The sequence below is a fragment of the Xenorhabdus aichiensis genome, assembly GCF_028598775.1.
GTDB lineage: Bacteria > Pseudomonadota > Gammaproteobacteria > Enterobacterales > Enterobacteriaceae > Xenorhabdus > Xenorhabdus bovienii.
The window spans coordinates 57,672-145,636 of record NZ_JAQRFO010000005.1; the positions used below are offsets into that span (position 1 = coordinate 57,672).

An 87,965-nucleotide genomic window follows, 5' to 3' on the forward strand; every position below is an offset into this window, starting at 1 on the left:
CTGAACGAAGATCGCCGGGTCATGGTACTGGAAACCTCCGACGGCCGAGTGATGGCGGTTCTGACGCCTGCATTGGCTGATAAGGCTGGTCTTTATCAACAACAAGAGCTATCTGAGTCGATTTTCCGTCAGAAGTTGGATGAAGCGGGCGTCACGCTGCATGGCGCAGATTATGTTTTCTATTTTTCAGAAGCGGATAAGAACGTCTTGCTGCAAGAGAATCCGGCAGGTGTCTTGCGTCAGTTAACAGAGCAAGATGAGGCGGTTTTCTCCGAATTCGAATCTTCCGCCTCAGAGCAAGATTTGGATGACGCTTATGTGGAATTGGATCACTGGGCGGTGTTCGGCTCTTTTGAACAGCATCGTCTGGTCAGCGCGGCCAGCATGTATCCGTGGGAGAACGCGCAAATTGCGGATCTTGGCGTATTGACGCTGACATCTTTTAGAGGCAAAGGGCACGCCAGCAAAGTGGTGCGTTCAATCAGTAAATATGCCTGTCATCAGGGGTATGAACCTCAGTACCGATGCCAACTCGATAACTATGCGTCTACGTCATTGGCTAAAGCGGCGGGATTGACGCTGTTTGGCAAGTGGGAAGTGATTTCTCCTGATTCTACTGAATGAACGATGCCTGTGATCCAATAAGTTAACCTGAAATAGCAACCTTTTAAAACCCAACAAGAAAGTAATCACTATGTCAAAACTTAAAATAGCTGTGGTTGGTGGCGGAAATATTGGTTCTAGCCTTGCTTTTGATTGTGCGTTGCGGGGGCATGATGTTGTTGTTATCGAAAAAGACGTTTTTGCTTGCGAACAGAGCAGGGAACGCGTTACGGAAACGGCGGGTTACGCGCCTTTGTTCAGTCCGCTCGCTAAAGGAAAAACCCCTGAGGAGATGCTGCTCAACATCGTCTGGTCGCAGGATTTGCAAGCTGTGTCGGATTGTGCGTTTGTGGTGGAAAACATCACGGAGAATATCGAGCTTAAACAGGCGTTATATGCCCGTATGTCTGAGTTTATTGCACCTCACGCGGTACTGGCGGCGAACACCTCCTGCATTCCCATCACGAAACTGGGATCGTTTCATAAAACGCCTTCTCAAGTGATTGGTGTGCATTTTATGAATCCGGTTTATCTGAAGCATACCGTCGAAGTGATTGTCGGTCTGAATACTTCCGAACAAACTAAAGAGCGATGTCTGGAAATCTTGAGCATGCTAGGTAAAAATGCCGTGGTGGTGAAAGATGGCCCCGGCTTCGTCTCTAATCGGATTTCTCATTTATTTATGAATGAAGCCGCTTTCACCATACAGGACGGCATTGCTCAACCTGCGGATGTGGACACTATCTTTAAACAATGCTTCGGTCATAAAATGGGGCCGCTTGAAACAGCGGATCTGATTGGTATCGACACGGTGGTCAATTCCCTTGATGTGCTCTACCAGATGTTTCAGGATTCAAAATATCGGGTTTGTCCATTGATGCGGACAATGGTTGATGCGGGGCATTTGGGACGAAAATCCGGCCGGGGATTTTACACTTATTAAATCCTTTATGTTCAGGTTATATTTTTATTCAGCAAGATAGCGTAGACTCAATCCTTCGAGCCTTATAACGAATAGCATCATCTTAATTACCAAGAGCTTCGTATTATTACATGATACATGAAGCTCTTTTTTTTACTACCATGACATAAGATGATATTTCATAAAATAAAAGGGTAATAGATTATGTCTGAGGGTGTTAATAAAAGTATCTGTATTTAATTATTTTTTGATACATAAATAAAAAAAGTATATGACGGCGAATAACAATAATATGTTAGTATGAATGTTAATGATTTTAATATTATATTTATGGCCATGGCTGTTAATTATAATTAAAAATATTTTCATTTAAAGACTAAAGCCCTATCTTATTTTTCACGCCAAGAAATATTCATTGAATAGTGTGTATCTAAAATATAGATATTCTATTTTTCTATATTAAAAAAGTAATAGATTAAAAATATATTATCTAATGATTCATTTTCTGTATAAATACATTTCGGGAACATTTATGTGTTTCCCTCCTTCATAAAAATAAGGAATTTAAGATTTTTTATAAAAATTAATAACAAAAAAAATTAAAAACACTTTCAGGCTGGGAAAAAACACAAAAATAATCTAAAGGCAAAAAATTTCATATGAAAAATGCCGCGCAAATCATTAATGAAGCTTTAAATCAGAGAATGACTCTGTTTGTTATTGATAACCAATTACAATATGAAACCAGTCGCGACAGCATACCGCCAGAATTACTCAGTGAATGGAAAAGTTATCACAAATTGTCACGGTTTATCTTGTCAAAGAAAAATGAAAACATTTCCAGACAAAACAAGAAACAACACAAGGACTATTAGAAGGTGATATATGAAAACTGCCGTACAAATCGTCAATGAAGCTTTAGAACATGGAATCACGCTGTTTGTTGTCAATAACCAGCTGAAATATCGGACCACGCGCGACAATATACCACCGGAATTGCTCAGTGAATGGAAAAGCCATAAACAAGAGCTAGTTGATTTTCTGAACCAAATTGACTCGGAAGAATATACTCAAACACACCTGTTGCAGGATATTCCTCGTGACGGACGTTCAGCGCATTACCCACTCTCATTTGCCCAACAACGTTTGTGGTTGATTGATCAGTTAAATGGCAGCAGCCCCCAGTACAACGGTACAGGGGATTTCAGATTAAAAGAACCCGTGAATATTGAGGCACTTGAAGCGGCAGTGAAGAGCTTGCTTGAACGTCATGAAGCATTGCGTACTCATTTTAAAATGATTGATAACGAGCCGCGACAGGTGATTGCGACTACCTACGACCTGCCCATGACCCATCATGATTTATCGGCACTTTCTGAAACAGAAAAAAAACATCACTTAAAACGACTTAACAGAGAAGAAGGAAATCAGGTTTTTAACCTCAGTGCTGATTTGATGCTGCGTATTCGGGCCATTAAACTGGCAGAAGATGATTATGTCATTATCTATACGATGCACCATATCGCCTACGATGGCTGGTCGATCCCTATTTTCCTCAGTGAACTCCTCACCTTATATCGGGCTTACTGCCAAGGTGAAAATAATCCGCTGCTCCCGCTGAAAATCCAATATGCCGACTATGCCCAATGGCAACGGAACTGGCTGCAAGGCGAAATTCTGGAAAAACAACTGACGTATTGGCAAAACCAGTTAGCCGGCATTGCCCCTTTACATCGTTTTCCGCTGGATAATCCCCGGCCAGAAAAACAAGGTTTCGAAGGGCGCGTTCATTCACAGCGTCTTTCTGCGCATCTCTCCCAAAACATCAGGGCACTGTGCGCCAAACATAAAGTCACTTTATTTATGTTTTTGGAAACAGCTTTTGCCGTTTTACTCAGTCGTTACAGTAATGAAAAAGATATCGTGGTTGGTATGCCAATAGCCGGAAGAAGACACCGCGATATTGAACCCCTGATCGGCTTTTTCGTCAATTCTCTGGTTATCCGGACTGACTTATCCGGATCACTGACGTTCAGTGAGTTGCTAAAACAAAACAGCCGCACGATTCTGGATGCTTATGAGCATCAAGATCTCCCCTTTGAAATGTTGGTGGAAAAAATCTGCCCGGAGAGAAGTTTAAATCATAATCCTGTCTTCCAGATCATCTTTGCCGTACAGAACAACCAACAAGATACTACGATGGAGCAGGATAATATTACCCCAGATGAAGAAAAACCGCTTCTCACTACCCGTTTTGATCTGGAAGTTCATGTTTATGAAGACGAAAAGAAAGGAGAGTTATCGATTTTATGGATTGCAGACACCAGCCTGTTTAACAGCGATACCATTGACAGATTACTCGCTAATTACGAAATACTGCTGACCAGCATTGTCGAGGCGATGAGTGTCAATTTGGCTAATAAAGAGCCATCCATTGATAAACTTCCCCTCTTGGGCGATGTGGAAAAACACACATTATTGCATGAGTTCAATGGGCCACGGACTCAGTACCAGCGCGATCGTTGTTTCCATGAGTTATTTGAAGAACAAGTTGCGCAAAACGCCGAAAAAACAGCGTTGGTTTTTGGTGACAGTACGCTCAGTTATAGAGAATTGAATGAACAGGCCAACCAATTAGCGCATTACCTTATTGAACAGGGCATTCAGCCTGATACCTTAGTTGCAATTTGTCTTCCCCGAACGCTGCAAATGGCTGTTACACTACTGGGTATTTTAAAAGCGGGTGGTGCTTATGTGCCGTTGGATATCAGTTATCCGAAAGCGCGTCTTCAATACATGCTGGAGCACAGCGGGGCGGGAATTATCCTGACTGAAACGTATTTGGTCAATAATCTGCCGCTCAATCAACAAAACGTCATCTGTTTAGATACCTCCAAAATACAGTTACATCTGAAAAATTTACCAATAGAGAACATCACCGAACGCCCATTCCCATTGACTGAAAACCATTTAGCGTACGTGATTTATACCTCTGGCTCCACAGGCAGACCCAAAGGCGCAATGCTGGAACACAAGGGCTGGGTTAATCTGGCACAGGCGCAGGCTACTTTATTTGGGGCTGACTCAAATATCCGCGGATTACAATTTGCCTCCTGGAGTTTTGATGCTGCCATTCTGGAAATGTCCATGACATTAGCATACGGGGCAACACTGTATCTTATTTCTGAAAATCAGCGCCGTTCTCCTGAGTTACTGGATGACATCATTGAAAAATACCAGATTACCCATGCAGTATTACCACCCGCTTTGCTACCTCATCTGGATTTCAATAAATGGCGCAGCGTTTCAACCCTGTTGTTAGCTGGGGAGGCCGTACCACCGCATATTGCCGCACAGTGGTCACAAGATCGGAACTTGTTCAACGTTTATGGTCCGACAGAATGCACTTCTATTATCACCAGTGGATTATTAACGGCAGATAAGCGGATTACGATTGGCAAACCACTGCCGAATGCCGTGATGCGTATTATGGACTCCGATGGCAATTTAGTCCCTCTTGGTGCGGAGGGGGAATTGTATATCGGCGGTATCCAATTGGCACGAGGTTACCGGAATGCGCCAGAACTGACAGAAAAGCAGTTTATTTGTGATCCATTCAGTCCTAATCCGACTGACAAGCTTTATCGTACCGGCGATTTAGTTCGTTGGACTCTTAACGGAGAATTGGAGTTTATTGGCCGCATTGATTCACAGGTCAAAATTCGCAGCCATAGAATAGAGCTGGGTGAAATCGAATCCGTTCTGGCTGGTCAGGAAATTTTAAGCAGTGCGGCGGTGATCACTGATGGTAACAGTGAAGATAAAAAGCTGATTGCTTACGTTTGTCCGAGTACGACTTGGTTGGCAGAAAAAGCGACCGCTTTTAATGCTGACTATCTTGAAAGCTGGACAAAAGTCTTTGATGACCAATATCGACAGGCAACAACTGAAAACGTCATCTCCGATAAACATGACACTGACAGTGACTTTGGCGGCTGGATAAACAGTTATACCAATCAGCCGATCCCGCTTGAGCAGATGGAAGAGTGGCGTGCGGGCACCATGCAGAAAATTAATGCCCTGCATCCCCGTCGCTTACTGGAAATAGGCTGTGGTACAGGTTTACTGTTGTATCAATATGCTGAACAGTGTGAATCGGTCTTGGCAACAGATATTTCGGCAGAAGTGCTGACACGTCATCAGCAAATCCTGCAACAACGCGGTTGGTCGCATGTCCAGTTGCGTCAGGGGGATGCGCTGAATTCGGGTATGATCACGCCTGATATCTTCGATACTGTTGTCATTAACTCGGTGGTTCAGTATTTCCCCAATGTTCAGTATCTGGATAAAGTGCTTGCCCAGTTACTGCCGGCGATTGCCGCAGGGGGAACAATTTTGCTGGGGGATATCCGCAACTTAGATTTGTTAACGGCACATGTGACGGCGATAGAACAAAGCCATCTGGGCGAACAGCGTATTTCCGTGGGAACGATGGCAAACCGTATTCAGCGACGTTTGCAACAAGAAGAAGAGTTCCTGCTCAGTCCAACTTATTTTGCCCAATTACCCGCCCGTTATCCGGAGATTGACCGAGTGGATATTCTGGTTAAACGGGGTGTAGGCGATAATGAGATGCTGCGTTATCGTTATGACGTCATACTGCATAAAAAAGACGAAAGTACAAAATCGTGTGGTCATGCTGCTTTCACTTGGTACGACTTTGTTTCCCTTGAAAATTTGCGTGACATGTTACAAAGGGAAGAGCAAATATTTGGTGTTTCGGGTATCCCCAATGCCCGCGTTAAAGACGATCTTGCCTTGGCCGAGGGATTACGCCATTGGCCGGCCAATCAATTTATTTCTTCATCTGAACAAGCAGGCAGCTTCTCCGCGCAGTCGACGGAACAGGTTCAATCTTTTGAATTGCTGCTCCAATATGCTGAACTGTGTGGTTATCAGTGTGGTATGACATGGTCACAACAACAACCAGATCTGCTGGATGTGATTTTCAGCCGTGGAACATTACCTCAAATACAGGCTCGCTCTGATTACAGTCAAGCCCATCTGGCTAACTATCCGCAAATTTCGTCTATTAGTGGTGAACTTTCAGAACTCCTTGAGTTTGCTCTGAAAAAGCAACTACCGGAATATATGGTGCCCAGCCTCTATATCCCACTAGAACGTATGCCGCTCTCTCTAAACAATAAAGTAGATAAAAAAGCGCTGCCTGTTCCTAACGAAGATGATTTGCGGCGGCAGGCTTATACCGCCCCACGAGATGAAATGGAGAAGAAGCTTTGTCAGTTATGGCAAAATTTACTGAAAGTTCATCAGGTTGGAGTTAATGACAATTTCTTCGCATTGGGCGGACATTCACTTCAGGCAACACGCCTGATCAGCTCAATACGCAATGAATTAGACGTTGAAATTCCTTTAAGAAGTATTTTTGAGCACCCAACACTGGAGCAACTATCAAAAGTTGTCACGGTTCATCTTGTCATGGCAAGAAGAAAACATTTCCAGGCTGAACAAGGGGCAACACAAAAAATATTGAAAGGTGATATATGAAAAACGCCGCTCAGATTGTCAATGAAGCTTTAAGTCGGGGAATTACGCTGTTTGTTGCTGATAACCGCTTACAATATGAAACTCAGTGCGACACTATTCCGCTGGAATTGCTCAGCGAATGGAAAAAGCACAAACAAGAATTGATTGAGTTTCTAAGTTACGTCAATTCAGACGAGGAAATGCACACGTATCAATTGCAAGATATTCAACGTGATGAGCATGCAACCGATTATCCTCTCTCATTTGCCCAACAACGTTTGTGGTTGATTGATCAGTTAAATGGCAGCAGCCTCCAATACAACTTTACAGGGAATTTCAGATTAAAAGAATCCGTGAATATTGAGGCACTTGAAGCGGCAGTGAAGAGCTTGCTTGAACGTCATGAAGCACTGCGTACTCATTTTAAAATGATTGATAACGAGCCGCGACAGGTGATTGCGACTACCTACGACCTGCCCATGACCCATCATGATTTATCGATACTTTCTGAAACAGAAAAAAACCATCACTTAAAACGACTCAACAGAGAAGAAGGAAATCAGGTTTTTAACCTCAGTGCTGATTTGATGCTGCGTATTCGGGCCATTAAACTGGCAGAAGATGATTATGTCATTATCTATACGATGCACCATATCGCCTACGATGGCTGGTCTCTTCCTATCTTCCTCAGTGAACTTCTCACTTTGTATCGGGCTTACTGCCAAGGTGAAAATAATCCGCTGTCCCCGTTAAAAATCCAGTATGCCGACTATGCCCAATGGCAACGGAACTGGCTGCAAGGCGAAATTCTGGAAAAACAACTGACGTATTGGCAAAATCAGTTAGCCAGTATTAATTTATTACATCGTTTTCCGCTGGATAATCCCCGGCCAGAAAAACAAGGTTTCGAAGGGCGCGTTCATTCACAGCGTCTTTCTGCGCATCTCACCCAAAACATCAGGGCACTGTGCGCCAAACATGAAGTCACTTTATTCATGTTTTTGGAAACAGCTTTTGCCGTTTTACTCAGTCGTTACAGTAATGAAAAAGATATCGTGGTTGGTATGCCAATAGCCGGAAGAAGACACCGCGATATTGAACCCCTGATCGGCTTTTTCGTCAATTCTCTGGTTATCCGGACTGACTTATCCGAACCACTGACGTTCAGTGAATTGCTAAAACAAAACAGCCGCACCATTCTGGATGCTTATGAGCATCAAGATCTCCCCTTTGAAATGTTGGTGGAAAAAATCTGCCCGGAGAGAAATTTAAATCATAATCCGGTCTTCCAGATCATCTTTGCCGTACAGAACAATCAACAAGATTTCATTTGGGATCAGGAACATATTGTTTCAGATGAAGAAAAACCGCTTCTCACTACCCGTTTTGATCTGGAAGTTCATGTTTATGAAGACGAAAAGAAAGGAGAGTTATCGATTTTATGGATTGCAGACACCAGCCTGTTTAACAGCGATACCATTGACAGATTACTCGCTAATTACGAAACCCTGCTGATCAGTATTGTCGGGGTGATGAGCGACGATTCGGTTAATGATGAGCCATCCGTCCATGATCTCCCGTTTCTGGCTGATGCTGAAAAACACATGCTACTGCATGAGTTGAATGGGTCACAGACTCAATACCAACGTGGTCTTTGTTTCCATGAGCTATTTGAAGAGCAAGTTGCACTATATCCTGAAAAAACTGCGCTGATTTTTGGTGAACATTCTTTAAGTTATCAGGTGTTGAATGAGCAAGCTAACCAACTGGCTCATTATCTTATTGAACAAGGCATTCAGCCTGATACGTTGATTGCGATTTGCCTTCCGCGTTCACTACAGGCAGTTGTTGTATTGTTGGGGATTCTTAAAGCTGGCGGAGCTTATGTGCCGCTGGATGCCAGTTATCCGAAAGCACGTCTTCAATACATGCTGGAGCACAGCGGGGTAGAATTTATCCTGACTGAAACACTTTTGATCGAAAAATTGCCTGTCAGTCAACAAAAAGTCATTTGTCTGGATACTGACAAAATACAGTTATATGTGCAGAACATGCAGGGGTTACGCATGAAATTTTGGTAGGTTAAAATTGATTAAATAACAGCGCTTCCATATAGCCATTATCCCACCCGGCTGATTTCCTTCGGGCACTCAAACTCAGTTTACTGTTGGTATCTCGTTTAACGATATTGAGCGCCATTTTACGTAATTGGGCAAATATTCTTGTGGCGATCCGCTCTCTCATCCGTGAATCATCTTCTCTAAAAGTGACATCCAGTACCCAGTGTAAACTATTTTCGATAGCCCAATGTTTTCGTAGGGCACCTAACTGAAAGGCGGGAGCATCCTGGCAACTACTTAAATAATAACGAAAATCAGAGGTGACTGTGTCAGAATAATGTTCTTGTCGTATCGTTTCCGTTACCAGGAGGGCCTGAATATCTGGCCAAGAACCTAAGTGTTTTGTTTCTGATGTCAGCGGCAGAACCCATCCGCGTCGTCTGACGGTACGTCCGTGGCTATCATCGAATTTATCATGGTCAGGTTTAAGGTAAGGTTTTTGGGCTATCTGTTGTTGTTGAAAATAGTCAACGGCTTCCGAAAAGGTTTTCCCCTGATTGCCTTTAAGGGACAAAATATAATCGGCTTCACTCTCGCGTAATTGCTGAGCAATCGTGCGTTGGCAGCCCATCGCATCAATCGTCACGAGATGTCCTTTCAATGAAAGCATCGATAATAATGTGGGGATGGCCTTAATTTCGTTTGATTTTCCGTCTACGGCACACTGACATAAGCTGAGCCCTTTCTCAACCGAGAATGCACTCACCACATGTAATGGGCTTTGTTCAATTTTCTTATCAAACGAATGGCGTAAACTTTTACCATCAATCGCAATGATCGCCCGCTTTTCTGAAGAGACGTCACGAGAAACCCACTGATAAAAATGACGTTCAAAGAGGCCGGGATTTAATAAACTGAAACAGCGCCGGAAAGTATCATGTGACGGAATACCGCTTTTGAGCGGAAGAAATGCACCCAGCCAATCCTTTTTTAGCTGGCCGTACTGTTCAATATCGGTCCAGGCGTTAGCGCCGGCAATGACAGCGCATACCGCGATCACTAAGATATCAATAAAACGGTGTTTGACCTTTCCCTGACAACGTGGATCTGGAAAGTCAGAAAAGACATCCACTAATTCTTTCATCAGCGCCCCTCTAAAAATGAAGGCATTATCCACTAAATATTTTCATGCGTAACCCCTGGCAGAACATGCCGACAAACAATATTGTTGATCGACTTTTGCCCCTGACTGAAAATCATCTGGCTTATGTTATTTACACCTCTGGCTCGACAGGCAGGCCAAAGGGAGCGATGATGGAACACAAGGGCTGGGTCAATCTGGCTCATGCGCAAACCACCTTGTTTGGAGTTGATGCAAACAGCCGTGTATTACAATTTGCTTCCTGGAGTTTTGACGCCACTATTTTAGAAATGTCCATGTCTCTGACGTATGGCTCTACACTGTATTTAATTTCCGAAACGCAACGACGTTCGCCTGAATTATTAAATGAAATCGTCGAAGAATATCAGATTACCCATGCAGTATTACCACCCGCTTTGCTACCTCATCTGGATTTCAATAAATGGCGCAGCGTCTCAACCCTGTTGCTAGCTGGGGAGGCCGTGCTACCGCATATTGCCGCACCGTGGTCACAAGATCGGAACTTGTTCAACGTTTATGGTCCGACAGAATGCACCTCTATTATCACCAGTGGATTATTAACGGCAGATAAGCGGATTACGATTGGCAAACCACTGCCGAATGCCGTGATGCGTATTATGGACTCCGATGGCAATTTAGTTCCTCTTGGTGCGGAGGGGGAATTGTATATCGGCGGTATCCAACTGGCTCGCGGTTACCGGAACGCGCCAGAACTGACAGAAAAACAGTTTATTCGTGATCCATTCAGTACTAATCCGACTGACAATCTTTATCGTACCGGCGATTTAGTTCGTTGGACTCTTAACGGAGAATTGGAGTTTATTGGCCGCATTGATTCACAGATCAAAATTCGCAGCTATAGAATAGAGCTGGGTGAAATTGAGTCCGTTCTGGCTGGTCAGGAAATTTTAAGCAGTGCGGCGGTGATCACTGATGGTAACAGTGAAGATAAAAAACTGATTGCTTATGTTTGTCCAAGCACAGAGTGGTTGGCTGAAAAAGCCACAGAATTTAATGCAGATTACGTGAAAAGTTGGACAGAAATTTTTGATGAACAATATCGCCGCAATACTGAGAACATTCAAACTGAAGACACCATCAATCCGCTGACCTTAGACAGTGATTTTGGCGGTTGGATAAACAGTTATTCCGATCAACCGATCCCGCTTGAACAGATGGAAGAGTGGCGTGCGGGTACCATGCAGAGAATTAATGCCCTGCACCCCCGTCGTTTACTGGAAATTGGCTGTGGTACAGGTTTACTGTTGTATCAATATGCTGAACAGTGTGAATCGGTCTTGGCAACAGATATTTCGGCAGAAGTGCTGGCACGTCATCAGCAAATCCTACAACAACGTGGTTGGTCACATATCCAGTTGCGTCAGGGGGATGCCCTCAATTTGGGCACACTCGCGTCTGACGCTTACGATACTGTTGTCATTAACTCGGTGGTTCAGTATTTCCCCAATGTTCAGTATCTGGATAAAGTGCTTGCCCAGTTACTGCCGGCGATTGCCGCAGGGGGAACAATTTTGCTGGGGGATATCCGCAACTTAGATTTGTTAACGGCACATGTAACGGCGATAGAACAAAGCCATCTGGGCGAACAGCGTATTTCCGTGGGAACGATGGCAAACCGTATTCAGCGACGTTTGCAACAAGAAAAAGAGTTCCTGCTCAGTCCAACTTATTTTGCCCAATTATCTGCCCGTTATCCGGAGATTGGCCGAGTGGATATTCTGGTTAAGCGGGGCGTCGGTGACAATGAAATGCTACGTTATCGTTATGAGGTCATCTTACATAAACGAGATAAAAATGCAGCGTCATGTCACGATCAACTCATAACTTGGTTTGATTTCAATGCTATTGAAGAGGTGAGCAGTCTGTTGCAAGCGGGGACATACGATACCTTTGGTATTTCAGGCATTCCCAACACCCGTGTTAAAGATGACGTTGAATTGGCAGAAGGGCTACGCCATTGGCCAGCCAACCAAATACTCTTTCCACCAGAATATGCCGGAAAATTTTCTCCCCGGGCAGAAAAACAGGTTCAAGCATTTGAATCCCTGTTTCAATATGCGGAGCAGTGCGGTTATCAATGTGGCGTGACGTGGTCACAACAGCAATTTGACCTGCTGGATGTTATTTTCAGCCGCCATTCATTGCCTCCTGTACAGGCCCGTCATGAATATAACCAAACTCATTTAGCCAATTATCCGCAAATCTCTGCCATTGGGGGTGAACTTTCAGAGTTACTGGAAACGGCCCTGAAAAAACAATTACCTGAATATATGGTTCCCAGTATTTATATCCCAATGGAGCGCATGCCACTCTCATTGAACAATAAAATAGATAAAAAAGCGCTGCCTGTTCCAAATGACAATGATTTGCACCATCAAACTTATATCGCACCAAGAGATGAAATTGAGAAAAAACTCTGTCAGTTGTGGCAAAACCATCTGAAAATCAACCAAGTTGGTATTTATGATAATTTCTTCTCACTCGGTGGTCATTCGCTCTTAGCAGTGAAAATAACGGCTTCCATAAAAAATGATTTAAGTAACAATTTTAGTATGAATCAAATGTTTACAAATCCAACTATTGCACAGATTGCCAGTATGATTCGTAGCGCTCAAGACCATGACATATCTACACTATTGCCAATACAGAATGTATTCGACGGAAGAATACCGATTTCTTATTACCAAAAGATGTTCTGGTCTCTGATCAAAGAGGAAGCATTGGACGATGCTTTTAATGTCCCCATTTCCTTGTTGATAGAGGGGGAACTAAATCAAAGTGCATTGGAAAAAAGTTTGCACGTTATTTTAGAACGGCATGAAAGTTTACGATTAAGATTTTATGAAGAAGATGAACAGGTTTTCATAAAACCTAATAACAACATGAGAATAAATTTACAAATTATCGATTCGTTGCCAAAAGAAATAGAAAAAGAACAAATTACCATTGAAATTAACAAACTCTGGGAAGAGGAGTTAAGGATACCTTTTGATGTTTACAATGGCCCATTATTCAAGACATTTTTGCTGCCTGTATCAAAAACACGCCATGTCTTATTAATTAATATTCATCATATTATTTTCGATGGATGGTCTATCAATATCTTTATGAACGAGTTTAAGAAACTGTACACGGCTTACTCACAGGAGCAAGATGTTATTCTTCCGGTAGTTGCAATGCAATATTCTGATTGTGTTTATGATTTACAAGAGCGTCATAAAACTGAGAAATATCAAAATCAACTAAAATTCTGGCAACAACAATTTGCTGATCTTGATATGGGTGAACGTAGTTTTCCAGTGGCTTTCAGCAAACATCTAACCACTAAATATCAATTTAAAGTTATCAATATCAATACACCTAAATCACTGGATAATGCTGTTTCGCGATATTGTGAAATCCATAAGATCACACCTTATATGCTATATATGGCTTTATTCCACGCTTGTCTTTTTATGCATTCTGGTGAATCACAACATATAGCCACATCACCACAAGCTGATCGTTCTCATATTGACAGCCATCAAACAATAGGACTGTTTTTGAATGACCTGATAGTAAAATCAACTATCAGCAAAGAGATGAGCCTTCATGACATCATTCAGCAAATCAGTAATTTTATTTATAAAGCGCTAGAAAATTCAGATGTCCATATGGCAGCGGTGATTGACAGTATAGGGGAAAAGGCGAGGGATAATATATTTAATGTTCTATTTAACTATATGGATGCCCAGAATTTTTATAACTATGCAGATAGTCCCGATAGTGGAAAAATATCGCTGCCAAATCTCGATATGGAATTGATAAAAGTTGATCCGACTCCTTTTCAGTCACTTGGGATAAATTTCATAAATATACCACAAAATATTATGTGTGAATTAAGCTACAACCCAGAGCTGTATACTGAAGAAACAGCCAATAATCTTGCGAGATATTATGAAAGATTGCTGGAAGCCTTTGTATCTGGTCAAGATAAAGAGAATATCAGTTATTTTTATGACTAAATTCATTTAAGAAATAATCAGTTAATGAATGAAGAGTCAGGCCTCATAGATGAGGCCAATTATCGTTAATCGCTGTCAATTTACTGACGTGGCCAACAAAGCGGCAACTTGAAAGACGAAGGATATAGAAAATAATTTTTATGACGTCATTACTCATCAGGTAGTTCAGGCTTAAGCCTGAACTACCCTATAGATTACGGAACGATAGCAAACGAACGTACGGGGAAACCTGACGCGTTTTTAGGTTTAGCCACGATATTGAGAATCACTGCACCACGCACAGGGACTTGATCTAGGTTAGCTAACAGCTCTATTTGGTAGGTATCTTGCGCTAATACATAATATTCACCCAATAAGGCATTATTCTGCCTGAAATCTTTGGCTGAGTCGGTATCGAATGTTTCATGGCCGATGGCTTTAATATGGCGCTCTTCAAATAAAAATTTCAGGGCATCCAATCCCCAGCCCGGTGTTTGGTTATTACCTTGATCATCTTTATTATCCATCTTTTCCTGAGATGGCCAGCGTTTGCTCCAGTCGGTTCTGAGGGCAACAAAAGTATCTGCTTCAATCATTCCATGTTCGGCTTCAAATTGAAGAATGTCATCTTTGGAAAGCGAGAAGTTAGGATTGTGTTTTGCTCTTTCTGATTGGTCAATAACGATTAAGGGTAAAACCAGTTCCTTTAATTCCAATTCATCAAGAGAACGGGCATCAGAAACAAAATGGCAGGGAGCATCAAGGTGAGTGCCATATTGACCTGGGAATGTCAATTGTTGGACAAAAAAACCATTTTTATAATCAAAAATAGTTTTAAATTCGGCAGGTTGAAACATGAAAAAATGGGGCGAACATTCATCAAAACTATGCGTTAGATCTATCCATTTTTTCGATTTCAACAAAGTCAGTGCTTGCAAGATGTCGTGTGTCATAACAACCTCATTTTTTTTATTGAATATATCCTTCATTTTTCAATTTACTGCTTTGTTGGCTGCAATTTGAAATTTGCTGGGTATCGTCTTTTGGATAACTATTGGGAGTTATATCAAAATAAGTGGGTTCTGTTAATGAACATTCAGCCGCTGATATAATTACGAGGTAATAAGAGGTACTTGATTATCGATAAAAGGAAGGGTTATTTCTGTCGTTTGGTTATATAACTGTCCCCATTTTGAAAATGTTATCGGTAACAATGAAAAACCCATTCGGGGGATGAATAACATTGTAAAGACGATGACCTTATTTATATTATTCCACTGCATAATTTCCCCTTTAAGCAAAGATAAAATATGATGATTTTATCTCCTGTCAATGAGGTAAAAAAGCCATTATGATCGTTATTTGGTTAATTTTTTGTTAAATAAGTTTATGTAAGTTTTCTTGATTGTTTGCAAATTATGAATAAAATAAAGTGCCAAATTAGATTAACCAAAAAAGCGATGGTGACTAAATGACACCACCTGAAGTGAAAACAAATAAATGACACCACCAATTAGTGTTATTTTTAATAAAAGCACATGGCGTCGTTGTTGTATTTATTTTGTCTCTGTAGTCGTTAACTCCATTTCATAGTCACTGACAGGGAACTGCCCATAAGTATCATGTAATAGTTGCTTGCAGCTTTCCTGTTTAATCAGGTCGCTAAGTTCATCTAATCGTTTTTGCAACAATCGCTTCGTTTCTCTTTCATTATCCAAGACAGTTTGTAAAATTTGGGTTAATTTTTGCTGTAATGAAAGTGGGGCGTCTGAATTTTCTGATAATAGGGTAACCACTTCGACTGCCTTCAGATAAGTGATTTCCATATCAACAAGTTCATCCCACTGTTCATTTTTAGCTAAATCAAGCATTTGCTCACTTAAACTAAGGATCCGCTGGTAAGCTGACAAAAGATCCAGATCATTTTTCATTAAACAATATCCTGACTGGCGTTGTAATGAGGACCTATTTGCCGCCAAGAATCTGAAATCTCGGTAAGTAAATCAATCACTTCGGTAATGGCCTTCTCATCATTGCGTAAATTAGCATGGAGTAAACGACGATTCATATAATCATATAAAGCAAACAGATTCTGAGCAATCTCTCCGCCTTTTTCGAAATCTAATCCCTCTTTGAGACCATTATCAATGATATTGATTGCCTTGGAAATAGCTAAACCTTTCTCTGGGATATTGCCCTGTTGCATCAGAATAATTGCACGACGTAGGGCGCTAAGCGCCCCATTGAACAATATCTGAATCAACTGATAGGGAGAGGCATTCATAATTTCGCTCTCAAGATCTACCTGAGCGTATAACTGGCTTGCCGAACGTTGATACATAATGTCCTTTTATTATCTTAAAAGCTGGAATAGGGATGAACTTGTGCTCTTTAATGAATTAACAAGTTTATCCAGTTCTGTAAATTGACGTTTATAGCGTTCTATTGTTGCATCAATATTTTTATTGGTCTGTTCCACTTGTCTTTCAAGTGTTTTCAGACGCTTGTTGATGCCTTCGGTCGCTGTGGCGATAGTCCCTTCGTGACTATCCAGCGTTTGCTTTAATATATTATAAGTTTGGGTTGCGAAACCGGTTTTTTCACCATCACCCATGAAGAAAGCCTTAACGTTGGCAGGTTTCTCTTTCAGGTTTTTTTCCAGTTTTTCGTTGCTGATTTCCAGAGTGCCGTCTAATTTTTGTTTGATACCCAATTTATTCAGGGTAGCAATATCAGCAACATCCTGTGGTGAGAAGATCTGGTGTCTCAATTGGCTTTGAATACTTTTTAAGGTGCCGTCACCGAGCAGGGCACCATTGTCTTTGGAAGCGGCTTCCCCTTTGGCTACAGGCTTGAATTTGGTCAGTGATTCGAAAGTGGTCTGTACCCCATTATAGGCCTCAACCCACTTTTTAATCGCTTCTTTCGTTGGCTCAATATCACGGGAAACTACCAGTGTTTCTGGTTTTGGTTTTCCAGCTTCATCTTTTTCTGTGAGCTTTTTCAGATTCAGAGTAATGCCTTCTGGTGCATCTTTTATCTCATTGGTCTGACGTTCAATCTCAATACCATTGACTTTTAATTTCGCATCTGCGGCTTCCACTGTTTGCTTCATTGCACCAGAGCCGCCTTTGTCATCAGGTGTGTAATTTAGCAAATCATTCAGCTTGGTATCACCTTGAACCTCGACCGTCATGATGGACTTTGTTCCTGCTTTTTTCGAGGTCAGGATCAGGTAGTTTTTATCATCGGTTGCCTTGATGATGCTGGCATTAACGCTGCCTTCCTGTTTATTGATCGCATCACGGATTTCAACCAGAGACGTTTCATCATCTTTCAGGGAAATGCTCATAATGCTCATCGTCTTTTCTTCACCCGGCTGGGTGATGACAATGGTGCGGGTTTTCCCTTCTCCTAGGGTTTCCCCCTGTAGTTCTTTAACATCAACAACTTCTTTTCGGGTTTGCAAAGACTGCGCTTTAGCAAGCTGATTGATTTCAATAATGTAGTTACCCGGACTAGCCTTGGAATCCGTAGTTGGGGTAAATGTTTTATGGTCTTCGTTGACTTTGGTGGTATTGAGCTTATCGAATTTTTTCAGTTCTTCGGATGCGCTTTTAAGTTTCTCTAAACTGCCTTTTAATGTGCCAAAACCGGTTAATTTGGCTTTATAGCTGGTTTGCTGCTGTGCTAATGGTTCTAAACGTTTTTTTTCTGCTGCCTGAAGTTTATCCAGTATAGAACCTAAATCCATCCCGGATCCGGCTCCTAATGAAGAAATGCTAGCCATGTTGACTCCTTTATTAGTAAAGCATCACTGGGTATGTTATCGGATTAATTTGCGAAAAGTTTACTGACAAAATGATTTTTTTGATGGACGGAATAATTGATGAGAACAGGCGCTGTTTGGGTTATCGGCGAATAAAGTGCAAAAAAAGAAAAAAGTTTTTCAAGAAAAATTAAAGGTTCTTTTTAAGGAGCCGATAAAACTGTTGGCGGTGATGAACACCGTGGGCGAAAAAGCTCAAACTAATTATATCGACTTGATTTTAAAAAGGAACTCTACTATGGCATCAGTTATTAATACCAACTATTCATCTCTGCTGGCTCAGAACAACTTAGGCAAATCCCAAGGTGTTTTAGGTACGGCTATTGAGCGTCTGTCCTCTGGTTTACGTATTAACAGCGCGAAGGATGACGCTGCTGGTCAAGCGATCGCTAACCGTTTTACTGCGAACGTTAAAGGCCTGACTCAGGCTTCCCGTAACGCAAACGACGGTATTTCTATTGCTCAGACTACTGAAGGCGCTCTGAACGAAATCAATAACAACCTGCAACGTATTCGTGAACTAACTGTTCAAGCGCAAAATGGCAGCAACTCTAAGAGCGATACTAAATCTATTCAGGACGAAGTTACCCAGCGTCTGTCTGAAATCGACCGCATCTCTGAACAAACTCAGTTCAACGGCGTGAAAGTTCTGAGTAAAGATACCAAGATGACTGTTCAGGTTGGTGCAAACGACAACGAAACTATCACTATCGATCTGAAAAAAATCGACAGCAAGGTTTTGGAACTGGATACATTTGATGCAACTAAATTTACTAAAGATCTTGAGCGTGGCGTTGAGCTAAAAGGTATTAACACTACGGCTATTGAAGGTGATGACGTTAAAGATGTTAAAGTTTTCCAGAAAATGAAAGACGGTGCTGCTGACGGTGATAATGTTATAATTTCTTATTCTGATAAAAGTGGTAAGAAATTTACTGCTCAAGCAACTGTTGATACTAAAGAGATTAAAACCAAAACTGCTGATGCACCAGCAGATGTAAATAAGAGTCCTCTGGAGGCTCTGGACAGCGCTTTGTCTACAGTTGACAGCCTGCGCAGCTCTTTGGGTGCAGTTCAAAACCGTTTGGAATCCACAGTTAACAACCTGAACAACACGGTTAACAACTTGAGTGCTGCACGTAGCCGTATCGAAGACGCTGACTACGCAACTGAAGTTTCTAACATGAGCCGTGGTCAGATCCTGCAACAGGCGGGTACTTCTGTTTTGGCTCAGGCTAACCAGGTTCCACAATCTGTTCTGTCTCTGCTGCGTTAATTTTTATTTTCCAGTTGAGAGTTTATGCGGGACACCCCGCATAAATAATCTCTATAAAATAAGGATCGGCTTGCCGATCCTTATTTTTTAACCTTTGTCAGGGACAGACTGAAACTTGCGATGCATTTGGGCGGACGACAAAAAAATTTCGCATAGGTGAAAAAGAAGCGCTTTTACTTCATTGTTCAAACGATTGTACCGATTAGGTGATTGGATAATGGTAGCCAGTCTCTTATCCAAAGGTGTCTGTTGTTGTGAGCGATTTGTATACCGCCGAAGGCGTGATGGACAAAAATAGCCTCTGGAAGCGCTATGTACCACTAGTTCGCCATGAAGCATTGCGGCTACAGGTGAGGCTGCCTGCCAGCGTGGAGCTTGATGACCTGCTTCAGGCTGGTGGTATAGGCTTACTGAATGCGGTGGAACGTTTTGATTCCTTGCAGGGAACCGCGTTTACCACCTATGCGGTACAGCGCATCAGAGGTGCAATGTTGGATGAGTTGAGGAGCCGTGATTGGGCTCCGCGTAGTGTGCGGCGTAATGCACGTGAAGTCACGCAAACCATCCGTAAACTTGAGCAAGAGTTAGGCCGTCCAGCTAGTGAGCAGGAAGTTGCTAAAGAATTAAAGATTAATCTGATAGAATATCGGCAAATACTGTTAGACACAAATAACAGTCAACTGTTTTCTTATGACGAATGGCACGAAATTCATGGTGAAAGCTGTGAACCAGTAATTGAGGAAGAGCATGAGACAAATCCTCTCCAACAATTGCTGGAAGGTGATCTTCGTCAGCGGGTTATCGATGTCATTGAATCGCTGCCTGAACGGGAAAAAATGGTTCTGACGCTGTACTATCAGGAAGAACTGAATCTTAAAGAGATTGGCGCGGTACTTAATGTGGGTGAATCCCGCGTGAGTCAGCTCCACAGCCAGGCAATAAAACGGCTGAGGGCGCGTTTGAATCCAGAAAAGTAACTTTTTGCTTATTTGTTTTTTGTTAAGTTAAGACTACACACAGGGCTTTATCTCTTATGTCTGTTACAACACAAAAGAAACGGCCTCTCAGCCGTTATATCAAGGACTATAAACATAGTCAGACTCATTGTTTGCACTGTCATAAAACCCTTGACCGTATTTCTCTCGTTTTTAACGGTCAGGTAATCAACAAGGAAGCTATCTCTGAGATGACTGAATTAGTTGATGACAAAACATGGGATGAGTTACAGGGTAAATTTGTGGCGCTGTGCCGCTTCTGTAGCGAAATTTATTGCAATAGCCAAACTGATTATTTCGACATTATGTCATTTAAACAGTATCTGTTTGAGCAAACAGAGATGAGCCATAGCACTGTGCGCGAATATGTGGTTCGTTTGCGGCGATTGGATGAATTACTAACATCAAGCAATTACCCAGCACAAGAGTTTACGCCGGAAAAAATTCAGGAAAAACTCAGTGAGAAATTGTCTCAGTCTGCTTTCAGTAATTACAATATCGCGCTGCGTAAATATGAGCAATATCTGAGCTGGCAACAGAACGGGCATTGATTAATTACGCAGAGATATAACGTTATCAGACTGCACGATTCTAGAGGGGAATGCGATAATAACGCATTCCCTCTATATTTTAATTATATAGTTATAACCAAATTATCTTATCCAATGGTCATTAAGCTGGCATTTCCCCCTGCGGCGGCGGTATTAACGCTTAATGAGCGTTCATGCAATAGACGTTCCAATAGCAGGTTTGTTTCGCCACGGGCAAAACCCTGTACTGAAACAATCGGCCCTTGGCGTTGAGCGATGATACCGCAGACATGACGTAGCTGGTCACAATCACCGTGATAAATAACGGCTTCCATTTCCGTCTCTTCATTTTGCCAATCGTTGATCAGACGAATCGAGCGGCAAACTTCATTCGGTAACTGACGCAGCAATTGCTGATGCAGTTCGTCCTTCTCCCAGATGGCTTGACAGCCGACAGACAACACTGCAGACAATTGTATCAACGTATCTTGCTCATTATCGGCCAGACACAAAACTTCACCTCGCGGCAAGAGGGTATAAGTGTTGCGTTCCCCTGTAGGCCCCGGCAGTAATCGAATGGTCCCGCCCTGAGCCAACAGGCTGTATTCCTGAATTAATTTGCTCAAGGCTTCGTTATGTTGTGCTGTCGCCCATTCAGCCAATTTGTTGAAAGGGGAGCGCAGGGCGACACGCACGTTGGCATCAAGTTGATATTCCTCATCCTGACGCTCCAGCGTCTGGCTGGCAGCATTGACTGGGCGCTGTGATAACAGACGATACAGATAAAGCGGCCCGCCGGCTTTTGGTCCGGTTCCTGACAGACCTTCGCCACCAAATGGTTGTACACCGACGACAGCACCGACCATATTGCGGTTGACATACAAGTTGCCCACTTTAGCTTTGGCTGTGACTTGTGCGATCGTTTCATCAATGCGCGTATGAACACCCAACGTTAATCCGTAACCGGAAGCGTTGATTTGTTCCAGCAGTTTATCCAGCTCATTGCGGTTAAAACGCACCACATGTAGGACGGGACCGAAAATTTCTTTCTTCAATTCATCGAAACTTTCCAGCTCAATCAGTGTGGGTTTGACAAACGTGCCTTGTGAAGATTCCTGACTGTCGACTCTATTTTCATGTACCGCTTGGTAAACCGTCCTGCCTTTGGTGCGCATGGTCTGGATATGGCGCTCAATACCAGCCTTCGCTTCGGCATCAATCACGGGGCCGATATCCGTTGATAAGTGTTCAGGATTCGCCATCCGACACTCGGCCATTGCCCCTTTCAGCATAGTGAGGGTTCTTTCTGCCACATCTTCCTGCACACACAGAATACGCAGGGCGGAACAGCGCTGGCCGGCACTGTCAAAGGCCGACGCGACCACATCGGTGACAACTTGTTCCGTCAGTGCCGAGGAATCGACAATCATGGCATTCAGGCCGCCCGTCTCTGCGATCAATGGCGTTGGGCGCCCCTGCGCATCAAGACGGCCGGCAATATTGCGCTGCAACAGGCTGGCAACTTCGGTGGAGCCTGTAAACATCACGCCACGCACACGCTCATCACCAACCAACAAAGCACCGACAGTTTCCCCTTGACCAGGCAGCAATTGCAGCACATCACGCGGGATACCTGCCTGATGCAGCATTTTGATTGCAACAGCGGCAATCAATGGCGTTTGTTCCGCTGGTTTTGCCAAGACACTATTACCTGCTGCCAATGCTGCGGCGATTTGCCCCATGAAAATCGCCAGTGGGAAGTTCCACGGACTGATACAAACTACTGGCCCCAATGGGCGATGGGTATCATTGGCGAAATCCTGCCGAACTTGATCCGCGTAATAATAGAGAAAATCCACGGCTTCACGCACTTCAGCGATGGCATTGTTAAAGGTTTTACCGGATTCACGAACCAAAATGCCGAGCAGGGATTGCAGGTTGTTTTCCATCAATTCCGCTGCACGCACTAAAATCGCAGCGCGCTCTGAGGGGGGAGTTGCAAACCAAATAGTGCCTGCGTCGGTGGCAACGTCCAGAGCGTGGCTGACTTCTTGCTCAGTAGCCTCACGGACATAGCCCACGATATCGGAAGGTCGCGCAGGATTATTGACGGGTTTAGCTGTCGGCAATTCGCCGGTATGCGCATAATCACCACCCAGCAGCGGCTCGCTGTTCCATGTTTCCATCGAAGAACTGAGTAATGCGCTGGAGAGTGAAGCCAAGCGGTGCTCATTCGACAGATCCAGTCCCGAGGAATTGACGCGGTTCTTGCCGTATAAATCATGTGGTAATGGAATTTTCGGATGTGGCAGACCAATTTGTCCTTCAGATTGCGCGAGTTCCTGAACTACCGTCACCGGATCAGCAACAAGTCCATCAAGGGGCAGGGAGGTATCTGCAATGCGATTAACGAACGAAGTATTTGCACCATTTTCCAACAGGCGGCGAACCAGATAAGCCAATAGTGTTTCGTGTGTCCCGACTGGCGCATAAATGCGACATGGGCGGTTAAGTTTGCCATCGGCAATTTTACCGACAACCTGCTCATACAGCGGTTCACCCATGCCGTGCAGACACTGGAACTCATATTGTCCCGGATAGTAATTTTGCCCAGCCAGATGGTAAACCGCAGATAGAGTATGCGCGTTGTGGGTAGCAAACTGTGGATAGATCAGATTGGGGACGGAAAGCAGTTTACGGGCGCAGGCGAGGTAAGAAACGTCGGTATACACTTTGCGGGTATACACCGGATAGCCTTCCAGACCATCGATCTGGGCGCGTTTGATTTCACTATCCCAATAAGCCCCTTTCACCAGACGGATCATCAAGCGATGGCGGCTGCGCTGCGCCAGGTCGATAATGCTGTCAATCACAAAAGGACAGCGCTTCTGGTAAGCCTGAATAACAAAACCGATACCGTTCCAGCCTTCCAGTTTTGGTTCAAAACACAATTTTTCCAGCAAATCGAGGGAGATTTCCAGACGATCCGCTTCTTCGGCATCGATATTGATCCCGATGTCATATTGACGCGCCTGTAAAGTCAGAGAAAGCAGGCGCGGATAAAGTTCATCCATGACGCGTTCATATTGGGCGCGGCTATAACGTGGATGCAAGGCTGATAGCTTGATGGAGATGCCCGGCCCTTCATAAATACCGCGGCCGTTTGATGCTTTGCCAATGGCGTGGATCGCCTGTTGATAAGAAACCATGTATGCCTGCGCATCTTCTTCTGTCAGCGCAGCTTCACCCAGCATGTCATAGGAATAGCGGAAGCCTTTCTCTTCCAACTTGCGGGCGTTGGCGAGGGCTTGGGCGATGGTTTCACCTGTGACAAATTGTTCTCCCATCAGGCGCATTGCCATATCAACACCCTTGCGCACCAATGGTTCACCGCTCTTGCTGATAATGCGGTTCAAGGATTTGGATAATTTGGCTTCATTGTGGGTAGATACCAGCTTGCCCGTGAACAGCAGCCCCCAAGTCGCGGCATTGACAAACATGGATGGGCTTTGGCCAAGATGGGAGTGCCAATTACCGTTGCTGATTTTGTCACGGATCAGCGCATCACGGGTGGCTTTGTCGGGAATACGCAGCAGGGCTTCGGCAAGGCACATCAGCGCAACGCCTTCCTGTGAAGAAAGGGAGAATTCTTGCAGTAACCCTTGCACTAAACCGGAGCGGCCAATGCCATGTTTTTGCTGGCGTAGTTTTTCAGCGATGGAATAAGCGAGTTTGTGGGTCGCTTTGGCTTGTTCTTCTGATAATTGAGCGCGTTGCAGTAACATAGGAACTGCCTGCGTTTCAGGCAGTCGATACGCTGAGGTAATTGCAGAACGTTTCACCGATTGGGGCAAAATATGCTCGGCAAAATCCAAAAATGGTTGATAAGACGCCTCAATCTGTGATTCTTCTTCGGAAATCTTTTCTTCTTTGTTATCCTGAGACACTGATATTTCTGGGATCTTTTCCTCATTTTCCAGGCGTTCAAGATAATTAAAAATGGCTTGCTTAATCAGCCAGTGTGGTGTGCGTTCAATTCGTTGTGCAGCAGATTTTATACGATTACGCGTTGCTTCATCGAGCTTCACGCCCATAGTGGTACTACCCATTCTCACTCCTTAATAGGTAAGACTTAACCAAGTTACATAACAATATCTGTCATGTTGCAACTTTGTGCAACCATGTTAAAAGCGGCCGTTCTAAATTTGTGAAACTAATCTTGTTTTGATTATTTGTCTGGTAAATATCATGACTTGTTAGTATTTATTTAATTGATATTTAATGGTTTTTATTGTTGTGATTGTGGAGGTGTAACTGATTCTTTAATGAAAGGTACAACTTCTGAAGTGATAAATGTGACTTAGCGAGCGTTTCTAATAAAAAACATCGTTAATTAGTTGTTAAAAATGTTTGAGCTAATCTAGGATAGAAAGTGATTTTAAAATAATTACAAACATAAATTATACATACCGAAATTAATGCCACTTTAGGTGAAATGATCTTCAGGTACAACCTGGTAGGCAAATGCCTTGTACTGCAAATATATTGCACTGAAAACATATCATGTTGAACAAGGGTGGCTTTAAGTACAGATAACATTATTTACGCAAATAACACGATTTGCAGAAACACTATGGAGAAGAACCTGCATGACAGTAAATTCACCAATGCTAATAACCTTCATTGTCTACATTGCCGCGATGCTGGTGATAGGCTTCATGGCTTATCGTTCCACCAAAAATTTTGATGACTATATATTGGGTGGGCGGCGATTGGGCAGTGTGGTAACAGCATTATCTGCTGGCGCTTCTGATATGAGTGGCTGGTTATTGATGGGGTTGCCGGGCTTAATTTTTCTATCAGGCATTTCAGGAAGTTGGATCGCACTCGGCTGTTTGATGGGCGCTTATTTGAACTGGCGCTGGGTTGCCGGTCGATTGCGCGTGCATACTGAGGCGAATAACAACGCGTTAACCTTGCCGGATTATTTCACCCACCGTTTTGAAGACAGCAGTAAAATCCTGCGTATCATCTCAGCGCTGGTTATCCTGATTTTCTTTACCATTTATTGTGCATCGGGTGTCGTTGCGGGTGGCCTGTTATTTGAGAGCACTTTTGGTATCAGTTATGAAAAAGCAATATGGCTTGGGGCGCTGGCGACTATTGGCTATACCTTCCTCGGTGGTTTTTTGGCAGTAAGCTGGACGGATACCGTTCAGGCAACTCTGATGATTTTTGCCCTGATTTTGGTACCCGTGCTAATTTTGTTCAACGTTGGTGGGTTTGAGAATGCTATCGCGGTCATTGAAGCAAAACATACCTCTTATCTGGATATGTTCAAAGGGTTAAATGCTATCGCCATTATCTCGCTATTGGGATGGGGATTTGGTTATTTCGGCCAGCCTCACATCCTTGCACGCTTTATGGCGGCGGACTCTCACCAAACCATTCACAAAGCCCGTCGTATCAGTATGACGTGGATGTTTCTGTGCCTTGCTGGAACCGTAGCTGTTGGTTTCTTTGGCATTGCCTATTTTGAGCTGTATCCAGAGCAGGCGGCTCCCGTATTACAAAAGAACGAACGTATCTTTATCGAGCTAGGTACGCTGTTGTTCAATCCGTGGATTACCGGAATCTTGCTGTCGGCAGTATTGGCGGCAGTGATGAGTACCTTAAGTTGCCAGTTGTTGGTTTGTTCTAGTGCGCTGACGGAAGATCTCTATAAAGCTTTTGTGCGCACCAAAGCCAGTCAGAATGAGTTGGTATGGGTTGGCCGTTTGATGGTGTTGCTGGTGGCTGCTATTGCGATTGTCATTGCAACCAATCCGAACAATAAAGTGCTGGCTCTGGCAAGTAATGCATGGGCTGGGTTTGGTGCGGCATTTGGCCCTGTAGTACTGATTTCGGTACTTTGGAAACGCATGACTCGCAATGGTGCATTGATCGGTATGCTGGTAGGAGCGATTACGGTATTGGTATGGATGCAGTACAAGTGGTTCGGGTTGTATGAAATTATTCCAGGTTTTATCTTTGCTTCTATTGCCATTATTGGTGTTAGCCTGTTAGGGAAAGCGCCAAGTCAGGCAACTCAACAGCGTTTTGATGAGGCGGAAGCCCATTATAGAACTAAATAAAAAAATAGACTGTGATAAAAAGCCTCTGATTGTTCAGGGGCTTTTTAATTAGCTAAGTGAAATAATATAAATTATCTCACTTGATATTTTTTCAATAAAAATATTCAGCATTCTAATTAATGGCTTTATTTTATTTCTTTGAGAGGAGAATGACGTGACTCGATTTTAACATCGACATAAAAGTTACCGGAATTATCTCCATAATAACTATCGAGAAATAAAAATATCAATTCACCATCTACGGGGACTGTCTTGTGGAGCACGCCATTACCAATTTCGTAGGTTTTGTTTCCAATTTTTGCAACTAAACTCCCTCCTGCCTGAGGAGAATTTCCTACAATTCCCCGAGGTGCAGTCCATCGATTCGGTCGGTTATCAGAGGCATATTGCACCTTGTGGAGAACCGATCAAATAATCGCCATCGAAAAACTCGGTGTGGTAAAACTCAGAATGAATTATTTAAAGGAATACGGACTCGTTTACTTCAAGAATAATGGTGTTGTGCCTGTATCATAGTAATTATGGTGGTTAGCTTATTATGTGAATCCGCCATTATCACATTTTGTTAGAAGAATAATTTTTGATATGAAGCCCTGAGATTGAAATGGTATCCAGAGTTAGCCATTTTTAGGGTTCTGTCGCATTAAGCCCTGTTCGGATAGTATGTCGTTTTTTTGGGTGACTGACGATGCCCCTGATCCGAAAAGTGTTCAAACGTCTGCACTCTCCTGTTGATATTATCGCCCAGTGTGTTCGCTGGTATCTGGCCTATGCCCTGAGCTTGCGTAATCTCGAGGAAATGCTCGTTGAGCGGGAGATAACCGTCGATCATTCCACGCTTTCTCGCTGGGTTCATCGTCGGGTCCCGTTGATTATTAAACGCTATCGGCGTAGTCAGCCTGTTGTTGGGCTCCCGGTGGGCGAATGGATGAAACCTATATCAAAATCAAAGGACAATGGCGTTACCTCTACCGTGCTGTAGACTCAAACGGCAATACGGTTGATTTTCTGTTGACCGCCTATCGGGATAAGGAGGCCGCCTTGTATTTCTTTAAAAAGGCGATGGGTCAGCACGGACAACCTGAGGTGGTGACCTTGGATAAGAGTGGAGCCAACAAAGCCGCGCTAGACGAGTTAAATCAGGGAAAACCGAAGGATAAGCAGATCAATATCCAGCAAAATAAGTACCTCAATAACCTGATTGAACAGGATCATCGCAACGTCAAACGGCGAACACGCCCTATGCTGGGATTCAAAAACTTTAGGCGGACTCAGACTGTATTAGCCGGGATTGAACGGGTCTGCATGTTGCGCAAAGGACAATATCTGCAAGAACCAGAATATCCAATTTCACCGGCGGTCTATTTCTATCGACTAACTGCATAAAAATAAATCAAGACACTTTCGCTCGAGATCTCTCTGTTAATGCGACAGAACCGTTTATGGTTTGTTTATAACTAAAATGTTAATCTACCTCTACTGGTTTTAATATGAGATTAACATTCAAGTGTGTTATTTGACTCCTTGGGCGGTAGCATTGTTACACAATTATGAAGTTTTCATAAAATATGCTATATCAGCTAATTTATGGATTAAAGTCGACGACTTTAATTTACAAGAGCTAAAAATTATTGTTAGCTGTTTTTGTTGAACATACTGCTCCGCGTATTTTTTTCCCCAAAGAAAGATTACCTACTTCCCCTACCAATGTGATTTATACAAATTATTATCTTAAAATTATTCCATAATTTTTTTGACTAAATAATGGTGTAATAATGAATTTAAAAGGAAACTCATATGACATTGTGGAATGCAGAGCTGTTCAAAATAGGACAAAAATTAGATTGCATTTATAATTTCAATCTAAGATTCTGTCAAAAAACAAACAGAACGTATTTTAAATTAAAACATATAAAATTATGGGAGTTAAAATAATTACTCATAAAAATGATAAAATAAAAATCAACCAATATGATTGGTAAGGAAAAATGTAACTGATTATGGGAAATAACGTTCCGATAAAGTAAATGACTATTCTATTTTGATGGGATTTTATTATGAAATTTATTGTTGATAGTGACTTGAAATTAATAAATAAATGTTCGGCACTAATTTTGGCGGGTACTTCAGAAATAGGAGAGGCGGTAATTAATGATCTAATTAAGCAAGGTTATGACATTACATTTACTTGGTGGAAAGGAGATAAAAAAGTAAAAAATATAGAAGAAAAATATGGTGCTCGCGTAAAACCAGTACAGCTTGATTTAATGAATGAAGAACGAGTCATTGAATTCTGTCAACTTATTGAGAGCAAAAAAATTAATGTAACAATTTATTGCGCGGGGATTAACCCAGCTAAACTGTGTGATGATTTAGATCCAGGCACTATAAAAAACATCACTTGGATAAATTTTATTTCTGCTACACTTATTTTTAATGTCATTGCTAAAAACATGAAATCATACAAAGAATCAGAAACAAAATTTATTTATATTAGTTCCGTGGCCGCTCACAAAATAAATATTGGTAATAGTATCTATGGAGCAACAAAAATGGCTATGGAGCGATATATGTCTAATATAGCATTAGAGTTTGCAAGATTTAACATACGAACTTTATGCCTTAGCCCCGGTTACATAAAAACACATATGTTGAAAGAATATTGTGATAAAAAAGGTATCACTTTACGTGACATTAAAAAAAACATCCCCACCCGTCAACTGCTTTTACCACAAGACATTGTTAATACTATAAACTCTTTTATTAATAACCAAATAACTACTACAGGTATCACGTTAACATTAGGAAACGGTGAGAGGTTAATCTAATATGTATATTTCTGTGATAGAAAAAATATTCAAAGACGTTATGTACATTAGTGAAGATACAAAAATAGATGTAAATAAGTCATTGTTCTTAGATTATGATATGACATCTATCGATTTTATTGATTTTTCTTTTGAGTTGAAGAAAAATCTTAATATTGACATTACCCCTGATACCTTATGGCCTATAAACAAAATGGCTACACTGGAAGAAAACTATTCATTTAAAGATAAAAAATGGACACCCGAAGGGATTTCCCGTCTAAACAGACAACTAAAATTTTCCGATAAAACTGTAACTAATGATTCTGAAATAGAGTTTAAAGAATTATACAAATATTTCACTATTTATTATATAAATCAAAAATTAATTCATTCTCTACAAAACTCGGAATAAAATATGAGAAGATCATATATTAAAAATTATGGTGTTTATCAGCAGTATGCTAAAAGTAGTGCAGATTTACTTTCATTAATGATCTATAAATCTAAAACGGCTAGAAGTTTTCCATTAGTAAATATTTACTCTGAATCTAAAATTTCTATCAGTGATCCTACATTGATTAAACGAGAAGATCGGGCTGTATTAAATACTATATCTAAATTATCAATCAATGCATTGGCTGATCTGGGGGAAAAAACCAATCTTAAATTTTTATCAAAAGCAAGACTTTATTCAGCTTGTGATAGTGAAGAACATAATTTGAATACGTTAAAAGAGGTTGTTCATAAGGGGGCTGATGATTTTTGGAAAAATCTATCTTATTTTAATAAGTTAGATAACCCATTGGAAATGCTTCGCTTATTGCCGACTAATCCTCTTTATCATATTTCCAAGATACTCTCTAATCATGAAGAGGGAATTCCTTTGCGTTCCGCATCATTAAGTGGCATGAGTGCTTTAAAAATGGCCCAAGAAGACATTATTCATAATGACGTTAAGCAAGGAGCACTAATTATAAATAGCGCAAATATGTTAAGTTCTGATATCTTAATTGTATTTAGTAAATTTGGTGAAATTCGTGAAAATGCGTCGATGAACTCAGGTATTATTCCTAGCTGGGGTAGTGTTATTCTCCATTTGGATCACGATCCGCATGAAGCACTAGCTGAAATAATTTCCATTATTATTCATTACATCCCGAAAGTAAAATACACACATGAAGATTGGGAAAATATTTTTGTCGAACAAAAAAAGAAACACGGTACTCCCGATATAATAATCAGTTATGATAATGGGATTTTAGAACAAAAAGAAGCTGAATATAATTCAATAGAAAAGATATTTCCAGATGCAAAAATTATGAATTACAAGTTAATTACAGGTTATACCGGTAGGCTAAACAATATCCTTGATATTCTGTGTTGCCTGAATGACCCGGAAATTCCTAATGGCTGTAAATTATTGTTAAATGGCACAGGAATAAATTACGGTTTGGGATGTATTTTTTTAACTAAAAAGTGACGTGAAAATGGATAAAAATCTACCTTACGACCCGTTGTGCATTAGTTTATATAGTGCAATCACGCCACTCGGTAATAAATTGGAAGATATATATTTTAACTTGAAAAATAATATCAGTGGAGTTAAGCCTATTAAAAAATTTGACCATCACTCTCTGAATTCATCTTATGCTGGCATACCCGATGAAGGAAATGAATTACTTCAGTGGCCAAAGAAAAAACATTTCCGTAATGGTGAGCTTTTCTATGCAGAAAAAGCAGCCATTGAACTTTCCTGTCAGATAAGGTTAACAGATTATTATTCAGCCAATGAAATAGGTTGTATAATTGGCACAGATGAACCTGCTATGGATATAGAGCAGTGTATTGAATTTACTAAAAAACTACCATTAAATGCTACTAGAGAAAATCGTATCAAAGCAGCAATTGAACATTTTAAAGTCAGCGAATTATTCGATCTAGACTGCGGTGCCATTCTTAAATCTATTCATAATATTATTCCGTACACTGGCACCAGTTTTGCTCATCTTGGACTTTGTTCAGCCTCAACGCAAAGTATCGGACTGGCTATGCGTGCTATCCAGAGAGGCCAGATAAAGGCGGCTATCACAGGAGGGGTTTCTGCCAAGGTTACTCCATTAAATGTGGCACGCTTAGAAGGGATGGGGGTCATTACAACCGATAATCGTTATACGGGCTCACAACTATCACGTCCTTTTGATCGCAATCGTAGTGGCTTTGTATTAGCAGAAGGTGCAGTTTTATTTGTTATTGAAAAAGAATCAGCCGTTCGAGCACGCCAAGGAATACCACTGGTGCGGTTACTGGGATATGGCAGTTCCTTGTGCGCTGAAAATATAGTGGCCCCACACCATGATGAACTAGAAATGAAGCTTTCGATGGAAAGGGCACTGAAAGATGCGAAGATTGCTAAGAGTCATATCGATTTTGTCAGTGCTCACGGTACATCAACGGTACAAAACGATCTTCATGAATCCCGGGCTATTTCCAGAGTATTTGGTGAACATCAACCGGCAATTATTGCAACTAAATCAAATCATGGCCATCTGATTGCGACAGCTGGTGCTATGGAAATACTTGCGGTTATTGTGGCATTTCAACATAATTTCCTACCCGGTATTTTAAACCTTGATGAACCAGATCCCCAATTGCCGGAACATATCTCGTTAGTTAGACAACATACTTATATGCCTTTGCATTATGCGATAAAAAATTCATTTGGTATGGGTGGGAGTGCAGCCAGCTTAGTACTCGGCAACCCTAACATTATTGAGAATAATTGATATGTTAACTATCGTATCTTTATTACAGAACAATTGGCGCGTTAAAGTTAAAAATCAAAGTTATAATGGTGCCGATTTTACGGCAATGGTGCAAAGTGGTATCACACAGATCCTCACTCACTCTGCTCATTATAAGACTAATCGAGAAGCGCTATTTGTTTTTCTAATCAGAAATAGCTTAGAAGGAATGCTCTATTATTTTCTTGCTTCTGCACTTAAACTAAAAGCGATGATTGTGAATATCCGTGATATCACCACAGTCCAAATGTTGGTAAAAGAAGATAATATTGCTGCTTACGTAATGAATCCAGCATGTCAAGCAAGAATCCCTATAAATAAGAAGATTGTCCTTACTTCTCATTGCGCTGGTTCAAATTATATCAGATCTACATACGATTTTACTCCGTTTCCATATGCCTATTTTTACTTTATGACTTCTGGGACAACCGGTAAGCCCAAGCTGATACAATACAAAGAAATTAGACTTACCGCGAATGCTGAAAAAGTCCGGGGTTATCTACAGATAACTTCTGACAAGAATACCCTGTGTGTTTTCCCTGTACAGTATATGTATGGGCTATCTACTATGTTAAGCACGCTAATTTCAGAAGGAGGATTAATATTCGAACACTATCGACTGAACAGTATTAATGAAATAATCCATTTTTATTCTATCAATACCCTGCCCTTGATTGGTGATTTGATGCTTCCACTAAGTAAAGTACTAACTGAAAGCCGTACACGGTTAGCAACCGTTCTAAATGCATCAGATTGTTTACTCACCTTTCAAGCGACACAAATAATGAATTGTTGTGATGTATTATGGAATAATTTTGGTCAGACTGAATCTGGTCCTCGTTTATTTTGCCATAAATTTGAAACGACCAGCGATATTGAAAAAAGAAGCCGTAATAGCGTGGTTGCTCCAGGTTTTGTTATATCTGACGAAATTCAAATTCAATTGAAAAAAAATACTGATTTTACAACTGGCTTTAGTCAGATGCACTATCAAACACCATATTCTGCCGATGGATATGTCGATAGTAACCTGACTCTCTTACATAATGATGGCTGGTTTAACTCTGGTGATCTCTTCGAAAAAGATAGTGACGATTGTTATTATTGGATTTCACGTACTGTGAACGAGTTTAAAATTAATGGAAAATTTTTCCCTGAAAAAGCAATATCTAATCAAATTATGCAGGAAATGGGTTACGTCCGTCACTATTTTAGCAAAAACTCTGAAGGTTTCATTGAAATAAATATCGAATCAACTGTGGAAAAAGAAACAGTTAGTAATATAAAAAATTTGCTATTACAGTCTTGGCACCGCTACGACTTTATAGTAAATACTATTCCCCTTATTCCTACAACTAATACAGGTAAAATAAAATTCATATCGTCGGGGGTAAAATGATAAGGATTTTTATTAATGTAAAATCAAATCTGTTTCTTTGCTTGTTTTCATATACTGAAAATACTTTATTAAATGAAAAAAAACACCACCCTATAAAGTTACCTCCTTTTATGAGCCAAGCCAGTAATGCTATACGCCAACGAGAATTTGCTAAGCAATATAGTTTAATCTTATTAAAAGAACTTTTTAGTACTGATTATGCTGCTGTTAACCGCTATTACAGTGTTAGTCATGGTAAGCAGCTTACTGCACTGCTCTTAAGTCATATACCAGAAGTTAGCTATATTGGTGTTGATATTGAGTATCTTTGTTACCATAGAAAAGTACGCCATTTTATGATTGATTTTCTACGAAAATATAAGGATTATTTAAACCCAAATACAGATAAAATTTACTTATCAACAGTTGTTTTTTGCTGTATGGAGAGTATCTATAAAGCATTATTTTCTTTTCAGCCATTTACCTTTAATATTGATGATTATGTGCTGGAAAAATTAGATGACCAACTGTGCACGTTTATTTATATTGGGAGTGAAATTAAACTTAAAATTCCAAAAATACACTGTACTTATTACGAAATTGATGGTTCAATAATTGCGGTTACGTTAATGAATGACTCTCTTTCTTCTGTCTTAGATGATAGTAATTCGTTAGTGTAACAATAGTATCTACATAAGTTCCCTAATATTTTCGAAAAATTATTTATTTTAATATATTGAAATATAAAAGTAGTTAAATTAAACATGCATCATGTGGTAAGTCATGTTTATAGGTAAAACCTAATTTCAATCACATAGATAATCATCACAATAATGCATTAGATTAGGTTATTTTATTTTCTATTTATACACTATAAGGACATGAATAATGAAAGATTTATTTGTTGATTTAACTCCTGAACAATACGAAAATTTTGCAATTGTAGGAACTTCAATATGGAACTCCTATCTTAGAAAACGCCTCCTTGAAGAGATGGCAACTATCACCTCAGAAAAAAATAATTTATTGGATGTGGGCATGGGGACAGGCCATATGCTTTTTAGTTTATTAGATGCTCCAGAACTTAGCCATTACGACTTAAACGGAATTGATCTTGATTTACGTATGGTTACTTTCTGCCGGGAGAAAATAAAAAAACACGCGGTACAGTCGAAAATAACCGTGTATGAAGGCAGTGCTAGTGCATTACCATTTAATGAACAGATGTTCTCATTAATTTATGGAAGGTCAATTATTCATCATTGGGCAGAACCCCCAAAAGGTTTACAGGAAATATGTCGTGTATTGGATAAAGGTGGGATTGCCATTATTCATGAACCATTGGCTGATGCAGATGAGAAAGCCATTAAGTTATTTAACGAAGAGCGAGAAAAATGTGGTGTTCCCAACATGAGTATCGATGAGAAATATACGTTAGAACAAATTCAGTCACTACTATCCTCATGCCAGATGAAAAACATTGAATACCATGTGAAAAAAGGAACCGGAATAGGTGCTTTAGGTTGTGAAATTCTTATAAAAAAGAAGGTGTAATATGAAAAATTATGATAATTCACAACTATTCCAGAGTGAACGGGAACGTCTGGCAACAATAACACAATGTTATTTTTCTGATTATCAAGAATTTTGCAGTATAGTGCCTGTAAACAAGCAAATACTTTTACCTGTGAATACACCGATAGAAGCAGCTTCTTTTCCTGCTTTAATAGGCACAACCAGCGGAACCACAGGAACAATGAAGGCTGTACGGACTGCTTTCAAAGTGAGTAAAAATTCAGCTTCCAATAGTGAACATAATCTTATTAGCAAGCTAAAAAAACAACAAGTTTTTACTTGTCAGGACGTAGTAGGCAATCTGTTTACGATTAATTTGTTCTCATCATTACACTATTCTGCCTGTGAAATAGCAAAATACTGTCATGCCAGCGTAATTCCAATTGGAGATATTAGACTCTTAGATAAAAAACATTTTCATTTTCTCGTAAAAATTGGTCTTTCTGTATTATTTGGTGTGCCTGCCTCAATTATTCAATTTATTGAGGCAATGAAGTATTTTGATATTTCATTATCAATAAAAAAGATAGTTTTCACTGGCGAATCTCTTCGAAAAGATCAAGAAAAATATATTCTGGATATATTAGGGAATGGTTTAAAAATTATTGGACTGTATGGGTTGTCTGAGTGTGGTTTTCTGGGAATTTCTATTGAAAATCATGATCAATATATTCTCTTTAAAGAGGACTTCTTTTTTGAATATGATAATCAGTTTGGGTTATTAGTTACTTCATTGGATCACACAGCATCATATCGTTTGATCCGATACCCTACTGATGATAATGCAAAAATCAGTTATAGAAACGAGAGCCTGCTCTTAACTGGTATCAGGCGTAATATAGATGAATTTAATTTCATGGGGAATGTTGTCAATTGTAAAAAAATAACACGCCTTATTGTCAATCAATTACCCGATGCTCAAATACAAATTACATTATCTTCTGATAATAAGAATAAAGAATATCTCATGATAAAAATTTCATCTAAAGAAAATGATAAAGCTGATTTAGATAGCCTAGAAGAAAAAATACGAAATATACCAGAGTTAGCTGAAGTTTATAGTAGAAATCGAGGAAATGTCTGTTTAATTAAAACAGACTATAACGACTTTTCTCTATCTCCCCGAGGAAAGCATTTGTTAATTATAGATAATCGGGGTTAAATCATGTTTGATGATATAATAAATAAGACAAATGAATCAATAAATTATCCAATAGAGAAATATTCGTTATCACCAAAATTTAATGATCTTAGCACAGAAATACGTGATGACCTTCTAGATGTAAAAAATGACCCTGGTCAATATAATAGATTTTGCAAAAATCAGTCACGTCTGCTCTCAGTTTTAGATAATAAAGCACTAGCCCATAGTAAAAATTGGGAAATCATGATTTCTGACTCTATGACTGGGACGTTGCCATTTTCTGGAGATGAAGCTTCAGCTGTAGATAAAATGAAAAATTACTATATTGAGCGCAACCATTCATTATATTTTGATGAGAAAGTTTCCAGGGCTATCTTAAACAAAGAAGGCGTTTTTTCTGCCATTCTTAATTCAGATAAGGATACAGTAAGCATCATTGAAAGGACACCTAGGTACTTTTATAACTTAGAATTCTACCGCCCGAAAGGTTTTGAACGTTATCAGTTAGCGACTAAAGAGCGTTACGATACGAACCTTAATTTGTATAAATTTTCCTCATGGCATGGGGAGAGATAACACAAATTAGGCACGAAAGCTTTCCTTTTCATTAAAGATAAATCTTATTTTAATAATAGATAAAAGGATATTAAATTATGTTAAATGACATAATAGATAAAATAAATCAGGCAATAAGTTACCCTATAAAAAAACAATCTGGATTATTACCAGAGTTTGATTTTATAGTAAAAAAAATACGTGATGAACTTTTGTTTATTAAAAGAAATCATCCTGATCTATATCATAAGTTTAGCCATAATCAGGAGCAATTACTTTCAAAATTGGATAATAAAATTATTCTCGATGAGAAAAATCATGAAACAATTATTGCTAGTTTTATGTGTGGAAAAAAAACACTAATCGAGAATGAAATATCTACTTTAAGTGAAAATCGAAAATTCTATACTGAGAATTATCGCTCACTATATTTCGACGAAAGAAAATTATTAGAACAATCCCCTAAGTATATATGTCATATTGGCTGTGGCCCAATGCCTGCATCGATTCTGATGTGGATGAAATATACAAATGCCAAGGTCACTGCAATTGATTACGACAAAGATGCTATTGAGTCAGCTCGGGAAGTCTTTGAAAACTGGCGGCACCATAAAGGAGTGGCTGTTGAGCGAGCAACGTTTATCACTGAAGCCGGAGAAAATTTTAACTATGCTGGCATTGATCTGATTCTTCTCTCATCGTCTATCGTAAATAAAGAAAACGTTTATGCTGCTATTCTCAATTCAGCTATTGATACTGTAAATGTAATCGAGCGAATCCCTCATTTTCTTTATCACTCTCAATTTAGAGGTTCAACAAGTTTTGAACACTATTTGTTGGCTACCAAAGAGCGCAACGATATGAATTTGAGACTTTATCGGTTTCCTGCACTCAATGGAGAACAACATGGAAAATAACTCAATTGATTACTATGACATTGAAAAAAACACTCTATATATTCGCCAGAAAAACATTTTAACCTTAGCGAAAAATTATCACTACTTACAAAATACTTGGTTTTCTCTAAGCGGTGATACTTTATCACTTGAAGAAATGGATAGCCTAGTAATGAAAGCCAGCATAGCCTTACAAAACAGTGCGTGTGCAGTAAGGATTCAAAAAATGCATCAATTGTTACCCTGCAACCAAGAATTATCTCCCTTGCAGCGCTTCATCATATTACTAATGCAAGTAGAAATAGATAAGTCTCTTCTTACCGAACAATCAATTACAGAAGATCAATCTGATTTGATGGTAATACTGTTGTTACCATGGCTAATCGAACTTGCAAGACGCAAAGAATACACCCCTCTTCTTCCACAACTAACAAATTGCCGCGCATTTAGCCAATGGTTTCTGACGTCACTTAGTGATTATACTGATAATACTATTGATAGCAGTTTTATGATGTCGCTGTTATTAGGGGGATTCGGTATAGTTACACCAACCACTGCGACAGTAAGATTTATTGCCAGTACTAAAAACAGTGTTAATTATGCCTTAATGGGAGCTTTATGTGCAGCCGGTCCGTCACATTTAGGTGCTTGTCAACTCGTTACGAAAAAACTTAACGCTTTATCTCCTCATTTAAAACGAGGGAATATCAAGAGTGCCATGCATAACTACTGTGTCACTAAACCCTATCCGGGCTTCGGCCATCCAGTTATGCCACGAGATACGCGTGTTGATGCATTTTTTTCTCAATATAATGATACATTCATTCCTTATAAAATACTCGCTAATACCATTACCTCTTACTGTGGATTAAACGCTAATGTAGATTATTTATTAGGCTGTGTACTCAGTCAGAGACGGGTTGATCCCTATATTGCCGTACTTGCTTTCTTTGTTTGTCGAGCACCTATCCTATTGAGTCATTATAGACAACGTTTCAATGCACATGCATTTGGTATGAGTTCGAAGGAGTTGCGTGAAAAATACAAAGAATTTCCGAAACACTGGTTATAAGGTGCAACATGGAAACACAATTTCTTGCAATATGCTTACCTCTGAGTATTGAACCAAAGAGAGAGATGGCAACCGGTGTTGCACTACTTTCAAGTTGGCAAGGGCATCAAAATCACAGTGCCATTAGTCTGTTGATTGAAGCCTTAAACCAGTTTGCGGTTCGTTATGTATCCTCACAGTTTTCGGCTAAAATGCGGCAGCGTTTTCTCCCTGTTATGATTGAACATTTTTCCTGTAAGGTGGCATCATGTAGCAATAAGATGATCGTGGAAGGGGGATTTGAGCCAATCTATAACACCTTCCGTGTTAACTGCCGAGTTTATAGTGGAGAATCTAGAGAAAAAATTGTTGCGCAAGCCAGCATTATCGTCAGTGAGGTAGTATTACCAACGACGCCTTTCTCTGAGATTTCCATTGAAAACTCTGCTATTTCCCTATGGGAAGTCTGGCCTATCAGCAACCACTGTTATGGTTTCAATTTGAATCCAGGTCATTATTTGTTTCAGGAACATTTTCCGGGACAACCTGTTTGCCCCGGCTCATTACTTATAGATCTTGTTTTCTCTCTGTGTAAAAGGAATGAACGCAAGATTGATATCATTAAATTACACAAAGTCAAATTCCTGAAAGCGGTAAAACCTGATCATAATTATACAGTATCACTCAAAACTAATAGTGAAGGAATGTTAGGTAATTTTTTTATCTGTGATGAAAATGGTGAACGTCATACTAATGGCAGTTTTTCTTTCTTGCAGGCAATGCAATGAATAATTTATTAAAATTTTTTATCTCTCTGATTCCCTAGAATCTCTATTCTTATGTGATGTTTACTTCATTAAGCATAGAAACAAAATTTACAATATGGGGTTTTCTTTTAGCCTTTCTAATCGTAATTAATCGTCATCTCATTTCACAGTATGAACCGATAATTTTATGAAATTTATTCAATTTTCCATTTATTTTTATTAACTATTGTTTCGATTGGATTCCATTAATTTTTGATTATCCTGCAAGTTTTTGTTACACAATTTCAGCTATTATTGCTATATTCAATTTAATCATAACAAAGCCATTTACGATTGCATAGTTGTGAGATTCTCTTTCAGAAGATAAGCTCAATCATGTTGTTTTTTATAAAATTAATAAAAATATAACATTAATATGGGTTTTTGCTTTTGTAATAAGTGGGATCATAGGTTATATTTTTATATCAAAGGTGCAGTCCCACTTATTATCTTTAAGCACTATTGTTTTCACCATACTTGTATCTAAATATTTATCCTCAATAATGAGGGATTCTTACAGAAAGAAAAATCATCTTAATAATAAACTTTTCATACAAAAAAGACTAATGAGTGACAACATGCCACAATACATCACTATTATAAAAGACACACCTATATGGGTCTGGATTCTGCTTGTATTTCTTATCATAAGAGGCATTAAAGCTCTTTCAAACCGTGAAATGAGTATAGGGCGCATTTTCTTGCTGCCTACCGTATTTTTAGTTTGGGGAATACATAGTGTTCTCACGGAAACCTACTTCTCAAATTTATCACTGGTGATGATGGGAATCGGTCTGATTTTCGGTACTACTATTGGTTGGATATTATGGAGATCACAGCCACGATTAAGAAAAAAAACTAACAGCAACTTAATTATTCGCCCAGGTACGCCTTTGACATTGATAGTGATCATGATTACTTTTGTAAGTAAGTTTATCATGACGGCTTTATTAAGTATTTACCCAATATTGCTACACTCATTACATTATAATTTACTCTTCGGGCTATTAAGCGGCCTTCTTGATGGTATTTTTTGGGGAGGAACACTGAATCTTTTTATTTCATGGTGTAAGAATAAGAATTCATAACCAAGATCAATATTACTTCTCGTTAGGTTATTGGGCGTTCGGTGGCGAATGGATGAAACCTATATCAAAATCAAAGGACAATGGCGTTACCTCTACCGTGCTGTAGACTCAAACGGCAATACGGTTGATTTTCTGTTGACCGCCTATCGGGATAAGGAGATCCCCTTGCATTTCTTTAAAAAGGCGATGGGTCAGCACAGACAACCTGAAGTGGTGACCCTGGATAAAAGTGGCGCTGACAAAGCCGCGCTAGACGAGTTAAATCAGGGAAAACCGAAGGATAAGCAGATCAATATCCGGCAAAATAAGTATCTCAATAACCTGATTGAACAGGATCATCGCAACGTCAAACGGCAAACACGCCCTATGCTGGGGTTCAAAAACTTTAGGTGGGCTCAGACCGTATTAGCCGGGATTGAACGGGTCTGCATGTTGCGCAAAGGACAATACCCGCAAGAACCAGAGTATCCAATTTCACCGGCGGTCTATTTCTATCGACTAACTGTATAAAAATAAATCAAGGCACTTTCGCTCGAGATCTCTCTGTTAATGCGACAGAACCGAAAAACTCTGTCGCCGCTGGCTAATAAATATAAAAGAGATACTCGTCATAAAGTGGCCTAATGCATTGATTTAATAATTAAAATATGGTGGGTCGTGGGAGGCTCGAACTCCCGACCAATTGATTAAGAATCAACTGCTCTACCAACTGAGCTAACGACCCAACAAGCTGATTATTGTTCTCTAATAACACGTCGTCAATGGCTTATTTTCACTTTTTTATTCTGTGAATAAAATGTAAACAGCGTCTAGACTATCAGTAGATTGAAATGTCAGCATCTTGTTTTTCAATTGAAATCCTTCTGTTAATACCTCGGCTGTCTATGTCACAATGATAGCTTAAACACAGTCTGAGGGGATTAAGGCCATGCTCCATGCTGTGAGAATAAATGGGATACAATTATGGAAGAAAAAATACAATCTACCCACACACCTGAAACAGAAGGCTCGCATCTACAGAGAAGTCTCACCAATCGACATATACAGCTTATTGCAATTGGTGGCGCTATAGGGACTGGCCTGTTTATGGGATCAGGCAAGACCATCTCCCTTGCGGGGCCATCGATCATCTTTGTATATATGATCATCGGATTTATGCTGTTTTTTGTTATGCGTGCAATGGGCGAGTTATTACTTTCCAATTTGCACTATAAGTCGTTCAGTGATTTTGCAGCAGACTTGCTAGGGCCGTGGGCCGGTTTTTTTGTGGGCTGGACTTACTGGTTTTGCTGGGTCATTACTGGCGTTGCTGATGTTGTCGCGATTACCTCTTATGTCAGTTATTGGACGCCCGACTTTCCTGAGTGGGCAACTTCGCTCTTGTGCGTTTTGATCTTGCTGACACTGAATCTCGCGACGGTAAAATTGTTCGGAGAGCTGGAATTCTGGTTTGCCATGATCAAAATCGTTGCGATTGTTGCTTTGATTGTCATAGGCGGTATTTTGATTGGCACCCATTTTCAATCTCCTGCGGGACATACTGCTACATTATCCAATGTCTGGAATGATGGTGGCATGTTCCCAATGGGGCTGAGTGGGTTTTTTGCCGGATTCCAGATTGCGATATTTGCTTTTGTCGGTATTGAATTAGTGGGAACCGCCGCCGCAGAAACCAAAGATCCGATGAAATCCCTGCCAAAAGCAATTAATGCCATTCCGATCAGGATTATCACATTCTATGTGCTGGCTCTGATTGTGATTATGTCAGTCACGCCATGGCGTTCGATTGTTGCGGATAAAAGTCCGTTTGTGGAGCTGTTTGTCCTGATTGGGTTACCGGCTGCGGCCAGCATTGTGAATTTTGTGGTGCTGACTTCTGCGGCATCTTCGGCAAACAGTGGGGTTTTTTCTACTAGCCGGATGTTATTTGGTTTGGCGAAAGAAGGGGATGCACCGAAGCAGTTTAGCCGTTTATCCCGCCGTTCGGTTCCTGCATCGGGATTGATCTTTACCTGTCTATGCCTCTCTTTTGGCGTCATTCTGATTTACTTTATTCCTGATGTGATGCGGGTCTTTACACTGGTGACAACCGTTTCTGCTACTCTGTTCATGTTTATCTGGAGCATGATTTTGTGTTCCTACCTGGTTTATCGGAAACGCCGCCCTGCGCTGCATAAGGCATCGGTGTATAAAATGCCATTGGGTATCGTTATGTCATGGCTGTGTTTGGCTTTCTTTGCCTTTGTACTGGTATTACTGTCCTTGCAGCCAGATACCCGACAGGCATTAATCGCCACACCAGTCTGGTTCATTATTTTAGTGATCGGGTTCCAAATTGTGAAAAAACGCAGAACTCGCCTTTATCGCTGAGTAAGGATCAATCCTAGTTAATCAATGGCCCGAATTCAGGGCCATTTTTTTACCTACGGCGTGACATTGCCGAGCGGCTGGGCTGCCATGATTGTTCCCTGATGGAACCTAAGTTGCCATGTACCGGATACAGATAATTGCCAAATAGATGAACGAAGCGCTTTATTGAATGGATGGCCTGATTTATTTATTTCGTAGGATTGATAGGTAATTAGTACAATATTTTTATCTAGCCATTTGATGTTAAAATCCCGCGAAAATATTGGCAAGACCATTTTAAATTTTGTCGTTAATTCATCGATTACGATTTTTTTAGAATAAACATAACCCGATTTTGCGATTTCTAGAAAATCATCATGCAAGATAGTGTTTAGCCAATCGATATTATTTCTTTTTTCTTTATGCAGGCTGACTTTAAGGCTCTTGAGCAATTCAAAAATAGCTGAGTTTTCCTGGTGCACATGCAGCTCCGAAAAGAATAAACAAATATGCCAAATAACATTGGCGATGATTTTATTATTGATTTGATAAATTTCAAATACTCTATTTACATTTATTTTTTTATCAGGTAGTTATAAAAGGGTCAAGTCGAAAAAGAGGTTCACATGGAAATTACAATTAGGGCCACTGAGCCAGAAGATGCCGAGCATTTTCAACGAATTTTTAGCCACCCCGATGTGTATCCGAATACATTACAACTTCCATGCCCTTCGCGTGAAATGTGGCGGGAACGTCTTAAGGAAAATAAAACGAGGGGAACTATCCATTTTGTTGCTGAGATAGACGGTAAGGTTGTGGGTAACGTGAGTTTATTTACTCTGGATAATCCAAGACGCAGGCATGTAGTAGGAATCGGGATTAGTGTTGATGCTGATTATTCTGGCAAAGGTATTGGTTCAAAAATGATGGAATTCGCGATTGATTATGCTTTTAATTGGCTGGCTGCCGTTAGAATTGAGTTGGAAGTTTTTACCGATAATGAAAAAGCAATAGCCCTATACACCAAATTTGGCTTTGAAAAGGAAGGCGTTTTACGTAAGGCTTCCCTAAAAAATGGCCAATATTGTGATGTTATGGCCATGTCTATAATAAAAAATTAATTATTATGACACTGAATGATTTATGGTGTTTAAGCAGGTAGAGGAAAAGCGTTGCTTTGGTCGCTTTTCCTTCTTCCTTATATTTCTGCCTGATTACACTTAATCAGGCAATATCACAGAATTAATTCCAGTTTATCCTGAAAGCTTCCCCTGATTTTGAAAAACAATTTCCGCTAAAAAATCAGCAACCTTACGTATTCTGGGAGAGTGTGCCAAATCGGCCTGAATCACAAGCCAGATGGATTGATCTATTCCCAAATCATGAGAAATGCATTGAAGTTCAGTATTTTGAACAATGAAATGCGGTAGTACCGCCAACCCCAGTCCCGCTTTTACGGCAGCCAATTGTGCGCTCAGTGAAGTTGTAGCCACAGATAACGGCCGGTTTTTGAGGTTTTTCTCAGTCCATCGGAATGAAGGAAGGTACGAGTGGGTCTCTGCCCAACCAATAAAACGTGCCTTTTCATATTCACCTCTCAGTATGTCAGGTGAACAAGTTGCCAAATAATCTTTGTTGCCATAAAGCCCAAATCCTAATTTTCCCAATTGACGGACGGTAACATGCCCTCGTTCAGGCCTGACGATACGAAGTGCCAGATCCGCATCCCGACGATGTAGGTCTACGGTATGAATATCCGTTGTGATTTCCAAAGTGAGATCGGGATAGTTTTTCTGTAAGGTTGGTAAATTCGGTATTACTAAGTCACTCGCGAATGTTTCTGTGGTGGCGAGTCGGACTTTCCCTGAAATTGCAATCCGGGTATCGGCTTCAAGCAAAAAGGAGCTGGCGGCTATTTCCATCGCTTTGGCTTTTTCCAACAGTTCTTTTCCGTCTTCTGTGAGTCGATAGCCAGCCTGATGGCGGAGAAATAGAGGCATCCCAAAGGTCGCTTCAAGTCGCTCAATTTTTCGCGAGACCGTTGCAATACCGATTTTTAGAACATCTGCCGCTCGACTTAATGTGCCTGTCCGTGCTATCGCCAGAAATACACGGATATCATCCCAAACCAATGATTGCGCTGTTTTATTTTTCATTTTTGGAAAATTGATTTCTATTTTTGTCTACATATTCCGAATTTGAAATATGCCACAATGATCTCGATAAAAGCAATCCAGTCTAACGTGTGCAGAATTAAAAATAAGGTCATTACTATGCGAAATACACCACAGTCAGCTGTTGTTTTAACGTTATTTGCAACATTTTTTTGGAGCTCAAATTTTCAAGTGACAAAATTTGCGCTAGAGAGCTTGCCTCCGTGGACAGCCTCAGTTGAACGCTTTGTTTTTGCTGTCTTACCGATTTTTATTTTTATGGCATTAAAAAGTGGCATTCATGGCAAAGTGCTGAGGAAAAACCTGCTGGCATTTATTTGTCTTGGGGCAATTGGTGTAGCTGGATTCAACGGAGCGTTATTTGTTGGCCTTCAAAGCTCCAGTCCTATCACGGCCGCACTCATCATGGCAACGACACCCATTTCTGCCAATATCTTGGAAGCCATCATGAATCGTCGTTTTCCTGAACTTATCCGTGTGTTAGGAATGGGTATTAGCTTACTGGGTGTTGTTTTGGTGATCACTAATGGTCAATTGATGGGCGGTATGGTTCATATGGCATCGGGAGATGTAATTATTTTCGCAGGTAGTCTCGGCTGGGCCATTTATACGGTGGGAACCCGTAAATTCATTACCAATGCAACGCCACTTGAGATAACCAGTTGGACGATGCTTTTTGGTGTGGTGATATTAGCGATGATCGCTTTTTTTGTTGAATCACCGATTTCTTCAATGCGATCAGGAACGTTTGAGAGTCATTTAGCAAGCGCTTATATGGGGATTGCGGGTTCATTTTTAGCTTATCTTTTTTGGAACATAGGGGTTGCGCTGAGAGGAGCAGGGAAGACAGCGATATTCTTTAACTTTGTGCCTATTTTTGCCCTGCTTATACAGTTAATGATGGGAAATGTGCCAAGTTTGCCACAACTTGTTGGCATTATACTGACTATTGTGGGAGTGCTCTTAGGGCAAGGTATTATCACGGCGTGGTTCACATCCAAAGGTATTTTGGAAAAATATTAAGGGGAAGAGCAGGCAGGATTTTCTGCCTTGCTATTTCCGATAATTGCGTAATCTCACCTGTGAGTGCATGTAAGCAGCCAATATCAAACCTTCCGCTATGACTGATTTCTGATACTGTAAACATCCTATCAAAGACACCCGCCATTAAAGCATAGACGGTGGAGTATTGCTTTATTATGCGGCTTTTCATATTCCCCTCCATTTTTATATTGGCGGTTATATTGTTCCTGATAATTAATTAATTTGTTACTGTGCTATAATCTGAATTTAGTAGGTGTTTTTATGGGAAATACCTAAAGTGCTTTGTCGTTATTTTAATTAATATTGTTATCGATTATAGTGATTATCAAGGAAACTATTTTTTATTGTAAATAGGATTAATAAAGACCACGATGGTATTGTTAATTAGATACTTTTAATATAATGTAAATAATAAATAATAAATAATAAATAATAAATAATAAATAATAAATAATAAATAATAAATAATAAATAATAAATAATAAATAATAAATAATAAATAATAAATAATAACTTGTTAATGCATTAAATGTAATTTATTTCATTAAAACAATTTAATATAAATTAAGAGAGAGGTTTTGCTAGTTGTCATATATTTAAAAAATAGATTTTCTGTATTAATAATTTAATCAGGCTCCCTGTTGGGAGCCTGTAAAACATAAAATTAGACTTCTCGAATAATGTAGTTCAGATACACAATAATATCACTCAGGTTGGCAATCAGATCATGCTGTGTTTCATCTTTTCCTGCATGGAAAATATTCAGTGTCAATTCACCCGATGTTACGTCTCGGCCTTCAAATGGCAGGAAACGGCTGTCGTTGAAATCCGTGACAAACCGGCCATCGTCATTTGTACCATGTGATAGTGTGGCTATTTCTGAATCCATCACCAGTGTTGCCTCAATATCTTGATAAGGGCCAAGTAGAGTGGGTAAAGTGACAGCAACACGTTTAATTCGGCGTTTATTCTCGCTGCTCATATTGTAGGAATTTTCCAGACCGAGCTGGTTCAAATCAAGCGTGGCCTGAAAAATACCGTTGGTGAGTGACAGGGTGACGCCACCGGAAGTGGAGACTCCCTCGCCGTTAAGTACCTTATTGATATTTTCATTCAGTGTGCCTGTACCAAACAGTGAATCCAAAGATACTGTGCGAGTGGCTTCCAGCCCTATGCCACCGCGTGTAAGCCAGATATTATCCAGTTTCTGCAATTCGGTACTTAAACCTTCTCCTGCCAGCAGACCCTGCCACAGATCATTCCAGATCGGAACCTGAAACAGGCTATCACTTTCTTTTTCACCCAGCTCCTGTACTAACGCCGCTTTTGCCTGAAGACATATCGGCAGTGTGACATCGTACATTTGATAGTAAAGCGCAGACAGGCGGCCGGCCATCCAGTTATATAGCGCTTGTCCGGTAAAACGGGTGGTTTGCAGATCGTAAACGGCCTGAGTATGAGCCTGTTCCATTTCTGCCAGTGTGATCTGTTTCTGCGCCATGTTGAGTTGTTCTTGCAGACCTTGTATCTGGGCATCCAATTGGGTCAATTCATTATCGGCGATATCACGTTGTAGCGCCCACTCCTCCTGACGGCGTTGATAACTGGCTGTGATTTCAGAAATTCCCGCACTTTGATCTTGAATACTCGCACCGACTTGTGTTGCCTGACCCGCACCGAGCAGTGGTGCTCCCCACTCAGATCCACCGTTAGCCAAGCCGAAAACGTTTGGTACGGCATTGGCAATACCACCCGCAGTTAATAAGCCAGTTGCCACGCCATTAGTGATCATGGCTGTACTACGCAGTGTCAGGCCAGCAATTTCCGCCGCAGAGAGGCCTCCATTAACTAGGTCGCTATAGTGTTTCTGCCTCAATGCAGCACCATTCCGGCTGGCTTGCAAAGCCGTCAGGCTATGTTGTAGCCCTTTCAGGTTGGTTTGCTGAATATTATGTTGTTGTTTCAGGATCGCCTGTTGCTGCGTTTGCAATAACAGCGTCATTTTTTCATTGTCTTGACGCTCTAATGTGGTTTGCAGATTGCTAGCGAACTGCGTCAATAAACTTACAGCGTTACGAGCGCGTTCAATTAATAAAGGATAACGCCAGCCTTGGGTTTTGTGTTCATCACTGAGCGAACCATTACCTGTACCATCACCACCCGCTTGCTGGCGTTGTAGTGTTTTGGGATCGACAGGCGTGGCATACAGTGGCAGATTCAGAGGCTGACCATCCAGACTCAAGTTATGGCGCAGGTTATATAGCCTGATATCCAACTTATCCCAGTAAGTCAGCAGGACGTCGTTGTAAGGCGGCAAGAAATCACCATCACCGATATTGGTAGCATCGCCAGAATTCAGCCACGTCGAAAATGTCATGGCTTCTGGCGTGCTCAGTAGCGTCGGTTTGCTGATTTTGTTGGCTTCTTCATTCAGGGTCGGATTTGGCCAGCTATTCGTGATATGGATATCTGGTCTGGTTCCCAGCAGTTGCAGTGCCTGAATATAATACATCTTGGCTTCGACCAGTGTATCCCGTTCAAGCTGGCGGTAGGCAGCGTCACCACGGGCAATCAGCAGGTCAAGAGTATGTAGGAATATTGCTAGTTTATAGTGCATCGGATCGGCTGTGGCGATCACATCGGGATCGGTGGTGGCAGGCTGTGTCGTATCCCATTCCTTGTCGATCTGTAATGGCATGACATTCCAGTAGCGTGGTGCATTATCATCCATAATGGGGTCGCCATCGTCATTACGATAACCAGCGCTGCGAAAAATGTATTTGTACCAAGTATCCGCATCGCTGAAATGTTGTTCCGTCTGCATTCGTACCGCTACCAAGAATGGAATATGGAAAAAGATTTCCCACAGATATATGCCGTAAGGACCGCTGAAATTATTCACCGGATTGGAACCCCCGAACTGTTTTTGGACATCATAATTAAACAGTGAGTCCAGACTGGTATCCAGTTTGTTATTTAAATCCACATAGTCGGGGGGATAGAGAGCAATGGCTGAACCAGAAGGTGGTGTGAATTGCCTGCCATCGGAGGAGAATTCGCCGTAAGTTGTGAAAGTAATCTCATTAATTGAAATGGTAAAATTACAATAGTGGTCATTGTTATAACTTGTTCCATGGCACATACGTAATTTTGTATTTACATAGTCTTTTGATTTTAGATGTTTACTTCCAATATTATTCAATACAGTTATTACTGTACCTGAATCATAGCAAAGAGCAACGCCATAACTCGGTTGATAGCCAGAAGGTGGATTACTAAAGATTAATGTTTCTCCATCATTGGAAATAGTTAATTCAGCATCAGATGAGTATTGTGATGCGACTCGGTTTGGACTTGATGAGCCAGTTGCACCTACTCTGTTGTAGCCAGTGAACGAAATATCAAGAATTTGATTCTTTGATGTCCAATTATAATCACTTTTCATCACCCAGATATGTTTATAAACATAATCTACTTTATCTTCCCTTGATATTGTATACCAACGTATATGTAGCTTATTATTTTGCCAGTAAGGCTCTACATGTCCTGAATAAGGGGCACTAATACCGGCATTAATGGCTTTCCACTCTGTCCATTGGTTAGGTAATGTTAATTTCCGCCAGTAGAATTTATAGGGTTCATACTCTGTCCGCCCAATAAAGAAAATCGTTTTGTTATCTTTCCCCTGACAGGCGCTGATATAATCAAGTGTCAGTAGAGTATCAAAATTGATCAGATAATCACGTAGTTTGCTCTCAACCAACTCGTTTTGTAATTTTCCCTGTGAAATGCCTTGTTCCAATTCAGTAAATATCTCGGTTTTATTCAGGCGCAATGTTGGATCGATATAATCACCGGCATAGAATTTTAAGCGTTCTTTACCTGCCCATGTACTGTAACGATGATTGAAACTGTCCCAGTTATATAAGAACTGTTCGTCGGCGAAATACTGTTTTGCGGAACTTGCCAGAGTGCCATCATAACCTTCCATCGCCCGGTGGATAAACAGTTGCAGGCTGCCAATCGCTTCTGACAGTAAGGAAGTGGAAACCAAATCGCTGATTTTGGTATCCAGCAGCAGGTATTCATACAGATCATCAGCCGTCTGGATACTGTCTTTTAGATCGGTGGGAATTTGGGTGGCGATATAATGGGCCACCAATGCATCACGGCGTTGTTCTTTTAATATTTGAGAAAATAAAGAGTCAGACATAATCAATTCCTTCTTTATCCGGTTACTGACGGCCAGTCATTGCCGCGCTTAAGTTTTGGGCGACTGATGCCAGTAGAGCAGTGTTTTCGGCAGCAGGATCAGCTTTCATCATTTTCATCAGGTCACTCAGAGTCTTACTGCCCACATTCAGGCTTTGCCCGACGCGCAGCCAAGTCAGAAGCTGCCAGAGCGCGGTAAAACTTTTTGGCCAGTTATTGTCGCCAAACAGCAGAGTATTGACCTGTTCAACTGTGCCTTTATCCATTTCATGCAATCGGGCGATCAGGGTTGCGGCATGGCTGATTGTCATTGTGGGATCATTCAGTTGTTCGAAACAGCGCATGGCCTCATCGTGAGGAACCGTAACTTGAGTTTGCCACTGTTTAAAACGGGATAGTGTGAGCAGTAAAGACAGATTGGGAGCAGAGGCGCTGGTTTGATTGTCTATCAGGCGCTCAGGAAAGTCTGTCAGCAGTTGCAGATCTTGTTCAGTCAGACTCAGCCATTTGACAACCAACACCAATTGACTCAATCGCTGAGTGGCTATTACAAGGTTGGTATCAGATTGTAAATCGTCCAATGTAGTGGTGTTGGTACTGAACAATGTTTGAATGGCATTCCAGTAATCAGATAGTGTTAAGGGCAACGTATCGTCGGCCGTGATTTTTTCCAGCCAGACCGTCACAATATTCATCACATTACTTTTGATACTAAAACCCGCACTCAGTGCCCGCAGGGTTTTTTGTTGCAGGGCAGGATCAAGGGATTCCAGCGAATTTGACGGGTTGTTATTAACACTGACATAGACATTTTGCAGGAAATTGAACATATCTGCGGCGGCGGTTCCGCTCCACTGTGTGCTTACCATGCCTTGCAGATAAACCAAATTCAGCCCGGTTGAAGCCATCCAATCGATAACTTCTTGAGTACGGCGCAGGATCTTCAGTGGTTGCAGCGATTTGGCCTGACCCAACTGCTTCAACAGAATATCGGTTCCGCCTGCCATCAAGCGCCACAAAATTTCGGCCTGAGCAAACGTCAGGCCAAATAGACGAGGAATGGCTCCGAAGCGATACAATTGACTGGCAGTATATTCATCCACGGTAAAGTGGCCAGCGTCATCAAAACAGTAACTCCCGATGCGGAAAAACTCATCACTGGTAACGCCCAGGGCCTTACAGCATAAAGTAGATAATTCGTCTTGTTCATCCAAGGTGTATTTTACTTCTTCACCCAGGGTAATGACCTGATTACCGTCAGCGGCCGAGCGGAATGTTTTCTCATAGAGGCTGGCTGTCTGACGAGGGGCATAAGGATTGACTGCGCAAATGAAGGTGACGAAAGTATCGACATCAAGGCCTGAGCGCTGTCTCAAGTTGATATATCCCGCCAGCGCTTCAAGTACCGGTTTATCCAATACGATTTTGCCATAGTGTTCGGGAACACTGAGGCTGACACTGGCAATCAACCAATCCAGTTCGTCAAAGGAGAGTCCGGTTTCGGCAGCCAGGCGCACCAGCTTTTCGGCCCGGCCTGCCAGTTCAACAACGGTACTGTCACTGAAATTCAGTTTTTTGCCATCGGTTTGTACCCACAGATATTGGCTGTCAGCATCCACTGCCAGTGTGCTGTTCAGGTAGGTTGCCCCATAAACATTGACACGGGTAGGGTCTGTTTCACCAAAACGGAAATAACGGCTACCCGCATGAGCGCCTGCCCCGTTTTGACTGAAGGTACTCTGTGCCGTTAACTCCATGAGTTGATTAAAGGTGATTTGAGTTTTTTCGCAGAATGTTTCGATAGAGTTTAGCGTGTCAGCCAGAGATGAAGTTAAAGGCGATACATCCCGCAGTCTGCTGCCAAGGCCATAATGATTGGAGATGTCCTCTGTTGTCGGTGCCGGCTCGGTCATGAGTTGATAGCTGACAGGCGTTAGTGACAACGTTTCACGAGCGGGTGGTGAAGGTATGTCATTAATGGCAGGGGGAACGACATCATCAGGCACCGTTGGCGTTCCTGTATTGTCTTTGCTGAATTGCAGCAGCAAGGCATCGGTTTTTTCTCCATTAATGACCAACGCATTTTTCCAATTTGTTTGGCCGGAAGGCCCTACAGCGATATAGCCTTTGTGTGTTTTCAGATAAAACTGAGTCTTATCTTTGTCATTTTGTTCCAGCGTGACAGGTAGATGGAATTGGCTTAAGGGTTGTGTGCTGTTTGATTTATTGGCGACTTGAGCGAAATCGCCGTCCTGATTCGGGTTAGTTGGGCTATTACCTCGTAAAAAACAGCCATTCAGAATTTTGCCATCACCCGTTTTTGTCCCGTCAGGGATCCCCAAATAGTAGCACTGACCTGCCATCGACCAAGTGAGTTTCAACGGAGCAATGGCGGCTGCGGCTGCGTTATCTGGATTACCTGCAATCAGTTGCACACCTTCAACCGTTTCTCCGTTGGTGTAGTGCGATAGGTAAATCATCGGCTGGTTTTGAAACTCTATTGCCTTAACATAGAAAATTTCTCCATCAAAAAACTGATCTTTCTTGCCTTCAGCGGCAAAAAATTTGGGCGAATTATTGGGTATCTCCGTAGAGGGTTGGTCTGTGACAGCCTGCGCCGTGACATCTGCCAGAGTATTCCAGACCCCATTCAGAGTTCGAGCCTGCGCTGACAGGGCGGCATTGATCTGTGAGAGATCATCATCATAGGGCAGTGTCATCGGGTAAAACGTGGTGGACAGTTGATTGATGTCCTGACCGCCTTTTTGCAGGATATCAAGCAGAACATCGAGCGAGGTGATTTCCTGATTCATGGTGGTTTCGCTCAGAGCCAGACTTTGCAGATCCGGGCGACGCTGATCAATATGCAGGCTGGAAGATGACGTATGCAGATCTCTGGCAACTTTATAGAGTGCGGTTGCGTAACGTCCGGGAGAAAACAGGGATTGAATGGACGCGGCGTCAGCATATTGGCTGGCTCGGTTCATGATATCGCTGAAATCTCCATCCCTCCCAATGCTGTCAACCAAGGTTTTTTCTAGGATGGGTGCGTCTGATTGTGTATTGAGTTTGCCCATTCTTTTAATGACAGGCTCCTGACGCAACTGCCATGACCGATAGAGCGATTTTAGATTTTCTGCCCGCTGACGGGCTTGAAGGTATATCGCTTGGGCTTCATTGACGGGAAGGGATGGATTGAACAAAAGCAGCACGGCTGATTGAGACAATTTCAAAGACATTTTTATAGCCGGCATCAAGTAGTGGCTGCTCTAATAAACCGGATAAAGATGATGCTTTATTCTGCATAATAATCACCATTCTGTAGCTGAAAATTAAAAAGTATCCAAATTATTTTAAATTTAGAAAAAGAGAGGAAAGATAACTTGAATGATTCAAATGTGGTATTTGTCAATCGAAATAATATATTATGATTTATTAATACCCATTTTTATTATCATATGCTCTTGTTCAAAGTATGAATTTAAACGTTTGGGCTTGTTATGTTGAAGATTAAAATAAATTGTCATCAATATAAAAATTAAGGGATACACTTTTTGATGGTAAGAATAATATCTGATTATATTGATTTTGATGTTTGCTACTGTGAGATTATTCATCAGGTTGAATAAATACAGCCCCAGTACTTCAGGGCTGTAAGTCAAATTTAATGATGAATTGTGATGTTATTTATTTTTCTCGAAATAATCAACCTCTAATAATAACGGATGTTTACCCTTCGTTAACAACGAATTGACGGCAACATCGGATAATTTAAAGGTGGCATATTTGGACTTAGACCATTCAAAGTCTTCATAAACCATGGGGGTGATTTGACCTTTATCATTTGTCATAAATACACCAAGGGCTTTTACATTAATCGGCTCTTTGGTTCTATGTATTTTCACAGCGAAATTAAATTTCATTGAGCTTAAATCTTTTTTCGCTTTGTTAATACGGCCAATTAGCGCATCTGTTAATTTCAATTCAGCAATGATTTTCTGCTTTTTATTTGAATAAATATAGACATCGGTATTTTGTTGATTAATAGGCTCTTGTGCACTGCCGACATCAATCGGAATAGTGAAATGAGCGAAGGAATCAAAATCTTTTCGATAACATTCTACAAATTCGGCATTTTTAAAAATAGCCGGGATCTTTTGTTTGGTCTCGATCAAACTCTTAGACTCTTGACGGGAATCGCCGGAAGTTGAGCAAGAAGTGACTTCAACATTCAGGTTACCTTGCACGATTTTGTGTTCTTGAGCAAGAATATCACTGAGGTTTACTTCTGTATCTAAACCGACTTTACAACCGGTTAATGCCAGTACGGATAAAGCAATTACAGATAATTTACGCATTCCTTACCTCAAATTATTTTTTTAAAATTGGCAATAAAGAAAACTATATTTTTACCCTTATATCGTCAATTATTCCGGTCACAAAATTCATTATATTACATAAAATATTCTTGGTGTTTTCATGATTGGATGCAATATAGGGTAATTTTAATTATTAATTACATTAGTAAATAAATTAATAAATTGTTTTTATTTAAATGAATATCTATCTTGATTTTTTATTTTCCCTTTTAATAGTAGATTGTTACCTATTTTATATATTAATAACAAAGATAAATATATTAAAATTATTGTATATAAAAGGAGAATTCTGGTACTATTCGCCGCACATTTGATGATTTTTTCTTTCATGGATTATAAATGAATAAAATTTGTACGTTATTATTATCTGCTGTGATGCTGTGCAGTGGTTGTGCCACCATTATTGGTGAAAAAAATCAACTTATTGAAGTCAATAGCCAGCCTTCAGGCGCTGAATTTTCAATCAAAGATGAAACTGGCAAGGTGGTTGCGCATGGAAATACACCCCAAAATGTCATGCTTGAAAAATCGAATGGTCGTTATTTTGGGAAAAAGAGCTATCAGATAACTTTTGCGAAAGAACATCTTAAATCTGTCACTTTGCCGCTGGTAGCAAAACCTAACGGATGGTATATCGGGGGTAATTTTGTATTTGGTGGTTTGATTGGCTGGTTGATTGTAGATCCCCTGAATGGTGGTATGTATACGCTGCACCCAAAAATAGCTAATGCCGTATTGTCTGAAGCCAAATAAGATTTAAATAGAAAACCCTATCGAATATTGATGGGGTTTTCTATATGAATTAACACCTTGAATTAATTAAAAGACCCAGCAGAACGCATCATATCAACATAACGCTGCTGATCTTGATACATCTGTAAATAGACTTGATATTTTGCCTGATGGAACGGGAACGTTTCTTTCTCTGGGCTGATCACATTTCCTTCCCGTACCATTGATTGGGCTGCTGCGGTAATATCAGCAAACGCTCCGAAGGCGACTGCGCCTAACATGGCTGCACCGAGATTAACCGCATCCTCTTCCTCTGCCAGATGAATTTCCTGCCCCGTTGCATTGGCATATTCCCGCAGCCACAATGCATTTTTGGTTGCACCGCCACATATCACCAGACGATCTATTCGATGCCCCGCCTTAATCAAAATGTCAATGATATGGCGTGTGCCATAAGCGATAGATTGTAGTGTTGCCAGATAATGTCGCGCCAAGCCTTCTCGCCCCTGTTCCAGAGTCAACCCGCTAATCATGCCTTTGGCGTTGGGATTTGCCCGTGGTGAGCGATTTCCGTGATGGTCAGCCAAAATATGCAGTTGGGCTGTTGGGTATTTTTCGCGTAGCTCCAGTTGGGCAACGGCATCATTGAGTTGTTGGTAATAATGAAGCCCAGCTACTTTGGCTTCTGCCTCCAGCACGGGCCAGGCTTCATGCTGGCGGATCGACCACTCAACCAGTGCTCCGGCAGCACTTTGTCCACCCTCATTAAGCCAATAATCAGGCAGCATAGCCCCAAAGTAAGGCCCCCATACACCACGAACCATAACAGGCTCTGGGCTGACAATCATATGGCAATTTGAGGTTCCGCTGATTATTGCCAGACTACCATTCGGTTTTGCGCCAATCAGCGCTAGCCCGCCGGCATGGGCATCAATAATGCCACTGGCAACAATAACATCGCCGTGTAAACCTAATGCACTGGCCGACTGCTCAGTAAGATGGCCAGCTTGTTGGCCTAACTCGATAATAATTGTCGGTATCTTGTTTGTTAGATCTTCCAGCCCAATACGTTGAAAAAATTCTTTGCTGAACTGTTTTTGATGAGCCAGATAATTCCACTTGCAAGTGAGAGTGCAAATACTGCCAACATCGGCATCTGTCGCTTTCCATACTAAAAAATCAGCTAAATCAAAAAAGCGCCACGCTGCTTGATAACGCTGTGGAAAGTGGTTTTTCAGCCATAAAATCTTGGGTAATTCCATTTCAACACTGATTTCACCCCCGACATAACGTAGGGTGGGGTCATCCGTGAGATTTATGCGGATGGTTTCCTCGATTGCACGGTGATCCATCCACATGATGATATCGCGCTCTGGACTGCCGTCTTCTGCAACAGATAACGGCTCTCCTTCCGCATTGACTGCAACTAATGAACAAGTGGCATCAAAACCGATGGATTTAACATGAGTGGGATAGATCCCTGCGTGAGAAACAGCCTCCTTGACTGTAGTGCAGATATTTGACCAGATATTTGCCGATGACTGTTCGACAAAATCTGCTTTTGGATGAAATTGTTGAATAGAGCGGACAGAAAATGCTAATCGCTTGCCTTTCTGATTAAAAATGGCGGCACGTACACTGGCGGAGCCGACATCAATACCAATGAAATATTGTTGTTCCATACGATACCTTATTGTTTTATTTATATAATTTTAATAACAAAAATACCTAAATTATTGTTGATGCATTGTAATATACTCTAACAATGTAGGTTGTTTTTTAGTCGGTAAAATATTAACTAAAGTTTTGTGACAATGCACAAATAAAAAAGATAATTTGCTTTTTTTCTTTCGGGAAATGGACAAGATTTGTGATTATTCTGATCAAAAGTCATATGGTGCCATATGGATAAAAAAATTATAGAAATATTGCAATATGAGTTAAAAGCAGAAACAGGAAAGGAATTTCATCGAATAATGACAGAAATTAGTGTGCCATTGCATGAGAAAACTGGCATAGATGTTATTAGTTATGGTAATTCATTACACAACTCTGATTCATATTATCTGATTCGTGCTTTTGGTGATCTTGATGAAATGAATAATATTTTGACTGCTTTTTATAGCAGCGATGATGGGATCAATGGCCCAAAAACAGAGATTATCGAGAAAATTGATAAAAGCATAAAGTCGATAATAGCGCTTCCCAAGGTATCGATTGATGCATTACGTCGGAGTGGTTGATAAGTTTATCTAAAACAGAGAGGTGGAATGATGAATCAAGGTCGTTGCCTGTGTGGTGCGGTAGGGATAAAAACCTATCAAAATATTGAGAATATCAATGCATGTCACTGTGAAACGTGCCAAAAGTGGAATGGCGGCCCGTTTTTATCTGTAGACTGTAAGAATGATCTGCAAATAGATGGTGCTGAAAACATTTCAACGTATTCCTCTTCAGCGTGGGCAGAACGGGCTTTTTGTAATAAATGCGGAACACACCTTTTTTACCATTTACTTCAGCCTAGTGTATATTATGTTCCGGTTGCCCTGTTCGAAAATAGTCATTCAAGTAAATTATCTAATCAAGTTTATGTGGACAGTAAACCTGCGTATTATAATTTTGTTGAAAAAACACCGATGTTAAATAAACAGGATATTCTTAATTTATTTAAATAATGGTTTTAATATGAGGGAAATTATTCCCTCATATTTTTGATATAAATATATGTTTCAGAATAAGATATTTTAATTCTATTTGGAAATAATTTAATATAGGGTTGATAGTAAATATGGTTTATTAAATTTATTAATCTAATTTTTACTTTATTTATATGTAACAATTTTCTTTCTGTTTAGGATTAATATCCGTATAATCGCTTACTTATCAAAAAGATCTTGATATCTATCGACAGAAGATGTTGCCACTATTTCAGTGGATATTACGTTAGTGGAGACGTTGTTTGATTAATGTTTTGTTAGTTGATGATCACGAACTGGTTCGCATTGGCGTGAAAGGCATACTCGAGGATGTAAAAGGAATTAAGGTTGTAGGAGAAGCCGGTAGCGGAGAAGATGCGGTCAGATGGTGCAGATCAAACAGCACGGATGTTGTTATTATGGATATGGGAATGCCGGGAATAGGTGGCCTTGAGGCAGCCAAAAAAATTATTCGCTATTCGCCTGATACGCGGGTAATTATGCTGACTATCCATACTGAAAGCTCCTTGCCAGCGAAAGTGATGCAGGCCGGAGTCAGAGGATATTTGAGTAAGGCAGGAACACCTCAAGACATGATTAATGCTATTCGGACGGTTTATGCAGGGCAGCGTTATATCTCTCCTGATATTGCACAGCAGATGGCGCTCGACCAGTTATCCCCACCCAAAGAGAACCTACTGGATGAACTCTCAGAGCGGGAGTTACAGATCATGACGATGATCACTCAGGGCCGAAAAGTTAATGAAATTTCCACGTTGCTTAACCTTAGCCCAAAAACAGTAAATAGCTATCGCTATAGAATGTTCAGTAAACTAAATATCAAGGGTGATGTAGAATTGACCCATATGGCGATACGTTGTGGGTTGCTTGACGCACAGAATATGGTAAACCATAGCGGATGACAGTGTGATGGGTGGTAAATCGTGGCAGAGCAATTTGATTCAACGGTATTTTTAAAAACAGTAACCAGCCAGCCGGGAGTCTATCGAATGTATGACACCACTGGCTCGGTGATTTATGTCGGTAAGGCCAAGGATCTGAAAAAACGGCTATCCAGTTATTTTCGGACACAAGTTGGCAGCCGCAAGACAGAATCACTGGTAAAAAATATCGTTCAAATAGATGTCACGGTTACGCATACAGAGACGGAAGCGCTCCTGCTTGAACATAACTACATCAAACTTTATCAGCCTCGCTACAATGTTTTACTGCGGGATGATAAATCCTACCCTTACATTTTCTTGAGTGGAGATATCCATCCTCGTTTGACCCTATACCGTGGTGCCAAGCATGCGAAAGGCGAGTATTTCGGGCCATTTCCTAACTCCCATGCTGTGCGTGATACCTTAGCTCTCTTGCAGAAACTTTTTCCGATTCGCCAATGTGAAGACAGCGTATACCGCAATCGTTCAAGACCCTGTCTGCAATATCAGATTGGTCGCTGTCTTGCTCCTTGTGTCAACGGTTTTGTGACGGATGAAGAGTATCAGCAGCAGGTTGAATATGTCGGCCTGTTCCTATCTGGCAAAGATCAGCAGGTACTGACAGAGCTGGTTGGCAGAATGGAAGAAGCAAGTCAACAACTGCAATTTGAAGATGCGGCTCGTTACCGTGACCAGATTCAAGCCGTCAGGCAGGTAACTGAACGGCAATTTGTTTCTGGAGTAGGGGATGATCTGGATGTTATCAGTGTTGCTTTTGATACAGGAATGGCGTGCCTGCATGTCTTGTTTATCCGTCAGGGAAAAATCTTGGGCAGCCGCAGTTACTATCCTAAAATTCCCGCTGATACCAAATTGGATGAAGTAGTACAAACTTTTCTCGGCCAATTCTACCTTCAAGGTAGCCAGAACAGAACATTGCCGGCGGAGATCCTGCTGGATTTTTCGTTGCCTGAAAAAGAACTGCTGGAAGCATCCCTTTCTGAATTATCAGGCAGGAAAGTGCATATTCAACCTCGCCCAAGAGGTGACAGGGCGCGTTATCTCAAATTGGCACGTACTAATGCAGCAACGGCATTGACTACGAAACTGTCCCAGCAATCGACTATCCACCAGCGGTTGGCATCACTTGCTGAATTTGCTGGCATTGAAAAAGTTCACAGAATGGAATGTTTTGATATCAGCCATACGATGGGAGAACAGACCGTTGCATCCTGTGTCGTTTTTGATGGAAATGGCCCTGTGCGCTCTGAATACCGCCGCTATAACATTGCGGGAATAACACCGGGAGACGATTATGCGGCGATGAATCAAGTTTTACGCCGCCGATATGGTAAAGCTATTGAGCAGACCAAAATTCCTGACATCATCTTTATTGATGGAGGTAAAGGGCAATTAGCGCAAGCGCTGGAGGTTTTTGGTTCGCTGGATGTTGAATGGAATAAAAACCATCCTAAGCTAATTGGCGTTGCGAAGGGCAGTGATCGCAAAGCAGGTCTGGAAACTCTATTTTTCCAGTCAGAAGGCGAGGGAATAGCACTTCCTCCTGATTCACCGGCATTGCACGTTATCCAGCATATTCGTGATGAATCTCACAACCATGCCATCACAGGACATCGCCAGCGTCGGGAAAAAGTGAAAAAGACCAGCACATTGGAATCGATAGAAGGTATAGGACCAAAACGTAGACAAATGTTGTTAAAATACATGGGTGGATTACAGCCTTTACGCAACGCAAGTGTAGAGGAGATCGCAAAAGTGCCTTCTATTTCGCATTCGTTAGCAGAAAAAATCTATAATGCGTTGAAACACTAAGATTATTGATGCACCATACTGATAAACTTTACATGGCCAGATAGTTACGAAGCATTATGCAATTAAATATTCCAACATGGCTTACTCTATTCCGTATTGCCTTAATCCCGTTCTTTGTTTTGGCATTTTACCTGCCATTTCAGTGGTCACCGATGCTGTGCGCTATGATTTTTGTTATTGCTGCTGCGACAGATTGGTTTGATGGTTTCCTTGCTCGTTTATGGAAGCAAACAACGCGCTTTGGGGCATTTCTTGATCCGGTTGCGGATAAAGTCATGGTTGCTATTGCGCTGGTGTTGATAGCTGAACATTATCATGCATGGTGGATCACGTTACCGGCGGCGACAATGATTGCTCGAGAGATTATTATATCTTCTCTGCGGGAATGGATGGCTGAATTGGGAAAACGCAGTAGTGTTGCTGTATCCTGGCTGGGGAAAATAAAAACGACAGCACAGATGGCAGCATTGGTTGCTTTACTGTGGCGTCCCAGCATTGAAGTTGAAGTGGGTGGATTTATCTTATTATACGCTGCTGCGGTATTGACGTTCTGGTCAATGTTTCAATATTTGAGCGCTGCATGGAATGATTTGCGTGAAGGTTGATCGAAGTGACGCAAAAAGCATCGAACAATCGGGTTTTAATAATAATTGTATTGACTCGTTTCGTGAAATAAGTAGAATGCAACGCATCGAACGGCACATGAGATTTACGAAACAAGTTAAGTAAATCAGCAAGTTCGAGAAAGGCGGGAATAGCTCAGTTGGTAGAGCACGACCTTGCCAAGGTCGGGGTCGCGAGTTCGAGTCTCGTTTCCCGCTCCAAAAAAAGGCGCGTTGGCAGAGTGGCCATGCAGCGGATTGCAAATCCGTTTACCTCGGTTCGACTCCGGGACGCGCCTCCAGATTCAAGCCCAGGTGGTGAAATCGGTAGACACAAGGGATTTAAAATCCCTCGGCTTTATGGCTGTGCGGGTTCAAGTCCCGCCCTGGGCACCATATAAAAACTTGCTTAAGTATCAGCGGGTTAGCGTTAAGAAAGAGCCACCTTCGGGTGGCTTTTTTGTTTGATGAAAATCACATTCCTAATATATTCCTAATATCTTTGCCTAATATCATTTTGTGTTTTGCCCGCCAACAACCGGAACTACTTCAATTTTTCTGTCGTATCTTGCCGTCTGGGTAATATTTCTATGACCCGAAATCATCTGCTTCTCTGCCAGTGTACCGTCCAGATCTGAAATCCCTTTTGCTTTTAAATCATGAAACGTAAAGTTAAAGTCCAACTCTGGGAAAGTGTCTTTCGCTATATCTTTCGCTTTTTTCCAGCGGCTGTTAAAGCCATCACGGGTATATTTATGGCCTGTGGCCTGACAAATCACATACATGCTGGCAATGCCGGGATCAGTTACTAAGGTGCCACTCATTTTCACTGCATCTTCTAAACGCTTTGTCCACGCCTTAATTTGCTGTTTTCCGGTTTTACCCTGGCGAATAAAGATCCCGTTCTCCATTAACTGTGAGCGGGTGAGTGACAGCACGTCGGCCTGTCGTGCGCAACATAAATAAGCCAGCTCCATTGCCATTTTAACAATGACAGGGGAAACAGAATAAAGTGCGGTATATTCTGCATCGGTGATATACCGTTCCCGTGCCTTCTCCTTGTATTGCTTCACACCCGTACACGGATTGCCTTTGACCATTCCACGCTCATATCCCCATTTGTAGACACGGGAAAAAAAGGTTTTTTCGCGGTTAGCCTGTGTTCTGCTCTTCAGGCCGCGTTTGTCCATGTATTTTCTGACGTGCTCAGGTTTCACATTGTCCGGTGACATTTTTCCGAAGACAGGGATCAACTTGTTGGCATATTTTCGGTAGTCTTTTTTGGTTTCCATCGCCAGATCTTGAAAGGTGGCGGAGGCCAGGAATTGTTTGATTAACTCTGATACCGTGTTTTCCTCCCGTGACATGTCACAAATAATTTTTTCATATTCTGCCCAGATAACTGAAAGTGGTGCATCCAGAGGGCAGAGGGAAATAGATCCCCCTCTGGCCGGATGAAATTCATATTTGGTTTTTCCCCGATAGACCCGTTTGGGTAACTTCGCATCGGCGGGATTTTTCCTTGTTCTGGCCATAATTACACCTTCTCGAAGTCTGGCTCTTCGGTCGGTTTAGAGTAGCGAGTGGCAATCATGGGATGGTTAAAATGCTGCCAGGTCGTTCTGGGTTTATTATCGGGTCGCGTGATAAAGAAAATGCCATGTCTGGCCAGTACTTCGCACTGTTTGGAAGGTATTTGATAGCCGGTCAATTCTGCCATCTCCTTATCGGTGATAATGTCGCATTGGTTTTTCATGGTCTTGCCTCATCATCGATAGAATGATCAGATCAGCGGTGTTGCAGGCACGGGCAATATCCCCCTGATTGCAGGGCGTGTTTTTGACACTGGCCGCTAATCGTCCCAGTTTGATATCGAAGTTAGTTAATAGCTGTTGTCCGGGTTGCCAGGGTTGCATGATGGTTCTCCGTTGGGTGGGTTGACCATCATGCTATTCATTACGTAGCCGAATTTCTGATTAGGCTTAATCAGTTTTACGGGTGAAGGATAGGCTGTCGGCCTCAGTCTTTTGATTGTGGCCAACCGGCTCAATTTTTATCTCGACCGGAAAATCGTAGGATATTGTGCAGCGGCGGTCGGTCACGATCAGGCCGTTCGTGCCATCGGGCAGGGTGAGCCTGACGGCTTGGTTACGACGGTGTTGATGTTTAAGCATTGGTCTGGCCTCTTGTTTTATCTCTAATGGCTATTTTTAGGCGTGCAAGCTGAACAGTGGTCGGTTTATATTCAGCAGGGGCATGCGGGTAGTAGCGGTTAATCACTCCATGTTCTGGTTTCGATACCAGCATCAGGTTTTCAATGACACAATTTTGTTTATTGTCATCGATAAATTTAATCACGCCGCTTTTGGGGATCGGGCCATGATGTTGTTCCCACACCAGCCGATGCTTAAGTTTCCATTTACTGGGAATGGCCACTTTGACTTTGACATAACCGTCCTGAGTGACGACTTCACTGCCGATAGGCAGGTCGTTATGGGGACGATGATTTTTCTTAAATGACCCGGTATTTGCACCGGTTAATCCTTTTTTACCTTTATTGGCTGGAGAGTGACCTTGGGTAAAGCAACCACTACGGCCTGTTTTTAACTTCAGACGCTTACGTAATGCGTTAATGGCCTCTGAAGAACGGGTAACATGAAATTGCTGATTAAAGGCTAAGGTGAGTGTGTCCAGCCGCAATAAATAATGTTCACGCATCCAGTTTTCCATTGCAGGGGTATAGACAAAACACGCCATTATTTAACCTCCAGATATTTAGGTGCTGATTGAATTTCGTTATCACCCAACATCTTTTGCACCGTGAGGGCCAGTTTGCCGTTTTCCACGATTTGGTTGGCGACAGCCGAAACCGCTTTCGAACGGGCAATTTCATCTTTGAGTTCTTCGCCTGTCAGTGCTTCATCAGAGAGGCGTTCTAGCTGGGCAAACAGATGATTATGTAAATCTTCCAGATTGTTTTTCATCGTGCAGACCCTCTCAATGCAACTGACCGTGATGAGTACCGGAATTGAGCTGATTCATCAAAGTAGTTGCCAATTGCTCCAATATTGATTTTTCCATTGGAACGAGATCATCAGAACTGTCTGCTGACCAGGTCACTTCACACTGCTTGATTTCTTCGTTATAAAAAATACTAATTTCGAGTTTTGCTGCCATAATGTCCTCCGTAATGCCCGAATCACCGGGCATAATCTGATGGTTAACGAACCTGCAAACTTCTTTCCCCAATTTCGATATGCGCACCCGGAACGGTTTCACCGCGTTCGATAGCGTCCTTTATCGCTTTCTTGTCCGGTGCCGTGATGGTTTGTACATCGACAAGATCATCAGGCAACAATATCTCATTATCGATAATGACTTTGGCCGGGCTTTGACGGGCGCTAAAGGTATTTTTGGTGGTTTTAAGACTGTTCAGCTCAGCTTTTAGCAAGCATTCCAATATGTACTTCTTGAGATGCTTGACTTGTCCTTCAAAGGATCTCTTGCGTTCTGTCAGCCTCTTGGCTTCTTCATCCAGCGTTCTGGCCTGTCCTTCAAGGTTGCGAACGTGAACCATGACGGAATCGAACTTGTTGCCCAATTCGCCTTCGATCCCTTCCAGCGTGTCGGCGATATCCTCCGGGGAAAAGTCACCGGCTTCGATCAGTTTCTGCAGCTCGTCATAATCAGCGGCTAATGCAATCGCAGTTGTGGTCATTGGTCTGCCTCTTCTTCAAGTTGGGTTAAACACTCTTTTTCAATTTCAGTCAGACGACGCAGGCGGCCAGACAAATATTTTTCATAATCTTTGTCGGCTTTGGCCCTGGCACTCTCTAAATGAATACCTAATTCGCGGGTGAGGGTGGATGCTATGCCGCGAATTTCATTTTGGCTGACAGCAGTGCGCATGGTTTCGGTATTGCGTGTGAATTTATCGTCCAGTTCCTTACGGAGCCGAACCCAATCTTCGGCTTTATCGCTGGCCGCCTTAATCCCGAATTCAATTTTATTGTCAGCCAGATATTCAGGGTTATCGTGCATTCCCATGAAGACATCAGCGCTGAATCCGAGCATAGACAAGGCTTTTTTGATAGCATCAGTTAATGATTTCTTTATCACTTCACTATCGGCTCTGATGCCGTTTTTGCTTTTATAAAGGTAAGGAGTAGCACCGTAACTTTCGATTTCTCCCCGGATATCACCTTCAATCAGATACCAGAACAAAATTTTGATGGAGTGATTCTGCTCGCAGAACAACGTACCATCACTGTCGCGTAGTATACGCGTCCCAATATACTTATTTTGGCTGTCATAAACAGGCTCAGAAAGTGGGGCGCCATTGATCATTTTTTCTTCCATTACCTGATAGCCCCAACCTTCACCCGCGGGTCCAAATATCTCAGTTGCTCTCATAAACATGTAGTTACTGTTAATACTGGTACCGCTGAACCCCATCCCTTCCAGTGGCTTAGTAAAGCGGGGATCTGTACGCTGGACGGCTTTCCATATACGGAAATTGGTTTGCTGCTCGTCATTCCCCGCTTTAATGGCTTCTTCCAGAATGTTTGCACGATACTGGAAATTATCATTCGCCGTGTCGGTGTGACAGGTCACATGAGCCTGATCTGTTTCTTCAGTATCATCTTCGCTTTTTTCAGCCGGCAAGGTAGTTTCACTCGGTAACGGTTCTTCTGCCTGCTTATTTTTCCGCGTCCTACGGGGTTTAGTCTTGGTTTTTTCCACTTCGGATTGGGGTTCGGCCTGTTGAGTGTCGTTAGTAACAGATTCTGTTACTGTGGCCAGCGGTTCAGATATCGGTTCAATGGGCAAATCCGTTTCTTTTTCAGGTACAGGCTGTGCATCACCCAAAGCACGGTTTAAAAATTCCTTCATAGCGATGGCATTGGTCAGGAATTCAGGGCGTCGTTTACCTTCACGTACCACCCTGAAGATAGTTTCCCGTGGAATAGACAAGGCGTCGGTTCTGATACGAAATGCCATTGACCAGCGACGCCATGCTTCATTGTGATCTTCCATCAGCTGCCTGGCGGCCTTCATGCTGTGTGACATAATGGCCCAGCAATAAAAGTCCCCGTCCACCAGTGCCAACGCGATCTCTAAATCCAGTGTGGCGTAAGTATGGATAAACTCGCGTTCAGCAATCGCCGGGCTTTTCGCGGGTTCGAGCGTTCTGGCTTGCCATGTTGTGCCATTGAATTCGTATTCAGTGGCAAACCTTTCATCAAATGTGCCAATAGATGGGCGAGGGGAGCCGAGCTGATCTTCACAAATAATCGGTGCATGGGTATTAAATTTATCCATGTCTTCGGGGTACTCATCGCCCAAAAAAACAATGGCCATTGCTTTCGCCATTTTGATGGAGTTCGCTTCAATGGCGATGGCTAAAGATACTGCGCCGTCCTTTTGAGCCTCTTGGGTCGGCTCAAATACACAAACATAGGTTGTCATTGGTCTTGCCTCTTGTTAATTGCCTGTTTTAGCCAGTTTGATGGCTCTTCGAATGCCTGCCTTGGGAAGCCGAACCTTGGAATAGATATCCTTAACCGGGTTTGAGTAAACCATCCCCGTTGTCGGGTAGTATTCCACCCGACGCTTTCCACCCAGAATGGAGATATGTGTCACTCCATCCCCGCAATCGCTGTTGTTTTCATGTTCGACAGCGATTAGGCCAGCATCCAGAATCATTTCAATCACATCATCGATGTTTTGCATAATTCATCCTGGCTTAATAAGGGAGTTCCATATCAGAAACGGAAACGGGTTCGCCTTCAATGCACAGCAGTGACTGGATCCGGTCTTCGATCTGATTCACTTCTATTTGTGCACTGGCCAGAACCTTTTCTTTTTCAGCTTCGAGCGCGTTGATCTGCGCATGGATTAGGTCAGATTTGTTAACTGACGGGAGCGTTATTTCCACGTCATGCCGATGGACTAATGCGCCCCAATAGGCTGTGTTAGCGGGTTTGAAGGTGAGGTTGTTGAATTCAATCTGTTTATCCAAACCTTCTTTGGCATAAACATAGATGGTGACTTTGAGTGTATTAGGTTGTGCTTTCATAGCAACTCCTGATATATTATTAATGATCAGTGATGGAAATCATTGGTCTTGCCTCTTACGGCGGATTGGTCTCTGCCGTTAGAAATCCCGATAGCTTTGGTCGGCGACTCGGGGTAAAAGAACCCACTTCGGTGGGTTTTTTTACGTCTGTTGTAAAGTACCCGTCTTTCCGGACTGTCAGGTCACTCGTTGCCTCTTACGTATCATCATGTAGATGATGGTCTCCGAACTAAAAGGTGCTGGTTACGCTATCCAGCGTCGCTTTACCCTGGTCAAGGAATGACGACCGTCTTTGCGCCTCTTTACGTATCACTCTGTGGTGATTGGTCTCGATTAACAATGTTCCCTGGTGTTGGGATAAATCCAGTTATCATAAAGTGGTAATCATGGCAGGTCATAATGAGCGCTGCGGTTCTCCTCCTTCATGACAACTGAAGCTGTAAATTCGGTCTGAACACTTAACCTAAACGGCTGCTGTGCCGTATTATCTGAGCAAATCATCTACCTCTTCATACGCTGGTAGCGGCTACTTCGTGGGCGTCCTGCCTGTTTGCTGTTGGAATGAAGTTTAGTAATTAGTAAACTAAAAGTAAAGTAAAAAATAAACCAAAAAGGTATTCTTATCGGTGTGCTTAATTTAACTATTTGATTTATTTTCAATTTTATTTTTTGTGTCTATTCTAAGGTGTGAACTGGATTGAATTTTACCTTGGCGGGAGAACTGTGGAATTGGATGGTCAAGATAGCCTTAGAGAATTCCACATTCATATATCATGGTAATTTTTAGTGTTGGTTAAAGGCTGGTTAATTGTGATTCGGGTGATTTAGGTTAATGGTTTATTCCGTGGGATCCAAAATGAAATTTTAATCTCATTGATAAGTAAGAAAAAAGTCGATTAGTGACTTTTTTCTATACTTTCTTTTGCTTCTTTTTATATAATAATTCTTCTAGTAAATTATCGTAATGCCGTTTCTTTTCCTCAAGATTTTTTATTAGATCATCGGCTTCACTATTTGGCAGTTCGTCGAATAGTTCTAATAGAATTTTTTGCCTAGGGGTTAATGTTATTTGCAGCTGGTCTCCTAATTCAGAGTTGTTTGTATCAGTATCCAAATATCCATCCGGCATTCGGTAATCTCGCTCTAAGCGTCTTGCTGCTTTTTCACCGAAAGATGCTTTGCCATTCATAAGTTGCGACAAATAGCTCTTCTCTTTTTCAGGAAGAGTTTTACCAGAAAACCAATCTCTTAGGCGTTGTTGCCTGATGTTTTTCATGCTCATTTTGCTTATAAAAATCCATGTATATGGGGATTTAACTATCTTTTCTACCAGCTAAATTGTGATTAGTATTCACTAAACAAGCAAATACTTGACAAATGTTTAGCGTTTATTAAACTATTCCTATTTCCAAAGAAGGAGTAGTTATGAAATTAGATGATTACATTTCCAGCTTAAAACGAGGTCACGCCAAACTTCTTGCTGAGAAGCTTGGGGTGTCTAGTTCCTATCTATCACAAATGGCGCATGGTCATGCTCCAGTTCCTCCGGCCAGATGTTTTGATATAGAGAATGCCACCAATGGGAAAGTGACAAGACAGGATCTTCGCCCCCATGACTGGCAAAGGATATGGCCTGAAATGAATGTTAACTGATGAATTAGTGAAAAACTGATTCTTAATAATCAACATTGCGACAGGAGACGCAAATCGTGGAGCAAGACATTAATACGTTCAAAGCCGAAGTTGAGGCTTGGGCAATAGAACGAGGACAGGAGCATGTAGCAATTGAAGTCAGTCGAATGTATTTCCTGCTGTGTCATGGCCGTTCTCAGTCTCGGTTACATCAGATTGAAGACGGGATGGGGAAAGCTAACTGGAAAGCGATAAACAACAACCGACAGCAGATTTTTCGATGGTTACGTAGTGACTCAAATGCAGCACAACGCAAAATTTCGGAACTGTTGCCTGCGATTGAGGCGGCATTACCCGCAGAACGGCGGGCGAGATTAACGAGTGCAGATAACCTGAATTATCTCGCATCTGTTGCGATCAGGGAATTTGCGGCAGCAATGAGTGAAACACTACTTGGAGGGCGTGACATGTCACACCGAATAGCGATAGCGGTGTCTGCACTGAATGCAATAAACCCACGTCTGACCAACGTGCATTAACTGAGAGGCAAGACCAATGCTGAGATCCCTCGATAAGATTACTTATCGGAATGGCTTTCGCCTGAACGATAAGCCCGCCACCCTCGAAGAAGTGTCAAAAATTTACGACAGCCGTAAGGAAGCGGCGTTAAGTGCCTGGGAAAAGTACGAAAAATTGAAGTCCATATTGAAAACCGCGAACCTGCCCCCTGACGAGCATCAGGCGGTATGTCGTGCTATTGCGAAGTCTTTGGGGGTTTAGGCATGAGTATGTTGTTAATGGTCAAGGCCATGAGTCGGAAGGTGGGTAATCCACTGCGGAAACTCGTGTTCATCAAACTGGCAGACAATGCCAATGATCAGGGTGAGTGCTGGCCATCTGTTCCCCATATTGCTGAACAGTGTGAAATGTCAGAACGTTCAGTTCAAAACCATATTAAACAACTGGTCAAACGGGGTTTTGTCAGTGTGGCCACTCGCAAAACAAACAGCGGGTTGAACCAGTCAAATATCTATTATTTGAATCTGAATAAACCCACGGATGGCGAGGGTGAAAATGCTGCACCCTATGGTGCATCTCCTGCACCCAGTGGTGCAAATACTGCGGGGGTAAGTGGTGCAAATGCTGCACCCAGAACCAGTCACTCTTCTGAACCAGTCAAAGAACCTAAAACCCCCCTTACCCCCCAAGGGGAAAAATCGTCGAGAAAATCAAAATTCGATCCACTGACGGCCAAACCTGAAAACGTCAGTGCAGAGGTCTGGGCTGACTGGGTGAAATTCAGGCAGGAAATTAAAAAGCCGTTGACCGAAACCAGTTGCAGACAGCAGGCCAAGATGTTGGCTACATGTTCGAATGCAGATCAGGTGATTATGACTTCGATTGTTAACAGCTGGCAGGGCTTATTTCCTGAAAAAATCCAACAGGAGCGTCAATCGCGTCCCAACACACATACAGGTTTTGAGCACAAACACTATGAATCGATGGATTCATACTGGTCGAAAAACATCGAACAGGGAGACCCGTCATGACTCAAGCTGATTTACTCCGTGAGGTGAACATTTCCCCACGTTTTGCTCAGGCGTCTTTTGCGAATTACCAGCTCTCATCAGAGGCGGCAAGGCATAACTTCGGTATTTGCCAGAACTACGCCCACAGCTGGGAAGCGCGCAAGCAAGCGGGGGAGGGACTGGTTCTGTGTGGTCGTCCGGGCACAGGAAAAACCCATCTGGCCGTGGCAATTTGCCGGGTGGTGGCCACGGAGAAACAGGAACGGGCGTTCATGACAACGGCCTCGCGTATCATCCGGGCATTCCGCCGTTCGTGGAACCATGAAGCCGAACAGACTGAGTTCGAAACCCTGCAGTTCTATAGCGAAATGGATTTGTTGGTCATTGATGAAATCGGGGTGCAGTACGGCACGGACAGCGAACGCAATATTCTGTTTGAAGTCATCAACAACCGCTATGAAGACCTGCTGCCGACCATTCTGATCAGCAACCTGCCCCTTTCCGAGCTGTCCGGTTTCCTGGGCGAACGGATTATCGACCGTATGTCACAGGGCGGTGTGGTACTGGCGTTTAACTGGGACAGTTATCGGAGAGGGAAATAACATGAACGGCCATGATCTAGAAACTGCCGTTATTAGCGGATTACTGTCAGGCGGGGCCACACCGGATGCGTATGATGTTCTGGCCATATTGCCGGAAGAGGCGTTCAATTCAGGGCACCTTCGTCAGGTTTACATTGAAATCAAGAAGCAGGCGTTGGGCGGCTCAATCATTGATCCCTTTTTTATCGCCGATGCGATGGGAGAAAAGAAAGGGGTGCTGGCCAACTTGCTGGAATTGACTAGGACACCGGTTTGGCAGGCGAATTTAAAAGGCTACGCCGAGAAAGTCATGGGCTGCTGGCGTGTCCGTGAGGCGGTCACGCTGATCGGCAATTACCAGCGGGATATATTGGCGGCTCAGAACCATACACAAGCGGAAATCCTGATTGATGAATTCACCGCTTCGTTAAATGGATTGGCCCGTGATAATCAGAACTTAGTGCCGGCTGCCATGAATACCTTGATTGAAGGTTATATCGAAACACTGGAAAAACGTAATTCAGGTGAGGATAACCGCGGCATGATCTTAACGGGTATTGAACCCCTGGATGTGTTCACGGGCGGTTTCAACCCTACGGACCTGATATTTATTGGCGGCCGCCCGGGTATGGGGAAAACGGAACTGGCGCTGTGCATGATTGAAGGTATGACCCGCGGCGAAGGGGGCGCGTTACTGTTTTCCATGGAAATGGCCGCCCAGCAAATTACTGAGCGTCTGGTAGCGGGATCTTCGAAGTTGCCTGTTTCCAAACTCAGGAACTGTGATTTGTACGATGAGGACTGGCAGCAAATCACCGCCGCTATCGGCACGCTAGTGGAGCGTGATATCAGTGTGCTGGATGCCGCTGATCTCAGCGTTGAACAAATCTGCGCCATTAGCGAAATTCACAAGCGCCGTCATCCCAATCTGAAAGGCATCTTTGTTGATTATCTGGGATTGATAAAGAAGCCGAAAGCCGAACGTAATGATCTGGCTATTGCCGAAATATCGCGTGCTTTGCGGGGATTGGCGAAGCGTTTACGCACGCCTGTTATTGCCCTGAGTCAGCTTTCAAGGGATGTAGATAAACGCCCGCTTAATCAGCGTCGTCCTGTAGCCGCCGACTTACGTGACTCCGGCAGTTTGGAGCAGGACGCGGATCACATTATCTTCACCTACCGCGATGCCGTTTATAACCCAATGAGTCCAGCGGCGAACTTTGCCGAAATTATCCTGGAAAAAAACCGCCACGGGCAAACCGGTACCGTGTATCAGGAATTTAAAAACGGGCATTACCTGCCCACCGACCAGATTATCGCTTCCGAAGTCTGCCGGATGCAACAGAACGCCAGCGCGAAGCAGAAAGAGAACCGTTACGCAAACAAAGCCTTTTGACCCATGACCATAAACAACCAAAAATGACCCAAAAGAGGCAAGACCCATGACCAACGAGACCAGCTTAAACAAACTGATTATTGACCGCCGCAGCATTGTGGATGATGGATGCGACCACACAGCCCGCATTATCGACAGTTTCAATCAGGCAGCGCGAGCTCGCAGTCGCCAGCCCTTCCAACCTAAACCAGAGTTAGCTCAGGTTTCCCAGCCTGCAACGGTATCTGAACCCAGTATCAGTATTGGTCAGCGTATCCACTATGGGCAGGCTATTGTCAGGGGAATTTATGAATTATCCCGACTCGGCAAAACGCCAGAAAGCATTGCTATTTTGCTCAAAATGCCCCTAGACGCTGTTCAGTATGCTTTGGTATGCGATACGCCGAAGAAAAAGCGGATCTACAAACAGGTAATGGATGCCCCGAAGCCGACTGAAAAAGCAATCATCAGACGTCTTTCGGCAGAATCCAAGGCGTAGTCATGAGCACACAATCTGATTATTTACCTGCGGGGTTGCCACACAACCGTGGGTTATGGCCACAAGAATATCGTGATCTGGAAAACTGGGATTTAAAGGCCAGTCGGTTAATTAAACAGTTAAAGAAGGAGAAAATCAGCCGGACAACCGTCTTAGTTGAGATTGAGAAGGCCCCTGATGATCAGCGGGAATTCTTCAGAACGCGCCTGAATTACTGGCGTGAAATCATATAAACCCTAAGAGGCAAGACCAATGAAACATCCAAGTAATTATCTGCATTACCTGAAAGACGAAGTGATCGGCTACCGGGAGCTTATCTCTGATGGGGAGTTTTGGCTCTATATGACCGTGCTGTTTCTTATCCTGACGTTTCCTGTTTCCTTGCCTGTGATGGCGTTAATCAGATTTGTTTACGACAGGGTGGGGAAATAAGCATGAATAAGCATCTAAACACCAATGATGTGATTGAATTGGCGAAACAGCTTAAGAAATTAGCCATTGATGTGAAATTTGATAGGTATGATTTTGTCTGGTTACAAACTCAAATAAAGGATGATTGGGGGCAAGATACCACCCCAGCAAAATATCTCTCAGCATTAAGCAACTACTACCAAATAATTCGATTATGTGAAGCGATTGAAAAACTGGCCGCCTATGAAAGCATCGGTCCAATAGCCTGGACGAGTGAAGAAGAAATAATAAAAATGCGGGAAACAGGGACTCATTTGGAAGGCTATCCGATCCCTTTTGAAGCAAGCCACACCGTAGAGCTTTATCGCTTGGATGATGTTAAAGGTGGTTTTCATGGCTAAATCCCCCGCCGAACGCAAAGCCGCCCAACGTAAACGCCAGCAGGAAGCTGGCTTTACCAAAATAGAATTGCGGATGGATAACCAGGAGCTGGAGATGTTGAAGCGTAACGGTGCTCTCCGAAGACCGGGCAGGGAACCTTACGAGGTTAATGAATATCTCACCCTGTTAATTAGAATGGATGACCGTTCATTGAAAACCCAGATAGAGCAGCTACGGCAGCAACAGTGTGAAAAGTGTGGTGAATCACTGCCGGTAACTGAATGTTGTTTTTCGGGTGAAGCAGCCTGCTGGAATACATTGGGTTGGCATGTGCTGAAACTGAATGTGTAATATGCAGCTTATATACTAAGCTTGTTACTTGCGTTCAAAACGAAAAAAAACTACCATGAAATCCGCTTAACGAAATCAGGGTATCTAAATGAGCATTAACGATATACAAGACGATATTAACAATTTAGTTATGAATGCCTTCAGGCGCGATTTTTGGCTTAATCTCCAAGATGAGTTACCTGCTGCATATGCTGCAGCGCAGGAAGTTATTGTAGGTGATGTTCTGAAACTGGGTGAACCGGAGCAGTACAGACTCAGACCTCAGGTTAGGCATTATGCTCTCAACTCTGCGCTAAGAAAGGCGGCAATTAACTCAGGTCATGTTTGTTACGATACTGATACATACCCCAAAGGGGAAAGTTACATTATTATTGAGTCAGAAGGTGTTAAAATTAGCCGAATCGGGATCAATCATGATGAACCCCGCGTAAGAAAAGCTAAACATCGTTCTTTAATAGCTCAATTAAATGAAGAGCTTGAAGGCTATACACCGGATCTTTTCAAGGAAACTGATAGTAAGCATAATGACATTAATACGTTAGGTATGTTGTTAATAAATATTAACCCTCCATATCATGAATCTCAGGTTAGCATGATGGATTTGAGGATAGTGGTTCCTTTCACTAACATGAAAGGTTATCACTACGATAAATCTATCACGGAGCTTTTAATGCTCTACACTGGAGAGAAGAAGATAGTTATTCCTGATATGGTCGTACCTAAGCTTAAACAGCGCCTGAAGGATCAGGAAAGTAAATAGGTGAGACATTATGAGAGTGGGAATTTCTGGTTTCCAACCCGAAAGGCTGACACAGATAAGAGAAGCTAGGGGATTATCGAAAATTAACCTTGGTAGATTAGTGGAACGCTCTCCATCAACGATTACCAAATGGGAAAATGGTAATCATTCCCCTGATGCAGAAGTATTGCACAGCTTAAGTCAAATTCTTAATTGCCCGGTAAGTTGGTTTACAAAGTCTATTGTTAAGTTTGAAAAGAAACCAGTATTCTTCCGAACACTTTCAAGCACGGCAAAAGACTTATGTATCGCCTCAGAGCGATACATGGAATGGTTTCAAGAATTATCATGTAAGATGCAAGAATACCTTGATTACCCAGAAGTTAATATTCCTCATCTGAATGTAACTGATTATAGAGCAATAGATGATCAGTTGATTGAGAGAATGGCTTTTGAATGTCGAAAAGTTTGGGGATTAGGTATTGCACCGATAGATGATCTATTACTTGTAATGGAAAATGCGGGAGTAGTTTGTTCCAGATTTGAACAGGGTAGTTCTGTCATGGATGGCTATTCTCAATGGAATAACCTAGAAAATAGACCATATGTGATCTTAGCAAGTGACAAAGATAATTATTATCGTAGTCGTTTTGATGCTGCTCATGAATTAGGTCATATAGTTTTACATCGATATATAAACAAATTTGATAATATTAATTTTACCCCAATAGAAGAACAAGCACATAAGTTTGCGTCGTGTTTTATGTTGCCGGAAGAATCATTTTCTGTGGAACTTCCTCCATATCCGACATTAGAGAATTTTATTGCTCTAAAAAATCGTTGGGGGATGTCTGCACAAGCTATGATATTGAGATCACGAAATTTGGAATTAATATCGCTGTTGGAATATCAGAGATTATATAAAAGTATTTCTGCCAGAGGCTGGAGAAAAGGAGAGCCACTTGATGATCTTAGAAAACCAGAATTGGTTCGCTTATTACCTCGATGCCTGAATCTATTACTGGATTCGGGAATGTTTAATAAAAAAACTCTTCTTGAAGAGTTTAGTTTCCCCAAAGGTGATTTGGAGGATTTATGTTCGGTTCCTAAAGGATTCTTATCAGAGTCACAGGTGCTTGATTTTCAGTCTCGAATACAATTGAAAAATAATGTTAATGTGTCCCCTGCACAGCAAGATGCAAATGTCGTTAACTTATTCAATAGAAAGTAAAATTGGGAATTAACATTAACACCTGTTATTCTATTCTTATCGGCCTGAACACCCGAACCTAATCATAAGCTGCTGTGCCATTACCTTAAGGGATCAATAATGGCGCAGCATAGTTTTATCAAAATTTCCAATGACACCCTGCGACCGGCAACACCCGCCGCCAGGGAATACCTGCACTTCAAAGTGAAGTGTGGCGATGTGCTTTATGCTGATTTTAAGAAAGCCCGTAACCCGCGTTTCCACCGCAAATACTTTGCCCTCCTGAATCTCGGCTATGAATACTGGGAACCCACTGGCGGCACCATTTCACCCGAAGAAAAAGAACTTGTGCGTGGCTACGTACAATATCTTGCACACTTCGCCGGCAGTGAAGATGCCTTACAATCTGCGGCGGATGAATACCTTGCCGGCCTATCAAAAAAACGCACCCACAACATTACCGCCGCTAAATCCTTTGATGCTTTCCGACGCTGGGCGACCGTGGAAGCGGGTCACTACGATACTTATGAAATGCCGAACGGCACCCTCTACCGTGAACCCCGCTCTATTTCCTTTGCCAGGATGGAAGATCTTGAATTCAGTGAACTCTATAAAGCCACATTAAACGTGCTTTGGAATTTTATTCTTTACCGTACTTTTCCGACCAGGGAGGCGGCGGAGAATGCCGCCTCTCAGTTGTTCGATTTTCTGTAATGAGAGGCAAGACCAATGACCAAAAGTGAAAAACAGTGGCTTTCGGATGTGGCCTCACTGGGCTGTATTTGTTGCCGGAATAGGGGATTGGGCGCATCGCCGGCGGAAATCCATCATGTAAGAACGGGACAGGGCATGGCACAACGGGCGGATCACTTCTCCGTTCTGCCACTGTGTCCCCGTCACCACCGGGCATGTTATTCCACGGGCTTTCATGCCGCACCGAAAACATGGCAGGTGACCCACGGTACGGAAACAGAACTCTTGTCTCAGGTTAAAAAGGAAGTGGAAGAGGTACGGTTATGTCGGGTGTGATATTTTCAACGGATGGGCTGCAATTAACCCAATCACAAGAAATCTGGTTGCAGGACTGGTTATCTAAGTTTGGTGCATGGGTTTACTCTGGCAGGCTGGACAAGCGCCAGAGCAGTATGATAGCTGAGTTTATGGCTACCGTTGAGTTGCGGGTCTATCCAGAGCGCCCGATATGCAATGATGATGACGGTATGTTAATTGCAAGAGTAGTAGATCACATATACCACATTGATAGGATGGCATTTGGGATGTTATTGAGCCGATATGTTTATGGTATTTCCGATAGGGCTATCGCCAGACATTATCACGCTACGGTTCCGCCAAGAATTATGATCCGCAGAAATGGCATGTTGCGTAAACGTAAACCATCAATGTCCACTTGTCGGCGTGAAGTTGAAGAAATATTGAGAGCAGCAGAATATTTATTATATCAGCCGCTAAAAGATGCTTTTGAAGAGCAAAATATTGCAGCAAACGTGTTGACATCTTTGAACTAATGAGCCAGTATTTCAGTATATGTTGCGATATTTGCATTCGTGACCAACGGCCTCGCCCAGTGCGGGGTTTTTTTATGCCTGAAATTCAGATAAGACTTGCTGTTGTTATCGGTCAGAGTTACATGTGTGTCTATGCACAATAACTGACCCAAGGTTTAAATTATCATGCTAAAACATGAAGATATGACAACAGCCGCTGCCTGTGTTTTAGAAACTGCCCCCCTGTATGATTGGGTATCTGTTTCGGATATTTCCACCCTGACGGGGCTATCAGCGCCGCGTTGCCAATTACTTTTAACTCAATTTTGTCTGGCTGGCCTGATGGAAAGCCGGGACAACGACACCTTTTTCAAGCGTTGCCCTTGATGGGGTAGTGTCTTAAGGGGGAAATGAACGTCGGGTGGATTGAACAACATCCGCCGTTCATCCTGTGCTTCCAGAGAGCCAGCCAGCGTCGATTTAGGGAAAATATTGTGAATTTAAGTGGTATCACATTAATTAACGACGACTCTTTGCAATTTATCAAAACGTTACCGGACAACTGCATAGACCTGATTGCCACTGACCCGCCGTACTTTCGCGTGAAAGACTGCAGTTGGGACAGGCAGTGGGAAGATGTGACGGCGTACCTTGCGTGGCTGGACGAAATACTGGCCGAGTTCTGGCGGGTACTGAAACCCAATGGCAGTTTGTACATGTTCTGTGGTTCGCGTCTGGCCTCAGATACTGAACTGCTCGTTCGTGAGCGGTTCAATGTGCTAAACCATATTATCTGGGCGAAACCGTCCGGTCCGTGGCGCAGACAAAACAAAGAAAGCCTGCGAATGTATTTTCCGGCAACAGAACGCATTATTTTTGCCGAACATTACCAAGGGCCATATCACCCGAAAGGCGATGGTTATTTCAAACAATGCCGGGAACTGAAACAGTCGGTATTTAAGCCACTGGTAGATTACTTTCGTCATGCGCGGAAAGCGTTAGGTGTCACGGCAAAAGACATTCACGAAGCGACAGGAAAGCAGATGGCCAGTCATTGGTTCAACGACAGCCAGTGGCAATTACCCAATGAAGGGGATTATAAAAAGCTGCAGGTGTTGTTTGATTGTGTCGCTAAAGAAAAGCACCAGCGTGGAGAACTGAACAAGCCCTATGATGAGCTGGTGGAATCGAACCTGACTTTGTCACGTCAGTATGAAGAATTGCGGCAAGAATACGGTTTGTTGCGCCGCTCGTTCTCGGTCACGGTAGAGGTGCCTTATACCGATGTCTGGCATTTCTCACCTGTTCAGTATTACCCAGGCAAACATCCCTGCGAAAAGCCGGCTGATTTGATGGCGCATATTATCCAGTCCAGCAGCCGTGAAGGGGATTTGGTGGCGGATTTCTTTATGGGTTCTGGGGCGACACTAAAAGCCGCGTTAAAGTTAAATCGACGTGTTTTGGGTGTTGAGTTGGAAGAAGAACGGTTCATGCAGACAGAACAAGAGGTAAACGATATATCTTCCGCCATTTGTCAACTTTGAGTTTACAACTCAACCATCCGGAAATGCCAGTTAGTTCAAATTCAAGGCTGCGCTATTTGCGTGGTCTTTTTCGTATCCAACTTCCGTTTTTTCTCCCTCATTTGAGGGGTGAAAACTAGAAGTGGCTATAGATCATTAACCAAATTTGCCGCCGCAATCACCCTCAGTACCTCCGTATCTCCTGTTGTGGTCGGCATCCTATTAACTCATCTAATGATCACTCCGTCAGTGGGGTGGAATATGAATCGTATGGACAAATACACAAGCCCCACTGCATACGGCTGGGGCGCATTTACTGCAATGCTCGGCGCTCTGTCATTGAATGACTGGGCAATTGTAATCGGTATTCTCTCCACGATAGGCACATTTGCCGTGAACTGGTACTACAAACACCGGGAGTTCAACAGACGTGAAAAAGACGAGTAAGTTAACGGCTGCTGTTATCGGTCTGGTACTTTCCGGTGCGGGTGCCACGGCAATACTGTCTCAGTTTCTGGACGAGAAAGAGGGCAACCGGCTATCAGCATATCGCGATGCAGGCGGTGTCTGGACTATCTGCCGTGGCGTGACGCGCATTGATGGCGTTCCCGTTCGGCAAGGTATGAAGTTAACGACAAATCAGTGCCAAGACCTCAACACCAAAGAAGCAGAGCAAGCCATCGCATGGGTAAAGCGCAATGTCAAAGTGCCATTGACTGAACCCCAGATAGCAGGTATTGCCAGTTTCTGCCCGTACAACATTGGCCCAGGGAAATGTTTTTCTTCCACGTTCTACCGTAAGTTGAATGCCGGAGACAAGAAAGGAGCCTGTGCCGAAATCAAGCGCTGGGTATTTGACGGTGGCCGAGATTGCCGACAGACCAAAGGCCAAGCGGACGGCTGTTACGGTCAGGTTGAGCGACGTGCTCAAGAGGCAGAGCTAACGTGTTGGGGGCTGGATGAATGAAACTCACATTAACCCACTACACGATCATTGTTCTGATTGGCGTTGCAGGCATAGCCACATTCGGAAGCTACCATTACAGCTCCGAGTATGAGAAACAGAAAGAAGCTAATGGACACCAGTCAACCGAAATCCAGCAACTGACTGACCGCATCAACTACCAGAGCACGCACATTGATATGCTGCATGAACTGGACACCAAACACAGGCAGGAACTCGACAATGCCAAATCTGAAATCGATAATCTTCGGTCTGATGTTGCCGCTGGCCGTCGCAAGCTGCGGATCAAAGCCATCTGCCCCTCCGTGTCTGAAGCCACTTCCTCCCGCGGCATGGTCGATGCAACCACCGTCGAAATCTCTGGAGAAACTGGATCAACTGTTCTCGATATCCGAGAAGACATCATCAACGACCTCGCAAAATTAAGATACTTGCAGGGTTACGTTAATATCGAATGTGGGAGAAAAAATAGTGACTGAAACAAACAAACTCAAGCCATGTCCGTTTTGTAACAGTGAGCACGCAGAAATGAACTCGTATTCAGATGACACGTGGTTTTTTGTGCAATGTACCGACTGTAATGCGAATGGGCCAGAGGAATTTACGGCAGCGAACGCAGAAATTGCGTGGAACCGGAGAGCAGAAAACACATTGCCACCTCAGAGCAAATGATACTGGGGTTGCAGGAGTATGTTAGGGCAGCATTGGTGAGACTTGAATAATCAGGGTTGCAACCACTAATACATTTTAGATGGTTGCAGAGAATTGCAGGAGAAAGAAGCCGGAATGATTAGTTCACAAAGGTTCTTTTAACTCTCACTGATACTAAGAAATAAGGTATCCATATAGCAGAGTAAAAAATAGCACGGACAAGATATGCAATATCTTCCATGTCAGGTTTCACATCGAGACCAATCGAGTATAGTATCGTTGCACCTTGGATAACAATGTTGAATATAAATACAGAGATATAGAAACGCGGAGCTTTCTTTGATTTTTTTAAAAAGAAAGTAGTAGTGAAAATAATTAATATAAATAATGATATATCTAAGATAATTGCGATTATAAATACAAATGTATACAAGGGTCGCCAACCTTCAGCGAGACTGACATACGTTGTATATGTTAATTGAATACCTGTGACAATTTCATATATACTCGAAATGAGCATAAATATCAGACTGATAGCAGGAAGATACAGCCATCCTCCAATCTTTTTAAAAGACTCATCTGCACATTTTTCACAATATTCTGTGTCTTGAGATATTTCTTTTTCACCACATTGAGTGCATGTCCACTTATCCATATGAATCGACCTTTTATGTTTACATAAGTTGACGAATTTTAATGCGATTTAAAATGATGGCAATAACTAATTAGGCTTATAGGGAATCAAACATGGCACAAAAGAAAATCCAGTTCACTGATGAACAAAAGGTTCTCTTTGATGCCTTAACGAAACTTCAACAGAAATTCGCGTTAGGCATCCTGAAAGGACTGAGTCAGATAGATGCCTACAAACAGGCAGGGTATAAGGCTAAAACGGAAGAAACAGCTCATTCCAGCGCAAGCGAAATCCTAAGAAATCCTAAGGTTAAAACTTTTCTCGACGCCATGAACCAAGAAGCGGTTTCTGATGCGGTTATGACCCGTCAGGAAGCCTTAGAGCGACTTTCTACGATGGGCCGTGTTTCTCTCTATGACATTGCTGAATTCCGTAACAGTCAGATAGGGGAAGACGACGAAGGTCAGCCCGTCTTCCAAGCCTCATGGCAATTCAAGGATAGTGCCTTGCAGAACCCTGCCGCACTGAGCGCCATCTCAGAGCTGACCACAGGCAAAGATGGCATCAAACTGAAACTGCATGATCCGAAAGCCGCCATTCGGCAACTGGCTGAACTGATGGGCTGGGATGCACCGAAGAAGACGGAGCTAACGGGCAAGAACGGTGGCCCGATTAATATCAATAACACAACCGCAGCGGAACTTACTGATGATGAACTTGCCGCAATCATTTCAGGTCAGTCGGGAGGCAGCAGCGGCGGAACTGCTTAGACGGCGGGAAGCCAGAAACGATCTCCATGCTTTTATCCGCTATATAAACCCTGAATATATCACCAGTGATTTCTCGCGTCAGGTCTGCGCGGCACTGGACGAGTTTCTGATTGATATGATGGCAGGTCAGCGACCTATCCTGATATTGGGCGCACCCCCTCAGCATGGTAAGTCAGATATTGTCTCGCGCTATCTGCCCGCGTACTTCTTTGGTAAGTATCCCGATAAGCGTGTTGCTGGATTGTCATACGGTAAAGACCTTGCCAGTGACATGAACCGTGATGTCCAGCGAATTATGATGAGTGACGAGTATAAAAACCTTTTTCCCACATCGTCACTAAATCCCAAGCGGGTTGTTACCGTTGAAACGATGGCAAAGCGTAACAGTGAAGCCTTCGAGATTGTGGGTAATAAGGGATCTTATATCGCGGCGGGTGTTGGCGGGCCATTAACGGGTAAGAAGGTTGACTTAGGCATTATTGATGACCCGATTAAAAATGCCCAGGAAGCATTAAGCCCAACAACCAAAAATGCCATCTGGAACTGGTATGTTTCCACCTTCAAGACGCGCCTGTCGAAAAACAGCGGCGAGATCATCATGGCGACTCGTTGGGCGACAGATGACTTATCCGGCAAGGTGATTGAAATCAGTTCAAAAGCGAAGGTGCTGGCATTCCCTGCTATCAATGAAGCAGGCGAAGCGTTGGTACCGGAGTTACATCCAATAGATAAACTGCTTGAGACAAAAGTTATCCTTGGTGATTACTTCTGGTCGGCGATGTACCAACAGTCACCGAAGCCATCGGGCGGCACCATCTTCAAAGAAGACTGGGTCAACTACTATTTGCCGAAAGACTTACCTGAGAAGTTCGATCGGGTTATCCATAGCTGGGATATGACCTTTAAGGACAGTGAGGGCACGGATTACGTGGTCGGTCAGGTCTGGGGCAAGAAAGGCGCTAACGCCTATTTATTGCATCAAGTGCGCGAACGTATGAGTTTTACGGCCACCCTGAAAGCGGTCAAGAAAATGGCGGAAGACTTCCCTGATGGCCGCCGTAAGCTGGTGGAAGATAAAGCCAATGGCCCCGCGGTGATTGATTCACTCAAAAGCACCGTATCCGGCCTGATCCCCGTCGAACCGGACGGAAGCAAGGTTGCCCGCGCCCACGCGGTGACGGCTGAGTGGGAAGCAGGCAATATTTGGCTACCCCATAAAGACACCGCCCCGTGGGTGGTGGATACCGTGGACGAAATCACCACGTTCCCCGTGGGCGCACATGATGACGTGGTGGATGCGATGACACAGGCACTGCGTGACCTGTACCAGAAGAAAGGCAGTTTCTTTACAACCAAGAGGTAATTATGTGGCCGTTCTCAAGGCGAAAAATCAATGCGCCCCCGGTTAAAAGGTCGGCGTTCTCGACAGACCTCTATCCGGCACTGGCAAAAGAAAGCGGGTTTCAGGGGCTGGATTTGCCGCAGCCGGCTATTCAAGGCGTGGCGATGGATTCGATTGATGGCACGATACCGCAATTCAAAGCGGGCAGTGTCTACGGTGTCCCGGAAGCACAAGCGGCGTGGTATGCCAATCAGATGTTTATCGGCAACAATCTGTGTGCGGTGATCGCCAAACACTGGCTGGTGGACAAGGCGTGTAACATGCCGGCTCGTGATGCTATCCGGCAGGGGTACGAAATCGACTGTGAAGATAGTGATGTTATCGACCGCCTCAAGACGCGGGATAAAAAATACCGTATCAACAATGCCATGAAAGAGCTGGTGCATTTCGGGCGGGTGTACGGTGGCCGGATTGCCCTGTTTGTGGTGGAAACACCTAACCCAAAAGAGTGGTATGAAAACCCGTTTAACCCTGATGGCATCCAGAAAGGGGCGTACAAAGGCATCAAGCAGATTGATCCGCAGTGGGTCACGCCGGAACTGACCGCTGATAACGTGCAAGATCCTGCCTCGCTCAATTTTTACGAGCCGACCTATTACCGGATAGGCGGGCGGCGTTATCACAAATCGCATCTGGTGAAGTTCGTGCCGTTCCCCGTGCCGAATGTGCTGAAGCCGATGTACAACTACTTTGGCGTGTCTGTCCCTGAGCGTGTTTACGAGCGCGTCTATGCCTCAGAGCGTACTGCCAATGAAGCGCCACAACTGGCCATGACCAAACGCTTGTTAACTATTGGTATGGCAGACGCTGAAAACGCCGATAAGGACGTGATTGCGGAAAACATCGCTTACTTTACCTCCATGCGCGATAACTACGGTGTGCAGGTCATCAGCAATGGAGACACGGTACAGCAGTTCGATACCTCACTGGCGGATTTAGATGCCACCATCATGACCCAGTATCAACTGGTCGCAGCGGCGGCGAATGTGCCTGCAACCAAGCTATTGGGCACGACACCTAAGGGTTTCAATGCGACCGGTGAGTATGAAGAGGCGAGTTACCGCGAAGAACTGGAAAGCATCCAGGCCAACGATTTGGAAGACCTGCTCCAGCGTCATTATGAAATCCTATTGCGCAGTGAAGGACTGCCCAACGTCGATATCAGTATCTCATGGCAGCCACTGGATAGCCCGACGGCATCAGAATACGCCGACATTGAGCTGAAAGACTCCCAGACTGCCGTCAACTACGCCAACGTGGGCGCGGTGGATGGGTTGGATATTCGTAAAAAGCTGGCGTCTGACAAAGAATCCAGTTACTTCGGTTTGGACATCAACGAGGAAGACTATGGAGAAGAAGATCCGCTTGCAAGCGAAGCGGGAACGCTGGGCGGTGCAGCGGCAGGCGGTCATGAAGGGCAAGCCGCTGCATTACCCGGCGGCCACAACGGACCGTTATCAACGTGACCTGTCACACCTGATAAAACGGATGATAAAAGAGTATGAGCGTGCGTTAACAAATTTGCATGAGGAGTTTGATTCGGTGGCAATGGATGCCAGCTTTGCCAGCCAGACCCGTATCTGGCTGAACAAGTTAAAACGTCGCTGGGACGGCATCTTTAATAAGCAAGCCAGCATACTGGCCGATAAGTTTGTCAGTCAGGTGGATGTATCCGCCAAACGCAATCTGGATGATTCCCTTAAACAACTCTCCGGCGGACTGACCATCAAAACCCCCGACATGCCGGAGGCCATGAAAGACCGTATCACAGCAGCCACGGCGGAAAATGTCGGCTTGATTAAATCCCTTCCTGAACAGTTCCACTTTCGTATCGAAGGGGCGGCACTGCGTTCGATCAGTCAGGCGGGCGAGGGGGCGAAAACATTGCTGGCGGAAATTAAACACATTGGCGGCGTGACAGAAAAACGGGCGCAGTTCATTGCCGTAGACCAGACCCGCAAGATCACCACGGCAGCGAACTACGAGCGCATGAAGTCAGCAGGTATCCGCAAGGCGGTCTGGCATCACTCCGGTGGCAGTGCCGAACCCCGTCAGTGGCATCAAAAACTGGAGGGTGAGGTTTTCGACCTGGATAACCCGCCGATTATTGATGAACGGACAGGGCAGCGCGGTTTGCCGGGGGAATTGCCCAACTGCAAATGTTTCTGGACGCCTGTCGTGGATTTTGGTGACGAGTCATGAGCAAACGACAGTATGACCTCAACGGCTGGCTGGAAGTCAAAGATAACCCCATCACTAAAGTTGGGGTTTTTGATTATCTGGGGTCTGAAATTGGCGCACCGAACCCCGACCAGCTCTATCGGGTGTATCGGCCGGCTGAAGAATTGGAAAGTGTCGCCACTATCGAATCCTTCAAGCTCAAACCTTTTATTGATGAGCACGAGATGCTCGGCAAAGACGGCACCCCTGCCGAGAAAAAAGGCATTGAAGGCGTGATCGGCGAAAACGTCTACTTCGATTACCCCTATCTCAGGGGCAACATCAAGATCTTATCCAATGCGGCACTGAACCAGATTGATAACGGCAAGATTGAGTTATCACCGGGCTATCGCTGCCGCTATGAATTCACCCCCGGCACTTTTGAGGGCGAGCATTACGACGCCATTCAGCGTGATATCAGGGGGAATCACCTTGCACTGGTTGAAGAAGGGCGAACCGGCATTGACGTCGCCGTGCAAGACCACAGTGTTATTACTATCGATACGATGGAGTTAGTCAGAATGAATCCAGAAGAGAAAGACAAGCCGACAGCGGACAACGGCTTCACACCGGAGCAGGTCGAACAGTTGCAGGCGATGATTGCCGCTGCTATTGCAGGTAGTCCGCCAGCGACTGATGAAGACCCGGAAAAGAAAGACACCAGCGACGAAGATCCTGAGCAAAAGCAGCAGGATTCAGAAGAAGAGAAAAAAGCCGAAGATGCGGTCGAAGAAGCGGAAACCGCCGCTGAAGCCGCGGAAACGGGCGAACCCGAAGCGGTGGAGAATGCCGAGATTGCCATTGAAGCGGCTGAAGAAGCGATAGAAGCCGCGAAAGAGCACCTTGACCAGGCGACGACCGATAGCCTTAACCGTCGTATCAAGCGTATTCGTCGGGGCATTCAGGCGATGGACGACATTTCCATGCTGAAACGTAAGGTGAACCGACTGGCGAAAGCCAAGCCGACGTTGGACACGGGCGCACTGATTAAGCAACTGGCAGGCCGTGACACGCTGGCGCAGGCGCTGACGCCGTTTGTCGGGGTGTTTGATCACAGCAGCATGACTAAGCAGGGCGTGGCTGAATATGGCGTGAAACAGCTCGGTATTCCCTGCCAGAAAGGGCAGGAAACTGTTGCGCTGGATGCGTGGATGCACGGGCGTGTCCCCGATTCACAGAAATCAACAACGGCAATGGACGCGGCGTCTACTCAGCAATCCATTAAAGACAAGTGGAGTAAGAAATAATGGCAATACCGAAGAGTGTGCTTAATGGTCTGGTCAGCGGCGTTGTCGGGGAAATTTCCCACGCTGGCCCGATCCGCGCTATCAGTGCCGTCTTGTCGTCGGCGGATGAGAAGAAAAACCTGTTTGGGCTG

At 42.7% G+C, this 87,965-nt stretch carries 86 protein-coding genes, 4 tRNA genes and 3 pseudogenes (1 of these 93 only partly in view); 64 read left to right on the top strand and 29 right to left on the bottom strand.

Annotated elements, in window-relative coordinates:
- From PSI22_RS03885 to PSI22_RS03905, 5 genes are all read left to right on the top strand, one after another.
- Positions 1-624 carry the 3' portion of a GNAT family N-acetyltransferase gene (locus PSI22_RS03885; protein ID WP_273578668.1) on the top strand. Its footprint begins 57 nt before the window's first position, so 624 of the gene's 681 nt are visible here — the last part of the coding sequence; the start codon falls outside the window, past its left edge; the stop codon is at positions 622-624.
- Between the two features lie 70 nt (positions 625-694).
- Positions 695-1,546: a 3-hydroxyacyl-CoA dehydrogenase family protein gene (locus PSI22_RS03890; protein WP_273578669.1), complete on the top strand. Its 852-nt coding sequence runs from the start codon at positions 695-697 to the stop codon at positions 1,544-1,546.
- Positions 1,547-2,184: 638 nt separating this feature from the next.
- Positions 2,185-2,400 (top strand): hypothetical protein, encoded by a 216-nt coding sequence (locus PSI22_RS03895; protein WP_273578670.1) that lies wholly within the window; start codon positions 2,185-2,187, stop codon positions 2,398-2,400.
- A 10-nt stretch (positions 2,401-2,410) separates the two neighbouring features.
- Positions 2,411-7,093, top strand: a complete 4,683-nt coding sequence (locus PSI22_RS03900; RefSeq protein WP_273578671.1) for a non-ribosomal peptide synthetase — start codon at positions 2,411-2,413, stop codon at positions 7,091-7,093.
- Positions 7,090-9,153, top strand: a complete 2,064-nt coding sequence (locus PSI22_RS03905) for a non-ribosomal peptide synthetase (protein ID WP_273578672.1) — start codon at positions 7,090-7,092, stop codon at positions 9,151-9,153. Before PSI22_RS03900 ends, PSI22_RS03905 begins: the two co-directional genes overlap by 4 nt.
- 1 nt (position 9,154) lies before the next feature.
- On the opposite strand, the gene PSI22_RS03910 is transcribed toward PSI22_RS03905, so the two are convergent.
- Complete coding sequence (locus PSI22_RS03910) at positions 9,155-10,276, bottom strand: ISAs1 family transposase (RefSeq protein WP_273578673.1); 1,122 nt, start codon at positions 10,274-10,276, stop codon at positions 9,155-9,157.
- A 59-nt stretch (positions 10,277-10,335) separates the two neighbouring features.
- On the opposite strand from PSI22_RS03910, the pseudogene PSI22_RS03915 reads away from it, so the two are divergent.
- Positions 10,336-14,319 (top strand): annotated as a pseudogene (locus PSI22_RS03915) (condensation domain-containing protein); the annotation flags it as partial.
- Between the two features lie 194 nt (positions 14,320-14,513).
- On the opposite strand, the gene PSI22_RS03920 reads toward PSI22_RS03915, so the two are convergent.
- From PSI22_RS03920 to fliD, 4 genes are all read right to left on the bottom strand, one after another.
- Positions 14,514-15,251 (bottom strand): cyclase family protein, encoded by a 738-nt coding sequence (locus PSI22_RS03920; protein ID WP_273578674.1) that lies wholly within the window; start codon positions 15,249-15,251, stop codon positions 14,514-14,516.
- A 603-nt stretch (positions 15,252-15,854) separates the two neighbouring features.
- Positions 15,855-16,229, bottom strand: a complete 375-nt coding sequence (gene fliT, locus PSI22_RS03925) for a flagella biosynthesis regulatory protein FliT (RefSeq protein ID WP_273578675.1) — start codon at positions 16,227-16,229, stop codon at positions 15,855-15,857.
- Positions 16,229-16,639, bottom strand: coding sequence for a flagellar export chaperone FliS (gene fliS, locus PSI22_RS03930; RefSeq protein ID WP_038183621.1), 411 nt, complete (start codon positions 16,637-16,639; stop codon positions 16,229-16,231). The genes fliT and fliS overlap by 1 nt, the downstream gene beginning before the upstream one ends.
- 12 nt (positions 16,640-16,651) lie before the next feature.
- A complete protein-coding gene (fliD, locus tag PSI22_RS03935) occupies positions 16,652-18,088 on the bottom strand; it encodes a flagellar filament capping protein FliD (RefSeq protein ID WP_273578676.1) in 1,437 nt (478 codons plus the stop codon).
- Positions 18,089-18,365: 277 nt separating this feature from the next.
- Here fliD and PSI22_RS03940 point away from each other — a divergent pair, with 277 nt between their 5' ends.
- The 3 genes from PSI22_RS03940 (at position 18,366) to fliZ (ending at position 20,949) form a co-directional block, all read left to right on the top strand.
- On the top strand, positions 18,366-19,403 hold the full coding sequence (locus tag PSI22_RS03940; RefSeq protein ID WP_273578677.1) for a flagellin N-terminal helical domain-containing protein: 1,038 nt from the start codon (positions 18,366-18,368) through the stop codon (positions 19,401-19,403).
- A 254-nt stretch (positions 19,404-19,657) separates the two neighbouring features.
- Complete coding sequence (locus PSI22_RS03945) at positions 19,658-20,380, top strand: RNA polymerase sigma factor FliA (RefSeq protein ID WP_038183607.1); 723 nt, start codon at positions 19,658-19,660, stop codon at positions 20,378-20,380.
- Between the two features lie 56 nt (positions 20,381-20,436).
- Entirely contained in the window at positions 20,437-20,949 is a 513-nt protein-coding gene (fliZ, locus tag PSI22_RS03950; RefSeq protein ID WP_038196657.1) for a flagella biosynthesis regulatory protein FliZ, read from the top strand.
- Between the two features lie 107 nt (positions 20,950-21,056).
- Here fliZ and putA read toward each other — a convergent pair whose 3' ends face one another.
- Complete coding sequence (gene putA, locus PSI22_RS03955; protein WP_273578678.1) at positions 21,057-25,037, bottom strand: trifunctional transcriptional regulator/proline dehydrogenase/L-glutamate gamma-semialdehyde dehydrogenase; 3,981 nt, start codon at positions 25,035-25,037, stop codon at positions 21,057-21,059.
- 540 nt (positions 25,038-25,577) lie between these two features.
- Here putA and putP point away from each other — a divergent pair.
- Positions 25,578-27,062, top strand: a complete 1,485-nt coding sequence (gene putP, locus PSI22_RS03960) for a sodium/proline symporter PutP (protein ID WP_273578679.1) — start codon at positions 25,578-25,580, stop codon at positions 27,060-27,062.
- A 125-nt stretch (positions 27,063-27,187) separates the two neighbouring features.
- On the opposite strand, the pseudogene PSI22_RS03965 reads toward putP, so the two are convergent.
- A pseudogene (locus tag PSI22_RS03965) lies at positions 27,188-27,427 on the bottom strand (LecA/PA-IL family lectin); the annotation flags it as partial.
- A gap of 323 nt (positions 27,428-27,750) precedes the next feature.
- On the opposite strand from PSI22_RS03965, the gene PSI22_RS03975 reads away from it, so the two are divergent.
- From PSI22_RS03975 to PSI22_RS04045, 15 genes and pseudogenes are all read left to right on the top strand, one after another.
- Positions 27,751-28,448 (top strand): IS6 family transposase gene (locus PSI22_RS03975; RefSeq protein WP_370688999.1). Its coding sequence is split into 2 segments (ribosomal slippage): positions 27,751-27,972 and positions 27,975-28,448, totalling 696 coding nucleotides; the frame shifts between segments, so codons are not numbered across the junction.
- Between the two features lie 671 nt (positions 28,449-29,119).
- On the top strand, positions 29,120-29,890 hold the full coding sequence (locus PSI22_RS03980) for an SDR family oxidoreductase (protein WP_273578682.1): 771 nt from the start codon (positions 29,120-29,122) through the stop codon (positions 29,888-29,890).
- 1 nt (position 29,891) lies between these two features.
- The gene (locus PSI22_RS03985) at positions 29,892-30,284 is read left to right on the top strand and encodes an acyl carrier protein (protein ID WP_273578683.1); all 393 of its coding nucleotides are present in this window, start codon (positions 29,892-29,894) and stop codon (positions 30,282-30,284) included.
- Between the two features lie 3 nt (positions 30,285-30,287).
- Entirely contained in the window at positions 30,288-31,352 is a 1,065-nt protein-coding gene (locus tag PSI22_RS03990) for a hypothetical protein (RefSeq protein WP_273578684.1), read from the top strand.
- Positions 31,353-31,359: 7 nt separating this feature from the next.
- On the top strand, positions 31,360-32,655 hold the full coding sequence (locus PSI22_RS03995) for a beta-ketoacyl-[acyl-carrier-protein] synthase family protein (RefSeq protein WP_273578685.1): 1,296 nt from the start codon (positions 31,360-31,362) through the stop codon (positions 32,653-32,655).
- Position 32,656: 1 nt separating this feature from the next.
- The gene (locus PSI22_RS04000; protein ID WP_273578686.1) at positions 32,657-34,072 is read left to right on the top strand and encodes an AMP-binding protein; all 1,416 of its coding nucleotides are present in this window, start codon (positions 32,657-32,659) and stop codon (positions 34,070-34,072) included.
- Positions 34,069-34,731: a holo-ACP synthase gene (locus PSI22_RS04005; RefSeq protein WP_273578687.1), complete on the top strand. Its 663-nt coding sequence runs from the start codon at positions 34,069-34,071 to the stop codon at positions 34,729-34,731. The genes PSI22_RS04000 and PSI22_RS04005 overlap by 4 nt, the downstream gene beginning before the upstream one ends.
- 208 nt (positions 34,732-34,939) lie before the next feature.
- Positions 34,940-35,605 carry a class I SAM-dependent methyltransferase gene (locus PSI22_RS04010; RefSeq protein ID WP_273578688.1) on the top strand — a complete coding sequence of 222 codons (666 nt, stop codon included), beginning with the start codon at positions 34,940-34,942 and terminating at the stop codon, positions 35,603-35,605.
- A gap of 1 nt (position 35,606) precedes the next feature.
- Complete coding sequence (locus tag PSI22_RS04015) at positions 35,607-36,788, top strand: AMP-binding protein (protein WP_273578689.1); 1,182 nt, start codon at positions 35,607-35,609, stop codon at positions 36,786-36,788.
- Between the two features lie 3 nt (positions 36,789-36,791).
- A complete protein-coding gene (locus PSI22_RS04020) occupies positions 36,792-37,346 on the top strand; it encodes a hypothetical protein (RefSeq protein WP_273578690.1) in 555 nt (184 codons plus the stop codon).
- A 77-nt stretch (positions 37,347-37,423) separates the two neighbouring features.
- Entirely contained in the window at positions 37,424-38,242 is an 819-nt protein-coding gene (locus PSI22_RS04025; protein ID WP_273578691.1) for a class I SAM-dependent methyltransferase, read from the top strand.
- A complete protein-coding gene (locus PSI22_RS04030; RefSeq protein WP_273578692.1) occupies positions 38,232-39,293 on the top strand; it encodes a citrate/2-methylcitrate synthase in 1,062 nt (353 codons plus the stop codon). Before PSI22_RS04025 ends, PSI22_RS04030 begins: the two co-directional genes overlap by 11 nt.
- An 8-nt stretch (positions 39,294-39,301) precedes the next feature.
- Positions 39,302-40,060, top strand: a complete 759-nt coding sequence (locus PSI22_RS04035) for an ApeI family dehydratase (RefSeq protein WP_273578693.1) — start codon at positions 39,302-39,304, stop codon at positions 40,058-40,060.
- 596 nt (positions 40,061-40,656) lie between these two features.
- Positions 40,657-41,166 (top strand): DUF6622 family protein, encoded by a 510-nt coding sequence (locus tag PSI22_RS04040; RefSeq protein WP_273578694.1) that lies wholly within the window; start codon positions 40,657-40,659, stop codon positions 41,164-41,166.
- Positions 41,167-41,190: 24 nt separating this feature from the next.
- A pseudogene (locus tag PSI22_RS04045) lies at positions 41,191-41,676 on the top strand (IS6 family transposase); the annotation flags it as partial.
- 138 nt (positions 41,677-41,814) lie between these two features.
- Here the strand turns inward: PSI22_RS04045 and PSI22_RS04050 are convergent.
- A tRNA-Lys gene (locus tag PSI22_RS04050) sits at positions 41,815-41,890 on the bottom strand.
- Positions 41,891-42,129: 239 nt separating this feature from the next.
- Here PSI22_RS04050 and cycA point away from each other — a divergent pair.
- Positions 42,130-43,536, top strand: coding sequence for a D-serine/D-alanine/glycine transporter (gene cycA, locus PSI22_RS04055; protein ID WP_273578695.1), 1,407 nt, complete (start codon positions 42,130-42,132; stop codon positions 43,534-43,536).
- A 53-nt stretch (positions 43,537-43,589) separates the two neighbouring features.
- Here cycA and PSI22_RS04060 read toward each other — a convergent pair whose 3' ends face one another.
- On the bottom strand, positions 43,590-43,997 hold the full coding sequence (locus PSI22_RS04060) for a nuclear transport factor 2 family protein (protein WP_273578696.1): 408 nt from the start codon (positions 43,995-43,997) through the stop codon (positions 43,590-43,592).
- A 144-nt stretch (positions 43,998-44,141) separates the two neighbouring features.
- Between PSI22_RS04060 and PSI22_RS04065 the strand changes: the two genes are divergently transcribed.
- Positions 44,142-44,636 carry a GNAT family N-acetyltransferase gene (locus tag PSI22_RS04065; protein ID WP_273578697.1) on the top strand — a complete coding sequence of 165 codons (495 nt, stop codon included), beginning with the start codon at positions 44,142-44,144 and terminating at the stop codon, positions 44,634-44,636.
- 132 nt (positions 44,637-44,768) lie between these two features.
- Here the strand turns inward: PSI22_RS04065 and PSI22_RS04070 are convergent, their stop codons facing one another.
- The gene (locus tag PSI22_RS04070; RefSeq protein WP_273578698.1) at positions 44,769-45,671 is read right to left on the bottom strand and encodes a LysR family transcriptional regulator; all 903 of its coding nucleotides are present in this window, start codon (positions 45,669-45,671) and stop codon (positions 44,769-44,771) included.
- 117 nt (positions 45,672-45,788) lie between these two features.
- Between PSI22_RS04070 and PSI22_RS04075 the strand changes: the two genes are divergently transcribed.
- Positions 45,789-46,712, top strand: a complete 924-nt coding sequence (locus PSI22_RS04075) for a DMT family transporter (RefSeq protein ID WP_273578699.1) — start codon at positions 45,789-45,791, stop codon at positions 46,710-46,712.
- On the opposite strand, the gene PSI22_RS04080 is transcribed toward PSI22_RS04075, so the two are convergent.
- The 5 genes from PSI22_RS04080 to PSI22_RS04100 all read right to left on the bottom strand — a co-directional run bounded on the left by PSI22_RS04080 (position 46,681) and on the right by PSI22_RS04100 (position 55,303).
- A complete protein-coding gene (locus tag PSI22_RS04080) occupies positions 46,681-46,902 on the bottom strand; it encodes an acetolactate decarboxylase (protein WP_273578700.1) in 222 nt (73 codons plus the stop codon). The two genes, PSI22_RS04075 and PSI22_RS04080, sit on opposite strands and share 32 nt — an antisense overlap.
- 495 nt (positions 46,903-47,397) lie before the next feature.
- Entirely contained in the window at positions 47,398-50,946 is a 3,549-nt protein-coding gene (locus PSI22_RS04085; RefSeq protein ID WP_273578701.1) for a Tc toxin subunit A-related protein, read from the bottom strand.
- Between the two features lie 22 nt (positions 50,947-50,968).
- Positions 50,969-54,178, bottom strand: a complete 3,210-nt coding sequence (locus PSI22_RS04090; protein ID WP_273578742.1) for a Tc toxin subunit A — start codon at positions 54,176-54,178, stop codon at positions 50,969-50,971.
- The gene (locus PSI22_RS04095) at positions 54,120-54,251 is read right to left on the bottom strand and encodes a hypothetical protein (RefSeq protein WP_273578702.1); all 132 of its coding nucleotides are present in this window, start codon (positions 54,249-54,251) and stop codon (positions 54,120-54,122) included. The genes PSI22_RS04090 and PSI22_RS04095 overlap by 59 nt, the downstream gene beginning before the upstream one ends.
- 377 nt (positions 54,252-54,628) lie before the next feature.
- Positions 54,629-55,303, bottom strand: coding sequence for a DUF7424 family protein (locus tag PSI22_RS04100; RefSeq protein ID WP_273578703.1), 675 nt, complete (start codon positions 55,301-55,303; stop codon positions 54,629-54,631).
- Positions 55,304-55,663: 360 nt separating this feature from the next.
- On the opposite strand from PSI22_RS04100, the gene PSI22_RS04105 reads away from it, so the two are divergent.
- A complete protein-coding gene (locus tag PSI22_RS04105; RefSeq protein WP_273578704.1) occupies positions 55,664-56,077 on the top strand; it encodes a hypothetical protein in 414 nt (137 codons plus the stop codon).
- Between the two features lie 62 nt (positions 56,078-56,139).
- Here PSI22_RS04105 and PSI22_RS04110 read toward each other — a convergent pair whose 3' ends face one another.
- Positions 56,140-57,738, bottom strand: a complete 1,599-nt coding sequence (locus PSI22_RS04110; protein WP_273578705.1) for an FGGY-family carbohydrate kinase — start codon at positions 57,736-57,738, stop codon at positions 56,140-56,142.
- Positions 57,739-57,960: 222 nt separating this feature from the next.
- On the opposite strand from PSI22_RS04110, the gene PSI22_RS04115 reads away from it, so the two are divergent.
- From PSI22_RS04115 to PSI22_RS04150, 8 genes are all read left to right on the top strand, one after another.
- Complete coding sequence (locus PSI22_RS04115) at positions 57,961-58,299, top strand: NIPSNAP family protein (RefSeq protein WP_273578706.1); 339 nt, start codon at positions 57,961-57,963, stop codon at positions 58,297-58,299.
- Positions 58,300-58,329: 30 nt separating this feature from the next.
- On the top strand, positions 58,330-58,731 hold the full coding sequence (locus PSI22_RS04120; RefSeq protein ID WP_273578707.1) for a GFA family protein: 402 nt from the start codon (positions 58,330-58,332) through the stop codon (positions 58,729-58,731).
- Positions 58,732-59,015: 284 nt separating this feature from the next.
- A complete protein-coding gene (gene uvrY / locus PSI22_RS04125; RefSeq protein ID WP_273578708.1) occupies positions 59,016-59,675 on the top strand; it encodes a UvrY/SirA/GacA family response regulator transcription factor in 660 nt (219 codons plus the stop codon).
- Between the two features lie 21 nt (positions 59,676-59,696).
- Positions 59,697-61,529 carry an excinuclease ABC subunit UvrC gene (gene uvrC, locus PSI22_RS04130; protein ID WP_273578709.1) on the top strand — a complete coding sequence of 611 codons (1,833 nt, stop codon included), beginning with the start codon at positions 59,697-59,699 and terminating at the stop codon, positions 61,527-61,529.
- Between the two features lie 56 nt (positions 61,530-61,585).
- A complete protein-coding gene (gene pgsA, locus PSI22_RS04135) occupies positions 61,586-62,134 on the top strand; it encodes a CDP-diacylglycerol--glycerol-3-phosphate 3-phosphatidyltransferase (RefSeq protein WP_273578710.1) in 549 nt (182 codons plus the stop codon).
- A gap of 143 nt (positions 62,135-62,277) precedes the next feature.
- A tRNA-Gly gene (locus tag PSI22_RS04140) sits at positions 62,278-62,353 on the top strand.
- A gap of 6 nt (positions 62,354-62,359) precedes the next feature.
- Positions 62,360-62,433 (top strand) — tRNA-Cys (locus PSI22_RS04145).
- A gap of 7 nt (positions 62,434-62,440) precedes the next feature.
- Positions 62,441-62,527, top strand: a tRNA-Leu gene (locus PSI22_RS04150).
- A gap of 116 nt (positions 62,528-62,643) precedes the next feature.
- Here PSI22_RS04150 and PSI22_RS04155 read toward each other — a convergent pair.
- The 12 genes from PSI22_RS04155 to PSI22_RS04210 all read right to left on the bottom strand — a co-directional run bounded on the left by PSI22_RS04155 (position 62,644) and on the right by PSI22_RS04210 (position 69,486).
- A complete protein-coding gene (locus PSI22_RS04155) occupies positions 62,644-63,666 on the bottom strand; it encodes a tyrosine-type recombinase/integrase (RefSeq protein ID WP_273578711.1) in 1,023 nt (340 codons plus the stop codon).
- Between the two features lie 2 nt (positions 63,667-63,668).
- Entirely contained in the window at positions 63,669-63,887 is a 219-nt protein-coding gene (locus PSI22_RS04160; protein WP_273578712.1) for a DUF4224 domain-containing protein, read from the bottom strand.
- Positions 63,856-64,047: a hypothetical protein gene (locus PSI22_RS04165; RefSeq protein WP_038204340.1), complete on the bottom strand. Its 192-nt coding sequence runs from the start codon at positions 64,045-64,047 to the stop codon at positions 63,856-63,858. Before PSI22_RS04165 ends, PSI22_RS04160 begins: the two co-directional genes overlap by 32 nt.
- A gap of 66 nt (positions 64,048-64,113) precedes the next feature.
- Positions 64,114-64,305, bottom strand: a complete 192-nt coding sequence (locus tag PSI22_RS04170; RefSeq protein WP_254852235.1) for a hypothetical protein — start codon at positions 64,303-64,305, stop codon at positions 64,114-64,116.
- Complete coding sequence (locus PSI22_RS04175; RefSeq protein ID WP_273578713.1) at positions 64,298-64,888, bottom strand: HNH endonuclease signature motif containing protein; 591 nt, start codon at positions 64,886-64,888, stop codon at positions 64,298-64,300. Before PSI22_RS04175 ends, PSI22_RS04170 begins: the two co-directional genes overlap by 8 nt.
- Positions 64,888-65,115, bottom strand: coding sequence for a hypothetical protein (locus tag PSI22_RS04180; protein WP_038204346.1), 228 nt, complete (start codon positions 65,113-65,115; stop codon positions 64,888-64,890). Before PSI22_RS04180 ends, PSI22_RS04175 begins: the two co-directional genes overlap by 1 nt.
- A 13-nt stretch (positions 65,116-65,128) precedes the next feature.
- Positions 65,129-65,308, bottom strand: coding sequence for a hypothetical protein (locus PSI22_RS04185; RefSeq protein ID WP_038204348.1), 180 nt, complete (start codon positions 65,306-65,308; stop codon positions 65,129-65,131).
- A gap of 43 nt (positions 65,309-65,351) precedes the next feature.
- Positions 65,352-65,849 (bottom strand): siphovirus Gp157 family protein, encoded by a 498-nt coding sequence (locus PSI22_RS04190; RefSeq protein WP_273578714.1) that lies wholly within the window; start codon positions 65,847-65,849, stop codon positions 65,352-65,354.
- Positions 65,846-67,600 (bottom strand): phage-associated endonuclease, encoded by a 1,755-nt coding sequence (locus tag PSI22_RS04195; RefSeq protein WP_273578715.1) that lies wholly within the window; start codon positions 67,598-67,600, stop codon positions 65,846-65,848. The genes PSI22_RS04190 and PSI22_RS04195 overlap by 4 nt, the downstream gene beginning before the upstream one ends.
- A 15-nt stretch (positions 67,601-67,615) precedes the next feature.
- The gene (locus PSI22_RS04200; RefSeq protein ID WP_273578716.1) at positions 67,616-67,864 is read right to left on the bottom strand and encodes a hypothetical protein; all 249 of its coding nucleotides are present in this window, start codon (positions 67,862-67,864) and stop codon (positions 67,616-67,618) included.
- A gap of 13 nt (positions 67,865-67,877) precedes the next feature.
- Positions 67,878-68,210 carry a hypothetical protein gene (locus PSI22_RS04205; RefSeq protein WP_273578717.1) on the bottom strand — a complete coding sequence of 111 codons (333 nt, stop codon included), beginning with the start codon at positions 68,208-68,210 and terminating at the stop codon, positions 67,878-67,880.
- A gap of 910 nt (positions 68,211-69,120) precedes the next feature.
- A complete protein-coding gene (locus PSI22_RS04210) occupies positions 69,121-69,486 on the bottom strand; it encodes a hypothetical protein (RefSeq protein WP_273578718.1) in 366 nt (121 codons plus the stop codon).
- Between the two features lie 149 nt (positions 69,487-69,635).
- Here PSI22_RS04210 and PSI22_RS04215 point away from each other — a divergent pair, with 149 nt between their 5' ends.
- The 22 genes from PSI22_RS04215 to PSI22_RS04320 all read left to right on the top strand — a co-directional run bounded on the left by PSI22_RS04215 (position 69,636) and on the right by PSI22_RS04320 (position 81,582).
- Entirely contained in the window at positions 69,636-69,863 is a 228-nt protein-coding gene (locus tag PSI22_RS04215) for a transcriptional regulator (RefSeq protein ID WP_273578719.1), read from the top strand.
- A gap of 56 nt (positions 69,864-69,919) precedes the next feature.
- Complete coding sequence (locus PSI22_RS04220) at positions 69,920-70,381, top strand: toxin YdaT family protein (RefSeq protein ID WP_273578720.1); 462 nt, start codon at positions 69,920-69,922, stop codon at positions 70,379-70,381.
- Between the two features lie 16 nt (positions 70,382-70,397).
- On the top strand, positions 70,398-70,622 hold the full coding sequence (locus PSI22_RS04225; RefSeq protein ID WP_238099419.1) for a hypothetical protein: 225 nt from the start codon (positions 70,398-70,400) through the stop codon (positions 70,620-70,622).
- A gap of 2 nt (positions 70,623-70,624) precedes the next feature.
- The gene (locus PSI22_RS04230; RefSeq protein WP_273578721.1) at positions 70,625-71,392 is read left to right on the top strand and encodes a helix-turn-helix domain-containing protein; all 768 of its coding nucleotides are present in this window, start codon (positions 70,625-70,627) and stop codon (positions 71,390-71,392) included.
- Complete coding sequence (locus PSI22_RS04235) at positions 71,389-71,973, top strand: ATP-binding protein (RefSeq protein ID WP_273578722.1); 585 nt, start codon at positions 71,389-71,391, stop codon at positions 71,971-71,973. Before PSI22_RS04230 ends, PSI22_RS04235 begins: the two co-directional genes overlap by 4 nt.
- 1 nt (position 71,974) lies before the next feature.
- Positions 71,975-73,348, top strand: a complete 1,374-nt coding sequence (locus PSI22_RS04240; protein ID WP_273578723.1) for a replicative DNA helicase — start codon at positions 71,975-71,977, stop codon at positions 73,346-73,348.
- A gap of 46 nt (positions 73,349-73,394) precedes the next feature.
- The gene (locus PSI22_RS04245; protein ID WP_273578724.1) at positions 73,395-73,826 is read left to right on the top strand and encodes a hypothetical protein; all 432 of its coding nucleotides are present in this window, start codon (positions 73,395-73,397) and stop codon (positions 73,824-73,826) included.
- A gap of 2 nt (positions 73,827-73,828) precedes the next feature.
- Positions 73,829-74,059: a hypothetical protein gene (locus tag PSI22_RS04250; RefSeq protein WP_273578725.1), complete on the top strand. Its 231-nt coding sequence runs from the start codon at positions 73,829-73,831 to the stop codon at positions 74,057-74,059.
- Positions 74,060-74,078: 19 nt separating this feature from the next.
- Complete coding sequence (locus PSI22_RS04255; protein ID WP_273578726.1) at positions 74,079-74,258, top strand: hypothetical protein; 180 nt, start codon at positions 74,079-74,081, stop codon at positions 74,256-74,258.
- Between the two features lie 2 nt (positions 74,259-74,260).
- Positions 74,261-74,638, top strand: coding sequence for a hypothetical protein (locus tag PSI22_RS04260; RefSeq protein WP_273578727.1), 378 nt, complete (start codon positions 74,261-74,263; stop codon positions 74,636-74,638).
- Positions 74,631-74,969: a hypothetical protein gene (locus tag PSI22_RS04265; RefSeq protein WP_273578728.1), complete on the top strand. Its 339-nt coding sequence runs from the start codon at positions 74,631-74,633 to the stop codon at positions 74,967-74,969. Before PSI22_RS04260 ends, PSI22_RS04265 begins: the two co-directional genes overlap by 8 nt.
- 88 nt (positions 74,970-75,057) lie before the next feature.
- Positions 75,058-75,729 carry a hypothetical protein gene (locus tag PSI22_RS04270; protein ID WP_273578729.1) on the top strand — a complete coding sequence of 224 codons (672 nt, stop codon included), beginning with the start codon at positions 75,058-75,060 and terminating at the stop codon, positions 75,727-75,729.
- A 10-nt stretch (positions 75,730-75,739) separates the two neighbouring features.
- A complete protein-coding gene (locus PSI22_RS04275; protein WP_038253796.1) occupies positions 75,740-76,939 on the top strand; it encodes a helix-turn-helix domain-containing protein in 1,200 nt (399 codons plus the stop codon).
- Positions 76,940-77,038: 99 nt separating this feature from the next.
- Complete coding sequence (locus PSI22_RS04280; protein ID WP_273578730.1) at positions 77,039-77,632, top strand: DUF1367 family protein; 594 nt, start codon at positions 77,039-77,041, stop codon at positions 77,630-77,632.
- Between the two features lie 15 nt (positions 77,633-77,647).
- Positions 77,648-77,947 carry a Ref family recombination enhancement nuclease gene (locus tag PSI22_RS04285; RefSeq protein ID WP_273578731.1) on the top strand — a complete coding sequence of 100 codons (300 nt, stop codon included), beginning with the start codon at positions 77,648-77,650 and terminating at the stop codon, positions 77,945-77,947.
- Positions 77,935-78,444: an antiterminator Q family protein gene (locus PSI22_RS04290; protein ID WP_273578732.1), complete on the top strand. Its 510-nt coding sequence runs from the start codon at positions 77,935-77,937 to the stop codon at positions 78,442-78,444. Before PSI22_RS04285 ends, PSI22_RS04290 begins: the two co-directional genes overlap by 13 nt.
- Before the next feature lie 165 nt (positions 78,445-78,609).
- Complete coding sequence (locus PSI22_RS04295; RefSeq protein ID WP_238099434.1) at positions 78,610-78,810, top strand: hypothetical protein; 201 nt, start codon at positions 78,610-78,612, stop codon at positions 78,808-78,810.
- Between the two features lie 107 nt (positions 78,811-78,917).
- Positions 78,918-79,967 (top strand): DNA-methyltransferase, encoded by a 1,050-nt coding sequence (locus PSI22_RS04300; protein ID WP_273578743.1) that lies wholly within the window; start codon positions 78,918-78,920, stop codon positions 79,965-79,967.
- Positions 79,968-80,207: 240 nt separating this feature from the next.
- Complete coding sequence (locus tag PSI22_RS04305) at positions 80,208-80,393, top strand: phage holin family protein (RefSeq protein WP_038204387.1); 186 nt, start codon at positions 80,208-80,210, stop codon at positions 80,391-80,393.
- Entirely contained in the window at positions 80,377-80,913 is a 537-nt protein-coding gene (locus PSI22_RS04310; RefSeq protein WP_273578733.1) for a lysozyme, read from the top strand. Before PSI22_RS04305 ends, PSI22_RS04310 begins: the two co-directional genes overlap by 17 nt.
- Positions 80,910-81,389 (top strand): lysis protein, encoded by a 480-nt coding sequence (locus PSI22_RS04315; protein WP_273578734.1) that lies wholly within the window; start codon positions 80,910-80,912, stop codon positions 81,387-81,389. The genes PSI22_RS04310 and PSI22_RS04315 overlap by 4 nt, the downstream gene beginning before the upstream one ends.
- On the top strand, positions 81,382-81,582 hold the full coding sequence (locus PSI22_RS04320; RefSeq protein ID WP_273578735.1) for a Lar family restriction alleviation protein: 201 nt from the start codon (positions 81,382-81,384) through the stop codon (positions 81,580-81,582). Before PSI22_RS04315 ends, PSI22_RS04320 begins: the two co-directional genes overlap by 8 nt.
- A 118-nt stretch (positions 81,583-81,700) precedes the next feature.
- Here PSI22_RS04320 and PSI22_RS04325 read toward each other — a convergent pair whose 3' ends face one another.
- Positions 81,701-82,216 carry a DUF2569 domain-containing protein gene (locus PSI22_RS04325; RefSeq protein ID WP_273578736.1) on the bottom strand — a complete coding sequence of 172 codons (516 nt, stop codon included), beginning with the start codon at positions 82,214-82,216 and terminating at the stop codon, positions 81,701-81,703.
- A gap of 92 nt (positions 82,217-82,308) precedes the next feature.
- Between PSI22_RS04325 and PSI22_RS04330 the strand changes: the two genes are divergently transcribed.
- The 5 genes from PSI22_RS04330 to PSI22_RS04350 are packed head-to-tail and all read left to right on the top strand — an operon-like array spanning position 82,309 to position 87,834.
- Positions 82,309-82,965, top strand: coding sequence for a terminase small subunit (locus PSI22_RS04330; protein WP_273578737.1), 657 nt, complete (start codon positions 82,309-82,311; stop codon positions 82,963-82,965).
- Positions 82,904-84,328, top strand: a complete 1,425-nt coding sequence (terL, locus tag PSI22_RS04335) for a phage terminase large subunit (RefSeq protein ID WP_273578738.1) — start codon at positions 82,904-82,906, stop codon at positions 84,326-84,328. Before PSI22_RS04330 ends, terL begins: the two co-directional genes overlap by 62 nt.
- Positions 84,329-84,330: 2 nt before the next feature.
- The gene (locus PSI22_RS04340; RefSeq protein ID WP_273578739.1) at positions 84,331-85,833 is read left to right on the top strand and encodes a phage portal protein; all 1,503 of its coding nucleotides are present in this window, start codon (positions 84,331-84,333) and stop codon (positions 85,831-85,833) included.
- Positions 85,834-85,855: 22 nt separating this feature from the next.
- Positions 85,856-86,569: a phage head morphogenesis protein gene (locus PSI22_RS04345; protein ID WP_306310508.1), complete on the top strand. Its 714-nt coding sequence runs from the start codon at positions 85,856-85,858 to the stop codon at positions 86,567-86,569.
- A complete protein-coding gene (locus PSI22_RS04350) occupies positions 86,566-87,834 on the top strand; it encodes a DUF2213 domain-containing protein (protein WP_273578741.1) in 1,269 nt (422 codons plus the stop codon). The genes PSI22_RS04345 and PSI22_RS04350 overlap by 4 nt, the downstream gene beginning before the upstream one ends.
- Positions 87,835-87,965: the final 131 nt, after the last annotated feature.

Bases quoted from the DNA above. Each gene is read 5' to 3' on its own strand.
- PSI22_RS03890 (WP_273578669.1), top strand. From the start codon at position 695: ATGTCAAAACTTAAAATAGCTGTGGTTGGTGGCGGAAATATTGGTTCT.
- PSI22_RS03895 (WP_273578670.1), top strand. From the start codon at position 2,185: ATGAAAAATGCCGCGCAAATCATTAATGAAGCTTTAAATCAGAGAATG.
- PSI22_RS03900 (WP_273578671.1), top strand. From the start codon at position 2,411: ATGAAAACTGCCGTACAAATCGTCAATGAAGCTTTAGAACATGGAATC.
- PSI22_RS03905 (WP_273578672.1), top strand. From the start codon at position 7,090: ATGAAAAACGCCGCTCAGATTGTCAATGAAGCTTTAAGTCGGGGAATT.
- PSI22_RS03910 (WP_273578673.1), bottom strand. From the start codon at position 10,276: ATGAAAGAATTAGTGGATGTCTTTTCTGACTTTCCAGATCCACGTTGT.
- PSI22_RS03920 (WP_273578674.1), bottom strand. From the start codon at position 15,251: ATGACACACGACATCTTGCAAGCACTGACTTTGTTGAAATCGAAAAAA.
- fliT (WP_273578675.1), bottom strand. From the start codon at position 16,229: ATGAAAAATGATCTGGATCTTTTGTCAGCTTACCAGCGGATCCTTAGT.
- fliS (WP_038183621.1), bottom strand. From the start codon at position 16,639: ATGTATCAACGTTCGGCAAGCCAGTTATACGCTCAGGTAGATCTTGAG.
- fliD (WP_273578676.1), bottom strand. From the start codon at position 18,088: ATGGCTAGCATTTCTTCATTAGGAGCCGGATCCGGGATGGATTTAGGT.
- PSI22_RS03940 (WP_273578677.1), top strand. From the start codon at position 18,366: ATGGCATCAGTTATTAATACCAACTATTCATCTCTGCTGGCTCAGAAC.
- fliZ (WP_038196657.1), top strand. From the start codon at position 20,437: ATGTCTGTTACAACACAAAAGAAACGGCCTCTCAGCCGTTATATCAAG.
- putA (WP_273578678.1), bottom strand. From the start codon at position 25,037: ATGGGTAGTACCACTATGGGCGTGAAGCTCGATGAAGCAACGCGTAAT.
- putP (WP_273578679.1), top strand. From the start codon at position 25,578: ATGACAGTAAATTCACCAATGCTAATAACCTTCATTGTCTACATTGCC.
- PSI22_RS03980 (WP_273578682.1), top strand. From the start codon at position 29,120: ATGAAATTTATTGTTGATAGTGACTTGAAATTAATAAATAAATGTTCG.
- PSI22_RS03985 (WP_273578683.1), top strand. From the start codon at position 29,892: ATGTATATTTCTGTGATAGAAAAAATATTCAAAGACGTTATGTACATT.
- PSI22_RS03990 (WP_273578684.1), top strand. From the start codon at position 30,288: ATGAGAAGATCATATATTAAAAATTATGGTGTTTATCAGCAGTATGCT.
- PSI22_RS03995 (WP_273578685.1), top strand. From the start codon at position 31,360: ATGGATAAAAATCTACCTTACGACCCGTTGTGCATTAGTTTATATAGT.
- PSI22_RS04000 (WP_273578686.1), top strand. From the start codon at position 32,657: ATGTTAACTATCGTATCTTTATTACAGAACAATTGGCGCGTTAAAGTT.
- PSI22_RS04005 (WP_273578687.1), top strand. From the start codon at position 34,069: ATGATAAGGATTTTTATTAATGTAAAATCAAATCTGTTTCTTTGCTTG.
- PSI22_RS04010 (WP_273578688.1), top strand. From the start codon at position 34,940: ATGAAAGATTTATTTGTTGATTTAACTCCTGAACAATACGAAAATTTT.
- PSI22_RS04015 (WP_273578689.1), top strand. From the start codon at position 35,607: ATGAAAAATTATGATAATTCACAACTATTCCAGAGTGAACGGGAACGT.
- PSI22_RS04020 (WP_273578690.1), top strand. From the start codon at position 36,792: ATGTTTGATGATATAATAAATAAGACAAATGAATCAATAAATTATCCA.
- PSI22_RS04025 (WP_273578691.1), top strand. From the start codon at position 37,424: ATGTTAAATGACATAATAGATAAAATAAATCAGGCAATAAGTTACCCT.
- PSI22_RS04030 (WP_273578692.1), top strand. From the start codon at position 38,232: ATGGAAAATAACTCAATTGATTACTATGACATTGAAAAAAACACTCTA.
- PSI22_RS04035 (WP_273578693.1), top strand. From the start codon at position 39,302: ATGGAAACACAATTTCTTGCAATATGCTTACCTCTGAGTATTGAACCA.
- PSI22_RS04040 (WP_273578694.1), top strand. From the start codon at position 40,657: ATGCCACAATACATCACTATTATAAAAGACACACCTATATGGGTCTGG.
- cycA (WP_273578695.1), top strand. From the start codon at position 42,130: ATGGAAGAAAAAATACAATCTACCCACACACCTGAAACAGAAGGCTCG.
- PSI22_RS04065 (WP_273578697.1), top strand. From the start codon at position 44,142: ATGGAAATTACAATTAGGGCCACTGAGCCAGAAGATGCCGAGCATTTT.
- PSI22_RS04070 (WP_273578698.1), bottom strand. From the start codon at position 45,671: ATGAAAAATAAAACAGCGCAATCATTGGTTTGGGATGATATCCGTGTA.
- PSI22_RS04075 (WP_273578699.1), top strand. From the start codon at position 45,789: ATGCGAAATACACCACAGTCAGCTGTTGTTTTAACGTTATTTGCAACA.
- PSI22_RS04080 (WP_273578700.1), bottom strand. From the start codon at position 46,902: ATGAAAAGCCGCATAATAAAGCAATACTCCACCGTCTATGCTTTAATG.
- PSI22_RS04085 (WP_273578701.1), bottom strand. From the start codon at position 50,946: ATGTCTGACTCTTTATTTTCTCAAATATTAAAAGAACAACGCCGTGAT.
- PSI22_RS04095 (WP_273578702.1), bottom strand. From the start codon at position 54,251: ATGCAGAATAAAGCATCATCTTTATCCGGTTTATTAGAGCAGCCACTA.
- PSI22_RS04100 (WP_273578703.1), bottom strand. From the start codon at position 55,303: ATGCGTAAATTATCTGTAATTGCTTTATCCGTACTGGCATTAACCGGT.
- PSI22_RS04105 (WP_273578704.1), top strand. From the start codon at position 55,664: ATGAATAAAATTTGTACGTTATTATTATCTGCTGTGATGCTGTGCAGT.
- PSI22_RS04110 (WP_273578705.1), bottom strand. From the start codon at position 57,738: ATGGAACAACAATATTTCATTGGTATTGATGTCGGCTCCGCCAGTGTA.
- PSI22_RS04115 (WP_273578706.1), top strand. From the start codon at position 57,961: ATGGATAAAAAAATTATAGAAATATTGCAATATGAGTTAAAAGCAGAA.
- PSI22_RS04120 (WP_273578707.1), top strand. From the start codon at position 58,330: ATGAATCAAGGTCGTTGCCTGTGTGGTGCGGTAGGGATAAAAACCTAT.
- pgsA (WP_273578710.1), top strand. From the start codon at position 61,586: ATGCAATTAAATATTCCAACATGGCTTACTCTATTCCGTATTGCCTTA.
- PSI22_RS04155 (WP_273578711.1), bottom strand. From the start codon at position 63,666: ATGGCCAGAACAAGGAAAAATCCCGCCGATGCGAAGTTACCCAAACGG.
- PSI22_RS04160 (WP_273578712.1), bottom strand. From the start codon at position 63,887: ATGAAAAACCAATGCGACATTATCACCGATAAGGAGATGGCAGAATTG.
- PSI22_RS04165 (WP_038204340.1), bottom strand. From the start codon at position 64,047: ATGCAACCCTGGCAACCCGGACAACAGCTATTAACTAACTTCGATATC.
- PSI22_RS04170 (WP_254852235.1), bottom strand. From the start codon at position 64,305: ATGCTTAAACATCAACACCGTCGTAACCAAGCCGTCAGGCTCACCCTG.
- PSI22_RS04175 (WP_273578713.1), bottom strand. From the start codon at position 64,888: ATGGCGTGTTTTGTCTATACCCCTGCAATGGAAAACTGGATGCGTGAA.
- PSI22_RS04180 (WP_038204346.1), bottom strand. From the start codon at position 65,115: ATGAAAAACAATCTGGAAGATTTACATAATCATCTGTTTGCCCAGCTA.
- PSI22_RS04185 (WP_038204348.1), bottom strand. From the start codon at position 65,308: ATGGCAGCAAAACTCGAAATTAGTATTTTTTATAACGAAGAAATCAAG.
- PSI22_RS04190 (WP_273578714.1), bottom strand. From the start codon at position 65,849: ATGACCACAACTGCGATTGCATTAGCCGCTGATTATGACGAGCTGCAG.
- PSI22_RS04195 (WP_273578715.1), bottom strand. From the start codon at position 67,600: ATGACAACCTATGTTTGTGTATTTGAGCCGACCCAAGAGGCTCAAAAG.
- PSI22_RS04200 (WP_273578716.1), bottom strand. From the start codon at position 67,864: ATGCAAAACATCGATGATGTGATTGAAATGATTCTGGATGCTGGCCTA.
- PSI22_RS04205 (WP_273578717.1), bottom strand. From the start codon at position 68,210: ATGAAAGCACAACCTAATACACTCAAAGTCACCATCTATGTTTATGCC.
- PSI22_RS04210 (WP_273578718.1), bottom strand. From the start codon at position 69,486: ATGAAAAACATCAGGCAACAACGCCTAAGAGATTGGTTTTCTGGTAAA.
- PSI22_RS04215 (WP_273578719.1), top strand. From the start codon at position 69,636: ATGAAATTAGATGATTACATTTCCAGCTTAAAACGAGGTCACGCCAAA.
- PSI22_RS04225 (WP_238099419.1), top strand. From the start codon at position 70,398: ATGCTGAGATCCCTCGATAAGATTACTTATCGGAATGGCTTTCGCCTG.
- PSI22_RS04230 (WP_273578721.1), top strand. From the start codon at position 70,625: ATGAGTATGTTGTTAATGGTCAAGGCCATGAGTCGGAAGGTGGGTAAT.
- PSI22_RS04235 (WP_273578722.1), top strand. From the start codon at position 71,389: ATGACTCAAGCTGATTTACTCCGTGAGGTGAACATTTCCCCACGTTTT.
- PSI22_RS04240 (WP_273578723.1), top strand. From the start codon at position 71,975: ATGAACGGCCATGATCTAGAAACTGCCGTTATTAGCGGATTACTGTCA.
- PSI22_RS04245 (WP_273578724.1), top strand. From the start codon at position 73,395: ATGACCAACGAGACCAGCTTAAACAAACTGATTATTGACCGCCGCAGC.
- PSI22_RS04250 (WP_273578725.1), top strand. From the start codon at position 73,829: ATGAGCACACAATCTGATTATTTACCTGCGGGGTTGCCACACAACCGT.
- PSI22_RS04255 (WP_273578726.1), top strand. From the start codon at position 74,079: ATGAAACATCCAAGTAATTATCTGCATTACCTGAAAGACGAAGTGATC.
- PSI22_RS04260 (WP_273578727.1), top strand. From the start codon at position 74,261: ATGAATAAGCATCTAAACACCAATGATGTGATTGAATTGGCGAAACAG.
- PSI22_RS04265 (WP_273578728.1), top strand. From the start codon at position 74,631: ATGGCTAAATCCCCCGCCGAACGCAAAGCCGCCCAACGTAAACGCCAG.
- PSI22_RS04270 (WP_273578729.1), top strand. From the start codon at position 75,058: ATGAGCATTAACGATATACAAGACGATATTAACAATTTAGTTATGAAT.
- PSI22_RS04275 (WP_038253796.1), top strand. From the start codon at position 75,740: ATGAGAGTGGGAATTTCTGGTTTCCAACCCGAAAGGCTGACACAGATA.
- PSI22_RS04280 (WP_273578730.1), top strand. From the start codon at position 77,039: ATGGCGCAGCATAGTTTTATCAAAATTTCCAATGACACCCTGCGACCG.
- PSI22_RS04285 (WP_273578731.1), top strand. From the start codon at position 77,648: ATGACCAAAAGTGAAAAACAGTGGCTTTCGGATGTGGCCTCACTGGGC.
- PSI22_RS04290 (WP_273578732.1), top strand. From the start codon at position 77,935: ATGTCGGGTGTGATATTTTCAACGGATGGGCTGCAATTAACCCAATCA.
- PSI22_RS04295 (WP_238099434.1), top strand. From the start codon at position 78,610: ATGCTAAAACATGAAGATATGACAACAGCCGCTGCCTGTGTTTTAGAA.
- PSI22_RS04305 (WP_038204387.1), top strand. From the start codon at position 80,208: ATGAATCGTATGGACAAATACACAAGCCCCACTGCATACGGCTGGGGC.
- PSI22_RS04315 (WP_273578734.1), top strand. From the start codon at position 80,910: ATGAAACTCACATTAACCCACTACACGATCATTGTTCTGATTGGCGTT.
- PSI22_RS04325 (WP_273578736.1), bottom strand. From the start codon at position 82,216: ATGGATAAGTGGACATGCACTCAATGTGGTGAAAAAGAAATATCTCAA.
- PSI22_RS04330 (WP_273578737.1), top strand. From the start codon at position 82,309: ATGGCACAAAAGAAAATCCAGTTCACTGATGAACAAAAGGTTCTCTTT.
- terL (WP_273578738.1), top strand. From the start codon at position 82,904: ATGATGAACTTGCCGCAATCATTTCAGGTCAGTCGGGAGGCAGCAGCG.
- PSI22_RS04340 (WP_273578739.1), top strand. From the start codon at position 84,331: ATGTGGCCGTTCTCAAGGCGAAAAATCAATGCGCCCCCGGTTAAAAGG.
- PSI22_RS04345 (WP_306310508.1), top strand. From the start codon at position 85,856: ATGATAAAAGAGTATGAGCGTGCGTTAACAAATTTGCATGAGGAGTTT.
- PSI22_RS04350 (WP_273578741.1), top strand. From the start codon at position 86,566: ATGAGCAAACGACAGTATGACCTCAACGGCTGGCTGGAAGTCAAAGAT.